The 111,699-nt window shown below is 73.0% G+C and carries 105 protein-coding genes (1 of these 105 only partly in view); 52 read left to right on the top strand and 53 right to left on the bottom strand.

Annotated features, from left to right (window positions below; genetic code table 11):
- Positions 1-173 carry the 5' portion of a diacylglycerol/lipid kinase family protein gene (locus AB0O53_RS15075; protein ID WP_365195856.1) on the bottom strand. It extends 1,153 nt beyond the left edge of the window, so 173 of the gene's 1,326 nt are visible here — the first part of the coding sequence; the start codon lies at positions 171-173; its stop codon lies beyond the left edge, outside the window.
- 498 nt (positions 174-671) lie between these two features.
- On the opposite strand from AB0O53_RS15075, the gene AB0O53_RS15070 reads away from it, so the two are divergent.
- The 3 genes from AB0O53_RS15070 (at position 672) to AB0O53_RS15060 (ending at position 4,983) form a co-directional block, all read left to right on the top strand.
- Complete coding sequence (locus AB0O53_RS15070; RefSeq protein WP_365195854.1) at positions 672-1,142, top strand: S1 RNA-binding domain-containing protein; 471 nt, start codon at positions 672-674, stop codon at positions 1,140-1,142.
- Positions 1,143-1,556: 414 nt separating this feature from the next.
- Positions 1,557-2,366, top strand: coding sequence for an SDR family oxidoreductase (locus tag AB0O53_RS15065; protein WP_350994447.1), 810 nt, complete (start codon positions 1,557-1,559; stop codon positions 2,364-2,366).
- 40 nt (positions 2,367-2,406) lie between these two features.
- Positions 2,407-4,983 carry a bifunctional FO biosynthesis protein CofGH gene (locus AB0O53_RS15060; RefSeq protein ID WP_365195852.1) on the top strand — a complete coding sequence of 859 codons (2,577 nt, stop codon included), beginning with the start codon at positions 2,407-2,409 and terminating at the stop codon, positions 4,981-4,983.
- Positions 4,984-5,047: 64 nt separating this feature from the next.
- On the opposite strand, the gene AB0O53_RS15055 is transcribed toward AB0O53_RS15060, so the two are convergent.
- Positions 5,048-6,097: a tyrosine-protein phosphatase gene (locus AB0O53_RS15055; RefSeq protein ID WP_350994451.1), complete on the bottom strand. Its 1,050-nt coding sequence runs from the start codon at positions 6,095-6,097 to the stop codon at positions 5,048-5,050.
- Between the two features lie 774 nt (positions 6,098-6,871).
- On the opposite strand from AB0O53_RS15055, the gene AB0O53_RS15050 reads away from it, so the two are divergent.
- From AB0O53_RS15050 to AB0O53_RS15035, 4 genes are all read left to right on the top strand, one after another.
- Complete coding sequence (locus tag AB0O53_RS15050; protein ID WP_365196031.1) at positions 6,872-7,987, top strand: ADP-ribosylglycohydrolase family protein; 1,116 nt, start codon at positions 6,872-6,874, stop codon at positions 7,985-7,987.
- Between the two features lie 84 nt (positions 7,988-8,071).
- A complete protein-coding gene (locus AB0O53_RS15045; protein WP_350994453.1) occupies positions 8,072-8,932 on the top strand; it encodes a TIGR03619 family F420-dependent LLM class oxidoreductase in 861 nt (286 codons plus the stop codon).
- A gap of 40 nt (positions 8,933-8,972) precedes the next feature.
- Positions 8,973-9,254, top strand: a complete 282-nt coding sequence (locus AB0O53_RS15040) for a type II toxin-antitoxin system Phd/YefM family antitoxin (protein WP_350994455.1) — start codon at positions 8,973-8,975, stop codon at positions 9,252-9,254.
- Between the two features lie 3 nt (positions 9,255-9,257).
- The gene (locus tag AB0O53_RS15035) at positions 9,258-9,536 is read left to right on the top strand and encodes a type II toxin-antitoxin system RelE family toxin (RefSeq protein WP_365195850.1); all 279 of its coding nucleotides are present in this window, start codon (positions 9,258-9,260) and stop codon (positions 9,534-9,536) included.
- A gap of 23 nt (positions 9,537-9,559) precedes the next feature.
- Here the strand turns inward: AB0O53_RS15035 and AB0O53_RS15030 are convergent, their stop codons facing one another.
- Both AB0O53_RS15030 and AB0O53_RS15025 read right to left on the bottom strand, forming a co-directional pair.
- Complete coding sequence (locus AB0O53_RS15030) at positions 9,560-10,861, bottom strand: DUF4241 domain-containing protein (RefSeq protein WP_350994459.1); 1,302 nt, start codon at positions 10,859-10,861, stop codon at positions 9,560-9,562.
- Positions 10,862-10,893: 32 nt separating this feature from the next.
- Positions 10,894-11,355, bottom strand: coding sequence for an ATP-binding protein (locus AB0O53_RS15025; protein WP_365195847.1), 462 nt, complete (start codon positions 11,353-11,355; stop codon positions 10,894-10,896).
- Positions 11,356-11,484: 129 nt separating this feature from the next.
- Here AB0O53_RS15025 and AB0O53_RS15020 point away from each other — a divergent pair, with 129 nt between their 5' ends.
- Positions 11,485-12,321, top strand: a complete 837-nt coding sequence (locus tag AB0O53_RS15020; RefSeq protein ID WP_365195844.1) for a helix-turn-helix domain-containing protein — start codon at positions 11,485-11,487, stop codon at positions 12,319-12,321.
- Positions 12,318-12,566, top strand: coding sequence for a DUF397 domain-containing protein (locus tag AB0O53_RS15015; RefSeq protein ID WP_350994465.1), 249 nt, complete (start codon positions 12,318-12,320; stop codon positions 12,564-12,566). Before AB0O53_RS15020 ends, AB0O53_RS15015 begins: the two co-directional genes overlap by 4 nt.
- Before the next feature lie 12 nt (positions 12,567-12,578).
- Here AB0O53_RS15015 and AB0O53_RS15010 read toward each other — a convergent pair whose 3' ends face one another.
- On the bottom strand, positions 12,579-13,196 hold the full coding sequence (locus tag AB0O53_RS15010) for a flavodoxin family protein (RefSeq protein ID WP_350994466.1): 618 nt from the start codon (positions 13,194-13,196) through the stop codon (positions 12,579-12,581).
- A gap of 159 nt (positions 13,197-13,355) precedes the next feature.
- On the opposite strand from AB0O53_RS15010, the gene AB0O53_RS15005 reads away from it, so the two are divergent.
- Positions 13,356-13,637 carry a hypothetical protein gene (locus tag AB0O53_RS15005; RefSeq protein WP_350994467.1) on the top strand — a complete coding sequence of 94 codons (282 nt, stop codon included), beginning with the start codon at positions 13,356-13,358 and terminating at the stop codon, positions 13,635-13,637.
- Here the strand turns inward: AB0O53_RS15005 and AB0O53_RS15000 are convergent.
- The 3 genes from AB0O53_RS15000 to AB0O53_RS14990 all read right to left on the bottom strand — a co-directional run bounded on the left by AB0O53_RS15000 (position 13,609) and on the right by AB0O53_RS14990 (position 15,670).
- A complete protein-coding gene (locus AB0O53_RS15000; protein WP_350994469.1) occupies positions 13,609-14,139 on the bottom strand; it encodes a hypothetical protein in 531 nt (176 codons plus the stop codon). The genes AB0O53_RS15005 and AB0O53_RS15000 overlap by 29 nt on opposite strands.
- Positions 14,140-14,487: 348 nt before the next feature.
- Entirely contained in the window at positions 14,488-15,333 is an 846-nt protein-coding gene (locus AB0O53_RS14995) for a bestrophin-like domain (protein WP_365195840.1), read from the bottom strand.
- 55 nt (positions 15,334-15,388) lie between these two features.
- On the bottom strand, positions 15,389-15,670 hold the full coding sequence (locus AB0O53_RS14990; RefSeq protein ID WP_365195837.1) for a hypothetical protein: 282 nt from the start codon (positions 15,668-15,670) through the stop codon (positions 15,389-15,391).
- A 116-nt stretch (positions 15,671-15,786) separates the two neighbouring features.
- Between AB0O53_RS14990 and AB0O53_RS14985 the strand changes: the two genes are divergently transcribed.
- Positions 15,787-16,128: a helix-turn-helix domain-containing protein gene (locus tag AB0O53_RS14985; RefSeq protein ID WP_350994475.1), complete on the top strand. Its 342-nt coding sequence runs from the start codon at positions 15,787-15,789 to the stop codon at positions 16,126-16,128.
- Positions 16,129-16,224: 96 nt separating this feature from the next.
- Here the strand turns inward: AB0O53_RS14985 and AB0O53_RS14980 are convergent, their stop codons facing one another.
- On the bottom strand, positions 16,225-17,784 hold the full coding sequence (locus AB0O53_RS14980; RefSeq protein WP_350994477.1) for an APC family permease: 1,560 nt from the start codon (positions 17,782-17,784) through the stop codon (positions 16,225-16,227).
- 335 nt (positions 17,785-18,119) lie between these two features.
- Between AB0O53_RS14980 and AB0O53_RS14975 the strand changes: the two genes are divergently transcribed.
- The 3 genes from AB0O53_RS14975 (at position 18,120) to AB0O53_RS14965 (ending at position 21,829) form a co-directional block, all read left to right on the top strand.
- Positions 18,120-18,797, top strand: a complete 678-nt coding sequence (locus AB0O53_RS14975; protein ID WP_350994478.1) for a hypothetical protein — start codon at positions 18,120-18,122, stop codon at positions 18,795-18,797.
- Between the two features lie 77 nt (positions 18,798-18,874).
- A complete protein-coding gene (locus AB0O53_RS14970) occupies positions 18,875-19,963 on the top strand; it encodes a DNA alkylation repair protein (protein WP_350994480.1) in 1,089 nt (362 codons plus the stop codon).
- A gap of 54 nt (positions 19,964-20,017) precedes the next feature.
- Positions 20,018-21,829: a hypothetical protein gene (locus AB0O53_RS14965; protein ID WP_350994482.1), complete on the top strand. Its 1,812-nt coding sequence runs from the start codon at positions 20,018-20,020 to the stop codon at positions 21,827-21,829.
- A 66-nt stretch (positions 21,830-21,895) separates the two neighbouring features.
- Here AB0O53_RS14965 and AB0O53_RS14960 read toward each other — a convergent pair whose 3' ends face one another.
- From AB0O53_RS14960 to AB0O53_RS14940, 5 genes are all read right to left on the bottom strand, one after another.
- The gene (locus AB0O53_RS14960; protein WP_350994484.1) at positions 21,896-23,359 is read right to left on the bottom strand and encodes an aldehyde dehydrogenase family protein; all 1,464 of its coding nucleotides are present in this window, start codon (positions 23,357-23,359) and stop codon (positions 21,896-21,898) included.
- Positions 23,356-25,095, bottom strand: a complete 1,740-nt coding sequence (locus AB0O53_RS14955) for an N-acyl-D-amino-acid deacylase family protein (RefSeq protein WP_365195832.1) — start codon at positions 25,093-25,095, stop codon at positions 23,356-23,358. Before AB0O53_RS14955 ends, AB0O53_RS14960 begins: the two co-directional genes overlap by 4 nt.
- A gap of 200 nt (positions 25,096-25,295) precedes the next feature.
- Positions 25,296-26,417 (bottom strand): LLM class flavin-dependent oxidoreductase, encoded by a 1,122-nt coding sequence (locus AB0O53_RS14950; protein ID WP_350994488.1) that lies wholly within the window; start codon positions 26,415-26,417, stop codon positions 25,296-25,298.
- 95 nt (positions 26,418-26,512) lie between these two features.
- Positions 26,513-27,298: an SDR family NAD(P)-dependent oxidoreductase gene (locus tag AB0O53_RS14945; RefSeq protein ID WP_365195829.1), complete on the bottom strand. Its 786-nt coding sequence runs from the start codon at positions 27,296-27,298 to the stop codon at positions 26,513-26,515.
- A 10-nt stretch (positions 27,299-27,308) separates the two neighbouring features.
- The gene (locus AB0O53_RS14940) at positions 27,309-28,256 is read right to left on the bottom strand and encodes an LLM class F420-dependent oxidoreductase (RefSeq protein WP_365195827.1); all 948 of its coding nucleotides are present in this window, start codon (positions 28,254-28,256) and stop codon (positions 27,309-27,311) included.
- A gap of 191 nt (positions 28,257-28,447) precedes the next feature.
- On the opposite strand from AB0O53_RS14940, the gene AB0O53_RS14935 reads away from it, so the two are divergent.
- Positions 28,448-28,705 carry a hypothetical protein gene (locus tag AB0O53_RS14935; protein WP_350994666.1) on the top strand — a complete coding sequence of 86 codons (258 nt, stop codon included), beginning with the start codon at positions 28,448-28,450 and terminating at the stop codon, positions 28,703-28,705.
- A gap of 32 nt (positions 28,706-28,737) precedes the next feature.
- Positions 28,738-29,079 carry a hypothetical protein gene (locus AB0O53_RS14930; protein ID WP_365196028.1) on the top strand — a complete coding sequence of 114 codons (342 nt, stop codon included), beginning with the start codon at positions 28,738-28,740 and terminating at the stop codon, positions 29,077-29,079.
- Between the two features lie 12 nt (positions 29,080-29,091).
- Here AB0O53_RS14930 and AB0O53_RS14925 read toward each other — a convergent pair whose 3' ends face one another.
- From AB0O53_RS14925 to AB0O53_RS14915, 3 genes are read right to left on the bottom strand one after another with little or no spacing between them, the layout of a single operon-like run.
- On the bottom strand, positions 29,092-29,898 hold the full coding sequence (locus AB0O53_RS14925) for a hypothetical protein (protein ID WP_365195824.1): 807 nt from the start codon (positions 29,896-29,898) through the stop codon (positions 29,092-29,094).
- A gap of 26 nt (positions 29,899-29,924) precedes the next feature.
- Positions 29,925-31,268: a sensor histidine kinase gene (locus AB0O53_RS14920; protein WP_365195821.1), complete on the bottom strand. Its 1,344-nt coding sequence runs from the start codon at positions 31,266-31,268 to the stop codon at positions 29,925-29,927.
- Positions 31,265-31,927, bottom strand: a complete 663-nt coding sequence (locus AB0O53_RS14915) for a response regulator transcription factor (protein ID WP_350994498.1) — start codon at positions 31,925-31,927, stop codon at positions 31,265-31,267. The genes AB0O53_RS14920 and AB0O53_RS14915 overlap by 4 nt, the downstream gene beginning before the upstream one ends.
- Positions 31,928-32,017: 90 nt before the next feature.
- Here AB0O53_RS14915 and AB0O53_RS14910 point away from each other — a divergent pair, with 90 nt between their 5' ends.
- The 7 genes from AB0O53_RS14910 to AB0O53_RS14880 all read left to right on the top strand — a co-directional run bounded on the left by AB0O53_RS14910 (position 32,018) and on the right by AB0O53_RS14880 (position 36,895).
- On the top strand, positions 32,018-32,518 hold the full coding sequence (locus AB0O53_RS14910; protein ID WP_350994500.1) for a hypothetical protein: 501 nt from the start codon (positions 32,018-32,020) through the stop codon (positions 32,516-32,518).
- Entirely contained in the window at positions 32,515-33,621 is a 1,107-nt protein-coding gene (locus AB0O53_RS14905) for a peptidoglycan-binding protein (protein WP_365195817.1), read from the top strand. The genes AB0O53_RS14910 and AB0O53_RS14905 overlap by 4 nt, the downstream gene beginning before the upstream one ends.
- Positions 33,618-34,394 carry an ABC transporter ATP-binding protein gene (locus AB0O53_RS14900; protein ID WP_350994504.1) on the top strand — a complete coding sequence of 259 codons (777 nt, stop codon included), beginning with the start codon at positions 33,618-33,620 and terminating at the stop codon, positions 34,392-34,394. Before AB0O53_RS14905 ends, AB0O53_RS14900 begins: the two co-directional genes overlap by 4 nt.
- Complete coding sequence (locus AB0O53_RS14895; RefSeq protein ID WP_350994506.1) at positions 34,391-35,617, top strand: ABC transporter permease; 1,227 nt, start codon at positions 34,391-34,393, stop codon at positions 35,615-35,617. Before AB0O53_RS14900 ends, AB0O53_RS14895 begins: the two co-directional genes overlap by 4 nt.
- Positions 35,618-35,703: 86 nt before the next feature.
- The gene (locus AB0O53_RS14890) at positions 35,704-36,147 is read left to right on the top strand and encodes an NUDIX hydrolase (protein ID WP_350994508.1); all 444 of its coding nucleotides are present in this window, start codon (positions 35,704-35,706) and stop codon (positions 36,145-36,147) included.
- 95 nt (positions 36,148-36,242) lie between these two features.
- On the top strand, positions 36,243-36,587 hold the full coding sequence (locus AB0O53_RS14885) for a hypothetical protein (RefSeq protein WP_350994510.1): 345 nt from the start codon (positions 36,243-36,245) through the stop codon (positions 36,585-36,587).
- The gene (locus AB0O53_RS14880) at positions 36,584-36,895 is read left to right on the top strand and encodes a hypothetical protein (RefSeq protein WP_365195814.1); all 312 of its coding nucleotides are present in this window, start codon (positions 36,584-36,586) and stop codon (positions 36,893-36,895) included. Before AB0O53_RS14885 ends, AB0O53_RS14880 begins: the two co-directional genes overlap by 4 nt.
- A 40-nt stretch (positions 36,896-36,935) precedes the next feature.
- Here the strand turns inward: AB0O53_RS14880 and AB0O53_RS14875 are convergent, their stop codons facing one another.
- Together AB0O53_RS14875 and AB0O53_RS14870 are read right to left on the bottom strand one after the other, a co-directional pair.
- Complete coding sequence (locus AB0O53_RS14875; protein WP_350994514.1) at positions 36,936-37,325, bottom strand: hypothetical protein; 390 nt, start codon at positions 37,323-37,325, stop codon at positions 36,936-36,938.
- 4 nt (positions 37,326-37,329) lie between these two features.
- On the bottom strand, positions 37,330-38,184 hold the full coding sequence (locus tag AB0O53_RS14870; RefSeq protein ID WP_350994516.1) for a trypsin-like serine peptidase: 855 nt from the start codon (positions 38,182-38,184) through the stop codon (positions 37,330-37,332).
- Between the two features lie 199 nt (positions 38,185-38,383).
- Between AB0O53_RS14870 and AB0O53_RS14865 the strand changes: the two genes are divergently transcribed.
- Both AB0O53_RS14865 and AB0O53_RS14860 read left to right on the top strand, forming a co-directional pair.
- Positions 38,384-39,724 (top strand): ricin-type beta-trefoil lectin domain protein, encoded by a 1,341-nt coding sequence (locus AB0O53_RS14865; RefSeq protein WP_365195811.1) that lies wholly within the window; start codon positions 38,384-38,386, stop codon positions 39,722-39,724.
- A 74-nt stretch (positions 39,725-39,798) separates the two neighbouring features.
- The gene (locus AB0O53_RS14860; protein WP_365195808.1) at positions 39,799-41,070 is read left to right on the top strand and encodes an MFS transporter; all 1,272 of its coding nucleotides are present in this window, start codon (positions 39,799-39,801) and stop codon (positions 41,068-41,070) included.
- 19 nt (positions 41,071-41,089) lie between these two features.
- Here AB0O53_RS14860 and AB0O53_RS14855 read toward each other — a convergent pair whose 3' ends face one another.
- Positions 41,090-42,325, bottom strand: coding sequence for an amidohydrolase family protein (locus AB0O53_RS14855; protein WP_350994522.1), 1,236 nt, complete (start codon positions 42,323-42,325; stop codon positions 41,090-41,092).
- A gap of 132 nt (positions 42,326-42,457) precedes the next feature.
- On the opposite strand from AB0O53_RS14855, the gene afsR reads away from it, so the two are divergent.
- From afsR to AB0O53_RS14835, 4 genes are all read left to right on the top strand, one after another.
- Entirely contained in the window at positions 42,458-45,859 is a 3,402-nt protein-coding gene (afsR, locus tag AB0O53_RS14850) for an SARP-family global regulator AfsR (RefSeq protein ID WP_350994524.1), read from the top strand.
- A gap of 185 nt (positions 45,860-46,044) precedes the next feature.
- A complete protein-coding gene (locus tag AB0O53_RS14845; protein ID WP_350994526.1) occupies positions 46,045-46,236 on the top strand; it encodes a hypothetical protein in 192 nt (63 codons plus the stop codon).
- 162 nt (positions 46,237-46,398) lie between these two features.
- The gene (locus tag AB0O53_RS14840; RefSeq protein ID WP_350994528.1) at positions 46,399-47,127 is read left to right on the top strand and encodes a class I SAM-dependent methyltransferase; all 729 of its coding nucleotides are present in this window, start codon (positions 46,399-46,401) and stop codon (positions 47,125-47,127) included.
- Positions 47,128-47,226: 99 nt separating this feature from the next.
- The gene (locus AB0O53_RS14835) at positions 47,227-48,027 is read left to right on the top strand and encodes an LppU/SCO3897 family protein (RefSeq protein WP_365195805.1); all 801 of its coding nucleotides are present in this window, start codon (positions 47,227-47,229) and stop codon (positions 48,025-48,027) included.
- A 121-nt stretch (positions 48,028-48,148) separates the two neighbouring features.
- On the opposite strand, the gene AB0O53_RS14830 is transcribed toward AB0O53_RS14835, so the two are convergent.
- Entirely contained in the window at positions 48,149-49,837 is a 1,689-nt protein-coding gene (locus AB0O53_RS14830; protein WP_350994532.1) for a FadD3 family acyl-CoA ligase, read from the bottom strand.
- Positions 49,838-49,933: 96 nt separating this feature from the next.
- Here AB0O53_RS14830 and AB0O53_RS14825 point away from each other — a divergent pair, with 96 nt between their 5' ends.
- The 4 genes from AB0O53_RS14825 (at position 49,934) to AB0O53_RS14810 (ending at position 53,151) form a co-directional block, all read left to right on the top strand.
- Entirely contained in the window at positions 49,934-51,085 is a 1,152-nt protein-coding gene (locus AB0O53_RS14825) for a lipid-transfer protein (protein ID WP_350994534.1), read from the top strand.
- A 121-nt stretch (positions 51,086-51,206) separates the two neighbouring features.
- Entirely contained in the window at positions 51,207-51,632 is a 426-nt protein-coding gene (locus tag AB0O53_RS14820) for a Zn-ribbon domain-containing OB-fold protein (RefSeq protein WP_350994670.1), read from the top strand.
- Positions 51,629-52,405, top strand: a complete 777-nt coding sequence (locus AB0O53_RS14815) for an enoyl-CoA hydratase/isomerase family protein (protein ID WP_350994536.1) — start codon at positions 51,629-51,631, stop codon at positions 52,403-52,405. Before AB0O53_RS14820 ends, AB0O53_RS14815 begins: the two co-directional genes overlap by 4 nt.
- A 236-nt stretch (positions 52,406-52,641) precedes the next feature.
- On the top strand, positions 52,642-53,151 hold the full coding sequence (locus AB0O53_RS14810) for a hypothetical protein (protein WP_350994538.1): 510 nt from the start codon (positions 52,642-52,644) through the stop codon (positions 53,149-53,151).
- A 108-nt stretch (positions 53,152-53,259) separates the two neighbouring features.
- On the opposite strand, the gene AB0O53_RS14805 is transcribed toward AB0O53_RS14810, so the two are convergent.
- The 3 genes from AB0O53_RS14805 to AB0O53_RS14795 all read right to left on the bottom strand — a co-directional run bounded on the left by AB0O53_RS14805 (position 53,260) and on the right by AB0O53_RS14795 (position 57,278).
- Positions 53,260-53,754 (bottom strand): peptidylprolyl isomerase, encoded by a 495-nt coding sequence (locus AB0O53_RS14805; RefSeq protein WP_350994540.1) that lies wholly within the window; start codon positions 53,752-53,754, stop codon positions 53,260-53,262.
- 66 nt (positions 53,755-53,820) lie between these two features.
- The gene (gene afsK / locus AB0O53_RS14800; RefSeq protein WP_350994542.1) at positions 53,821-56,238 is read right to left on the bottom strand and encodes a protein serine/threonine kinase AfsK; all 2,418 of its coding nucleotides are present in this window, start codon (positions 56,236-56,238) and stop codon (positions 53,821-53,823) included.
- 245 nt (positions 56,239-56,483) lie between these two features.
- Entirely contained in the window at positions 56,484-57,278 is a 795-nt protein-coding gene (locus AB0O53_RS14795) for a VOC family protein (protein ID WP_350994544.1), read from the bottom strand.
- A gap of 396 nt (positions 57,279-57,674) precedes the next feature.
- On the opposite strand from AB0O53_RS14795, the gene AB0O53_RS14790 reads away from it, so the two are divergent.
- Positions 57,675-58,322, top strand: coding sequence for a TetR family transcriptional regulator (locus tag AB0O53_RS14790; protein ID WP_031150426.1), 648 nt, complete (start codon positions 57,675-57,677; stop codon positions 58,320-58,322).
- A gap of 88 nt (positions 58,323-58,410) precedes the next feature.
- Here the strand turns inward: AB0O53_RS14790 and AB0O53_RS14785 are convergent, their stop codons facing one another.
- Complete coding sequence (locus AB0O53_RS14785) at positions 58,411-58,884, bottom strand: nitroreductase family deazaflavin-dependent oxidoreductase (protein WP_365196025.1); 474 nt, start codon at positions 58,882-58,884, stop codon at positions 58,411-58,413.
- A 44-nt stretch (positions 58,885-58,928) separates the two neighbouring features.
- On the bottom strand, positions 58,929-60,203 hold the full coding sequence (locus AB0O53_RS14780) for an acyl-CoA dehydrogenase family protein (RefSeq protein ID WP_365195798.1): 1,275 nt from the start codon (positions 60,201-60,203) through the stop codon (positions 58,929-58,931).
- 276 nt (positions 60,204-60,479) lie between these two features.
- On the opposite strand from AB0O53_RS14780, the gene AB0O53_RS14775 reads away from it, so the two are divergent.
- Positions 60,480-61,673, top strand: a complete 1,194-nt coding sequence (locus tag AB0O53_RS14775; RefSeq protein WP_350994549.1) for a thiolase C-terminal domain-containing protein — start codon at positions 60,480-60,482, stop codon at positions 61,671-61,673.
- A gap of 471 nt (positions 61,674-62,144) precedes the next feature.
- Here the strand turns inward: AB0O53_RS14775 and AB0O53_RS14770 are convergent, their stop codons facing one another.
- Both AB0O53_RS14770 and AB0O53_RS14765 read right to left on the bottom strand, forming a co-directional pair.
- Complete coding sequence (locus tag AB0O53_RS14770) at positions 62,145-65,636, bottom strand: Ig-like domain-containing protein (RefSeq protein WP_365195795.1); 3,492 nt, start codon at positions 65,634-65,636, stop codon at positions 62,145-62,147.
- Positions 65,637-65,844: 208 nt separating this feature from the next.
- The gene (locus tag AB0O53_RS14765; protein WP_359129413.1) at positions 65,845-66,051 is read right to left on the bottom strand and encodes a DUF4287 domain-containing protein; all 207 of its coding nucleotides are present in this window, start codon (positions 66,049-66,051) and stop codon (positions 65,845-65,847) included.
- 101 nt (positions 66,052-66,152) lie between these two features.
- On the opposite strand from AB0O53_RS14765, the gene AB0O53_RS14760 reads away from it, so the two are divergent.
- The gene (locus tag AB0O53_RS14760; RefSeq protein ID WP_350994555.1) at positions 66,153-66,839 is read left to right on the top strand and encodes a pyridoxine/pyridoxamine 5'-phosphate oxidase; all 687 of its coding nucleotides are present in this window, start codon (positions 66,153-66,155) and stop codon (positions 66,837-66,839) included.
- Here the strand turns inward: AB0O53_RS14760 and AB0O53_RS14755 are convergent.
- Positions 66,788-67,249, bottom strand: coding sequence for a Zn-ribbon domain-containing OB-fold protein (locus tag AB0O53_RS14755; RefSeq protein WP_350994557.1), 462 nt, complete (start codon positions 67,247-67,249; stop codon positions 66,788-66,790). The two genes, AB0O53_RS14760 and AB0O53_RS14755, sit on opposite strands and share 52 nt — an antisense overlap.
- Positions 67,246-67,698: a DoxX family protein gene (locus AB0O53_RS14750; protein WP_350994559.1), complete on the bottom strand. Its 453-nt coding sequence runs from the start codon at positions 67,696-67,698 to the stop codon at positions 67,246-67,248. Before AB0O53_RS14750 ends, AB0O53_RS14755 begins: the two co-directional genes overlap by 4 nt.
- Positions 67,699-67,889: 191 nt before the next feature.
- Between AB0O53_RS14750 and AB0O53_RS14745 the strand changes: the two genes are divergently transcribed.
- Complete coding sequence (locus AB0O53_RS14745; protein WP_365195790.1) at positions 67,890-69,071, top strand: flavin-containing monooxygenase; 1,182 nt, start codon at positions 67,890-67,892, stop codon at positions 69,069-69,071.
- Between the two features lie 30 nt (positions 69,072-69,101).
- Here AB0O53_RS14745 and AB0O53_RS14740 read toward each other — a convergent pair whose 3' ends face one another.
- Positions 69,102-69,611: a hypothetical protein gene (locus tag AB0O53_RS14740; RefSeq protein WP_365195787.1), complete on the bottom strand. Its 510-nt coding sequence runs from the start codon at positions 69,609-69,611 to the stop codon at positions 69,102-69,104.
- Positions 69,612-69,891: 280 nt separating this feature from the next.
- On the opposite strand from AB0O53_RS14740, the gene AB0O53_RS14735 reads away from it, so the two are divergent.
- Both AB0O53_RS14735 and AB0O53_RS14730 read left to right on the top strand, forming a co-directional pair.
- Complete coding sequence (locus tag AB0O53_RS14735) at positions 69,892-72,126, top strand: acetate--CoA ligase family protein (protein ID WP_365195785.1); 2,235 nt, start codon at positions 69,892-69,894, stop codon at positions 72,124-72,126.
- Positions 72,127-72,246: 120 nt separating this feature from the next.
- Positions 72,247-73,065 carry an enoyl-CoA hydratase/isomerase family protein gene (locus tag AB0O53_RS14730; protein ID WP_365195782.1) on the top strand — a complete coding sequence of 273 codons (819 nt, stop codon included), beginning with the start codon at positions 72,247-72,249 and terminating at the stop codon, positions 73,063-73,065.
- Between the two features lie 45 nt (positions 73,066-73,110).
- Here the strand turns inward: AB0O53_RS14730 and AB0O53_RS14725 are convergent, their stop codons facing one another.
- Together AB0O53_RS14725 and AB0O53_RS14720 are read right to left on the bottom strand one after the other, a co-directional pair.
- Entirely contained in the window at positions 73,111-73,902 is a 792-nt protein-coding gene (locus tag AB0O53_RS14725; protein ID WP_350994568.1) for a VOC family protein, read from the bottom strand.
- Positions 73,903-73,996: 94 nt separating this feature from the next.
- Positions 73,997-74,911 (bottom strand): hypothetical protein, encoded by a 915-nt coding sequence (locus AB0O53_RS14720; protein ID WP_365195779.1) that lies wholly within the window; start codon positions 74,909-74,911, stop codon positions 73,997-73,999.
- A gap of 150 nt (positions 74,912-75,061) precedes the next feature.
- Here AB0O53_RS14720 and AB0O53_RS14715 point away from each other — a divergent pair, with 150 nt between their 5' ends.
- A complete protein-coding gene (locus AB0O53_RS14715; RefSeq protein ID WP_350994672.1) occupies positions 75,062-75,691 on the top strand; it encodes a flavin reductase family protein in 630 nt (209 codons plus the stop codon).
- Between the two features lie 462 nt (positions 75,692-76,153).
- A complete protein-coding gene (locus AB0O53_RS14710) occupies positions 76,154-76,582 on the top strand; it encodes a DUF4240 domain-containing protein (protein WP_365195777.1) in 429 nt (142 codons plus the stop codon).
- A 130-nt stretch (positions 76,583-76,712) separates the two neighbouring features.
- Here the strand turns inward: AB0O53_RS14710 and AB0O53_RS14705 are convergent, their stop codons facing one another.
- The 3 genes from AB0O53_RS14705 to AB0O53_RS14695 are packed head-to-tail and all read right to left on the bottom strand — an operon-like array spanning position 76,713 to position 79,911.
- Positions 76,713-77,780, bottom strand: a complete 1,068-nt coding sequence (locus AB0O53_RS14705; protein ID WP_365195775.1) for a Zn-dependent alcohol dehydrogenase — start codon at positions 77,778-77,780, stop codon at positions 76,713-76,715.
- A complete protein-coding gene (locus AB0O53_RS14700; protein WP_365195772.1) occupies positions 77,777-78,976 on the bottom strand; it encodes an acyl-CoA dehydrogenase family protein in 1,200 nt (399 codons plus the stop codon). The genes AB0O53_RS14705 and AB0O53_RS14700 overlap by 4 nt, the downstream gene beginning before the upstream one ends.
- Positions 78,977-78,990: 14 nt before the next feature.
- Positions 78,991-79,911, bottom strand: a complete 921-nt coding sequence (locus AB0O53_RS14695) for an SDR family NAD(P)-dependent oxidoreductase (RefSeq protein ID WP_350994573.1) — start codon at positions 79,909-79,911, stop codon at positions 78,991-78,993.
- A 108-nt stretch (positions 79,912-80,019) separates the two neighbouring features.
- Between AB0O53_RS14695 and AB0O53_RS14690 the strand changes: the two genes are divergently transcribed.
- Entirely contained in the window at positions 80,020-80,946 is a 927-nt protein-coding gene (locus AB0O53_RS14690; RefSeq protein WP_365195769.1) for a cyclase family protein, read from the top strand.
- Positions 80,947-81,211: 265 nt separating this feature from the next.
- On the top strand, positions 81,212-81,835 hold the full coding sequence (locus AB0O53_RS14685) for a hypothetical protein (RefSeq protein ID WP_403138618.1): 624 nt from the start codon (positions 81,212-81,214) through the stop codon (positions 81,833-81,835).
- 280 nt (positions 81,836-82,115) lie between these two features.
- Here the strand turns inward: AB0O53_RS14685 and AB0O53_RS14680 are convergent, their stop codons facing one another.
- From AB0O53_RS14680 to AB0O53_RS14665, 4 genes are all read right to left on the bottom strand, one after another.
- Positions 82,116-82,610, bottom strand: a complete 495-nt coding sequence (locus AB0O53_RS14680) for an ATP-binding protein (protein ID WP_365195766.1) — start codon at positions 82,608-82,610, stop codon at positions 82,116-82,118.
- 364 nt (positions 82,611-82,974) lie between these two features.
- Positions 82,975-83,949, bottom strand: a complete 975-nt coding sequence (locus AB0O53_RS14675; protein ID WP_365195763.1) for an acyl-CoA dehydrogenase family protein — start codon at positions 83,947-83,949, stop codon at positions 82,975-82,977.
- Positions 83,950-83,954: 5 nt separating this feature from the next.
- Positions 83,955-85,109: an acyl-CoA dehydrogenase gene (locus AB0O53_RS14670; RefSeq protein ID WP_365195760.1), complete on the bottom strand. Its 1,155-nt coding sequence runs from the start codon at positions 85,107-85,109 to the stop codon at positions 83,955-83,957.
- Positions 85,109-86,353: an amidohydrolase family protein gene (locus AB0O53_RS14665; RefSeq protein WP_365195757.1), complete on the bottom strand. Its 1,245-nt coding sequence runs from the start codon at positions 86,351-86,353 to the stop codon at positions 85,109-85,111. Before AB0O53_RS14665 ends, AB0O53_RS14670 begins: the two co-directional genes overlap by 1 nt.
- Positions 86,354-86,515: 162 nt before the next feature.
- Between AB0O53_RS14665 and AB0O53_RS14660 the strand changes: the two genes are divergently transcribed.
- Positions 86,516-88,069, top strand: coding sequence for an AMP-binding protein (locus tag AB0O53_RS14660; protein WP_365195754.1), 1,554 nt, complete (start codon positions 86,516-86,518; stop codon positions 88,067-88,069).
- A 1,261-nt stretch (positions 88,070-89,330) separates the two neighbouring features.
- Here the strand turns inward: AB0O53_RS14660 and AB0O53_RS14655 are convergent.
- Positions 89,331-90,587 carry a maleylpyruvate isomerase N-terminal domain-containing protein gene (locus tag AB0O53_RS14655; protein ID WP_350994589.1) on the bottom strand — a complete coding sequence of 419 codons (1,257 nt, stop codon included), beginning with the start codon at positions 90,585-90,587 and terminating at the stop codon, positions 89,331-89,333.
- Positions 90,584-91,162: a sigma-70 family RNA polymerase sigma factor gene (locus tag AB0O53_RS14650; RefSeq protein ID WP_350994591.1), complete on the bottom strand. Its 579-nt coding sequence runs from the start codon at positions 91,160-91,162 to the stop codon at positions 90,584-90,586. The genes AB0O53_RS14655 and AB0O53_RS14650 overlap by 4 nt, the downstream gene beginning before the upstream one ends.
- 301 nt (positions 91,163-91,463) lie before the next feature.
- On the opposite strand from AB0O53_RS14650, the gene AB0O53_RS14645 reads away from it, so the two are divergent.
- A complete protein-coding gene (locus AB0O53_RS14645; RefSeq protein WP_350994593.1) occupies positions 91,464-91,982 on the top strand; it encodes an EF-hand domain-containing protein in 519 nt (172 codons plus the stop codon).
- 581 nt (positions 91,983-92,563) lie between these two features.
- Here AB0O53_RS14645 and purU read toward each other — a convergent pair.
- Together purU and AB0O53_RS14635 are read right to left on the bottom strand one after the other, a co-directional pair.
- Positions 92,564-93,448: a formyltetrahydrofolate deformylase gene (purU, locus tag AB0O53_RS14640; protein WP_350994594.1), complete on the bottom strand. Its 885-nt coding sequence runs from the start codon at positions 93,446-93,448 to the stop codon at positions 92,564-92,566.
- 14 nt (positions 93,449-93,462) lie between these two features.
- A complete protein-coding gene (locus AB0O53_RS14635) occupies positions 93,463-93,909 on the bottom strand; it encodes an SCO4402 family protein (protein ID WP_350994674.1) in 447 nt (148 codons plus the stop codon).
- A 196-nt stretch (positions 93,910-94,105) separates the two neighbouring features.
- Between AB0O53_RS14635 and AB0O53_RS14630 the strand changes: the two genes are divergently transcribed.
- Positions 94,106-95,395: an ABC transporter substrate-binding protein gene (locus tag AB0O53_RS14630; protein ID WP_350994595.1), complete on the top strand. Its 1,290-nt coding sequence runs from the start codon at positions 94,106-94,108 to the stop codon at positions 95,393-95,395.
- Positions 95,396-95,512: 117 nt separating this feature from the next.
- On the opposite strand, the gene AB0O53_RS14625 is transcribed toward AB0O53_RS14630, so the two are convergent.
- The gene (locus tag AB0O53_RS14625; RefSeq protein ID WP_365195749.1) at positions 95,513-96,868 is read right to left on the bottom strand and encodes a ferritin family protein; all 1,356 of its coding nucleotides are present in this window, start codon (positions 96,866-96,868) and stop codon (positions 95,513-95,515) included.
- Between the two features lie 197 nt (positions 96,869-97,065).
- Positions 97,066-98,436 carry an NsdA family TPR-like regulatory protein gene (locus AB0O53_RS14620; RefSeq protein ID WP_365195747.1) on the bottom strand — a complete coding sequence of 457 codons (1,371 nt, stop codon included), beginning with the start codon at positions 98,434-98,436 and terminating at the stop codon, positions 97,066-97,068.
- 222 nt (positions 98,437-98,658) lie between these two features.
- Here AB0O53_RS14620 and AB0O53_RS14615 point away from each other — a divergent pair, with 222 nt between their 5' ends.
- From AB0O53_RS14615 to AB0O53_RS14605, 3 genes are all read left to right on the top strand, one after another.
- Positions 98,659-99,339, top strand: coding sequence for a bifunctional DNA primase/polymerase (locus tag AB0O53_RS14615; protein ID WP_350994601.1), 681 nt, complete (start codon positions 98,659-98,661; stop codon positions 99,337-99,339).
- Between the two features lie 145 nt (positions 99,340-99,484).
- Complete coding sequence (locus AB0O53_RS14610; RefSeq protein WP_350994603.1) at positions 99,485-100,354, top strand: ABC transporter ATP-binding protein; 870 nt, start codon at positions 99,485-99,487, stop codon at positions 100,352-100,354.
- Positions 100,351-102,027: a transporter gene (locus tag AB0O53_RS14605; RefSeq protein ID WP_365195743.1), complete on the top strand. Its 1,677-nt coding sequence runs from the start codon at positions 100,351-100,353 to the stop codon at positions 102,025-102,027. Before AB0O53_RS14610 ends, AB0O53_RS14605 begins: the two co-directional genes overlap by 4 nt.
- A 78-nt stretch (positions 102,028-102,105) precedes the next feature.
- Here AB0O53_RS14605 and AB0O53_RS14600 read toward each other — a convergent pair whose 3' ends face one another.
- The 3 genes from AB0O53_RS14600 to AB0O53_RS14590 form a co-directional block, all read right to left on the bottom strand.
- Positions 102,106-102,624 carry a hypothetical protein gene (locus tag AB0O53_RS14600; RefSeq protein WP_365195740.1) on the bottom strand — a complete coding sequence of 173 codons (519 nt, stop codon included), beginning with the start codon at positions 102,622-102,624 and terminating at the stop codon, positions 102,106-102,108.
- 124 nt (positions 102,625-102,748) lie between these two features.
- Positions 102,749-103,624: an alpha/beta fold hydrolase gene (locus AB0O53_RS14595; protein WP_350994608.1), complete on the bottom strand. Its 876-nt coding sequence runs from the start codon at positions 103,622-103,624 to the stop codon at positions 102,749-102,751.
- 335 nt (positions 103,625-103,959) lie between these two features.
- Positions 103,960-104,652: an iron-dependent transcriptional repressor DtxR gene (locus AB0O53_RS14590; protein WP_031155227.1), complete on the bottom strand. Its 693-nt coding sequence runs from the start codon at positions 104,650-104,652 to the stop codon at positions 103,960-103,962.
- Positions 104,653-104,864: 212 nt separating this feature from the next.
- Between AB0O53_RS14590 and AB0O53_RS14585 the strand changes: the two genes are divergently transcribed.
- Positions 104,865-105,620 carry an SIS domain-containing protein gene (locus tag AB0O53_RS14585; protein ID WP_365195736.1) on the top strand — a complete coding sequence of 252 codons (756 nt, stop codon included), beginning with the start codon at positions 104,865-104,867 and terminating at the stop codon, positions 105,618-105,620.
- Between the two features lie 82 nt (positions 105,621-105,702).
- On the opposite strand, the gene AB0O53_RS14580 is transcribed toward AB0O53_RS14585, so the two are convergent.
- Entirely contained in the window at positions 105,703-107,031 is a 1,329-nt protein-coding gene (locus tag AB0O53_RS14580; protein WP_350994613.1) for a PAS domain-containing protein, read from the bottom strand.
- A gap of 454 nt (positions 107,032-107,485) precedes the next feature.
- The gene (gene pdxH, locus AB0O53_RS14575) at positions 107,486-108,148 is read right to left on the bottom strand and encodes a pyridoxamine 5'-phosphate oxidase (RefSeq protein WP_350994615.1); all 663 of its coding nucleotides are present in this window, start codon (positions 108,146-108,148) and stop codon (positions 107,486-107,488) included.
- 200 nt (positions 108,149-108,348) lie between these two features.
- Between pdxH and AB0O53_RS14570 the strand changes: the two genes are divergently transcribed.
- Positions 108,349-109,455 (top strand): citrate synthase 2, encoded by a 1,107-nt coding sequence (locus AB0O53_RS14570; RefSeq protein ID WP_030964724.1) that lies wholly within the window; start codon positions 108,349-108,351, stop codon positions 109,453-109,455.
- A gap of 134 nt (positions 109,456-109,589) precedes the next feature.
- Complete coding sequence (locus AB0O53_RS14565; RefSeq protein WP_365195732.1) at positions 109,590-110,000, top strand: DUF3592 domain-containing protein; 411 nt, start codon at positions 109,590-109,592, stop codon at positions 109,998-110,000.
- A gap of 6 nt (positions 110,001-110,006) precedes the next feature.
- Here the strand turns inward: AB0O53_RS14565 and AB0O53_RS14560 are convergent, their stop codons facing one another.
- Together AB0O53_RS14560 and AB0O53_RS14555 are read right to left on the bottom strand one after the other, a co-directional pair.
- Positions 110,007-110,636, bottom strand: coding sequence for a TetR/AcrR family transcriptional regulator (locus AB0O53_RS14560; protein WP_350994619.1), 630 nt, complete (start codon positions 110,634-110,636; stop codon positions 110,007-110,009).
- Positions 110,624-111,361 (bottom strand): enoyl-CoA hydratase family protein, encoded by a 738-nt coding sequence (locus AB0O53_RS14555; RefSeq protein ID WP_350994621.1) that lies wholly within the window; start codon positions 111,359-111,361, stop codon positions 110,624-110,626. The genes AB0O53_RS14560 and AB0O53_RS14555 overlap by 13 nt, the downstream gene beginning before the upstream one ends.
- Positions 111,362-111,699 lie beyond the last annotated feature (338 nt).

The raw sequence follows: 111,699 nt of genomic DNA, 5'->3' as shown, positions 1-111,699 counted from the left end.
CAGGTGCCCACGGCGGTGAGCGCCGCGCCGGCCATCCCGACCACGACGACGATCAGCCCGGCACCCTCGCCGGACGCCACCAGCACCACCACCGCGCCCAGCACGCACAACAGCGCCAGCAGTGCGAACAGCCGGGCGCGCGGCGGCGCGCCGGCAGGGTGCGAGAGCGACATGGTCCTCACGTCCTCCGACCGGGTCCCGGCACCGCGGATCGTCCCCGCCGGGATGCGTTCCCATCCGATCATCCCCCGAACACCCCCCACCGTCGACGCGGACAGCCCCGACCCTGCACATTGCTTTTGCAACGACACCCCGGGAACCCTCACCAGCACTCAAACCCCATGCACCTGGCTCAATATGTGCGCTACCGAACAGTGAAGTTGGCCGCGCCCGTCCCCGCGTGCAAAAGTACGTTCGATTGGGTCGCCTGGCGGGCCATCAGCTCGACAGCGGCCGAGTGCCGGTGCGGGCGCGGTGGGGGGAGTTCACGGAGTGGGGTTCGACGTGGAGCGGCTGACGGACTTCCGCAGCCGGCTCGTTTCGTACCGCTGAACGACCAGGAGGGCCTCTGGACAGCCGCTTCTCCGACGAGGAGGCCCGGAATCGAGACCGGGCACGCGGGCCTGACGTCCACGCCGGGCACGTTCTGCGAACGCTGGAGCCTCATGCGAATGGATCACAAGTTGGAGCACGGACAGGTCTGCAAGGGAATCGTCACCGCGGTCAGCGACTACAGCCTGAGCGTGACGCTGACCGGAGGCCTTCAGGGCACGGTGTCGTCCGCGAACCTCTCATGGAGGAGAGTGGACCACCCATCGGAAGTCGCACAGGTCGACCAGGTCGTGACCGTCTTCTACTTGAGCACCGATCCCGAGCGCGAGTCGATTTCACTGTCACTGAAAGACATCGAACCCGACCCGCTCATTGAATTCGCACGAACAGAACTTGACGCTGTGACCCGTGGAACCGTCACGAAGATCGCCCCGATCGGCACGTTCGTTCGCCTGCCTTCGGGAATCGAAGGGCTGCTGCCGACCGCCTCCTCCGGAGCAGTTGCGTACAAGTTGGGCGATGAGTTCGAGGTCAAGGTGGATTACATCAACATGCACACCCGGCAGGTCAGAGTCTCCCTCGGCGCCTGACCGGCCGGCGCGCACTTCTTCGATTCACCTCTCCACCAGCGCCGACTCGCGATCCGAAGCGGAGGTCACGGCACAAGACCACGCAGCGGCGCCTACACGCTTTCGAGCAATTGAGGCTGCGGCCCCCGAGCGGCATGACGCAATGACGATTCCGTCCGCGCCGCGGGTGGCGCACACGCGGCCCCGCCGCCCATCGCCACAGCCGTCGGGGCGCGGCCGCCATGACCCTGGAGGGCTGATGCGGACGGGCTCGGGCCGGCCGGACGCCGCCTTGCCCGGCCGGACCGGGCGGACCGGGCGGACCGGGCGGACCGTCGCGCCGCGGCCCGGCGCCCGCGGGAGGGCCAGGGGCCCGCGACCCGCACCCGCCCCTTCCCTCGGGGCGCGGCGCAGCCTAGTCTGACGGGTCGTCAGATGTGGTCGGGTGCCTGGAGGTACGTCGTGCTGTTGCGAGGGAAGACCGTCATCGTCTCCGGCGTCGGGGCCGGGCTCGGGCACCAGGTGGCCGCCGCCGTCGTGCGGGACGGCGGGAACGCCGTGCTCGGGGCGCGGACCGAGGCGAATCTCGCCAAGTCCGCCGCCGAGATCGACCCCGACGGCGCCCACACCGCCCACCGGCCGACCGACATCGGCGACGAGGCGCAGTGCGAGGCCCTCGCCGCCCTGGCGGTGGAGCGGTTCGGCGGCGTCGACGCCGTCGTGCACGTCGCCGCCTGGGACTCGTACTTCGGCGGGCTCCAGGACGCCGACTTCGGGACCTGGCAGCAGATCATCGACGTCAACCTGCTGGGCACCCTACGCATGACGCGGGCCTGCCTGCCCGCCCTCAAGGAGCGGGGCGGGTCCGTGGTCATCATCGGGACGCAGTCCGCCGTGGCCGCGCCCAACGAGGTGCAGCAGGCCGCCTACGCCGCCTCCAAGGGAGCCCTGACCTCCGCCATGTACTCCATGGCCCGCGAGCTCGGCCCGCACCGGATACGCGTCAACACCGTGCTGCCCGGCTGGATGTGGGGCCCGCCGGTTCAGGCCTTCGTCACCTTCACCGCCCACACCGAGAACGTCCCCGAGGCCGAGGTGCACGCCCGCCTCACCGAGCGCATGGCGCTGCCCGACCTCGCCACCGACGGGGACGTCGCCGACGCCGCCGTGTTCCTCGCCTCCGACCGGGCCCGGGCGATTACCGGCCAATCACTGCTGGTCAACGCCGGTGAGCTGATGAGATGACCCGCTCCACCACCGGGACGTCGGATCGTATGCTCGCCCCATGACCACTCTGAGTGAGGCTCCGACCGAAAACGCGATGCGCCGCGCGCTGCGACGGGCCCGAGACGGCGTCGCGCTCGACGCGGGCGAGGCGGCCGTGCTCCTCCAGGCGCGCGGCGAGGCCCTCCGGGACCTCGCCGCCTCCGCCGCTCGCGTCCGGGACGCCGGGCTCGCCGCCGCCGGGCGGCCCGGTGTCATCACGTACTCGCGCAAGGTCTTCATCCCCCTCACCCGCCTCTGCCGCGACAAGTGCCACTACTGCACCTTCGTCACCGTCCCCGGCAAGCTCCGCCGGAGCGGCCACGGGATGTACCTCTCCCCCGACGAGGTCCTCGACATCGCCCGCCAGGGTGCGGCGATGGGCTGCAAGGAGGCCCTCTTCACCCTCGGCGACCGCCCCGAGGACCGCTGGCCCGAGGCCCGCGAGTGGCTCGACGCGCACGGCTACGACGACACCCTCGCCTACGTCCGCGCCATGGCGATCCGCGTCCTGGAGGAGACGGGCCTGCTGCCGCACCTCAACCCCGGCGTCATGTCGTGGTCCGAGCTGCAGCGCCTCAAGCCCGTCGCCCCGTCCATGGGCATGATGCTGGAGACCACCGCCACCCGCCTGTGGTCCGAGCCGGGCGGCCCCCACCACGGCTCCCCCGACAAGGAACCGGCCGTACGGCTGCGCGTGCTGGAGGACGCGGGACGCTCCAACGTCCCCTTCACCACCGGCGTCCTGATCGGTATCGGCGAGTCCTACGAGGAGAGGGCGGATGCCTTCTTCGAACTGCGCCGCATCCAGCGCAGCTACCACGGCATCCAGGAGGTCATCGTCCAGAACTTCCGCGCCAAGCCGGACACCGCCATGCGCGGCATGCCGGACGCGGAGCTGGAGGAGCTGGCCGCCGCGATCGCCGTCGCCCGCCACATCCTGGGCCCGAGCGCCCGGATCCAGGCTCCGCCGAACCTGGTGGACGCCGAGTACGCCCTGCTCATCGGCGCGGGCATCGACGACTGGGGCGGCGTGTCCCCGCTGACCCCGGACCACGTCAACCCCGAGCGCCCCTGGCCGCACATCGAGGAGCTGGCCGCGCGGACCGCGGCCGCCGGCTTCGAGCTGCGCGAACGCCTCACCATCTACCCGGAGTTCCTCCGGCGCGGCGAACCCTGGCTGGACCCGCGGCTGCTGCCGCACGTACGGGCGCTGGCCGACGCGGACACCGGGCTCGCGGACGAGTCGGCCGCCGTCGAGGGCCGGCCGTGGCAGGAGCCCGACGAGGGCTTCGCCGCGTACGGGCGCACCGACCTGCACACCGCCATCGACAGCGAGGGCCGCAGCGCCGACCGGCGCGAGGACTTCGACCACGTCTACGGCGACTGGGACGCGCTGCGCGAGGCGGCCGCGCCCGGGATGGTCCCCGAGCGCATCGACACCGACGTGCGCGCCGCCCTGGCGCAGGCCGCCGACGACCCGACGAAGCTGACCGACGCGCAGGCGCTCGCGCTGCTGCACGCGGACGGGCCGGCCCTCGACGCCCTGTGCCGGATCGCCGACGACCTGCGCCGGTCGGTGGTGGGCGACGACGTCACCTACATCGTCACGCGGAACATCAACTTCACCAACGTCTGCTACACCGGCTGCCGTTTCTGCGCCTTCGCGCAGCGCCGCACCGACGCCGACGCCTACACCCTCTCCCTCGACCAGGTCGCCGACCGGGCCGCCCAGGCCTGGGACGTCGGCGCGGTCGAGGTGTGCATGCAGGGCGGCATCCACCCCGACCTACCGGGGACGGCGTACTTCGACATCGCGCGGGCGGTCAAGCAGCGGGTGCCGGGCATGCACGTGCACGCCTTCTCGCCGATGGAGGTCGTCAACGGCGCGACCCGCACGGGCATGTCGGTACGGGACTGGCTGACGGCGGCCAAGGAGGCCGGACTGGACTCGATCCCGGGGACCGCGGCGGAGATCCTGGACGACGAGGTGCGCTGGGTCCTGACCAAGGGCAAGCTGCCGACGGCGGACTGGATCGACGTCGTCACCACGGCGCACGAGCTGGGGATCCGCTCCTCGTCCACGATGATGTACGGGCACGTGGACCAGCCCCGGCACTGGCTCGGCCACTTCCGCACGCTGGCCCGTATCCAGCAGCAGACGGGCGGTTTCACGGAGTTCGTGACGCTCCCGTTCATCCACACCAACGCCCCCGTGTACCTGGCGGGCATCTCCCGGCCCGGGCCGACGGTCCGCGACAACCGCGCGGTGACGGCGATGGCCCGGATCCTGCTGCACCCGCACATCCCCAACATCCAGACGAGCTGGGTGAAGCTGGGGTCCGAGGGCGCGGCCGAGATGCTCCGTTCCGGGGCGAACGACCTCGGCGGCACGCTGATGGAGGAGACCATCTCCCGCATGGCCGGGTCGAGTTACGGCTCGTACAAGTCGGTGCGGGACCTGGTGGCGGTCGCGGAGGCGGCGGGGCGGCCCGCGAAGCCCCGTACGACGCTGTACGGGGAGGTGCCCGAGGAGCGGCAGCGGGCGGCCCTCGCCTCGGACGGGCACCTGCCGGAGCTGCTGCCCGTACTGGACTGAGCGGAGCGGAGGGGGTCCGCGGCCCGGCCCCGGCCCCCTCCCCCGCTACGGGTCAGCCGACCGGTCAGCCGACGAGGAGGTCCTTCTTGAGCTGCTTCAGCTCGCGGGCGTCGATGCCGAGCCCGTCCTCCAGGTAGCGGTCGAAGGAGCCGTACGTGGTCCTGACCTCGTCGTAGCCGGCGTTCAGGTACTCGGGGCGCACGTCGAGCAGCGGCTTGTAGACGGCGGCCTGCTGGGCGGGCAGGTGCGAGAGGATCGCGTCGTTGGCGGCCTTGCGGTAGTCGTTGCTGGCCAGGTAGTCGGCCTCGACGGTCTGCCGGGGCACGCCGAGGGCGGTCAGCAGGGCGGCATTGGCCCAGCCGGTGCGGTCCTTGCCGGCGGTGCAGTGGAAGAGGACGGAGCGGGCGCGGTCGCGCTCGATGCCGTCGAGGACCTGCGCGTACGCCTTCTTGCCGCCGGCGCCGGAGACCATCGCCCGTTCGGCGTCGACCATGGCCCTGACGGCCTCTTCGGGGGTGCGGGGCATGGTCTGGAAGGAGCCGGAGCCCGCGAAGACGTCGGCGACGACGTAGGCGGCGCCGGCCGGGACCTTGTCGGCGTCCTTGGTGCGCTCGTCCTCCATGCGCAGGTCGAAGACGGTCCTGATGTGCAGGCGCCGGAGCTTGGCGAGGTCGGCGGGGGTGAGCTTGTTCAGGGCGTCCGAGCGGTACACCTCGCCCATCTTCACCCACTGGCCGGTGGCGGTGCGGTAGCCGCCGGCGTCGCGGAAGTTGGCGGTGCCCTCCAGCTTCACGAGCCGGTCGGCGAGGCGCAGGCCCTGGCCGCGCTGCGGCGTGAAGTCGAACCACTGGCGGTCGGCGGCGGGCAGGCCCGTGACGACGGCCCGGCCCTGGGCGCCGCCCTTGGCGACGACCTTGCCGTTCGCCCTGATCTCGACCCGCTTGCCGGTCGGGGCCTTCCACTCCAGGGTGAAGGAGCCGTCGGCCCCGGCGGTGACGGTGGCTTCGGTGAAGGGGATGGCGGAGCGGGCGCCGGCGTTGGCGGCGGGGGCGGTGATCAGGGTGGCGGTGAGCGCGGAGGCGACGACGGTCGCGGCGAGGAGAGCCTTCTTCATGCGGTCGAGGCTGGGCGGCCGCGGAGAACGTCGGGTGAACGCGGTGTGGCTGAAACTGGCCGCCTCGAAGGCAAGTGGCAAAACGTGCCACTCGCCAGGCGGCGGCCGGAACTGTTCGGATTCCGGCCGATCTCTGCTCACTTAAGGACCTCTTGGCGTACGGCTTCCGGTTTCGATCGAACGTGTCCACTACAGTGCGGATTTCGCATGCGCGGCGGTTACAGGTCATCGGGGGGCGCGGTGCCGGGGGTGGACGACGTGATCGGTACGGACGACGGCAAGGCCGCGGGCCCGGGCCCGGGCCCCCTCCCCCCGGGCTTCACCCCGGCCCCGGCAGCCGGGACGGCGGGCCCGAGCCCGACGGAGGGCCCGGCCGGCGGGGCCGCGGGCTCGGTCCCGACCGCCGGCACCCGCCCCGCGCCCACGCCCAGCACCACCAACCCGGCCGGAGGCGAAACGCAGGGCGGCAGCCCGGCGGGCGGTACCCGTGCGGCGGCACCGCACAGCACCGCCGCCCCGGACGGCGGTACGGACGCTCCCGGCCCGGCCGCAGGCCACGGACAGGGCAGCAGCCCGGCCGGCGGCACCCGCGCCGCGGCCACGCCCAGCAACGCCAACCCGGCCGGAGGCCGAGCGCAGGGCGGCAGCCCGGCCGCGAGCCAGGGGCAGGCCGGCGGGGCGGCAGCCACCAGCCCCACCACCCCGGCCGGAGGCCGGCCGCGCCACACCGCCGACACCGCCGACACCGCCGGAGGCAGGACGCTCGGGCGGGGGATCGCCACCGGGCTCTGGGGCCGGATCGAGCAGCAGGACTTCCGCAGCCGGATCCGCGGCACCCTCCTCGGCGCGGCCCTCGGCGACGCCCTCGGCGCGCCCCTGACCGGCCTCTCCCTCGACGCCGTGCGCGCCGCCCACGGCCCCGACGGCCTGACCGCGCCCGCCCCCGCGCACGGCCGCCGCGGCCGGGTCACCGCGGCCACCCAGCTCACCCTCTTCACCGTGGACGGGCTGATCCGGGCCCACGTACGCCGGGACACCGGCGCCTGGCACCCGCCCACCGACGTGCACCGCGCGTACCGCCGCTGGGCGGCGACCCAGCACGACTGGGGCCCCGACGAGCGCCGCGAGGACAACGGCTGGCTCGCGCAGCAGGAGTGGCTCTACGCCCGCCGCGACCCCGACCGCGCCTGCCTGACCGGCTTCGGCGACGACGTCCTCGCCACCCTCGACCGGCCCAAGAACCCGGCCGCCCGCGGCGCGGCCGCCGCCGCCCGCTCGGCGCCCTTCGGGCTGCTCGTCGGCTGGGAGCCCGCCCTCGTCCTCCAGCTCACCGTCGAGTGCGCCGCCCAGAGCCACGGCCATCCCACCGCCCACCTCTCGGCCGGGGCCCTCGCCGTCATCGTCCACGGGCTGATCCGCGGCGACTCCCTCGACGCCGCCGTCCAGCGCACCCTGGGGCTGCTCGGTGCCCGCCCCGGTCACCAGCCCGTCACCGACGCCCTCCAGCGCGCCATGGCGGCCGTCACCCGGGGCGCGCCCGGCCCCGAAGCCGTCGAAGCCCTCACCCCCGGCGAGACCGAGCCGGACGCCTCGGACGCCCTCGCCGTCGCCGTCTACTGCGCCCTGGTCGCGCAGGACGTCGCCCACGGCCTGCGCCTCGCCGTCAACCACGGCGGCGACTCCGTGGCCGCCGGCTCCCTGTGCGGGGCCCTGCTCGGCGCCCTCCACGGCGAGACGGCCCTGCCCCCCGCATGGCTCGCGGAGCTCGAAGGCCGCGCCACGCTCCTGGAACTGTGCGACGACTTCGCCCTGGAGATGACCCAGGGCCCGACCCTCCACAGCCCCTCCACCGCCTCCCCCGGCTGGCTGGCCCGCTACCCCCGCGGCTGACCGACCTGACGCCCCCTCAACAATCGCGGGCGCAGGCCGTACCGTGGCGTTCCCACGTCCCGGCTGCCGGAGGTGCCATCCCGCATGCGGATCGCCACGACCGTCTTCCTCACCGACCGCACCGTCTCCCCCGTCCGCCTCGCCCGCAGTCTGGAGGAACGCGGCTTCTCGGGCCTCTATCTCCCCGAGCACACCCACATCCCGGTCGCCCGCGAGACGCCCGCCCCCATGGGCGGCGAACTCCCCGAGATGTACGGGCGCACCCTCGACCCCTTCGTCGCCCTCGGCCAGGCCGCCGCCGTCACCGAACGGCTGCACCTGGGCACCGGCATCACCCTGGTCGCCCAGCACGACCCGATCGGCCTCGCGAAGCAGGTCGCGACCCTCGACCACCTCTCCGGCGGCCGTTTCACCCTGGGCATCGGCTACGGCTGGAACGTCGAGGAGGCCGCCGACCACGGCGTCGAGTGGCGCACCCGCCGCGACCTGGTCCGCGACCGGATGGCCCTGATGCGCGCCCTGTGGGCGCCCGAGCCGACGGCGTACGTCGGCCAGTACTGCTCCGTCCAGGCGAGCAGCGCCCACCCGAAGCCCGCCCAGGCCCCGCGGGAACTCGGCCCCGGATCCCCCCTGCACGGCCCCCGCACCCTGATCGGCGGCGCGGCCGGCCCGAAGCTCTTCGCCGCGATCGCCGACCACTCCGACGGCTGGCTCCCGATCGGCGGCGGCGGCCTCACCGAGTCCCTCCCGGTGCTGCGGCAGCTCTGGGAGACCGCCGGCCGCGACCCGAAGTCCCTCCAAGTGGTCCCGTACGCCGTGCACCCCAGCCCGGGCAAGCTCGCCCACTACGCCGACCTCGGCATCGAGGAAGTCGTCCTCCAACTCCCCTCGGCCCCCGAGCCGGAGATCCTGCGCACCCTGGACGGCTTCGCCCAGTACCTCTGACCAACAAGCCGCCTTCATGTACATCTGGTACATTGCTGACATGAGTGAGCCGGTCATCGAATCCATGGCGGAAGTGCGCAGTCACCTGGCCGACGCCATAGACCGCGCCCGCCGCGAGGGAGTGCCCACGATCATCACGCGACGCGGCAAGCAAGAAGCCGTCGTGATCGACATCGACGAGTACCAGCGTCTGCGCCGCCTCGCGGACGAGAGCGAAGACGCCTGGCTGAACGCCATGGCCGACGAGGCCGAGGGCGAGGGTCTCGAGGGATCCGTGTCCCTGGAGGAAATGGCCGCCATCCTCCGCGATCAGCAGGCATGACGGATGGGCTACGTCACCCGGTTCACGTCACACGCACAACGCGACTTGCTCAAGATCCCCCGCCCTGACGCCGTGCGCATCCTGCACCGGCTCGCCGAACTGCAGAAGGCGCTCACGGCGGGGGACACGGCGTCGTTCGACGTCAAGGTGCTCCGGGGACACGCGACACGCTGGCGCCTGCGCGTCGGCGACTACCGCGTCGTCCACACCGTCGAGGACGATCAGCTCATCGTCTGGGCACTGGCAGCAGGGCACAGGCGCGAGGTGTACCGGGGCCACTGAGGCCGGGGCGCGAAGGGCAGGGCTCAGGGAGCGTCCGCGAGGGCCGGCATCTCGTCCACGACCACCACCACACCGACCACGTCCCCCTCGGCCGACCGGCCCACCCAGGCGGGGTGGTAGCCGTCCGAGCACACGGCGAAGGCCACCAGTTCCGCTCCGGATTCCGGCTCGCGGGTCCGCAGCAGGAACATGGAGCCGGTGAAGTCCTCCGCGTCGTCGGGGTCGTTGTGGTCCATCGCCCCGTCGACGCGTTCCTGGAGCGGCCCCCACGCCACGGCGTCGGCGAAGGCCCCCGTCGCACCGTCCGTGCCGAAGCCGTACGCATGCCCGTTCTGCAGCAGCCGGACGTCGTCCTCGGGTGCCAGTGCCATCTCCCAGGACACGGCGGGCTCCTCGCTCACGCGCAGCCGGACCGCCGTCGGCTCCGTGGTGTCCACCCAGCGGTCGTCGTACATGCAGTGGTACCCGAAGGCGATCTGCGCCTCTTCCAGCACGTGCTCCCCCGGCGGCACGGCGACGGTGAGGCGCGGCCCCTTCGCGTGGTGGGGGCAGTCGATGGCCAGCAGCCCGCTCGGCACGTTCAGGGTCCCCGACCGCCGGGGTTCCACGACCGTCATGTCGGGGTATGCCGACGTGGTCATGCGCGTCCCGGGCCGGAACAGCGCGTCCACCGGCCCGGCCGTGCCGGGCCGCGGCGCCCGCCACAGACCGGCGGGCTCGGTGTCGACAGCGGTATCGGTATCGGTATCGGCGCCCCGACCGGCGACGGTGGCGGCCGCCCGGAGGGTGACGGGCTCCGCCAGCCCCTGCACCTGCGCGGAGATCACGGGCCAGTCCTCGAAGGCGGGCCGGTCCCGCCACTTCTCCCCGTCGGGCACGTCGGCCAGGGTCTCCCGCCTGGATCCCTTCGATCCGCGCGGTGCGTGCGACACGATGCCCCTGGTGTCGGGGTGCAGGGTGTAGGTGACCTGCGGGGCCTCCTCGTCGAACTCGGCCGTGTCCGGCCCGGCGTACCGCCAGATGCGGGTGATCCGGGTCAGCAGCCGGTCCCCGTCCAGGAGCCTGTAGTCCGCCTCGTGAGTACGGCGGCCCTGCTCGTCGTAGACCCAGAGACCGACGTGGTGGTCCGGCCAGGAGACGAGCCGGACCTCGACGGGGGCCTCCCGGCCCGGTATCCGGTACTCCGCGACGTACGGGAGCCCCGCCGCGTCCCGCTCCCGCGCCTCCTCGGCCGACAGGGGCCGCCAGGGTGCGCGGGCCGTCAGGTCCCAGCCCTGCGCGTACCCCACCTCGACGACCGTCCCCGGTTCGCGCTCCCGCTCCATGTGCCACCGCCCGCTCGTGCCCGCCCGATCCTTCAGAGCGGAAGGTAGCCGGTGCCGCTGACAGGAGCCTTCCGGCGCCGCAGCTCGGCCCAGACCGTCTTGCCGACGATGCGCTCCGTGACGCCCCAGTCGGCGGCGACGGCGTCCACGATGCGCAGGCCGTAGCCGGACTCCGCCTGGTAGGCGTGCGGCTGGACGGCCGGGCGGCGGTCGCGTCGGGCGTCGGAGACCTCGATGCGCAGGAGCTCCTCCAGGAGCGTCAGCTTCAGCTCGAAGTCCCGCCCGGGGACGCGGCCGTGCCGGACGGCGTTGGCGGCGAGTTCGGCCACGAGGAGCCCGGCGTCGGCGGAGAAGGCGGTGGATTCGGGGAAGCCCCAGTCGTGCAGCTCGACGAGGGCCAGCTGTCGGGCCAGCCGGGCCCCGCGGCAGGTGCTGGTGAAACGCTGAGTGAACACGCGTACGAGGGTCCGGGCGCGGCCGGAAGCGTCGGTCATGGGCGCCAACATCCCGCCCGACCAGGCTCGTTCAACACCACCCGGACTCGTACAAACCAACTGTACGAGTCCACTCCCTGGACAGGCGCGGTCACGGTGCGTGAATCTGCTGGCGGGGAGGTGACCGCCATGGTGAGTGCCGACGGCAACGGTGACGGCGAGGTCGAGCCGGACGACAACCTGCGCAGCTTCGGCGAGACGGTCAAGGCCTCCCGCAAACGCGCCGGCCTGACCCAGGAGCAACTGGCCCCGCTGATCGGGTACTCGGTCCAGTACGTCGGCTCGGTCGAGCAGGGCCGCCGCCACCCGTCGCAGAAGTTCGTGCACAAGACCGAGGCGGTCCTGGACACCTTCGGCGTCATCGACATCGCGGCCCGGCAGCTGACGCGACGGCGCGGCCTGGCGACGTGGTTCCGGCGGTGGGCGGAGCTGGAGGAGGGCGCCGTCATCCTCAACACCTACGAGTGCCGGTCCGTTCCCGGTTTGCTCCAGCCGGAGTCCTACGCCCGCGCGCTGGTGGACGACGTCCTGCCGCCGCCCACCTTCGAAGAGGTCGAGGCGCGCATCACGGCCCGGCTGGAGCGCCAGCAACTGCTCTCCCGCACCCCGTACACCGTCTTCAGCTTCATCATCGACGAGGCGGTGATCCTGCGGCAGACCGGTGGGCCGGAGGTGAGCCGCCAGCTGATCGACCACCTGCTGGAGTGCGGCCGATTGCCCAACGTGGACCTGCAGATCATGCCGCTGGTCAGCCCCGAACACGCCGGTCTCGGTGGCCCCTTCCGCCTCCTCGAAACCCAGGACCACGAATGGGTGGGATACAGCGAGGGCCAGCAGTCGGGCAGGGTGCTGACCGACCCGAAGGACCTCAGCCTCCTCCACCTCCGGTATGCCAAACTTCGCATCCAGGCCCTCAATCCGGCGGACACCGCCGGCCTGTTGATGCGAAGGCGAGGATCCCTGTGAAGAGCTCCCGGCTCCGGTGGTTCAAGAGCAGTTACAGCAGCGGCGACGGCGACAGCTGCGTCGAGGTCGCCCTCTCCTGGCACAAGTCCACGTACAGCAGCGGTGACGGCGACGACTGCGTCGAGGTAGCCGCCTGCCCCGGCGCCGTGCACGTCCGAGACTCCAAGGTGACGGCCGGCCCCGAGCTGGCCGTCACCCCCGGTGTCTGGACCGCGTTCCTGGGCGGCGTCACCTCCACCCGCTGAGCGGCGGCGCGGCTACCGCTCCCCGGTCTCCTCCTGCGCGGGGAACCGGGCGAGCGGGGCCTCGCGCTCGAAGAAGGTCTTCGCGCGGGTGATCGCGCGCTCGTCGCCCCGCACCTGGCCGGGGCGGGAGCCGTTGCCGAGCAGGACCCCGCCGAAGCGCATTCCGAGGTAGGCCGCCGAGTGGTTGAGGGCGGTGATCAGCCCGTCGGCGCGGACCTCGTCCTCCTCGGACATGACCGTGACGCCCCACAGGGTGCGGCCGGCCATCCGCTTCTTGAAGTCCAGGCCGGGCACGCCCAGCCAGCCGGACCAGTAGTCGAGGTAGCGCTTGGTGTTCGCCGAGACCGTGTACCAGTACAGGGGCGAGACGATGACGATGTCGGTGGCCTCCAGGGTGAGCCGGCGCAGTTCCTCCTCCTGCTCGCTCACCGGCCAGGTCCCGTCCTCGTGCCGGCCGTCCTGGAAGTCGGGCAGCGGGTCCTTCGCGAGGTCCACCCAGCGCTGCGGGATGCCGGCGGGAAGCTGTTCGGCGGCGGCGCGGGCGAGGGTCTCGCTGTTGCCCTCCGGCCGGGAGCTGCCGAGGACGAAGAGGAACGAACGGTCGGTGGCGTCAATGTTGTCGGTCGTCATGTGGCGTGCAACTGCCGCTGCTTGCGGACCCATTCCGTCCGCCTACCGGGGCGGGCCGCACGCCGGCGGACCGCCTCGGCGTACCGTTCCACTTCGCCGACCCCGGCGACCCGGGCCACGACGCACCGCGCCGGCGGCCCTGAAAGGAGACCGGTCCACATGCCCGGGCAGCGCAGACGCAGGCAGAGGCAGCAGCGGCACGACGAGCGGCACCGGCCGGAGAACGTCCCCGGCCGGTGGGAGCCGCTGTTCGAGACGCAGGAGCAGGCGGAGCTGAGGCAGTTCCTGCGCCGGCTCCAGGACGCGGGCACGGTCACCGACCCGGCGCGCGTCCGGATCGACACCTTCTGCGGCCGGCTCACCCACCCGACGACCTACCGGGTCAGCGTCTACGTCCCCGACGGGGAAACGGCTACTGGCTCATCAGCGGCGAGCCCGTGAGCTGCCAGGTGATGGCTCCCTTGCCGTCGCCCTCGATGTCGTAGACGACGGTCGCGTCGCCGGACCACTGCTTGGCAGGGTCGAGGACGACCGCGGGGGTCAGGCAGGTGAGGCTTCCCTCGGGCTTGGCATTGATGGCGGCGGTGACGTCGCAGGTCTTGCTGTTGACCACGACGTCGGTGCCGCCCGGGACCCGGCTCTCCAGACGCGTCGTCACCTTGAAGGAGGTGAAGCGCTTGCTGGTCATGTCGGACTGGCCGTCGTTGATGAAGCCCCAGTTGACGGTCGCCTTGCCGCGGACCTTGCCGTCGGCGACGGCCTCCACGCAGGTCGGTGCCGACAGCTGTGCCTCGGGGATGATCCCGGTCATGACCTGGATCCGGGCGTTCGTGCCCGCGCTCGAGCAGGTCTGCGCCGCACTCGCCTGCGAGACCGAGAGGGCCCCGGAGAAGGCGGCCGCGGCCGCGCCGACCGCACAGGCGCGCAGAAGGTTCTTGTTCATGTCGCTGTATCCCCCGCATAGGTGTTCCGAAAGGGCTGAACGGCCCGGTGGGACCAGCTACGAGGCACCTCGCTCCCCCCGTGGCAGCGGCATGCGCGGCTGGTAAGGGGCCGTCAGCGGAGTCGATCCTAGGCCGTGCCGCCGGACCGCGCTCAGCACATTTCCCCAGCTCAGAGCCCGCGTGGCTGAAAAACACCCCTGTCCTGAACCTGGTCGGTGGCGTCGCCGGGGCCGGTACGGCGGGGCCGGGTGGGCGCCCTCGGCCGTAAGCGGAATCCGCGCTGCGGTCCGCGCGGCCAATACCGGCCAAGTCTGCGGGCGGGAGCACCCGCCCCCGGACCCCGACGGCTACCGGCCGGTGCTCTGCTCCCGCACCTGGGGCTGAACCGCCGGGGCGTCGCCGCCGCCCGCCCAGAACTGCGCCAGGACCGCCTCCTTGTACGGCTCCGGGCACACGCTCAGGTCTCCGGCGAAGGGCCGGTCCAGGGCCACCACCAGGAGCAGGCTGAAGCCGATCAGTCCCGCCACCGCCGACACGAAGAGCAGCTGCATCTTCAGGCTGCGCAGCCCGAAGAGGAAGGTGAGCGGGACGATCACGAACGCACCGCCGTACACGAGCACCTGGAGCAGGACGGGCAGGGAGGTCTCGGCCATCGTGATCCGGGCGCGGCGCTGCGAGTTGAGGTCGCCGAGGCGGGTGACGGCCTCCGCGTAGAAGGTCTCGGCGCGCGGGCCCTGCGGCTCGTAGGCCAGGAGTGCCTGGTAGAGGCCGTGCGTCTGCGCGCCGGTGGCCTCGTAGCTGGGCCGGCCCTCGCGCATCAGCGGCCACTGCACCTCGACGACGCCGTGCGCGTAGGCGCCCACCGCCGTGTGCACGCGCGCCCGGTCGGCGGCGGGGAATGCGTCGGCGGCGCGCACGACGGCGGCCAGGTCGCTGGCCTCGGCGGCGACGATGTTCTGGGTGTTCTCCCGCTGCGTCCACAGGGTGACGACGACGAAGGCGAGGATGATGCCGTAGATCGCGCCGAACATGCCGAGCGCGACCCCGACCATCTCGTTGTGCTCGCCCTGGGCGAGGTGCGGGAAGCGGCGGCGGGCGGCCGCACTGCCGGCCGCGGCGAGGCCGGTGAGGCCGCCCACGAGCAGGACGGCGATGACGAAGGTGCTGACGTGGTTGAGCAGCCAGAGGATCATGCGCTGCTCAACGAACGCCTCCGGCAGCCGTACCGCCGCCCGTCCGGGCCGGGGCTCAGCCGACCTTGGGGGTCTTCGGCAGCCCGGCGTCCAGGGCCGTGCCGGCACCGCCGAGGGAGCTGTCGGTGGCCTTCGTGGCGGAGCCGACCGCGCCCTGGGTCACCGCGACCGCCGTCTTCGCGTCCTGGACGGTCTGCGCGGGGTGGTCGGCGATGTCGACGACGCGGCCGACGAGCGGCGCGGCCCCGGACGGCTCGTCGGCGGCGTGCGCGGCGCCGGGTACCAGTGCGAGGGCGGCACCGCCGGACAGGACCAGGGCGGCAAGGGTGCGCTTCATGGCAGTCATGCCCGACCCAACGACCCGCCGCACCCCGAGTCACCACCCGCCCACCACTTTGGAGTGACCGAGAAGGCGTACGAGGATTACATGACGCAATCGGAGGAGGACACACCATGACCCAGACGCCCGACGGCCCGGCGCGGGCCGCCCGCTGGGATGACGTCGTCGAGGAGTTCGGCTTCTCCCCCGCAGAACGGGCCGAGATCGACCGGGGCGCGGCGGAGATGATCGCCGTCGTCCGTGCGCACCGCCTGGCCGAGGTGCGCAAGCGGCAGCACACCACGCAGGTTCAGGTGGCCGAGGCGATGGGGGTCACCCAGGCCAGGGTCTCCCGGATCGAGAACGGCGAACTCGAACGCAGTGAGGTCGAGACTCTCGCCGCCTATGTCCGCGCCCTCGGCGGCAGGCTCAAGATCGTGGCCGAATTCGGTGACGAGCAGTATCTGCTCGGGTAGCCCGACGACACCGCGGCGGGAACGCCGGCGGCCCCGGATCGGGGGGATCGATCCGGGGCCGCGGGGATGACTCGGCGGGGCGTCGCGGGCTGGGTGTCAGTCCTCGACCACCAGGGACGGGGTGGACTTCGTCAGGACCTCGCCGCGGAAGAAGGCGGGGCTGCGGCGCTCGGTGACGAACATGATCACCAGGCCGAGGGCCAGCAGGCCCACGCCGATGATGAAGACGCTGCCGACGCCGAGGACGGTGGAACCGGATCCGTAGGCCGGGTCCCACATGTCGAAGAGGGTCTTGCAGAAGACCGCGGCCAGCAGCAGTCCGCCCAGGACCGGGAAGACGCCCTTGAAGAACAGGTCGCGGGAGGAGCGGCGCAGTTCGGCGCGGAAGTACCAGGCGCAGGCGAACGCGGTCAGCGAGTAGTAGAAGCAGATCATCAGGCCGAGCGCGAAGATCGTGTCGGTCAGGACGTTCTCGCTGACCAGGGTCATCACCGTGTAGAAGAGGCCGGTGGCGGCGCCCGCCATGACGGTGGCGCGGCCCGGGGTCTTGAACTTGGGGTGGACCTTGGCGTAGGAGGGCGGCAGCGCCTCGTACGTCGACATGGCGAGGACCGTGCGGGCCACCGGGATGAAGGTGGTCTGCAGGGAGGCCGCGGCGGAGGCCAGGACGGCGATGAAGAGCAGGATGCCGAGCACCGGGCCCATCACCGGGCCGGCGAGGGCGGCGAAGACGTTGTCGGAGGTCTCCTCGTTGGCGAGGCCGAGGCCCTCGCCGCCGGAGCCGACCGCCATCTGGGCGGCGACGCCCGTGGCGAGGTAGGAGCCGACCAGGACGACCATCGCGATGAGCGAGGCGCGGCCGGGGGTCTTCGTGGAGCCGGTGGTCTCCTCGTTGGTGGCCAGGCACGCGTCCCAGCCCCAGTACATGAAGATCGAGAGCGAGAGGCCGGCGGTGAAGGCCGCCATGGACTCGACCGCGAAGGGGTTCATCCAGGACCAGGAGAAGTCCAGGCCGGTGTCGAAGGTGCCGGCGGAGGCCTTCTGGAAGGCCATCGCGACGAAGACGGCGAGCACGACGAGCTGGAGGCCGACCAGGGCGTACTGGACGCCCTTGGTGGCGGTCATGCCGCGGTAGCTGATGGCAGTCGCGAGCGCGATCAGGGTCAGGCAGGTGGCGATGTGGACGAGCTTGTTGTCGTCCAGGGCGGCGATCGACGGATTGTTCGTGATCTCGCCGGCCAGCAGCCAGAAGTAGGAGGTGGCGACGCCCGCCAGGTTGGAGAGCACGATGATCGTGGCGATCACCAGGCCCCAGCCGCACATCCAGCCGATCCGCGGGCCGAAGGCCTTGACGGTCCAGGTGAAGGAGGTGCCGCAGTCCGGCATGGCCTTGTTGAGCTCGCGGTAGGCGAAGGCGACCAGGAGCATCGGGAGGAAGCCGGCGAGGAAGATCGCGGGCATCTGCATGCCGACCTCGCCGGCGGTGGAGCCGAGGGTCGAGGTCAGGCAGTAGACGGGGGCGACGGTGGAGATGCCGATGACGGCGCTGCCCACGAGCCCCACGGACCCCTTGCCGAGGCCCTTGCCGCGAACATCGCCGTCGGCGACGCCGCTTACCGTGTCTCCGGCCTGAGGCCGAACGTCCAGCTGAGTCATGGGTCAGGACGTTAGATGGTGCGTTTTCCACATCTGGAGGATCGAAGTCCGGAAGAGAACGGCCCTCGACGCCTTGGAATCTTGAGGCCGAGACAGTTCACAATCACTTAATACAAGGTTCACTCAGGCATCCAACCGCGATTCGAGAGGATCGACACAGAGGCTTTCGGCATGCGGAAACCGCAGGCATGTCCGATTTGCACTTTTCCAAAGTTTCCCTCGTGACTTTGCGGTGACCAGTGGTAACGGGGTATGTGGACCGGTTTGCCGCGAACATGATCATCGACCTAGAGTCACCGCGGTTCAAGGTCGTTCACGGGGGAGTCACCATGCGCATGCGCACCACATCACTGCTGGCATCGGCCGCGGCCGTCACCGCCCTGCTCACCCTCACCGCCTGCGGGGGCGGCGCGAACCCGACCGTCGGCGGCATCGGTTCCGGCGCCGACACCGGGACGGGCGGCGCCACCGACGGCGGCGCCCACGAGGGCACCCTGGAGAACCCCACCAAGAACGGCGGGGTCAACGGGAACGCCCCCAAGGACGGCACCGCGTTCCAGAAGCTGCCCAAGGCGGGCACCATGGCCGCGGCCGCCCGGTTCATCGGCGGCTTCACCGACTGCGGCCAGGTCAGCGCCGACAACGGCGAGGACAGCCCGACGAGTGCGGACGCCGAGTTCAACAAGGCCGGCACCGTGACGGAGACCGGCTACTGCGGCAGGCAGAACCACACCACGATCCTCCTCTACAAGGACGCGAAGGCCTTCCAGACGGCCTTCAAGGCGGAGATGGCGAAGAAGGGCAACAGGGGCAACCCCGACAGCGGCATCGTCGTCGGCCAGGACTTCGCCATGGGATCCCAGGACGCGGACTCCATGAGCGCCCTGCTCCAGCCGCAGGCCGGACTGCTCATGCTCAACTGCCACCCGGACTTCAAGCCGCCGAGCGGCTTCCGCAAGGAACCGGCGCTGGTGAAGGGCTGCGTCCTCACGGACTACTACATGGACCACTGAGGAACCCCGCCGGTCCGGGCGGGGCCCGCCCGGTCCGGGCGGGGCCGCCTCGACGGGCGATCCGCGAGACTGTCCCCATGCCCACGGCCGATGAGCTCCTCAGCGCGGACACCGTCACCACCCTGGCCGGCCTGCTGGCCCGGGCCGGCGGCCGCCGGTCCGCGCCCGCCCTGACCGCCCGCGCCGCCGCGCTCGACGGGCTGTCGTACAGCGGCCGGGTCGCCGCGGTCCGCGACGCCGTGCTCGCGGACCTCCCCGAGGACTGGCCCGGCTTCGAGGCCGTCGTGCGCACCGCGCTCGCCGAACCCGCCTTCGAGGGGTGGATGACCTTCCCCGTCAACGAGGCCGTCGCCGTCCGCGGACTGGAGGCGTTCGAGCCCGGCCTGGAGCTGCTGCACGACCTCACCCCGCGGCTGACCGCCGAATCCGCGGTGCGCCCCTTCCTGCGCGCCGACCCCGGCCGCGCCCTTGCCGTCGTACGGGAGTGGACCGGGGACCCGGACCCGCACGTACGGCGCCTCGCCAGCGAAGGCACCCGGCCCCGGCTCCCGTGGGCCCCGCAGCTGCCCGCGTTCGTCGCCGACCCGCGGCCGGCCCTGCCCGTGCTGGACGCCCTCTACCGCGACGAGTCCGAGTACGTGCGCCGCTCCGTCTCCAACCACCTCAACGACATCTGCCGCGACCACCCCGCCCTCGCCGTCGAGACCGCGGCCCGCTGGCTCGCGGAGCCCGCCGGTACGACGGACCGCGTCGTACGGCACGGCCTGCGCACCCTGATCAAGGCCGGCCGGCCCGAGGCGCTGACCCTGCTCGGCCACGCCCCGGACGTACCGGTCACCGTGCGGGGGCCGGTGGTGACCACCCCGCGGGTCGCCGTCGGGGAGTACCTCGTCTTCGACTACGCGGTCACCAACACCGGCGAACTCCCGGCCGAGCTGGTGATCGACTACGTCGTGCACCACACCAAGGCGAACGGCACCCGCACCCCGAAGGTGTTCAAGCTCGTCACCCGCGCGCTGGGCCCCGGCGAAACGCTCGCCGGCACCAGGCGGCACTCCTTCAAGCCGATCACCACCCGCCGCTACCACTCCGGCGAGCACCTGGTGCAGCTCCAGGTCAACGGCCGCGTCCGCGGCGAGGCCGCATTCTCGCTGGACGCCGGATGATCACTGGGGCATGCTGCGGGGCATGACCAACGGAATCGAGTACCACCCCGCCCGGTGAGCGCCCGCGACGAGCGCCCGCCGCTCACCTCCCGGACGACCTCCCTCCACGACTACGCCCTCTTCCGCCACGGCATCGAGCCGGACGCGCAGGTCCCCACCGACGGATACCCCCTGCCCGACGGCCAACCACCCGAGCAGTTCCGCAACCGCCTGCGGTGGCAGGCCGCGCACCGCGAGGTGACCGCGGCGATCGAGCCCCTCTTGGCCGACCCCGACCCGGTACGGGCCGCCGAGGACGTCCACCGGCAGGTGGCCGCCCTGGGGCTGTCCCACCGCAGCCTGCGCGCGCACGTGGCACGGCTCGTTCCGGCGGACGAGGCCGCGGCCCGGCGGACCGCCCGCCACCTGGTCCGCACCGGAACCTCGGTCGCGGCCGTCGGAGTCGGCATGGCCCTGCTGATCCGCCTCGGCGAGCCCGAGGACGTGCCGTGCCTGAAGGCCCTCGGCATGCTGCGGGGCCTGGCCACCGCGGCGGCAGCGGCCCTCGACCCCCTGGACCGGCAGGCCGCCGCCGTGCTGGAGCTCCGCGGCCGGATCAGCCAGGACCCGGAGCGACACCTGCTCGCGGCTACCACCACCGGTGACCACGAGGCCGTACGCACGGCACTGCTCGCGCTGCCCGACACGGTGACCTCGGAACGCTCCCGCCGGATCGCCGAAGCCGCCGACCTGCACGGTCTGCTGCAAGCCCGCCCGGGGGACCTCGAACTGTCCGCCGTGGCCCTCCGGTTGCTGCACGGGATGTGCCAACAGCCCGACAGCCGGGGGGAGATCCTCGAATACGGCCCTGCCGCGAGCGTCTACGCACTCGCGGTCGCGCAGGCGGACCGGCTGCCGCCGACCCCCGACCACCGGGCGCTGCTCCTCTCGACCGCCCTCGACCTGCACAGCGGACCCGCCGCCCTCCTCGACCGGGGGCCCGGTGAACGGCAAGCCCTGCTCGACGCGCTGGAACGGGCCCTCGTCGTGAAGGGCGAAGACGCGCCACCGATCCTGGCGGACTGGATCCGGCGACACGCACGCCTGCCCTTCGCCCCCGATCCGGTCCCGGCGTCCGCCGACGGGCCGCCCGCCTTCCAGGTGGCCTGCGTCCAGACGGCTGCGGACTTCCCCGGCGTCGAGACCCGCTTCCTGGTCGACGGGCTCCCGCTGCTCCCCGCGCTGTTCCGCAGCGGCCGGGGAAACGCCCCCGAGTATCTGGTCGACCACCTCGGCCTGCGTGCCGAACCGCAGCCGCGGGAGGTGCAGCTCGCCCGGGCGTACTGCACGGAGGGCTGCTGCGGCGCCCTGTACGTGACGATCCGCCGGGACGGCGACGAGGTGGTGTGGGGCGGCTGGCGCGGGGTCGACGCGCAGGCGCGGCCGCCCCGGGAGTACCGCTTCGACGCCGCCGCCTACGATGCCGAGGTCGAGCGCGCCGAAGGGGACCACTCCTGGTGCTGGCCGGCCCGCCGCACGGCCCGGCTGATCTCGTCGGGCTTGCGGGACCGGCCCGAGTTGCTGGGGCGGTGGGGCCTCATGCCCTCGGAGATCTCCACCGACCCTCGCGAACCGCACACCACGGTGATCAGGCTCGTGTTCCTCGCCCCGGACGGCGCCGAGGACGGGCACGGGCGGCCGCTGCGGCTGTACTTCGACTGGCGGCTGCCCGATGACGGCAGCCCGCCGGAGGAACGGGCGGCCGGAGCACTGGACCGGATCGAGCAGTTCGACCCGAAGGACTTCGCCCCGCTCGCAAGGGGGAGCAGCGAGCTCGCCGCGGCCCTCGGCTACACGTGGGCCGACGGGTCCGGGCCGGACACGTAGGACCACACGCCGGAGCACGGTGCGGCGGCCGGCCGGGGTCCCCCCGCCGGCCGCCGCTGCCGCGTCTCAGCCCGGCCAGACGATCGACTGGATCTCGCTGTAGGCGTGCAGGGCGTAGGAGCCGACGTCGCGGCCGACCCCGCTGCGCCGGAAGCCGCCGAACGGGGCCTCCATGTTGCGGCCGATGGTGTTCACGCCGACGCCGCCCGCGCGCAGCCTCCGCGCGATGCGGAACGCGCGCGCCGAGTCCCCGGACCACACGTAGCTCAGCAGGCCGAAGTCGCTGTCGTTGGCCAGCCGGACCGCTTCGTCCTCGTCGCCGTCGAAGGGGACGACCACGACGACCGGGCCGAAGATCTCCTCGCGGACCACCCGCATGTCGTTCGTGCAGTCCACGAGCAGGGTCGGCGCGACGTAGAAGCCCTTGCCGTCCCCGACCACCGGGCGCTCGCCGCCGTACGCGATCCGGGCGCCCTCCTTCTTCCCCAGTTCGACGTACGACTCCACGCGGTCGCGGTGCGCCGCCGAGATGACCGGGCCGACGACCGTCCCGGCCACGGCCGGGTCGCCGACCTTCATGAAGGCCAGGTAGCCGGTGAGCTTCTCGACCAGCTGCTCGTACACCGACCGGTGGACGATCACCCGGGTCGGGGCGGTGCAGATCTGGCCGGAGTAGAAGGAGAAGGTCGTGCCGATGCCCATCACCGCGGCGTCCAGGTCGGCGTCGTCCATGACGACGGCCGCGCCCTTGCCGCCCAGCTCCATCAGCTGCCGCTTCATCGTGCGGCCGCAGACCTCCGCGATGCGCTGCCCGACGCCCGTGGAGCCGGTGAAGGACACCATGTCCACGTACGGGGAGTCCACGGCGGCCTCGCCGACCTCCACCGACTGCCCGCCGACCACGTTGACGACCCCCGCCGGGACCCCGGCCTCGTGCAGCGCCTGCGCCATCCGGAAGACGGACAGCGGGTCCTGCGGGGCCGGTTTGACGACGACCGTGTTGCCCATGGCGAGGGCGGGGGCGACCTTGCCGGCCGGGTTCGCCCACGGGTTGTTGTAGGAGGTGATGCAGGTGACCACGCCGACGGGCTGGCGGACCTCCAGCGCGCCCAGGATGCTCGCCCGCCCCATCGGGCCGGCCTCGGTGACCTGCGGCGGCAGCCCCTTCTCGACGGGCTCCAGCGCGCCCCTGGCGTACCGGCGGAAGCGGGCCACGCCGACGCCGACCTGCATGCCGCGGGCGATGCCGGTCGGGGCGCCCGTCTCGGCCTGCGCGAGGGCCGTCCACGGTTCGAACTCGCGCTGCATGATGTCCGCGGCCCGGTCGAGGATCGCCGCCCGGGTCTCGGGCGTCGTGCGCGACCAGCTGTCGAAGGCCTCGGCGGCGGCGCGGGCGGCGTCCGCGACCTGTTCGCGGGAGGCCTCGGGGGCGAGCCCGACGACCGATTCGTCGGCCGGGTTGACCACGTCGTAGTGCCCGCCGGCGGGCTCCACCCACTCGCCGCCGATGTAGAGGGACTGGGCGTTCAACGGGTGCTCACCGTCCTCGTGTCCCGGCCCGACCGCAGTACGGTGCCGGGGACCGCCCCGGTGACCTCGTCGTCGCGGATGGTCTCCACGCCGTTGACCCGTACCGAGACGATGCCGATGGCCCGGGCGTCCAGGCGGGGGCTGTTGCCGGGCAGGTCGTGGACGAGGGTGGCCGGGCCCGCCTCGATCCGTTCGGGGTCGAAGAGGACCAGGTCGGCGTGGTAGCCCTCGACGAGGCGGCCGCGCTCGCGCAGCCCGAACAGCCGGGCCGGGTCGTCCGTGAGCATCCGCACCGCCTGCTCCAGCGGCACGAGCTTGCGGCCGCGCAGGCAGTCGCCGAGGAAGCGGGTCGTGTACGGGGCGCCGCACATCCGGTCCAGGTGGGCGCCGGCGTCGGAGCCGCCGAGCATGACGTCCTCGTGCTGCCAGGTCTCGGCGCGCAGGGCCCAGCTCGCCGGGTCGTTGTCGGTGGGCATCGGCCAGAGCACGGTGCGCAGGTCGTCGTTGGCGCAGATCTCCACCAGGCACTGGAAGGGGTCCTGGCCGCGTTCGGCCGCGATGTCGTTCACGACCCGCCCGGAGAGGCCCTCGTTCTCCTTGCTGTAGGTGTCGCCGATGACGTAGCGGCCGAAGTGGGCGAGGCGGCGGAAGACCCCGGCCTCCTTGCTGTCGGCGCGGCGCAGCATCTCGGCGCGTACGTCCGGGTCGCGGAGCCTCGCGATCCGCTCGGGGACGGGCAGGCCGAGGACCTCGCCCCAGCCGGGGATGAGGTTCAGGGCGCAGAAGGTGCCGAGCGACATGTTCATGGGGGTGAGGATCGGCATGGTGAGCGCGACGATGCGGCCGCCGGCCTTGCGGGCGCGCTCGCTGGGGATCAGCTGGCGCGGGACGCGTTCGGGGACGGCGGCGTCGATGGTGAGGACGTTCCAGTTCAGGGGGCGTCCGGCGGCGGCGCTCATCTCGACGAAGAGGTCGATCTCCTCGTCGGAGAACTGGTCGAGGCAGCCCGCGACGATCGCTTCGAGCTGGGTGCCCTCGTGTTCGGCGACGGCCTTCGACAGGGCGAGGAGTTCGGCGGGCTTCGCGTGCCGGGAGGCGACGGGGGCGCCGGATCCGTCGGAGTGGGTGGAGGACTGGGTGGTGGACAGGCCCCAGGCGCCGGCGTTCATGGCGTCGTGGAAGAGGTCGAGCATCTGCTGCATCTGCTCGGGGGTGGGCTGTCCGCCGACGGCGTCCTCGCCCATGACGTGGCGGCGCAGGGCGCAGTGCCCGACCATGAAGCCGGCGTTGACGGCGATCCGGCCCTCCAGGGCGTCGAGGTACTCGCCGAAGGTGGACCAGGTCCAGTCGACGCCCTCCTCCAGGGCCGCCAGCGCCATGCCCTCGACCTTGCTCATCATGCGGCGCGTGTAGTCGGCGTCCTCGGGGCGGGCGGGGTTGAGCGGGGCCAGGGTGAAGCCGCAGTTGCCGCCGGCGACGGTGGTGACGCCGTGGTTCATGGAGGGCGTGGCGTAGGGGTCCCAGAAGAGCTGGGCGTCGTAGTGCGTGTGCGGGTCGACGAAGCCGGGGGTGAGCACGAGTCCGGTGGCGTCCTCGCTGGTGCGGGCCTCTTCGGTGACGGTGCCGGGTGCGGCTATCGCCGCGATCCGGCCGTCGCGTATCCCCACGTCTGCGACGCGGGCGGGGGCGCCGGTGCCGTCCACGACGGTCGCGCCCTTGATCAGGTGGTCGAGCATGACGTCCCTTCAGCCGGTGTTCGCGTTGCGCGCCGCGCCTCAACCGCCGGCGGGGCCGAATGTTCAGCCCCGCCGGCGATTGAGGCGCGGGGGGTACGGGGGCGGAGCCCCCGCGGCCCCGGCCGGTGGCCGCCCGGCCGGGGCCGGTGTGGGACGGCGGTCCGGGAAGACGCCGTCCCCGTCGTGGCGCCCCGCAGGGGTCAGGCGGACTGCCGGAAGCGCGTCGTGCGGTGGACCGGGTCCGTGTCGATCTGCGGGATCACGTGCTCGCCGATCAGCTTGATCGTGGTCATCGTGTCCTCGTAGGAGACGCCGGTCGGCAGGCCGAAGGAGAGCTGGTCCGCGCCCGCCTGCTCCCAGCGCTTGCACTGGGCCCGGACCTCCGACGGGTCGCCGCAGATGAGGAGTTCCTCGGCGATCAGCAGCTCGATGATCTCCGCGTTGTACTCGGGCAGGGTCTCGGGCCACTCCGGGATCGCCTCGGGCCGCGGGAAGGTGTCGTGGTAGCGGAAGACCAGCGACTGGAAGCGGTTCATGTTGGCGTTGACGGCGATCTCGACGGCCTTGTCGTGGGTCTCGGCGCAGATCGCGGTGGAGGTGACCATGACGTTGTCGTTGACGAAGGCGCCGATGGCCTTCGCCTCCCTGATGGCCGTCTTGTACTGGTCGAGGACCCACTCCATGTCGGAGACCTTCTGCACGCTGAAGCCCAGCACGCCGAGGCCCTTCTTGGCGGCCATCGCGTAGGAGGACGGCGAGCCGGCGGCGTACCACATGGCCGGGTGGGCCTTGCCGTACGGCTTGGGGAAGACCTTCCGCGGCGGCAGCGACCAGTGCTTGCCCTGGAACCCCTCGTACTCCTCCTGGAGGAACATCTTGGGGAATTCCGCGATGGTCTCCTCCCAGATCTCCTTGGTGCCGTTCATGTCCTCGATGCCGGGCAGGAAGCCCAGGATCTCGTGGCTGCCGGCGCCGCGGCCGGTGCCGAACTCGAAGCGGCCCTTGGAGAGGTGGTCGAGCATGGTGACCTTCTCGGCCACCTTGACCGGGTGGTTCACCGGGGCGAGCGGGTTGAAGATGCCCGAGCCGAGGTGGATGCGTTCGGTGGCGTGGGCGAGGTAGCCGAGGAACACCTCGTTCGCCGACAGGTGCGAGTACTCCTCCAGGAAGTGGTGCTCGGAGGCCCAGGCGTACTTGAAGCCGGACTTGTCGGCCTGGATGACGTACTCGGTCTCCTCGACCAGCGCCTTGTGCTCTGCCTGGGGGTCGACCTTGGACCGCGCCTCAGGCACGTATCCCTGCACGAAGAGCCCGAATTCCAAGGGGGTTCACCGTCCTTTTGTTTCTGACGTTCCGTCAGATTTGATGTCCCGACTGTTCCACCGCGAGGGTGCGAGCGTCAATACCTGACGCTTCATCAGAGAATGCTGACGCCCGCCATCCAGCCGCCGTCGATGACGAACGGCTGGCCGGTGATGTACGAGGAGTCGTCGGCGGTGAGGAAGAGCGCCAGCCGGGCGATCTCCTCAGGCCGGCCCACCCGGCCCATGGGGACCACCCGCCGGTAGAGCTCCGCCATGGCGTCGATGGCCTCGTCGGTCATGTTCGCGGGGTCCAGCAGGCCCGGATTGGCCATGGGGGTGTCCACGGCGCCCGGGCACATCGCGTTGACCCGGATCCCCTTGCCCGCCAGCTCCAGCGCGGCCACCCGGGTCAGGCCCAGGATGGCCGCCTTGGTCGCGGCGTAGGCACCGACGTACGCCATGCCCGTCAGGCCGGTGTAGGAGGAGGTGTTGACGATGGTGCCGCCGCCGGCCGCCTCGATCTCGGGCGCCACCGCCTTGATGCCGAGGAAGGCTCCGACCTGGTTGACCTCCACCACCTGCCGGAACTCCTCCAGCGGGGTCGAGGCCAGCTCGTTGAAGCGCAGGATGCCGGCGTTGTTGACCAGGCCGTCGATCCGCCCGAAGGACTCCTTCGCGGCCGCGATCGCCGCCGACCAGTCCTCCTCCCGGCTCACGTCCATCCGCACGTAGCGGGCCCGGTCCTCGCCGATCTCCTTGGCCACCGACGCGCCCTGCTCGTCCAGCACGTCCCCGAGGAGCACCTTGGCCCCCTCGGCGGCGAAGAGCCGCGCCTCCTGCTCGCCCTGGCCGCGCGCCGCACCGGTGACGATGACGACGCGCCCGTCCAGCTTGCCCATGCCCGTGCTCCTAGTCGTTGAGGTGCGGGGCGACTTCGGCCCCGAAGGCGGTGATCTGGTCGACGAGCTCGGCGCGGTCGCGGCTGCGGAAGCGGACCTGGATCTGGTCGACGCCGAGCGCCCCGTACGCGCGCAGGGACTCCGCGAGCGCCTCCGCCTTGCCGGTGAGGGTGCGGCGGCCGGTGTCCCAGCCGGGCTCGCCGACGTACAGCGCCTCGGTGATCGCGCCGACCTCGAAGGGGCCGGTGACACCGGCCTCGGCGCGCAGCTGCGCGATACGGGCGATCTGCGCCGGGAGCTTCTCGCGCGGGTCGCCCTGCGGGAGCCAGCCGTCCCCGCGGACGGCGGCCCGGCGGACGGCCGCGGGCGAGGAGCCGCCCACCCAGACGGGGATCCGCTCCTGCGCGGGCCGGGGGAGCTGCCCGAGGCCCCCGAAGGAGAACAGCTCTCCCTCGAACTCCGGGTACTCCTCGGGCCCGAGCGCCGCCCGCAGCGCGTCCAGGGTCTCGTCGAGGACGGCGCCGCGGCGGGCGAAGTCCACGCCGAGGACCTCGAACTCCTCCTGGACGTGGCCGGCGCCGACGCCGAGGATCAGCCGGCCGCCGCAGAGGTGGTCGAGGGTGGCGTACTGCTTGGCGCTGATCAGCGGGTGGCGCAGGCCGAGGATCGCCACGTGGCTCAGCAGCCGTACGTGCTCGGTGACCCCGGCGAGGAAGGACAGGGTGGCCACCGGGTCGTACCAGACGGTGCTCATGGCTCCCGCGAGCCGGCGCGGGATCGCCACGTGGTCGCAGGTGGCCAGGTATGCGAAGCCGGACCGATCGGCGGCCCGCGCGATCTCGGCGAGATCGGCGGCGCCGGCCGACGCCTCCCAGGGTTCGGCGTAGATGGTGCTCTGCGACTGGATCGGGAGCTGCATCCCGTAGACCAGCCGACCTTCCGGAAACACGCGCGCCATGGCGGGCCCGCCTCGCCTTCGTCTGCCGATTCGTCATATCGGTGCCGGGCCATCGTGATACCTGACGGCCCGTCAGACAAGGGGTCGTCGCGATCCCGCAGCCCCGGGCGCCGGTCGTCGACCCGCACCGCCCGCGGATTGCGGGTACGGGTGCGTACCCGTACCCTTGAGTCATGGGAAGGAGCACGCTCATGGCCGACGCCAACATCCGCATCCCCGAGGAAGCCAAGGACAGACTCGCCGCCATAGCCGCCGCCGAGGGACTGTCGCTGCGCGCCTACCTGGCCCGCCTGGCCGAGACGCTGCTCACCCCGGCCGAGCGGGCGGAACGGGCCGAGCGGGCCCGCGCCGCGCTGCACGCCTGGAACGGTTACGCCCCCTCCGCATCGCAACAGCAGGATCTGGACACCGAGTTGGACCGGCGCCTGGCTGAGGCGAGGGGCAGGTGACGGAGACGCACATCGTGCTGGACGAGACGGCGATGCTCGCAGCGGGACAGGGCAACGTCCTCGCCTCCCGGCTCATCCACCGCGCGCACGCCGAGGCCGGCTGGTTCCTCTACGCGCCCACCTGCGCACTGGTCGAGGCCGACCGCACCCGGCCCGGCACGGCGGAGCACCTGGCCGCCCTGCCGGGCATCACCATCCTGGACCTGGACCTGCCCGCGGCGCTGGCCCTCGCGCGCCAGGAGACCTGGGCCGCCGCGCACGCCCGGCACGCGGCCCAGCCCACTCCGGATCGCCCCGACGGGGCGATCGTCGCCACCACCTTCCCCAAACGCTGGGAGGGCGAACCGGTCCGCGTCCTGGACCTCGGCGACTGAACGATCTCCGCGTCAGAAGCCTTCCGGGCCCATCACGATGACCGGTTTCGCGGCCGGGTCCAGGGTCTCCAGGACCTTGCGCATGGCCTCCTTCGGGATGCCGACGCAGCCCTGTGAGGGGCCGTCGTGGTCCACGTGCAGCCAGATGTTGCCGCCCCTGTCCTCACCGTCCGGCTTGACCGGGTCCAGCGGGGAATGCCCCGGGCGGCGGTTGAAGTCGATGGCCACGACGTAGTCGAAGGACCCCACCAGGGACTCCCCGTTCACCCCGCGGCCGGTGGCGACGAAGCCCCGGTCCTCGTCGTACGGGAGTCGCGTGCCCGGCGGCGGGGACAGCAGACCGCCCGCGTCGGTCAGCGCGAAGACGCCCTGGGGCGAGGTCAGGTCCCCGTACGTGCGCTCCGTGGACCAGCCCTTGGCCCCGTTGCGCGCCGGCCAGCTCTCGGCCTTGACCCAGTCGGCCCCGGCCCGGGGACGGGTGTACAGGGTGGCGGTGGACTCCGAGGAGTCCACGGCCCTGCCGGTGACCAGGATGAGCTGGCGCGACTCGGCCGGGATCCTCGCCCGGGTCTGTTCGCTGATCCCGGTCAGACCCTGCATGGGCGACCGCGGGACGTCGCGCCCCACCCGGTCCACGGGCTGCGGGCGCGAGTCGGCACTGGCCTGCGCCGCGCCCGCGGCCTGTTCGGGATCCTGGGCGACGTAGACCCACCCGGCCGTGAAGGTCACCAGGCCGAGGGTGGCGGCGAGCGCGGCGCGGCGCGCCGCACGACGGTTCGTACGGGCGGGGCGGGAGCGTGCTCGGGCGTGCTTGCTCATTCACCCGACCGTACATCAGCGCACCTTCAGACCTGGTTTGTCCGCGATGTGCGCGATGTGCGCGCCCCGTCGGCCACCGGGAAGCGGACACGGACCGTCAGCCCGCCCTCCGGTCCCGGATTGGCGTCGGCCGTCAGCTCCGCCTCGTGCCCCCGCGCGATCGAAGCGACGATCGAAAGGCCCAACCCGGCGCCCTCACCTGCGGTGTGCTGCCGTTCGGCGCGCCTGCGGAAGGGCTCCAGCAGGCCCGGCACGTCCGCCGCGTCGATCACCGGACCGGTGTTGCGCACCGTCAGTTCCCCGTCCGGGGTGGTGGACACGGCGATCCGGCCGCCCGCGCGGTTGTGGCGGACCGCATTCGCCAGCAGGTTCCGCAGCAGGTGGCCCAGCAGCACCCGGTCGCCCGTCACGGTCAGCGGCGCGAGGTCCCGTACGACCGTCAGGCCCTCCTGCGGGCAGGTCGCGAGCTCGGCGGACGCGAGTTCGGCGGACGCGAGCTCCGCCAGGTCCACCGGCGCCGTCGCCTCCAGCCCCTGCTCCGAGACCGCGAGGAGCAGCAGCGACTCGATGAGGTGCTCGCTGGAGTCGGCGACACCGATCAGCTTGGCGCGGATCCGGGCGACCTTCTCCGGCGGCGGGTCCCCGGCCAGCCCGATCTCGGCCGCCGCCCGCTGCACGGCCAGCGGAGTGCGCAGCTCGTGCGCCGCGTTCGCCGCGAACCGCCGCTGGGCGGAGACCAGCTGCTCCATCCGGCCCAGCATCGCGTCGAAGGTGTCGGCCAGCTCCTTGAGCTCGCCGGGCGGCGCGTCGAGGGAGATCCGCTCGTGGAGGTTCTCCCCGGACAGGCGGCGCGCCGTCCCGGTGATCACACCGACCGGGCGCAGCACCCGGCCGGCCATCCACCAGGCGAGCCAGATCGACAGCACGGCGAAGACGGCCAGGGCGAGCAGCGAGTACACCAGCAGCCTGTGGCGGGTCGCCTCGGTGACGGCGTCGGAGAGGGTCCGGGTGTAGGCGTAGCCCTTCAGCTCCTCGGCGGTGGGCGCCTCGCCGGGCGGGCGCCGCCGCGCCGGCTCGTACGGGGGCTGCGGCTTGAGCAACGGGCCGGGCGAAGCATCGGGGGAGGCGCCGGGCGAGGGCAGGGCGTGGGCCGGGCTGACGGTGCGGACGGCCCCGCTGACGCTCGCGTACAGCCCCTGGCCGACCATGACGTAGACCAGTGCGACCAGGCCGCCGCCCGCCAGGAGCAGCAGCGTTCCGTACAGGGCGGTCAGGCGGCCGCGCTCGGTCCGCGGGACGCGCGGGAGCCGCGGGAGCCGCGGGAGCCGCGGAAAGCGCAGGCGTCGGCGGGCCTTCGGAGGGCGCTTCACCGGGCCGCGATCCGGTAGCCCGCGCCCGGCACGGTCTCGATCAGCGGAGGCTCGCCCAGCTTGGCGCGGAGCTTGCTGAGGGTGACCCGGACGGCGTTGGTGGAGTAGCTGGTGTCCGCCTCCCACACCTGCTCGATCAGGTCGTCGTTGCCGACCACGGCGCCCTCGGCGCGCAGCAGCGCCTCCAGCACCGCGAACTCCTTGCGCGACAGCGCGAGCCGGTGCCCGTCCCGGGTCGCGATGCGCCGGGCGGTGTCGAGGGCGACACCCGCGCGTTCCAGTACGGGCGGCAGGGCGGGGCGGGCGCGCCGGCCCAGCGCCAGGACCCGGGCGAGGAGCTCGTCGTAGGCGAACGGCTTGGTGAGGTAGTCGTCGGCACCGAGGCCGAGGCCCTCGACCCGGTCGCGCACGGTCCCCGAGGCGGTCAGCATCAGGACACGGGTCAGCAGCCGCTCCCGCACGACCTGGCGGCAGACCTCGTCGCCGTGCAGGCCGGGCAGGTCCCGGTCCAGCACCATGACGTCGTACTCGCCCAGGCGCAGGCACCGCAGCGCCTCCGGGCCGTCGCTCGCCTCGTCGACGGCGAGCGCGTCGCGGCGCAGCCCCTCGGCGATCATCTCCCGGAGGAATTCCTCGTCCTCCACCACCAGTACGCGCATGCCGTCCTCTTTACCGGAGGTCGGTGTTTCGCCGTTGTAAGCAGGGTGCGAGAGGGAAGCGAAAGGCCCTTTCACCGCAGGCTCGGGCCCATGAAGCGATCCCTCATCATGTCCACGGCCGCGGTCGTCACCGGGCTGACCCTGTTCGCGACGGCCTGCGCGAACGACGCCTCGAAGGGCGGGGACGGCTCCGCGAACGGCACGAACAGCGGTGGCGGCGCCGCCACCGGGGCCGGCGCGGACGCCGACCGCGCCCTGAAGATGCGCCAGTGCCTGCGCGAGCACGGCATCGACATACCCGACCCGGAGCCCGGCCAGGACCCCCGCGGGATGACCCTGGGCGACGGCGCCGACCCGCAGAAGATGCAGGAGGCGATGAAGGCCTGCGGGATGCAGGGCCCCGGCGCCGGCAAGGAGCCCACGCAGGAGGAGAAGGACAAGGAACTCGCGTGGGTGCGGTGCATGCGCGAGAACGGGATCGCGCTCAAGGACCCCGAGTACAACGGGGCCGCGCGCAGCGCCATCGAGATCCCCAAGGGGCAGGAGAAGGCCTTCGAGGAGGCCCAGAAGAAGTGCGAAGCGGCCCGATGAGGACGCGCGCCAAGTGGCTGCTGGGCTCGCTGGCCGCCGTACTGGCCGTCTCGGGCGGCGGATACGCCGTCACGGCCCAGCCGCAGCGCGGCGACGGCGGGCGGGAAGGGCGCACGGGCGGGCTGCCGCCGGCCACCGCGCCGGTGCAGCGCGGCGACCTCGGCTCGGGCCTCCAGGTCGAGGGCACCCTCGGCTACGCGCAGGAGCGCAAGCTGAACGCCGGCGGCCCGGGCGTCCTGACGTGGGTCGCGGGCGAGGGATCGGCGGTCGAGCGGGACGGGCGGCTGTACGAGGTCAACGGCCGGCCGGTGCGGCTCATGTACGGGGCCACGCCGATGTACCGGCAGCTGAAGGCCGGCGACAAGGGCGAGGACGTCAAGCAGCTCAAGCGGAACCTCCTCGCCCTCGGGTACGGCACCGGGCTCGACCCGGAGGACCCGCTCTTCACCGCGGGCACGACGACGGCCGTCAAGCGGTGGCAGAAGGCGCACAGGGCGGCGGAGACGGGCGAGGTCGGCAAGGAGGACGTCGCCTTCGCCTCCGGGCCGCAGCGGGTGCGCGGGAAGGACGCGGCGGTCGGCGACGAGGCGGCGCCCGGCAAGCCGGTCCTGACGGTCACGGGCACCGAGCGCATCGTCCGCTTCCAGCTCGACGCGGCGAAGGCGGGCGAGCCGGTCACCGTTCGGCTGCCGGGGGGCGCCGCCGCCACCGGGAAGGTCGACTCGGTGGGCGGGGCCCCGCCCGAGGACAGGAACGGCGGAGCAGGCGGGAGCGGGGGCGCAGGCGGAGCCGGTGGCGGGGGCGGGGGCGACAAGAAGGCCAAGGTCGAGGTGGTCGTCACCCTCGACAAGCCGGCCGAGGTCACCGCCCCGGACCAGTCCCCGGTGACCGTCGCCCTGACCGGCGAGACCCGCAAGGGCGTGCTCTCCGTACCCGTGAACGCCCTGCTGGCCCTCGCGGGCGGCGGCTTCGGCGTCCAGGTCGTGGAGGACGGCCGGGCCCGCGAGGTCCGCGTCGAGCTGGGCATGTTCGGCAACGGCCGGGTCGAGGTGACCGGCGGCGCCCTCAAGGAGGGCATGCAGGTGGGGATCCCCAAGCTGTGACGGCCACGACCACCACGACCGCGCCCGCCGGGCCCGTCGTGGAACTGACCGGGGTCACCAAGGAGTACCCCGGCGGGGTCACGGCCCTGCGCGGGGTCGACCTCAGCATCGGCGGCGGCGAACTCCTCGCCATCGTCGGCCCGTCGGGCTCGGGCAAGTCCACGCTGCTGCACATCGTCGGCACCCTGGACCGTCCGACGGCGGGCGCCGTGCGGATCGCCGGCCACGACATCGCGGCCCTGTCGGACCGCTCGCTGTCGGCCCTGCGCTCCCGGCACGTCGGCTTCGTCTTCCAGTCCTTCCACCTGGTACCGGGCATCAGCGCCCGCGCCAACGTCGCCGAGGGGCTGCTGTACTCCGGCCTCTCGCGGGCCGAGCGCGGCCGCCGGGCGGCGGACGCCCTGGAACGGGTCGGCCTCGGCGACCGGATGGACCACCGCCCGCACGAGCTGTCCGGCGGACAGAAGCAGCGCGTGGCGATCGCCCGGGCGGTGGCGGGCGCACCGGACCTGCTGCTCGCCGACGAGCCGACGGGCGCCCTCGACACGGCGTCCGGCGCGTCGGTCATGGAACTGCTGCACGAACTGAACCGGGACGGAGCCACCATCGCCGTGATCACCCACGACCACGAGATCGCGGCGAGCCTGCCGCGGCAGGTCCGCATCCGGGACGGCGAGATCGTCGCGGACGTCCGCACCGGCCCGGCCGCCCCGGCCGGGGCGGGGACCGGGGCGGGGACGGGAGCGGCAGGGTCTGCGGGGGCGGCGCGATGAGCCGTACGAGAGCGCGCGCCCGGAAGCCGGCCGCGCGGCTGCGCCCGCCGAGGCTGTCCCCGCGGGACGTCCTGCACGTCGGCTCGGCCGGCCTGCGCGCCCGCCCGATGCGGGTCTTCCTGTCCGCGCTGGGCATCGCCATCGGCATCGCGACGATGATCGCCGTGGTCGGCATCTCCTCGTCCAGCCAGGCCAAGCTGCTGCGCGAGCTGGACCGGCTCGGCACCAACATGCTGGTCGCGACACCCGGACAGGGGATGTTCAGCGGCCAGGACACCACGCTCCCCAAGGAGGCCCCCGGCATGATCTCCCGCATCGCGGGGGTCGAGTCGGTCGGCACCACGGGCGACGTCGCCGAGTCCGTACGCCGCTCCGAGAACATCCCGAAGGAGGAGACGGGCGGGGTCGCGGTCAAGGCGGCCAAGGACGACCTGCTGGGCACCCTGCGCGCCTCGGTGGCGAGCGGCACCTGGCTCAACGACGCCACCGGCCGCTACCCCTCGGTGGTGCTCGGCGACGTCTCCGCGCGCCGGCTCGGCATCACCGCGCCCGGACAGCAGGTCTTCATCGGCGGCCGGTACTTCACGGTGATCGGGATCCTCGGGCCGGTCCCGCTGGCCCCGGAGATCGAGCGCTCCGCCCTGATCGGCTGGGACGCGGCCGAGCGGCTGCTGGGCTTCGACGGCCACCCGACGGCCGTCTACGAGCGCTCCGCGGACGACCGGGTGGCGGCGGTCCGCGAACTCATCGCGCAGACCGCCAACCCGCAGGCCCCGAGCGCCGTCTCGGTCACCGACCCCTCGGCGGCCCTGCAGGCGAAGGCGGCCACCGAGGGCGCCTTCAGCACGCTGCTGCTGGGCCTGGGCGGGATCGCGCTGCTGGTCGGCGGGGTCGGCGTGGCCAACACGATGATCATCTCGGTGCTGGAGCGGCGCCACGAGATCGGCCTGCGCCGCTCGCTGGGCGGTACGAAGGGCCAGATCCGGATCCAGTTCGTGACGGAGTCCCTGCTGCTGTCCGGACTCGGCGGGCTGGCCGGGATCGTCCTGGGCGGCGCGGCCACGGCCGTCTACGCCCGCGCGGGCGGCATGCCGTGGGTGGTCCCCCTGTGGGCGGTGGGCGGCGGCTTCGCCGCCACCCTGGTGATCGGCACGCTGGCCGGCCTCTACCCGGCGGTGCGCGCGGCCCGGCTGTCGCCGACGCTGGCGCTGGCGGCGGCGTAGGCCTGCTCAGGCCGGTGATCGGCTCCGGGGCGGACGGGGAGACGGAGCCCGTCCCCCGGAGCCGATCACCGGCGTACCCTGAATCGATGAGGCGAACTCCACGTCACGCGGCACGCGTTGTCATCCTGTCCCCCACCGGGTCGGTGTTCCTCTTCCGTGAGAACAACGTGGAGGTGGGCATCCACTGGCTGCCGCCCGGCGGCGGGATCGACCCCGGCGAGAGCCCCGAGGACTGCGTACGGCGCGAGCTGCGCGAGGAGACCGGGTGGACGGACCTGGAGCCGGAGCGCCTGCTGTGCACCTGGGAGCACGACTTCACCCACCAGGGCGTACCGGTGCGCCAGCACGAGCACATCTACGTCACCACGGGCCCGCACCGCGAACCGGTCCTGGAGGAGCCCGGCATCCACTGGCAGTGGCTCTCCGCGCAGCGCCTGGCCGCCCTGGGCGAACCGGTCTGGCCGCCCCGCCTCTCGGACCTCCTCACGAACCCCCGCCCCGACCCGGTCCACCTGGGCCTCGTGCCCTGACCGGGCCCGATCCCCTCGAACGGATCCGGCGACTCCGCACACGGCGGTACCGGGCGCACTATCGTGGTGGGCGCCGACCGGAAGAGGAAGCGCCGATGACCACCGCCCCGGGGCCCGCCCACGGTGTCCCCCCGATGCCCGAGCGCAGCATTCCCGCGTTGCGGGCGGCGATCGCCGCCCACGCCCCGCAGCTGCTGGACGACTTCGAGGCCAACTGGCGGGCGAAGGTCGCCGACACCTACGACATCGGGGCGGCACCGGCCTTCCTGGCGCGCTGGTGGGGCGAGTACGCGCTCGCCAGGGACCCTCACCTCGACCACCACGTCCGCGATCTCGAGCGGCGGGCGGCCGAGTGCGCGGACCCGGACAAGGCCAAGGACCTGCTGGAAGAGGCGTCGCGCATCCACCACCGCGCGGCAGCGCTCGGGCCCGGCGAGTGAGCGCGGAGTTCACCGGGCCCCCATGGGCCACCGACTGGACCAAGCTGGCCGCCGAGTACCGGGACACACTGCCCGCAGAGGTGCGGGATCTGATCATCGACGCGGTCACGGACCTGAAGACGTCTCGGCACCCCTACCGCGATGACCACCTCGACACCACGAAGGTGAGCATCGAGCCGGTCCGCTCCACCGACCCCCGCGGCGCCCACGTCCTCTACTTCGACCGGGGCCACGGATGGCTGCGCTACACCTTCGTCCACCGCGCCGCCGAGCCGCAGATCGTCATCGAGCGGGTCTTCTGGCAGTAGCCCCGGTCCCGGAGGGAGGGCGGCGGGCCGGGGTCGGGCCTCAGTCGGCCTGTTCGCGGATCCAGGTGTCGGTGAGGACCTCGCAGGTGCACCAGTCGCCCGTGCACGGGGTGCCGCGCTCCGCGCCGTAGGGGCCCAGCCCGGCCATGAGGCCGAGGATCTGCGTGCGTTCGGGCCCGGTGAGGGCGGGGGCCGAGGTGTTCACCAGCCGCTGCCAGTCGGACGGGTCGTCGTCCAGGTCGGCGACGTGCCGGCCGTCGACGAACAGGGTGTGGAGCGGGTGCTCGGGAAAGTCGTTGAGCCGCAGGACCCACCAGCGTCCGTCGACCCGCGCGGCGTGCGGGAAGACCCCGGAGCCCGTGGGGCGCCAGCCGGCTCCCGGAGGGGCCGGGAGCGGGACACCGCCGGTCTCCGCAGGCCCGTTCGTCATGGGACTAGCGGGAGGCGGGGGACGTGGAGGTGGCCTTCGTGTAGAGCGAGGCGGCGTACTCGCCCAGCACCGTGCTGGTGGAGACGTCGTCGGTGTCCCCGCCCGTGAGGATGCCGATGATCTTCCCGTCGCGTGCGATCCACGCGCTGCCGCTGGTGCCGCCGGGGAAGTCCGCGCAGTCGAAGCGCTGCTGGGTCGCGCTCTCGCGGACCGCGGTCGCCGTGCAGGTACGGGGGATCTTGCGGTCGGCGGGGTAACCGGTGACGGTGACCTCCTCGCCGGCCCGGCCGGTGGTGTCCAGCGCGGCCGCGCCGGTCACGTCCTCGATGGAGCGGCCCTGGGCGTCGGGGGCGAGCGTGGCGAAGGCGAGGTCGTAGTCGTCGTCCGTGCCCTCGGCCCAGCGTTCGTCCTCGAAGACCTCGTCGATCTTCCATGTGCCGTACGGGGCGGTGTCGTTGGCGTAGGCGGGCGCGAAGACGGCGGTCCCGTCGCCCTGCTTCCCGGCGAGCAGGCAGTGCCCGGCGGTGACGATGAGGTTGCGGCCGGGGCTGTGCACGACGGTGGCGGTGCAGAAGTGGTCGCTGTCCAGGCCGTCGGTGAACAGGGCGCCGGTGAAGGCGGCGGGCCCGCCCGGCGGGGGCGTCACGGCCGGCGGCAGGGTGGTCCCGGGCTGGGCGGACAGCTGGGGCTTCGGCGCGTGCGAGCGCGAGGGCCCGGTGGGCGAGGAGGAGGGCTGCGCGGCCTTCGCCCGTACGGGCGCGGCCGCCTCGGGGGGCGGCGCGAGCTCCGCCACCGCCGCGGAGGCACCCAGGGCCGCCACCGCGCACAGCACTGCCGTCACGACGCTCCGCCTGTCCACCGGCATGATGATCCTCCCGCTTTGCCCTGGCGAAGCATGCCTTGACCGCAGGGCCGGGTGCAAGGCACACGACGACCCCCGGGTAGCCGGCCCGTCACCGCCGGCAGTCAGCCCCGATCCGTCAACTCGGGTCGTGCAAGGGCTCTTTGGCCGACCGGCCTATCATCGCTTCGATTCTTGACGAGAGGGCAACGAACACGTGCGATTCACAGGCAAGCACCGGATATCCATCGTTGCCGCGGCGGCCGCGGCCGCGATCGTGGGAAGCCTTCAGCTCCCCTCCACCGCGTTCGGCACCGAGGACACCACGAGCACCACGGGCATTGCGGACAGCGCCCCGCCGGCCGGCGAAGGGCCCGCCGCCCACGCGGAGGACTCCGCCATCCACGGCAGCGACGGCACCGTCTTCCGGGACGGCGTCATGTCGCTCGGCACGCAGGCGGCGCCGAAGGCCGCCGCACGGTCGGCCGCCGCCGCGTCCGCCGCACCCGCGCCCGCCCCGCCGCAGGGCGAGGGCTGGAAGCTGAGCGGCGCGACCAAGTGGCTGGCGACCGGCTACACGATCAAGTTCTACGACCGGAAGTCCGCGGACTGGCTGGGCCCGTACGTCCAGGCCTCCGCCGCGGACCTGCGCCGCATCACGAACCTGCCGGTCACCGTCGACACCCAGCCGGTCGGCTGGGACTACGTCCGGCCCAAGGGCGAGGTGATCGTGGGCGTGCTGCACCGTCCGTGCGTCCCTCCGGCCGGCGAAGGCAGCATGGGCAGCACGGGCTGGAAGATCGTCCGCGACGGCTCCGGCACCGCCAACCTCAGCTGCGGTTTCACCAGCTCCTCCGTGGCCGAGACCGTGACCAGCGGACACGCCTACATCGACGATTCGTTCTTCACCCCGGCCGGCAAGCCCACCGCCGCCATGGGTGAGACGTACATGCGCAACCACATCAGTCACGAGCTCGGCCACACGCTGGGCCTGGCGCACGCCAACCGCAGTCTGAACAAGAGCGACTGCGTGAAGGGAACCGACTCGGGCCAGTTCCCGGTCATGTGCTCCCCCACCTACGCCTACCAGGACAAGCGGGCGGGCACCTACGTCCAGCAGTACGACGTCCAGGGCCTGCGGCGCCTCGCGGCCGGCGCCGGGGCGCTGCTGTCCCCGCAGGGCAAGGTGACCGGCATCGGCTCCAAGTGCCTGGACGTCAAGGGCGGCAAGGCCGCCAACGGCACGCAGATCCAGCTCTACACGTGCAACGGCTCCGCGGCACAGTCCTGGATCCTGGGCAAGGACGGCACCTTCCGGGCGTTCGGGAAGTGCCTGGACAACGCCCGCAACGCGAGCACCAACGGCAACAGGATCACCCTCCACGACTGCAACGGCTCGGCGGCCCAGCGCTGGTCGGTCAACCCCAAGAGGCAGATCGTCCACACGGCATCGGGCAAGGTCCTCGACGCGACCGGCGGCGCGACCGCCAACGGCACGGTGGTCCAGCTCTACACGGCGAACACGAACAAGCGCCAGGTCTGGGTCACCCCGAAGTAGTCCGGCCGGTCTGCGCAGGGACGTAGGGAAGTTGCCCGATCCGCACCGGCCCGTCTTAGAAGCACGCTGGCCCCATGGGCGACTGGGGAAGCGGACGGGTCCTGCGGGACCGCAATGCGGGGCTCTACCTGCTCGGGGTGGTGGTGTCCGGGTTCGGCACGACGGCCATGTGGCTGGTGGCCGGGATCTGGGTGAAGTCGCTCACCGGATCGGACAGCCTCGCGGCGCTGACGGTGTTCGCCATGTGGGCGCCGGTGCTCGCCGGGCCGGCGCTGGGCGTGCTCGCCGACCGGCTGCCGCGCCGGCCCCTGCTGGTGGCCGCCTGCCTGGTGATGGCCGCGCTGCTGCCGGCCCTGTGCCTGGTCGACTCGGCCGGCCGGGTGTGGCTGCTCTTCGCCGTCCTCCTCGTCTACGGGATCAGCGGCACGCTCCACGAGGCCGCGGAGGCCGCCCTGGTGGCGAAGGCGGTCGACGTCCGCCTCCTCGGGGACTTCAACGGACTGCGGATGACGGCCGGCGAGAGCATGAAGCTGCTCGCGCCGCTGGCGGGCGCCGCCCTGTTCACCCGGTTCGGCGGTGCGTCGGTGGCCCTGCTCGACGCGCTGACGTTCGCCCTGGCGGCGGGCCTGTTCCTGCTGCTGCGGGTGGACCGGGACGCACCGGGGCGGACGGCCGCGCGGGCGGAGGAGGGAGCCGGCGAGCGGGCGGGCGCACGGGCCGGTGCACGGGCGGGCGGCTTCGCCCAGGCCCTGGAGGGCGGCCGGCAGCTGTGGCACTCGCCCGTACTGCGCCCGCTGGTGTCGGCGGCCGCCGCCGTGATGTTCCTGGCCGGGATCAACGGCGCGCTGGTCTACGCGGTCGCCGACGACGTCCTCGGCCGCACGCCCGCCTACGTGGGGGTGCTGTACGCCGTGCAGGGCGCGGGTTCGGTCGTCAGCGGGCTCCTCGCGGGCCCGCTCCTGCGGCGGATGCCGGTACGGGTGTTCACGGCGGCCGGCACGGCCCTCTTCGCGCTGGGGTGCGGCGCGCGGGCGCTGCCGTACGAGGCCGCGGCCCTGACCGGCAGCGCGCTGATCGGCGCGGGCCTGCCGTGCGTGCTGATCGCCGCGCTGACCACCGTGCAGCGCGAGGTGCCCGACTCCGTCGTGGGCCGCACCGCCGCCACCGCCAACACCCTGGTCTTCGTACCGAACGCGCTGGCCCTGGCCCTGGGCGCCGGGCTCGTCGCCCTCGTGGACGTGACGCTGCTGCTGCCGGTGGTCACGGCCGCGGGCCTGGCCGTCTCGTTCCTGCTCGTGACCGCGCCGGTGGGCACGGTCACGAGCCGTCGGGGGGCACCGGCCTGACCGGGCCGGCGGCGGCCGGTCAGGCGGCGGCCGAGCCCGGGCCCGCCCACAGGCCGTCCGGGGTCAGCCCGAGGAGGTCGATCGCGTTGCCGCGCACGATGCGGTCGACCACGTCCGGCGCCAGGTGGCCCATCTGCGCCTCGCCGACCTCGCGGGACTTCGGCCAGGTGGAGTCGGAGTGGGGGTAGTCCGTCTCGTAGAGGACGTTGCCGACGCCGATCGAGTCGAGGTTCTTCAGACCGAAGGCGTCGTCGAAGAAGCAGCCGAAGACGTGCCCGGCGAAGAGCTCGGACGGCGGGCGGAGCACCTTGTCCGCGACCCCGCCCCAGCCGCGGTTCTCCTCCCAGACCACGTCCGCGCGTTCGAGGATGTACGGGATCCAGCCGATCTGGCCCTCCGCGTACATGATCTTCAGGTTGGGGAACCGCTCGAACTTGCCACTCATCAGCCAGTCGACCATGGAGAAGCAGCAGTTGGCGAAGGTGATGGTGGAGCCGACCGCCGGCGGGGCGTCCGCGGAGGTGGACGGCATCCGGGAGGAGGAGCCGATGTGCATGGCGATGACCGTGCCGGTCTCGTCGCACGCCTGCAGGAAGGGGTCCCACTCGTCGGTGTGGACGGACGGCAGGCCCAGGTGCGGGGGTATCTCGGAGAAGGCGACCGCGCGCACGCCGCGCGCCGCGTTGCGGCGGACCTCGGCGGCGGCGAGGCGGGCGTCCCAGAGCGGGACCAGGGTGAGCGGGATGAGGCGGCCGTGCGCCTCGGGGCCGCACCACTCCTCCACCATCCAGTCGTTGTAGGCCCGTACGCCGAGGAGCCCCAGCTCACGGTCCTTGGCCTCGGTGAAGGTCTGCCCGCAGAAGCGGGGGAAGGTGGGGAAGCAGAGCGCCGACTGGACGTGGTTGACGTCCATGTCGGCGAGCCGGTCGGGAACCGAGAAGGAGCCGGGGCGCATCTGCTCGTAGGTGATGACTTCCAGTTTGATCTCGTCGCGGTCGTACCCGACGGCGGTGTCGAGTCGGGTGAGCGGCCGGTGCAGGTCCTCGTACACCCACCAGTCGCCGATCGGGCCGTCGTCGCCGGGGGCTCCCATGACGGGGGCGAACTTGCCGCCGAGGAAGGTCATTTCCTTCAGCGGGGCGCGGACGATGCGGGGGCCGATGTCGCGGTATTTGGACGGGAGCCGGTCCCGCCAGACGTTGGGGGGCTCAACCGTGTGGTCGTCCACCGAGATGATCTTCGGGAAGGTCTCCATGGCTCATACGGTAGCGCTGATCTGACGAACCGTCAGCTAGTTGGTCTGTGATCGGTCATGGACGGGCTGACGTGTTCGCGCGAGACAGGGCAGACTGACCCTTACACCGACGGAAGGCAGGGGGGACGACAGATGGACGGCGTACCGGCCATCCCTCACCCGCGGAAACACCCCGAAGCCCGTGCGGCCGCCGCCGCGTCCGAAACCGGGCCCGCCGCCCGCCCCGCCGGTCCCGTACCGCCGCCGGCCACCCCGGGAACACCCCCGGACCCCGGCACGACCCGACCCGACCCGGCGGATCCCGCGGCCGCGGCCGGCGCCGGATCCGGCCAGGGCCGCGCCACCGGCGCGGCAGGCCTCGCGGACCCCACCGCCGACGGCGCGGACGACTCGGACCCGACCCGCGCCACCGCCGGTGCCGCCGCCGGAGGCAACGCCCCCGGACCGGCCGCGGACCCCGCGAACCCGGCCCGCGCCGCCGCTGCCGTCGGCGGGGACGACACCGGGCGCACCCCGGGCGGCGCAGCCGAGACCGCCGCCGCGAACGCCACCGCGACCGGCACCGCCCCGGGCCCGGCCGAGCCCGCCGCAGGCGACACCGCAGGCGACACCGCCGCCGGCACCGCGAGCGAGTCGCGATTCGCCGTCCTCGGGCCCGTCCGCGCCTGGCGGGGCGGCGAGCCCCTGCCCTCCGGCACCCCCCAGCAGCGCGCCCTGCTGGCCGTACTCCTGCTGCGCGACGGCCGCACCGCCACCGCACCCGAACTGATCGACGCCATCTGGGGCGAAGACCCCCCGCAGCAGGCCCTCGCCACCATCCGCACCTACGCCTCCCGCCTGCGCAAGGTCGTCGCCCCCGGCCTGCTCGTCACCGAGTCCGGCGGCTACGCCATCCGGCTGCGCTCCGCCGCCACCCTCGACCTCGGCGTCGCCCGCAGCCTCGCCGCCGACGCCGAGAGCGCCCGCGCCGCAGGGGACCGCTCCCTCGCCCGTACGCTCCTGGCCCGCGCCCTCGACCTGTGGGAGGGCGAACCCCTCGCCGGGGTCCCCGGCCCGCACGCCGAGACCGAGCGCATCCGGCTCGCCGAATGGCGCCTCCAGCTGCTGGAGACCCGCCTCGACCTCGACCTGGAGGTCGGCCACCACGCCGAGGCCGTCTCCGAGCTCACCGCCCTCACCGCCGCCCACCCGCTGCGCGAACGGCTGCGCGAGCTGCTCATGCTCGCCCTCTACCGCAGCGGCCGGCAGGCCGAGGCCCTCGCCGTCTACGCCGACACCCGCCGGCTCCTCGCCGACGAACTCGGCGTCGACCCGCGCCCCGAACTGGCCGCGCTCCAGCAGCGCATCCTGAACGCCGACGCCGACCTGGCCCGTGCCGAAGACCCCGCCCCGGCAGCCACCGCCGCTCACGTGAGGCCCGCCCAATTGCCCGCGACCGTACCCGACTTCACCGGCCGCTCCAGCTTCGTCCACGAGCTCGGCTCGATCCTCTCCGGCGGCGCCCAGGACCAGGTCATGGCCGTCTCCGCGCTCGCCGGCATCGGCGGCGTCGGCAAGACCACCCTCGCCGTGCACGTCGCCCACGCCGCCCGCCCGCACTTCCCCGACGGCCAGCTCTACGTCGACCTCCAGGGCACCGACGCCCGCCCCGCCGAACCGGAGGCCGTCCTCGGCTCCTTCCTGCGCGCGCTCGGCACCCCCGACACCGCCATCCCCGACTCGCCGGCCGAACGCGCCGCGCTCTACCGCTCCACCCTCGACGGCCGCCGCGTCCTGGTCCTCCTCGACAACGCCCGCGACGCCGCCCAGGTCCGTCCGCTGCTGCCCGGCACCGCCGGCTGCGCCGCCCTCGTCACCAGCCGCGTCCGCATGGCCGGCCTCGCCGGGGCCCACCTCGTCGACCTCGACGTGATGAGCCCCGACGAAGCGCTCCAGCTCTTCACCCGCATCGTCGGCGAGGAACGCGTCCGCGCCGAACGCCAGGCCGCCCTCGACGTCGTCGGCGCCTGCGGGTTCCTGCCGCTGGCCATCCGCATCGCCGCCTCCCGGCTCGCCGCCCGCCGCACCTGGACCGTCTCCGTCCTCGCCGCCAAGCTCGGCGACGAGCGCCGCCGCCTCGACGAGCTCCAGGCGGGCGACCTCGCCGTCAAGGCCACCTTCGAGCTCGGCTACGGCCAGCTGGAGCCGGCCCAGCAGCGCGCCTTCCGCCTCCTCGGCCTCGCCGACGGCCCGGACATCTCGCTGTCCGCGGCCGCCGCCGTCCTCGACCTGCCCGAGTACGACACCGAGGACCTCCTGGAGGCTTTAGTCGACTGCTCGCTGCTCGAATCCGCCGCCCCCGGCCGCTACCGCTTCCACGACCTCGTACGGCTCTACGCGCGTGCCTGCGCCGAACGCGACGAACAGCCGCCGAGCGGGCGCGAGGCGGCCCTGGACCGCCTCCTGGACTTCTACCTGGCCACCGCCTCCGGGGTGTACGCGCTGGAACGCCCCGGCGACCGGCTGCCCGCGCACCTCTCCGACACCCACTACCCCGGACTGGTCTTCGCCGCGCCGCGCGCCGCCCTGGACTGGCTGTACACCGAGGCCGGCCCGCTGCTGGCCTGCGTCCGCCAGGCCTCCGTACGCGGCGGCGACTCGCCGGTCCTGCGCCGGGCCGTCGACCTGCTGTGGGCGGCGAAGGACCTGGCCGAGTCCGGGGCCAACTCCAAGCAGTACGAGTCGGCCGCGACCGCCCTGCGCGACGCCGCCCAGGCCGCCAAGGACCCGTACGCCGAGGGCCGCGCCCGCACCACCCTCACCAACGTGCACCTGGTCGCCGGCCGCTTCGCCGAGGCCGACGACGAGGCCCGCCAGGCCACGGCCCTGGCCCGCGAGGCCGGCGACCCGCTGCCCAGCTGCTGGGCGCCCAACGACCGGGGGATCATCGCCCTCTACGAGGGACGCCACGCGGACGGCGAGCGCTACCTGCTGCAGGCCATCCGCAACTTCCGCGCCGACGGCAACAACGTCGGCGAGGCGAGCGCCCTGTGCAACCTGTCCCGCATCCACGTGGAACTGGGCCGCCTCACCAGCGCCATAGACCTCGCGCAGCAGGGCATCGCCATCTACGACCGGATGGGCCTGTCCCTGCGGCTGGCCAACGGCCGCTACGCGCTGGGCATCGCGCTCACCCAGGCCGGCCGGCTCGGCGAGGCCCTCGCACAGCTCACCGAGGCGCTGGCGCTGTTCCACGACAACCGGCAGCCGCTGTGGGAGGGCGTGACCCACTTCCGGCTGGCCGTGGCCCATCTCGCCGCCCGCCGGCCCACCCTGGCGGCGGCGCACGCCGAACAGGCCATCGCGCTGCGCGGCATCGGCGGGGAGTGGCGGCGCGCGACCGTGCTGACGGTGCTGGGCAAGGCGCTGCGGCGGCTGGGTCAGACGGACCGGGCGCGGGCGTGCTGGCGGGACGCGGAGACGGTCTTCAAGCAGCTCGGTTCGGCCGAACTGGGCGAGGTACAGAACCTCCTGGCCACGGAGATCGCCGCCTGATCGCAGCTTTGACCTGCGCGGACGGGTGTTGAACGAGGCGTTCATCGTTCGTTTATCGCCGGACGGCACGATAGGTGCATCGACCCGGTGCGTCGGGGGACATCCGGGCCGGTTGGAAGGATCACCCGTTCGGCGGTCATCGGGGGAATCGCCGAACGGGTCCCACCCATCCATCAGGAGAACCGATGACGACGAACGAGAACATCCTGCCGAACGACGGCACCATCAAGCCGCTCGACAACCACGCCTCGGGCGTCGAGATCGAGACCCTGGACAACCACGCCTCGGGCATCGAGATCAAGCCGACGACCGAGGACCCGGCCGCGGGTGAGGAGATCCAGACGCTGGACAACCACGCGTCCGGTCCGCGCCCGTAACCACCGCACGACGTACGGGGGAGCCCACGGGGGAAACGGGGGGCTCGGGGGAGCAACGGGGGGACGGCGGTCGCGGTGGCCCGGAGGGGGAGCCACCGCGACCGCCGCACACGTGTGTCCGGGAGCCCGGCCGGGCCGACGGGCGCGGCATAGGCTGGGGGCGTGTTCTCCTCCCACGGGCCGAGCGTCCGCGAACTGGCAGTGCAGGGCCTCTCCTCCGTCGAGCGGGGCTACGACCTGCTCGCGCCGAAGTTCGACCACACCCCCTTCCGCACCCCGGACCGGATGCTCGACGCGGTCGAGGAGACCCTCGCCCAGCGGGAGGGCGCTTTCGGCGCCGGCCTGGACGTGTGCTGCGGCACGGGCGCCGGTATCGGCATGCTGCGGCGGCTGTGCCGGGACCGGGTCACCGGGGTGGACCTCAGCGCGGGCATGCTCGCCGAAGCCGGGCGCACCCACACCGGCGACGACCGGGTGGACTTCGTACGGGCCGACGCGCGGGCCCTGCCCGCCGGCCTGGCCGGCTCCTACGACCTGGCGGTCAGCTTCGGGGCCTTCGGCCACTTCCTGCCCTCCGAGCGGCCCGCGCTCTTCTCGGGGGTCCGCTCCGCGCTGCGCGAGGGCGGGGTCTTCGCCTTCCCGATCGGCGCCCCGATCCCGCCGAGTTCACCGGTGTGGTGGGCGGTGACGGGCTTCGACGCCGCGATGCGGGTGCGCAACGCGGTGTGGCGGCCGCCGTTCGTCATGTACTACCGGACCTTCCCGCTGAGCGGGGTGCGCGCCGACCTGCGGGCGGCCGGCTTCACGGTGGAGACGGTCCCGCTGGAGCACTTCGGGCGCCAGGCCGGCGGCGCACCGCGCTGGCGGCTGGTGCTGGCCCGCCGCCTCTGAGAGTCGGCGGAACGGCTGCGTCACCATCGGGACACCGGGCACCATGCGTGAGGAACCCTCAGGCAGCCTGCGCACCACCCTCACTCCCTGGAGCAGCCCGTGTCGTCACAGGAAATGCTCATCACGATCACTCCCCAGCAGGCCGCCCACGGTGTGATCCTCCCCGTGGAGCTGCCGTCGGGCCCGGTCCGCCTGCGCATACCCCCCTGCCGGCACGGCGACCTCGTCAAGGTCCGCGTCGGCTCCGAGGAGGTGCGCTTACGCATCCACGTGTCCGGTGCGGGGGCGGCGTGGATCGCGGGGGCCGGCGGCATCACTCCCCCGCCCGCGGCGGACACGGTCGCGCAGCAGCCCGCCGCGGCCCCTGCCCCTGCCCCTGCCCCTGCCCCGCAAACGGGCGGCGGGCGCGGCTGCCTGGTGGGGCTGGCCGTCGCCGCACTGCTGGTCATCGGCTACTTCGCGCTCAGCGCCGGCGACGACGGGGACGATTCCAAACCCGCCGCCGACGCGACACCCACCTGGTCGTCCTCGTGGACCCCCTCCCCCACCCCGTCGCCCTGGGCATCGACGCCCGAGGCCGCCGCCACCACCCCGTACGACCCAGTTCCGAGCGCCGAGCCCAGCCCCGAGCCGAGCCCCTTCGACCGCGGCACCTGCCTGAACGGACAGCTCCCGGACTCCACGACGCCCCGCAGCGTCAGCGGCGTCGAGGAGGTCCCCTGCTCGGCGTCCGACGCGCACTACCGGGTGATCGAGAGCATCCCCGGCACCTCGGACCTGAACAGCTGCAACGACAACCCGAAGACCCAGTACGCCTTCTCCTACCGCTACATGCGCGGCTCGATCGTCCTCAACCAGTACGTGTACTGCCTGGTGGGCATCGGCTCCTACGCCCGCTGACCCGGGGGCCGCAGGGCACCGACCCCCGGGGGTGGTTTATCGCGCCTGCACGATCACGACGGCGGGGCGTGACAGCCCCGGTGGAGTGCGCCGGGAGCCTCGAAGTCGTGGCCGTCAGCCTTCAGGGACGGGCGCGGAGGTCGCGTTTGAGGACCTTGCCGCTCGCGTTGCGCGGGAGTTCGGTGACGAACTCCACCGTGCGCGGGACCTTGTAGTTGGCCATCTCCCTGCGGGACCAGGCGATCAGGTCGTCGGCGGTGAGGGTGGAGCCGGGGCGGCGGACCGCGTAGGCCTTGCCGACCTCGCCCAGGCGCGGGTCGGGGACGCCGACGACCGCCACGTCCGCGATGTCCGGGTGCAGTCCGAGCAGTTGCTCTATCTCGGCCGGGTAGGCGTTGAAGCCGCCGACGATGAACATGTCCTTGATCCGGTCGGTGATGCGCAGGTTGCCGCCCCCGTCCAGCACGCCCACGTCCCCGGTGAGGAGCCAGCCGTCCGGGGTGATCGCCGCGGCCGTCTCGTCGGGGTCCTCGAAGTACCCCTGCATGACGTTGTAGCCGCGGACCGCGATCTCGCCGGCCCGCCCGGCCGGCAGGGGCCGCCCGCCGCCGTCCAGGACCGCGACCTCCGTGTCCGGGATGGCCCGGCCCGAGGTGGCCGAGACGACCTCGGCGGGGTCGCCCCGGCGGCACATGGTGACGATGCCGCCGGCCTCGGAGAGCCCGTAGGCGGTCAGGACGGTGGCGATGTGCAGTTCCTCGCGCAGGCGCTCGACGAGCCGGAGCGGGACCACGGCCGCGCCGGTGACGACCAGGCGCAGGGCGGAGAGGTCGTGGTGGGCGCGCTGCGGGTGGTCCAGGAGGGACTGGTGCAGGGTGGGCGGGCCGGGCAGCACGGAGATCCGCTCCGCGGCGATGTTGGCGAGGACGGTGTCCACGTTGAAGACGGACTGCGGGACCATCGTCGCCCCGCGCATCAGGCAGGCGATGATCCCGGCCTTGTAGCCGAAGGTGTGGAAGAAGGGGTTCACGATCAGGTAGCGGTCGCCCTCGCGCAGGCCGGCGAGCCCGCTCCACACGTCGTAGCAGCGCAGCGACTGGGCGTGGGTGATGACGGCGCCCTTGGGGCTGCCGGTGGTGCCGGAGGTGAAGATGATGTCGGAGGGGGCGTCGGGGCTGATGGCCTCGGCGCGCTCGCGGACCGCCCCCGCCGTGACCCGGTCCCCGCCCGCGAGGAAGTCCTTCCAGGTGCGGAAGGTGTCGGGGGCGTCCTCGGCGAGGACGACGACCTGCTCCAGGTGCGGCAGCCCCGGCAGGGGCCCGCGCCCGGGCCCCTCGGCGGCGGCCCGGCGCAGGGAGGCCACGTAGGAGGTGCCGAGGAAGGTGCCGGTGACGAAGAGCAGCCGGGCCCGGCTGCGCCGCAGGACGTACGCCGCTTCCGTGCCCTTGAAACGGGTGTTGAGCGGGACGAGGACGGCGCCCGCCGAGACGGCGCCGAGCGCGGAGACGATCCAGTCCAGGGTGTTGGGCGCCCAGACGGCCACGCGGTCGCCGGGCTCCACCCCGGCGGCGACGCAGGCCGCCGCGGCACGTTCGACGCGCTCCCCGAGCTGCGCGTAGGTGATCCGGACCCGACCGTCGACGACGGCCTCGCGGTCGCCGTACCGTGCCGCGGCCGCCCGGACGAGCCCCGCGACGGTGCCCCAGCGCAGGTCCCCGCGCGCGTCCTCGCCCACGCCCGCGCGCGCACCCTCGCACGCGTCCCCGCGCGCGTCCCGGCGTACGTCCTCGCGCAGCCCGTCGTCGCCCATGCGTGCCACCCTCCCGCGAACCCAGTAGCTGACTATCCGTCAGATTAGCTGTAGCCTTCGCGGCTGTCAGTACTGGCGCACTCCCCGGAGGTGGCGATGGCGGCAACGCTCAAGGACGCTACGGCGATAGTCGGCATCGGCCAGACCGCCTTTGCCAAACATCTGCCGCAGTCCGAGAAGGAACTGGCCTGCCGGGCGATCCTGGCCGCCCTCGCCGACGCCGGCATCGACCCCGGCGAGGTCGACGCCTTCTCCTCCTACACGATGGAGGAGACCGACGAGGTCGAGGTCGCCAAGGCCATCGGCGCCGGCGACGTCACCTTCTTCTCCAAGATCGGCTACGGCGGCGGCGGTTCCTGCGCCACCGTCGGCCACCTCGCCGCCGCCGTCGCCACCGGCCAGGCCACCGTCGGCGTCGCCTGGCGCTCCCGCAAACGCGGCTCCGGCCCGCGCCCCTGGAAGAACACCGCCGTCCAGTTGCCCACCCCCGGCCAGTGGACCCGGCCCTTCGGCCTGCTGCGCCCCGCCGACGAGATCGGCATGCTGGCCCGCCGCTACATGCACGAGTACGGCGCCACCCGCGACCACCTCTTCAACGTGGCCATGGCCTGCCGCAACCGGGCCAACGAGAACCCCGCCGCGATGATGTACGAACGCCCGCTGACCCGCGAGATGTACATGACCTCCCGCATGATCAGCGACCCGCTCTGCCTCTTCGACAACTGCCTGGAGACCGACGGGGCGCTCGCCTGCGTGATCGTCTCCGCCGAACGGGCCCGCGACTGCCGCCACAAGCCCGTCTACGTCCACTCCGCCGCCCAGGGCCTGCCCTCCCAGCACCACGGCATGGTCAACTACTGGAACGACGACCCCCTGTCCGGGCCCGCCTGGACCGCCGCCCGCCACCTGTGGAAGCAGGCCGACTTCGGCCCGCAGGACGTCGACGTCGCCCAGATATACGACGCCTTCACCCCGCTCATCCCGCTCTCCCTGGAGGGCTACGGCTTCTGCGGCCGCGGCGAGGGCGCCGCCTTCACCGAGGGCGGGGCCCTGGAACTGGGCGGCCGGCTCCCCATCAACACCGGCGGCGGCGGCCTGTCCGAGGCGTACGTCCACGGCTTCAACCTGATCAACGAGGGCGTCAAACAGCTGCGCGGCGTCTCCACCGCCCAGGTGCCGGACGCCGCCACCTGCCTGGTGACGGCGGGCGAAGGCGTCCCGACGTCCGCGATCCTGCTGAGGAGCTGACCGACCGATGACCACCGCCCCCGAAGCCGCCGCGTCCGGAGCCGCCCCGTCCGCGGACGCCCTGTCCGGACCCGCCCCGTCCGCGGACGCCCTGTCCGAAGCCGCCCCGTCCGCGGACGCCCTGCTGCTGCCCGTCCCCGACGAGGACGGCGCCCCCTTCTGGGAGTACGCCGCCCGCGGCGAACTGCGCGTCCAGGCCTGCACCGCGTGCGGCAGGCTCCGCTTCCCGCCCCGCCCCTGCTGCCCGCACTGCCGGTCCTTCGACAGCGAGTGGCGCCGCATGAGCGGCCGCGGCCGCATCTGGTCCTACGTCCGGCCGCACCCGCCGCTGCTGCCCGCCTATGCCGCGCAGGCTCCGTACAACGTGATCCTCGTGGAGCTCGCCGACGCCCCGCACATCCGGCTCGCCGGGAACCTGGTCACCTCCGCCGACGCCCCCCTCGACTCGATGGACCCGGCCCGGCTGCGCATCGGCGCGCGGGTCCACGTGGTCTTCACCGAGACGGGCGGCATGGCGGTGCCGCGCTGGCTCCTGGAGAAGTCGTGACGCTACGGGTGGAGCGGGACAAGGCGACCGGCGTCGCGGTGGTCACCCTGGACCGGCAGCACCGGCACAACGCCGTCGACCTTGCCACCGCCGCCGCACTGGGCGAGGCGTGGCGCGAGCTCCGGTTCGCCGAGGAGGTACGGGCGGTCGTGCTGACCGGCGCCGGGACGGCCGCCTTCTGCACGGGCATCGACCGCGGCGTCGACGTGCCCCAGCCCGCCTCCCCCTACTCCGCCGACGACCCGCTGATCGCGATCGGCCCGAAGTCCTGCGACCTGTGGAAGCCGGTGATCGCCGCCGTCAACGGCATGGCCTGCGGCGGGGCCTTCTACCTGCTGGGCGAGTCGGAGTTCCTCATCGCCTCGGAGACGGCCACCTTCTTCGACCCGCACACCACGTACGGGATGGTCAGCGCCTACGAGGCCGTGTACATGGCGCAGCGCATGCCGTTCGGCGAGGCCGCCCGGATGTCCCTGATGGGCACGGCCGAACGGCTCTCCGCGCGCCGGGCCCACGAGATCGGCCTGGTCTCGGAACTGGCTGCGCCGGACGGGCTGCTCCCGGCGGCCCTGCGGGCGGCGCAGACCCTGGCCGGCTTCCCGACGGAGGCCGTGCAGGGCACCGTACGGGCCCTGTGGTCGGCGAAGCAGGCCGCCCTCCAGCAGGCCCTCGCGCAGGCCCCGGCGCTGATCGCCCTGGGCAACCTGCGGCCGGAACAGCAGGCGGAACTCTTCACGAACCGCCGCACGGCCCCGGAGCCGCGGGTGAGGTGAGCACGGTCCGGAGTCGGTCGAGCCGGGTCGGTGAGGGCGGCAAGTCTGCTTGGCCCGCGGACAATTGCCATGTTTATGATCAGGGCCTTCCGACGGGGGAGGCACGACATGGCAGGGAATTCCGGCCGGGCGGGAGACCGCCGACAGGCGGGCAGCGCCGGCGCACAGGTGGACATGCGGCTGCACGGCGAACCGGGGCCGCCGGCTCCGAGCGCCGGCGGGGAAGGGAACTAGAGGTGGGCCGCCTCCGGGACAAGTGGAGGGGGACCCGGTACCCCGCCCCGGGCACCCGGGCCATTCCCACACAGGAGCTGCGGACCGCGCTGCTCGCCCTCAACGGGACGGGAGCGCCGTTCAGCGTCCGCGAGGCCGGCGGCGGCGTCGACCTGATCGCGGAGTGGACGTGCCTGGAACCGGCCACCGGCTCCGGGCTCGGCCGCGAGCAGGTGGAGCGGACGTTCAGGATCTCCCTGCGCCTGCTCGCCGAGGAGCGCGAGGTACGGGCCGCGGACGAGCAGCGGACGGTGACCCGCGCGGGACCCGCGCCCGGCCGGACCGTGGGCAAGGGCCACGGCAAGGGGCCCATCCGCTGGGCCCACAAGCAGTGGACCTACGAGAAGGGGCCCGACGGGCGCCGGCAGAAGACCGTGACGTTCGACGTGAACGTCACGAGGGACATGAAGGACCCCCTGCGCTCGGCCGTCCTCGGCGCAGGATGGACCTGGCGCGGCGTCCGCACGCCGTGACCGGGGCGGCGCGCCGACGCCGCCGAGCCGCACGGCGGAGGCCCCACCCCGCGACGGGGTGGGGCCTCCGGCCGTGCCACACGGGTGTGGACCCGGGTACGGGTGGGATCAGGCCTCGACGACGCCGGACGCGGCGATCTCGACCTTGCCCTTGGGGGCGCCGGACTGGGAGCCCAGGGCCTCGATCTGGTCGACGAGCTCCTGGCCCTCGACGACCTCGCCGAAGACGACGTGCTTGCCGTCGAGCCACGAGGTGACGACCGTGGTGATGAAGAACTGCGAGCCGTTGGTGTTGCGGCCGGCGTTCGCCATCGACAGCAGGTACGGGCGGTCGTGCTTCAGCTGGAAGTTCTCGTCCTCGAACTTCTCGCCGTAGATGGACTTGCCGCCGGTGCCGTTGTGGTTGGTGAAGTCACCGCCCTGCAGCATGAACTGGGGGATGACGCGGTGGAAGCCCGAGCCGGCGTAGCCGTAGCCGTTCTGGCCGGTGGCCAGCTCACGGAAGTTGCGCGCCGTCTTCGGGACGACCTCGTCGAAGAGGTTGAAGACGATGCGGCCGGCGGGGGCGCCGTTGATGGTGATGTCGAAGTAGACGTTGCTCATGGGGTCCATCCTGTCACTCCCGGTGCGGTGCGCTACCCGGCGGGGCCGGACCCGGCCCCTGCCGGGTCACCCGCTCGTACGGGTGCCCGTGCCCTTCGCCGCGTCCAGGGCGTACACGCAGCGGTCCTTGCTGCACGCGTACACCACGCCCGCCTCCGCGACCGGGGCCCCCGTGATCTCGCCGCCCGTGGCCAGCTTCCAGCGGAGCTGGCCGCCCGCCGCGTCCAGCGTGTACAGGCAGTGGTCGGCCGATCCGAAGTGCACCCGGCCGTCCGCGACCGCGGGCAGGCCCGTGATCTCGCCGCCCGCCGCGAACCGCCACTTCGGCGTGCCGGTGACCGCGTCCAGCGTGTAGAGCGCGCTGCCCGCGCCCAGGTGGACGTTGCCGCCGACCACCAGCACCGGGTCGGAGGACTGCCGCGACTCCGTCGCGATCCGCCAGCGGTCCTGGCCGGTGGCCGCGTCCAGGGCGTAGACGGTGCCCAGGTAGTCGGCGAGGTAGACGCCGCCGCCCGTGACGGCCGCGCCCGGCGCGAACGCCGGGGGCGCCAGGAAGACCGCGGGGGCCTCGAAGTGCCAGCGGACCCGGCCCGAGGCCCGGTCCACCGAGAGCACCCGGGTGCCGGCCGCGACGTACACGTTGCCGTCGGGGGCGGGCGTGACCCGGACGGGCACGTTCCCGCAGGATCCGGCGTCGCCGATCGGGTACGACCAGGCCTCGCGGCCGCTGCGGGCGTCCAGGGCGCGCAGCCGCGCGTCCTGCCACACGTACACCGTGCCCTCGTGGAGGACGGGGGCCGCCTCCGGGGTCTCGAAGTCGCTCTGCGCGCCCGTCAGCTCCCACAGCTTCTGGCCGCTGGACCCCTCCCAGGCCTGTACGCCGCCGCCGCGCGTGGCGGTGACGACCGTGCCGCGCTCGGCGCGCAGGGCGTACACCCAGGCGTCGGTGGACAGCCGCCACCGCTCGGAGCCGTCGGAGGCGTCGAGCGCGTAGAGGGAGGGCCCGTCGGAGGCGTGGATCCGGCCGTCGGCGACCGCCATCGACCAGGCGACGTCGCGGGTCTTGAACTGGCGGCGGCCGCTGGCCACGTCCAGGGCGTGGACCTCGAAGGAGGTCACGTACAGCAGGTTGCCCGCGACGGCCGGGGTGCCCCAGACCTCGTTCGACATGCGGAAGCGCCACGGACGCCAGCGGCCGCTGTCCGGGGACGCGCCGGGGCCCGGGACGGACGGGGTGACCGGCCCGGTGGCATGGGCCGGGGCGGACCCGTCGGGCGGACGCACCCAGCCGGTCGCCGCATCCGAGGCCGGGGTGTGCGACGCCGACGCCGCGGCCGTCGCGAACGGGCCGGGCCCGATCGGCACCGGCGAGCCGCCCAGGCGCACGGGCTCGCCCGACGGCACCGGGGACCTCGGCGGGTGGTGCGGGCGCTGCGGCACGGCCTGGCCGGTACGCGGGTCCACCCAGCCCTCGGCACCCCGCGGACGGCGGTGCGTGGCCTGCTCGGACACCGGACCGCGGGCCGCTGCGCCGCCGCCACCGCCGCCCCGGCCGTCGCGGCCGGGCGCGGGCACGGCCGCGGCGGGCGTACGGTTCCCCGCGCGCCGGGCCTCGATCATCGCGACGGCCCGGCCCGGCAGCCACGCCGAGGCGGTGCCGCTGTCGTCGCCGCCGTCGAAGAGGTGCGGGGCCAGCTGCGCCTGCAGGTCGGCCGGGGTGGGCCGCAGCGAGGCGTCCATCTGCATGCAGGACTCGATCAGCGGCCGCAGCTCCTCCGGGAGGCCCTCCAGGTTCGGCCCCTCGCGCAGCAGCATGAAGACCGTCTCCACCGGGTTCGCCCCGTGGTACGGCGGGTGTCCGGTCGCGGCGAAGACGAGGGTGGAGCCGAGCGAGAAGACGTCGCTGGCGCCCTTGACGCTGCGCGAGTCCTTCGCCTGCTCGGGCGACATGTAGGCGGGGGTGCCGACGGCGACGTTCGTCATGGTCAGGCGGGTGTTCGAGACACCGCTCGCGATGCCGAAGTCGATCACGCGCGGGCCGTCCTCGACCACGAGCACGTTCGACGGCTTGAGGTCGCGGTGCACCAGCCCGGCGCCGTGGATGGACTGCAGGGCCTCGGCGATGCCGGCGGCGAGCCACCGTACGGCCTGGGCGGGCATCGGCCCGCACTCGTTGACGATCTCCTCCAGGGAGGGCGCCGGGACGTACGCGGTGGCCAGCCACGGCACGGCGGCCCGCGGGTCGGCGTCGACCACGGCCGCCGTGTAGAAGCCGGACACGGCACGCGCCGCCTCCACCTCGCGGGTGAAGCGGACGCGGAAGAGCTGGTCCTCGGCCAGCTCGGTGCGCACCGTCTTGATCGCGACCCGCCGTCCGGACGCGGACCGCGCGAGATAGACCAGCCCCATGCCGCCGGCGCCGAGCCGTCCCAGCACCTCGAAGGGGCCGATCCGTCTCGGGTCGTGCTGCGTCAGCTGCTCCACCACTCGCCTCCACACCTCCCCGTACGGGCCACTCACCGGGCCCGCTCCCACCGGCACGGGGCCGTGCCCCGTGCAGCGTCTCATTCCGGGGCGCTGCCCGGGTCGCGCAACCCCGATTCTGTCAGGCCCGGGCCGGGTCCGGCCCCGGCACGGCGAGCAGCGCGGTGTGATCTGCTCGGCGGGGTGTCGAGTGACGGGCTCGGCAGGGCGTCGGGTGGTGCGTGACGGCGGTGCGTACGCGGCGGTTACGCGTCCGTCTCGGTGCGGGGTTCCGAGAGGAGCCCGAAGACCGCCCCCTGATTGTCCGCGACGACCGCGATCCGCCCGTAGGGGGTGTCGAAGGGGTCCGCGGTGACCCGGCCGCCGAGCCGCCGGGCCGTCGCCACCGCCCGGTCGCAGTCCGGGACGGCGAAGTAGACGAGAAAGTGCGCCGGCATGATCTCCGGGAAGGCGTCGGTGATCAGGCTGCGCCCCAGTACGGCGGTGTCCGTGCCGGGTGCCTTGCCGGGCGGGGACCAGATGCGGTACTCGACGCCGGCGTCGTCCTGGTCCTGCGGGACGTAGCCGAAGACCTTCGCGTAGAAGACGTCCACGGCGTCGCGGGCCCGGGTGTAGACCTCGCTCCAGCAGTACGTGAACGGCTCCTGCTGGGCCTCGAAGCCGTGGTGGGTGCCGGGCTGCCACAGCCCGAAGACGGCCCCGCCGGGGTCCGCGGCCATCGCGGCCGTGCCGTACGGGCCGACCGGCATCGGGTCCATCACCATCTGGCCGCCGGCGGCCCGGATCCGCTGGGCGCAGGCGTAGGCGTCGGTGGTGTAGAGGTAGACGCCCCAGACCGTGGGCATCCGGCCGTCGGGCTTGGGGGCGAGCGCGGCGACGTTGCGGCCCCGGCTGTAGGCCTGCGTGTAGTGGCCGTACTCGGCGCCCGCGCTGTCGGCGAAGGTCCACCCGAAGAGTTCGCCGTAGAACCGCTTGCCCGCCTCGACGTCCGGAAGCGAGGCGTCCACCCAGCAGGGTGCGCCCTCCACGAATGCGGCCATGGCCCCGGTTCCTTCCGTTCTGCGGGGGTGTGTACCCTCCCACCTCGTCCGGCTCTCCCAGCCATGATCTGCCCGAAAACTTGTCCACAGCCTGTTGATAAGACTATTCGGGGGAAAGCTCGCGGAACGGGGCGACACGCCCTGACCGTGACGACGGGGCGGACGCGGGACGACTGCGGGGCGGACGCGGGGCGGCTGTGGGACGGCTGCGGGGCGACCGCGGGCCGGCTGCGGTGGCGGTTACGGAGCGGCATCGGCTTCACTACGGGGCGCATCCGGCCGGAAATCCCCTCCGCGGCCGCCCCGGGACGGGGCTACCGCCCAGGCCAGGGACCCCGTAACCCCATTTGCAGGCGGCCGAATAGCGCGCCGATCACCCCTCGGTAAGCTGACGGCATGACAGGACAAGTACGCACCGTCGACGGGCGTGTCGCCGGCCGGCGCGGCCAGGCGACGCGGCAGAAGCTGCTCGACTGCCTCAGCGAGATGCTCAGCTCCTCGCCGTACCGCGACGTCAAGGTGATCGACGTCGCCCGCAAGGCCGGTACCTCCCCCGCGACCTTCTACCAGTACTTCCCGGACGTCGAGGGCGCCGTCCTGGAGATCGCCGAACAAATGGCCACCGAGGGCGCGCAGTTGACGTCGCTCGTCGAGGGCCGGACCTGGGTCGGCAAGTCCGGTTGGTCAGCCGCCGAGGAACTCGTCGACGGCTTCCTGGAGTTCTGGCGTCGCAACGACGCGATCCTGCGCGTGGTCGACCTCGGCGCGGCCGAGGGCGACAAGCGGTTCTACAAGATCCGCATGAAGATCCTGAACTCGGTCACCAACTCCCTGACGGAATCGGTGAAGGAGCTCCAGGCCAAGGGCAAGGTCGACAAGGACGTCAGCCCCGCCGCGATGGCCGGCTCCCTGGTCGCGATGCTGGCCGCGGTCGCCTCGCACCAGAAGGGCTTCCAGACCTGGGGCGTCAAGCAGGCCGAGCTCAAGCCGAACCTGGCCCTGCTCGTCCACCTCGGCATCACGGGCAAGAAGCCGACCAAGTAGCGGCGGACCCACTCCGGGTCCGCCGCCGCCCCGGCCGGCTCCCCGTCCGGCTCCCCGTCCGGGGGGTTGCGCCACGGTCCGCCCGAGATCAGCGACGCTCCAGGCGGAACAGCCGGATCTCACGCTCGATGCGCGCCTGGTACGTCGCGTACGGCGGCCAGAACCTCAACACCGCCTGCCACGCCGCCGCGCGCTCCTCACCCGCCAGCAGCCGGGCCCGTACGGCTATGTCCTCGCCTTGCCAACTCACGTCCGCGTCCGGGTGCTTGAGCAGGTTCCCGGTCCATGCCGGGTGCCCGGGGCGGCCGAAGTTGGACCCGATCAGGATCCAGCTCGTCCCGCCGTCCTCCGGCATGCACGCGAGCGGCGTGGTGCGCGGTTCGCCGGTCTTCGCGCCCTTGGCGGTGAGGATCACGCCCGGCAGCATCTGCGCGCTCAGCATGACCTTGCCGCGGGTGAGCCGGTGCACCGCCTTGTCCATGGCGGGAATGAAGTGCGGTGCGATCTTGGCGAACAGCATGGTCGAGGAGACCTTCTGCATCAGCTTGACGCCGGGAGCCATGCGAGCCGTGCGAGCCGTGCGAGCCGTGCGAGCCGTGCGAGCCATCAGACGGTCACCTTCTCTTGTGCGGACGAGGCGCCTTCCGCAGTGGTGGGTGTGAGTGCGGAGGTGGGTGCGGGTGCGGGTGCCGGTCCGAACAGGCCCGCGCGGTCGGCGGCGTGCGCCCGCAGCCGGTGCACCGGGCCGAACAGCAGCTCGTCGGAGGCCGCCCGCTTGAAGTACAGGTGAGCGTCGTGCTCCCAGGTGAAGCCGATGCCGCCGTGCAGCTGGATCGCCTCCCCCGCCGTCATCCGCAGCGCCTCCAGGGCCTGGGCGAGTGCGAGGCCGCCCTGATCCGGGTCCCAGGCGGCGTAGTAGGCCGCCGAGCGGGCCGCCTGCACCTGGACGTACAGGTCGGCCAGCCGGTGCTTGACCGCCTGGAAGGAGCCGATCGCCCGGCCGAACTGCTCGCGCTGGCGTACGTACTCCACGGTGCGCGCGAGCGCCTGGCCGGCCGCCCCGACCGCCTCGGCGGCGAGTACGGCGGAGGCGGTGCGCCCGGTGGCGGCGAGTGCACCGAGTACGTCGGCCTCCTGCGCCTGCGCAGCCGGATCGCCGAGCAACTCTGCGGGCACGTCGCGCAGTTGGATCCGGGCTTGCGGGCGGGTCTCGTCGAGCACGGTCTGCCGGGACCGTACGAGGCCGGGCGCGTCCTCCCGTACGAGGAACAGCAGCGTACGGCTGCGCGCGAAGCCGCCGGTGTGCGCGGCGACCAGCAGCAGCGGGGCGCTGTGCCCGTCGAGCACCTGGGCGGCCTCCCCGTACAGCCGCCAGCCGCCACCGGCGGCGTCGGCGTCGGCGTCGGCGCGGGCCTGGACCCCGCCGGCCCGGCCGCCGCCGGACCACTGGCCGGCGGCGTCCTCGCCGGTCAGCGCGAGGGCGGTGGCCAGTGCCGGGCCGGGGACGGCGAGGGCGGCGGTCAGCCCGCCCGACGCCAGCGGAGGCAGGAGCGCGGAGCACTGGGCGTCGGTGCCGAGGGCGGCGATCAGCGGCGCGCACAGCGCGGCGGTGGCCAGCAGCGGTGAGGGCAGCAGCGCCCGGCCGGTCTCCTCGCAGGCCAGCGCCAGGTCGGCGGGTCCGCAGCCGACCCCGCCGTACTCCTCGGCGACGGCGATACCCGGCAGCCCGAGCTGTCGGGAGAGCTGCTGCCACAGCTCGCGGTCGTACCCGTCGGCGGTGCGGACCGCGGCCTTGACCTCGTCGGGGCCGCAACGCTTGCCCAGGATCTCGCGCAGGGTGCGCCGTATCTCGTCCTGCTCCGCGGTGAAGGCGGCATCCATCGTCGGGCTCCTCCCGGGGGCGCCTCCCGGCGGCAGCCGAGGGGGCGTTTCTGACGGGGCGTCATGTTAGGGCGGCGGGCGACAGATGCACAGGGGGTGACGGGGGTGGGTTGCTTGGGGGGCGGATCGCTTGGGGGGGCTGCTTGGGGGGCGCGCCGCCTGGGGGCGGATTGCTTGGGGGCGCGTCGCTTGAGGGGGGGCGTGGGTGCGCGTTGCGTGGGGGTGGGGTGGGTCGGGGGCTGGTATCTGACGATACGTCAGATGTACCGTCCTCGTATGCCTGGACTCACACCTGGAACCACCCCCCGCCCCCGTCGGCGGGTCGCGGTGGTCGGCGTCGCCCTCTCGGACTGCGGCCGGGTGGACGGCCCCACCCCCTACGCCCTCCACGCACAGGCCGCCCGCCGCGCCCTGGCCGACTCCGGCCTGGACCGCTCCGTCGTCGACGGCTTCGCCTCGGCCGGCCTCGGCACGCTCGCCCCGGTCGAGGTGGCCGAGTACCTCGGCCTGCGCCCCACCTGGGTCGACTCCACCTCCGTGGGCGGCTCGACCTGGGAAGTCATGGCCGCGCACGCGGCGGACGCGATCGCCGCCGGACACGCCAACGCCGTCCTGCTGGTCTACGGTTCCACGGCTCGCGCCGACATCAAGGCCCGGCGCCGCACGTCGAACCTCTCCTTCGGGGCGCGGGGACCACTGCAGTTCGAGGTCCCGTACGGCCACACGTTGATCTCCAAGTACGCCATGGCCGCCCGCCGCCACATGCACCAGTACGGAACGACCCTGGAGCAGCTCGCCTCGGTCGCCGTACAGGCCCGGGCGAACGCGGCGACCAACCCCGACGCGATGTTCCGCGACCCGATCACCGTCGAGGACGTCCTGTCCGGCGAGATGATCGCCGACCCCTTCACGAAGCTGCACTGCTGCATCCGCTCGGACGGCGGCTGCGCGGTGCTCCTGGCCGCGGAGGACTACGTACCCGACACCGCGAAGGCCCCGGTGTGGATCCTGGGGGCGGGCACCTCCGTCTCCCACACCACCATGTCGGAGTGGGAGGACTTCACCGTGTCCCCCGCCGCCGTCTCGGGCCGCATCGCTTTCGAGCAGGCGGGTCTGACCCCCGCGGACGTGGACCTCGCGGAGATCTACGACGCCTTCACGTACATGACGCTGGTGACCTTGGAGGACCTCGGCTTCTGCGCGAAGGGTGAGGGCGGGGCCTTCGTGGAGAAGGGCCGGCTGCTGCGCGACGGGGAGCTACCGGTCAACACGGACGGAGGCGGCCTGTCGGCCTGCCACCCCGGCATGCGCGGGCTGTTCCTCCTGGTCGAGGCCGTGCGTCAGCTGCGCGGCGAGGCCGGGGCGGGCCAGGTGACCAAACCCGGCGGCCGCCTCCCCGAGGTGGCCCTCACGTCGGGCACGGGCGGCTGGTTCTGCTCCTCGGGGACGGTCCTGCTGGGGCGGGGTTAGCGGTTTAGCGGGGCGGCGGGGCAGCGGGGCAGCGGGGGTGGAGGAGCGGTGTTTCGCCGGGGCGGGGGTCGGAGTTGTTCTGGGGGTTTTCCCGTCCGTCCGATGGTTTTCCGGGTCGTGCCGGTCCCTCAAGGGCGCTCCTGCGTCGCGTCGCGTTGCGATGGCCTTCGGCCACCCTTGACCGCCCGTCCCGCCCCGGAACTGCAAGGACCGGCGGAAAACCCCAAAAGAACGAGCCGGTCTCAGATTCAGGGGCGCGGTGTCGGCGCTGCCCGGGCAGCGCCCGGAGCGCACCAGATCGCTACGCGCTCCTGCCCGACGGCGTCAGCAGGCCTCGCGGGTCGGGGGGCCGGGGGGCCGGGGGGCCGGGGGCACAATGCCGCTGCGGCCCGCACCTGGTGGGTGCGGGCCGCAGCGGCGTTGCGAGTTCAGGTACGCCGGTACTCACGGCGGACCCGTCGTGCGGTCACCTCATGCGTCGTGGGGGCGGTGGTGCGGCCATCCCTTGTGGGGCGGCCAACCCTTGTGGTGGGGGCGGTTCCGCGACTGGATGGTCACGGTCACCGGCTCACTGCGAACCGTCGCGCCGTTCGCGCTCGTGGTGACGGCGACGAAGGTGTGCTGGCCGTTGGTGCCGGCAACACGTCCCTTGCACGCCCACTGCCCGTTGGCGTTCACCCTGGCCGTACAGATGACCTTCCGGCCTTCCAAGACGGTGATCCGGGTTCCCGGAACGCCGGTTCCGGCGAAGGGCAGCGTGCACCCCGGCTGTTCCGCACGCTCCGTGGCGTTCGGCCCGGCCGCCTGGCAGTCCCTGATGGTGCTGCCGTTCGCGGGGGTGGTGATGACCGGGACCGTGGGGGCGGTGGTGCTGATCGTGAGCGTGATCGGCGCGCCTTCGGTGCGGTTGCCGGCCGGGTCGGTCGCCGTGGGGACGATCGTGTGCTGACCGGCTGTCAGGGCGGTGGTGGGGGTGCAGCTCCACTGACCGTTGGCACCGACCGTCGCGGTGCAGATCGTGGTGCCCGACTCGGTCAGCGTCACCGTGTCGCCCGCAGTACCGGTGCCGGTGAACGTGGGTGTGTTGTCGGTCGACGAGGTGCCATCGGCCGGAGAGGTGATGACGGGCGCGGTGGGAGCCTGGGTGTCGATCGTGACCGTGATCGGCGCGCCCTCGGTGCGGTTGCCTGCCGGGTCGGTGGCGGTGGGGAGGATCGTGTGCCGACCGTCCGACAGGGCCGTGGTGGGGGTGCAGCTCCACTGGCCGTTCGTGCCCACTGTGGCGGTGCAGACCGTGGTGCCCGACTCCGTCAGCGTGACCGTGTCACCCGCAGTACCGGTACCCGAGAAGGCGGGTGTGCTGTCCGTCAGTGTGCTGCCGTCGGTGGGCGAGGTGATCACCGGGGCCGTGGGGGCCTGCGTGTCGATCGTCAGGCTGATCGGCGCGCCTTCGGTGCGGTTGCCGGCCGGGTCGGTCGCGGTGGGGAGGACCGTGTGCAAGCCGTCGGACAGGGCCGTGGTGGGCGTGCAGCTCCACTGGCCGTTCGTGCCCACTGTGGCGGTGCAGACCGTGGTGCCCGACTCCGTCAGGGTGACCGTGTCACCCGCATCGCCCGTGCCTGAGAACGTCGGCGTGTTGTCCGTCAGCAGGCTGCCATCGGCAGGCGAGGTGATCACCGGAGCCCCGGGGGCCGTGGCGTCGATCGTGACCGTGATCGGAGCGCCTTCGGTCCGGTTACCGGCCGGGTCGGTGGCGGTGGGGAGGACCGTGTGCCGGCCGTCCGACAGGGCCGTGGTGGGGGTGCAGCTCCACTCGCCGTTGGCGCCGACTGTGGCGGTGCAGACCGTGGTGCCCGACTCGGTCAGGGTGACCGTGTCGCCCGCGGTACCGGTGCCGGTGAACGTCGGGGTGTTGTCGGTCAGTGTGCTGCCGTCGGCCGGAGAGGTGATCACCGGGGCCGTGGGGGCCTGCGTGTCGATCGTCAGGCTGATCGGCGCGCCTTCGGTGCGGTTGCCGGCCGGGTCGGTCGCGGTGGGGAGGACCGTGTGCCGACCGTCGGACAGGGCCGTGGTGGGGGTGCAGCTCCACTCGCCGTTGGCGCCCACTGTGGCGGTGCACACCGTGGTGCCCGACTCCGTCAGGGTCACCGTGTCACCCGCATCGCCCGTGCCCGTGAACGTCGGCGTGTTGTCCGTCAGCGTGCTGCCGTCGGCAGGGCTGGTGATGACGGGGGCCGTGGGGGCCTGCGTGTCGATCGTCAGGCTGACCGGCGCGCCCTCGGTGCGGTTGCCCGCCGGGTCGGTCGCCGTCGGGAGGACCGTGTGCTGGCCGTCCGACAGGGCGGTGGTTGGGGTGCAGCTCCACTCGCCGTTCGCACCCACCGTCGCGGTGCACACCGTGGTGCCCGACTCGGTCAGGGTCACCGTGTCGCCCGCGGTACCGGTACCGGTGAACGTGGGCGTGTTGTCGGTCAGTGTGCTGCCGTCGGCAGGGCTGGTGATCACCGGGGCCACGGGAGCGGTGGCGTCGATCGTCAGGCTGACCGGTGCGCCCTCGGCCCGGTTGCCCGCCGGGTCGGTCGCCGTCGGGAGGACCGTGTGCTGGCCGTCCGACAGGGCGGTGGTCGGGGTGCAGCTCCACTCGCCGTTCGCGCCGACTGTGGCGGTGCAGACCGTGGTGCCCGACTCCGTCAGGGTCACCGTGTCACCCGCGCCGCCCGTGCCCGTGAACGTGGGCGTGTTGTCGGTCAGCGTGCTGCCGTTCGCGGGCGAGGTGATCACGGGAGTGGTGACCGGGGCCACGGTCGTGGTGGCCGTGGAGCGGTTGTTCGCCGCGTTGGGGTCGCGGTCGTTGCCGGTCACCTCGGCGGTGTTGGCGATCGACGTGACACCGCCGGCCGCGGCGGTGCCGGTCAGGGAGATGGTGTTGCCGGAACCGCTCGCGAGGGCTCCCGAGGTGCACGACAGCCTGCCGGCCGTGATCGAACACCCGGGGGTGGTCGTCGCGGCGTTCTCCAGGCCGGGCGGAATGGTGTCCGTGACGGTGTAGCCGGAAGAGGCGTCGGGGCCGTCGTTCGTCACGGTCATGGAGTACGAGATCGCCCCGCCCGGGACCACGCGAGCCGGACCGGTCTTCGTCATCCGCAGGTCCACGCTGGAGGCGAAGCAGGAGGTGGCGTCCAGGTTCGCGAACTGGGTCGGCGACGCCTGTGTGGACAGCAGGGTGAACGTCGGGGTGGCCGATGCGGGGTTCACCACCTGCACGCGGTACAGGTTGCCGCCGTTGGAGACGAACCCGAGGTCGCCGTTGCCGTAGGTGAACATGCCCCCGTAGTTGGGAGCGGCCGGGAGTGTTCCGGTGAAGTTGGTCGTCGTCCCCGTGGCGGGATCGATCCTGACGATCGCCCCCGCGGGTTCCGCACCCCAGAAGAAGCCGTTCGCGAAGGTGAGGTCCGAGACCCGGACGGTCTGGGAGACGTTGAGGGTCTGGGCGAGCGTGGCGGTGGCCACGTCGATCCGGTAGATCGCCGGCCTGCCGGCCTGCGTGACCCAGTAGTTCCCGTTCCCGTCGAACCCGCCCGCGGCGTACGGGGCCGTCTGCGCGGGCAGTCCGGCGACCGCGCCGAGGGTGACCGTCGATCCGTCCGGGTTGATCTCGATCAGGTTCTGCGTCCCTCCCTGCAACCCGTACATGATGTTGGTCGACGGGGCGATGCCGATCGCGTTGTAGAGCGGCTGGGACGGGCCCACCGGGGAGAAGGTGATCGTGCCCGCGCCCGGGGCGCCGGTGTAGAGCTGGACGGCGCTCGGCCCGCTGACGACCATGATCTGGCCGTTGCACGGCCAGGGTGTCTGCCGGGCCCGTTGGGCGTTCGCCGGGCCCTTGGCGGGGGTCGTCGCGGCCCGGGGTTTCGCCGGTGCCTGGATCGGCATCGCCTGTGCCAGCGCCGGCGTCCACGTCATGGCAACGGTGACGGCCAGTGCCGCCACCGCTCGCCAACGCTTTGGTTCTACTCGGATTGCAATCACCTCTATGGGGGCTCACCTGATGCGAAATAACGCAGCCGGCCCATCCGAGCATTTGCAGAACCTTGAGTGCCTTTGTATCGTTATGCGCCCCGCCAAGATCACCACCGCGCAGTAGCCCGGACGCACCGATCGGCCTACGCCGCTACTTGCCTCCCGCCAGCGTGTGGGCGACGAGGGCGTTGGCGTGACCGTGGCCCAGTCCGTGTTCCGTCTTCAGCCAGGCGACCAGTTCCATGTGCTTCGTCAGGGGCGACGAGCGGATCAGGTCCTGCCATTCACCGATCGGGCGGCCGTACTTCTTCTCGATGGAAGGGAAGTAGCTGGCGGGGCCCTTGACCTGCTCGGACATGCTGTGTCTCCTTCGTCGATGCCATGCCTGTGAGAGGTAGACCGTCCCCGGTGCGGAAACTCATCGGTCGCGGGGGAGGGATCATGGTGTTCGATGGCCGCATGAGCAGCGAGACGACCGCGAGCGCAGCCGGTGACGCCTTCCACTCCACCCTGCACTCCCTGCGGGTGTGGGACTCCCCCCTGCCAGGCTTCGACACGGAGGCCGCCCCCGCCGAGCCCGTGGCCCTGTTCCGGGAGTGGCTCGTCCACGCCGCGCGGGCGGGCCAGGCCGAGCCGCACACGATGAGCCTGGCGACGGTGGACGGTGAGGGCCGGCCCGACGTGCGGACGCTGATGCTGCACGACGCCGACGTACGGGGCTGGCACTTCGCCTCGCACGTCACGAGCGCCAAGGGGGTGCAGCTGGCCGCGCACCCGGAGGCGGCGCTCGGCTTCTACTGGCCGTCGGTGGGCCGGCAGGTCCGGATCAGGGGTCGGGTCACGGCCTGCGGTCCGGAAGAGAGCCGCGCGGACCTGGCGGTCCGTTCGCGGGGTGCGCTGGCGGCCGCGCTCACGGGGCGTCAGAGCGAGGTGCTGGGCTCCGTGGAGGAGTTGGTGCGGGCTTCGGAGGCCGCCTGGGAGCGGGCCGGGGCGGAGCCGGACGCGCCGGCTCCGACCTGGACGCGGTACGTGCTGGACGCCGCCGAGGTGGAGTTCTTCCAGGGTGATGCCGCCCGCCGGCACACCCGCCTGCGCTACCGGCGCACTGCCGACGATTCCTGGCTGCGCGAGCTGCTCTGGCCCTGAGCGGGCCGGAACACCGCGACCCGCACCCCGTCCACCGCCTCGCGGAAGGTGACCGTCAGGGGCATGCCGATGCGCAGGCCGGCCGCCTCGCAGTCGACCACCTCGGTCATCATCCGCGGGCCTTCGGCCAGGTCGACGACGGCGGCCGTGTAGGGGACGCGGGTGCCGAAGGGCGGGAGGTCGTTGCGGTGGATCACCGACCACGTGTAGAGGGTGGCCCGGCCGCTCGCCTCCTCCCAGGCGACCCGGTCCTCGCCGGCCCAGCAGAACGGGCAGAACTCGCGCGGGTAGTGGTGCGCCCGCCCGCAGTCGGCGCACCTGCGCAGCAGGAGCCGGCCCTCGGCGGCCGCGGCCCAGTAGGGCCGGGTGAAGTCGTCGACCTCCGGGAGGTCGTACCGCGCGCCACTCACAGGAACAGTCCGATCGCCGCGTCGAGGGACCAGGTCTGCCAGGACATGGCGAGGAGCGCGACGAGCGAGATGAGCGCCATCATCGCGTTCTGCCCCTGCTCCGCCCAGTCGTGGATCATCAGCACGAGGTAGAGGAGGTTCAGCAGGAGTCCGCCGATCAGGGCGACCGGGGTCAGGAAGCCGAACACCAGGCCCAGGCCGAGGGCGAGTTCCGCGTAGACGACGATGTACGCCATCGCCTTCGGCCGGGGTGCGACGACCAGCTGGAAGCCGCCCTTGACGAAGGTCCAGCGGTGCTTGTTCGCGACGTCGGCGGCCCACGCGATGCCGGTGCCGCGTTCGAACCAGCCCTTCTTGTCCTTGTGCCGCCAGCTCTCCAGCCACCACAGGCCGAGGCCTATCCGGAGCACGGCGAGCCATTCCGCCCCACTGAGCCAGATGGTCTGCATCGGCAGCCCCCACCCCTCTCCACTGATCTGACGGTACGTCAGTTCAGCGGATGCGGGCCGATCCCGCAAGGCCCCGGTCCGCCACGGCTCCCGCGCGCCCGCCGTCGACGGCCCCGCCCGTGACCGATCCGCAATCGATTCCCTCCTTGTCCGAGACCCATCAACCCAGCGTGGCGATACGATCACACCTCATGCCCGCAGTCCCCACACCAGCAGTCGACATGACCACCCAGCCCCGCCCCGTGTACGTCATCGGGGCCGGCCCCGGCGGCCTCGCCGCGGCCGCCGCGCTGCGCGCACGCGGGATCCGCACCGTGGTCGTCGAGAAGTCCGACACCGTCGGCGCGTCCTGGCGGCGCCACTACGACCGGCTGCACCTGCACACCACGCGCCGGCTGTCCGCCCTCCCGGGCCTGGCGATGCCGCGCCGGTTCGGTCGCTGGGTCTCCCGCGACAACGTCGTGCGCTACCTGGAGAAGTACGCCGAGTTCCACGAGCTGGAGCTCGTCACCGGCGTCGAGGTGACCCGGATCGAGCCCGACCCCGGCGACGAGGGCGGCTGGACCCTGCACGCCAGCGGCGGGCGGGTGCTGACCGCCGCGGCCGTCGTCGTCGCCACCGGCTTCAACCACACGCCCAGGCTGCCCGACTGGCCGGGCCGGGAGTCCTACGGCGGCCGGCTGCTGCACGCCGCCGACTACCGCAACCCCCAGCCGTTCGCCGGTCAGGACGTCCTCGTCGTCGGCGTCGGCAACACCGGCGCCGAGATAGCCGTCGACCTCGCCGAGGGCGGCGCGGCCCGGGTGCGGCTCGCCGTGCGCACCGCCCCGCACCTCATGCGCCGCTCCACGGCCGGCTGGCCGGCCCAGCGCAGCGGGATCCTCGTCCGGCGGCTGCCGGTGCGGCTCGTGGACCGGCTGGGCGCGCTCGTGGCCCGGGCCTCCGTCCCGGACCTGTCGGCGTACGGGCTCCCGCGCCCCTCGACCGGCCTCTACAGCCGGGTCAAGCAGGGGGCGATCCCGGTGCAGGACGTGGGCCTGATCGACGCGGTGCGCTCCGGCTCGGTGGAGCCGGTGGCCGCCGTGGAGTCCTTCGACGGGCCGGAGGTGGTCCTCGCGGACGGCTCGCGGATCGCCCCGGACGTGGTCGTGGCGGCCACCGGCTACCACCGCCGGCTGGAGGGGCTGGTCGGCCACCTCGGGGTGCTGGACGGGCGCGGCCGGCCCCGTACGCACGGCGCCCGCGCCGCCGCGGGGGCCGACGGCCTGTACTTCACCGGTTTCACCAACCCCATCAGCGGGATGTTCCGGGAGATGGCCCGGGACGCGGAGAAGATCGCCAAGGCGGTGGCCCGGCGGACGTCCGGCTCCTGAACCGGGCGCACCGGCCCGCCGTCCGGCGGGTCACAGGAGGTGGTCCAGGTCGTACAGCCGCTGGTGCCACCAGGCGCCCCTGCGGTGCGGCTGCCGGTGGGCGAACGGGTCGGGCACGGTCCGGCGCCACAGCTCCTCGTCCAGTACGGCCAGCCGGGCGGCCAGTTCCCGGCGCGGCCAGGGCGGAAGCCTGCTCGCGACCAGGTCGAGGAGGTCCCGGGCCACGGCGATGTCGTTGCGCAGGTCGCACGACTCGCAGGCGCAGTAGTCCCGCCGCAGGTACAGCCGGCGGCCCGGCAGGGCGAGGAAGTAGCGGCAGGTGTCGAGAGCGGTCCGGGTCGCCCCGGGCCAGAGCCCCTCGTCGTACGGGCGCCGGCATTCCTCGCGGTGGATCGCGGCGACCGTCCGGGGGGAGAGCCGGTCGATCCGGGTGGGCCACGGTCTGGGCGGCTCGGCGTACCAGCAGCCGCCGGCACCCGTGTACCTCTGCAGGGGTAGTGCTCGTTGCGCGCGAACCGCGCTGGGCCGCTTACGCGGCATGGGCCTTTCGGACAGCAGTCATGGGTGAATGATCACACCGCCGCGGAAGAACTTCCAGAGCCGGCGGGCGGCGGGCGCGCCGGTCCGGACCGCGGGGCGGGCGATCTCGGCCGGAAGTGCACTCTGGACCCGCTCCTTCGGAGTCTGTCACCGTTCACCACATCACCTCCACCAGCTTTCCTGCGCAGCACTGTTCCTGACGGCACGTCAGTTCAGTAATCTGACTACACGTCAGTTATTGAGTTCCATCGAGGTTCATCGAGCAGGAGCGGGCGGAACGATGCTTGGATCTACTCACGGCACCCTCACCACCGACTTCCGCGCACGGGTCGAGGCCTGCGGGGAGACCCCCAGGACGGCCGTCCATTCGTCGGCGGCGCCCTCCGCCGACGACGCCGTCCCCGTGGACGTCAGCGGACGGCCGCTGCACGCCGACGTGCCCGACCTGGACCGGTTCTTCCGGCCCGAGTCCGTGGCCGTCATCGGCGCCTCCGACGCCGAGGGCAGGCCCAACACCGGCATCACGCGCCAGCTCATCGCCTGGGCGGACCGCGTCGGCGCCCGGATCCACCCCGTGCACCCCACCCGCCCCACCGTCTTCAGGCTGGCCTGCCACGCCTCCGTCGCCGACCTGCCCGAACAGGTGGACCTCGCCGTCCTGCTGGTCTCCGACCCACTGCCCGTCATCGAGGAACTCGCCGACACCAAGGTGAAGTTCGCCGTCGCCTTCGCCTCCGGTTTCGCCGAGACCGGCGGCGAAGGGGCCGCCGCCCAGGAACGCCTCGCCGCCGCGGTCCGGCGCTCCGGACTGCGCCTGCTGGGCCCCAACACCAACCTCAACGCCTTCGAGGAGTTCCGCGACGACCTCGACGGCCCGGCGATCGCCCTGATCACCCAGTCCGGGCACCAGGGCCGGCCCGTCTACACCCTCCAGGAACTGGGCATCCGCCTCTCCCACTGGGCGCCGACCGGCAACGAGGCCGATCTGGAGACCTCCGACTTCATCTCCTACTTCGCCGAGCAGCCCGAGGTGGGCGCCATCGCCTGCTACGTCGAGGGCCTCAAGGACGGCCGGTCCTTCCTCCTGGCCGCCGACCGGGCCGCCCGCAACGGCGTCCCCGTCGTCGCCGTCAAGGTCGGCCGCACCGAGACCGGCGCCCGCATGGCCGCCTCCCACACCGGGAAGCTGACCGGAGCCGACACCGTCGTGGACGCCGCCATGCGCCAGTTCGGCGTGATCCGCGTCGACGGCCTGGACGAACTCCAGGACACGGCCGCCCTCCTCGCCCGGGCCCGCCGGCCCCGGGCCGACGGCGTCGTCGTCTACTCCATCTCCGGCGGCACCGGGGCGCACTTCTCCGACCTGGCCACCGAGGCGGGCCTGACCCTGCCCACCCTCTCGCAGGCCAAGCAGGACGAACTCCACCAGTGGATCCCGCCGTACCTGAACGTCGCCAACCCCGTCGACAACGGCGGCCACCCCGTCGGCGACTGGCGCGGCCGGAAGATCATCGACGCGATCCTCGCCGACCCGTCGGTGGGCGTCCTCATCTGTCCGATCACCGGCCCCTTCCCCCCGATGAGCGACAAGCTCGCCCAGGACCTGGTGGACGCCGCCGAGCAGACCGACAAGCTGATCTGCGTGATCTGGGGATCCCCGGTCGGCACCGAGGACGCCTACCGCACCACCCTCCTCGGCTCCTCCCGCGTGGCCACCTTCCGGACCTTCGGCAACTGCATCACCGCCGTCCGCGCCTACCTCGGCCACCACCGCTTCACCACCCGCTACCGCTCCCCCTTCGAGGACGCGCCGCGCACGCCGTCGCCCTCGTACCGCAAGGCGCAGGCCCTCATGCGGCCGGGACAGCAGCTCAGCGAGCACGCCGCGAAACAGCTCCTGCGCGCCTACGGGATACGCGTGCCCCGCGAGCAGCTGGTGACGAGCGCGGCGGCGGCCGTACGCGCCGCCGGGCTGGTCGGCTACCCGGTGGTGATGAAGGCCTCCGGCCCGCAGCTCGGCCACAAGACCGAACTCGGCCTGGTGAAGATCGGCCTGACCTCCGCCAGCCAGATCCGCGACGCCTACCGGGAGCTGACCGACATCGCCCGCTACGAGAACGTCCCGCTCGACGGGATCCTCGTGTGCCAGATGGTGGAGCGGGGTGTGGAGATGGTCGTCGGGGTCACCCAGGACGACCTCTTCGGCCCGACCGTCACCGTCGGGCTGGGCGGCGTCCTCGTCGAGGTCCTGCACGACGCGGCGGTGCGCGTCCCGCCGTTCGGCGAGGACCAGGCCCGGGCGATGCTCACGGAACTGCGCGGCCACGCCCTCCTGGAAGGCGTACGGGGCGCGCCCCCGGCCGACGTGGACGCGCTGGTGGAGGTCATCCTGCGGATCCAGCGGATGGCCCTGGAGTTCGGCGACGAACTCTCCGAGCTGGACATCAACCCCCTGATGGTGCTCCCCCGCGGCCAGGGCGCGGTCGCCCTGGACGCGCTGGCCATCTGCCGCTGACGCCGCGCCCGCCGCGCCCGCCGCCACCTCCGCCACCTCCGTCGCCGGGCGCCGCCCCGCGGCGCAGCCGCACCCACCGCACCGGACCGCCCCGGACCGCCCCGAACGGGAGTCACCCGCATGGCCAGCGCCCCCGAGGACGACGTCCTCCACCGCACCGAGAACAACGTCTCGTGGATCACCCTCAACCGCCCCGAGGCGATGAACGCCGTCACCCCCGCCCAGCGCGAGCGCCTCATCGCGCTGCTCGCCGAGGCCTCCGCGGACCCCGCCGTGCGGGCGGTCGTGCTGACCGCCACCGGCAAGGGCTTCTGCGCGGGAGCCGATCTGCGCGGCGCCCCCGCCTCCGGCGGCCCGGCCTCCGGCGGTGACCGGGTCGCCGGGGACGTGGCCCGCATGATCCGGCTCGGCGCGCAGCGCCTGATCACCGCGGTGCTCGACTGCGAGAAGCCGGTCGTCGCCGCCGTCAACGGCACGGCCGCCGGCATCGGTGCGCACCTCGCGCTCGCCTGCGACCTCGTCGTCGCCGCCGAGGGGGCCCGCTTCATCGAGGTGTTCGTGCGCCGCGGCCTGGTCCCGGACGGCGGCGGCGCGTACCTGCTGCCCCGGCTGGTCGGACCGCAGAAGGCGAAGGAGCTGATGTTCTTCGGCGACGCCGTCCCGGCGGCCGAGGCCGAGCGGCTCGGCCTGGTCAACAGGGTGGTGCCGGCGGAGGAGCTGCAGGCGGCCGCCCGGGAGTGGGCCGAGCGGCTCGCCCAGGGCCCCACCCGGGCCCTGGCCATGACGAAACAGCTGGTCAACGCCTCCCTGGACGGCGACCGGGCGGCCGCGCTGGCCGCCGAGGCCACCGCTCAGGAGATCAACATGACCACGGCCGACGCGAACGAGGGCGTGGCGAGCTTCGTGGAGCGCCGCACGCCCAAGTACCTGGGCCGCTGACCGGCGCCGGGGCCCGGCAGGGGCGCCGCCGGCGGTGGCGGTGACCTACATCTGCGGGTCGGGCTTCAGCAGCGCGAAGACCGCACCGAAGGGGTCCGCCAGCCAGCCGAGCCGCCCGACGTCGGGGACGTCGGCGGCCGGCATGAGGACGGTCCCGCCGTTCTCCTTGGCCCGGGCGATGGTGGCGTCGACGTCGCCCACGTGGAAGTAGGGCACCCAGCGCGCGTCCTGTTCCCCGCCGCCGGCGCCCTCGCCGAGCGGTGCGACCCCGCCGAAGGAGGCGTCCTCCTGGTCGCCGTCGGCGGTGCTCAGGACCCGGTACGTCATCCCGGGCGTCTGCATCTCGGCGTACCGCCACCCGAACAGCCCGGCGTAGAAGGCGATGTCGGCGACGGGGTCGGGTACGTGGAGTTCCGCCCACACCAGGGTGTTCTCGGCGGAGGCGATCTCGAACCCGGCGGTGTTGCCGGGCTGCCAGCAGGCGAACTCGGCGCCCTGCGGGTCGGTGAACTGCGCCAGCATGCCCTCTCCCATGACGTCCATGGGCTCCGTCCGCACCGTGCCGCCGCCGTCCCGGACGGCCGCGGCGGTGGCATGGATGTCGGAGGTCATGAAGTGGTGCATCCAGGCCGAGCGGGCGCCTTCCTCGGTGAGCGGTCCGAGGGCGGCGACGGTCTTGCCGTCCTGCCGGAAGAAGCCGTACCCGCCGGCCTCGGGACCGGCGGAGACGAACTCCCAGCCGAAGACGGCCCCGTAGAACGCGGCGGCCGCGCCGGTGTCGGGGCTGCCCAGGTCGAGCCAGTTGGGGGATCCGGTGCGGAAGTCGGTGCCGAGCATGTGCCCTCCGGGGTACGGCGATGGTACGGGTCGCAGCCACGATGCCGAGCCTCCTCCCCCGCCCGGGCCCGCGCAGGCGCCCGTCCGGCCGGTTTCACCCGTGCGGGTGCGCCGCCGCCGCGGAGCCGGTGCGGCGCAGGAGCTGCAGGTCTCCGGAGTCCGGGTCGCCGATCCACCGGAAGAGCTCGGGACGCGCCGCGGTGCCGGACACCTCCCAGGTCTTCCCCCATCGGGAGCAGCCGCGCACCTCGATGTCCACTCCGGCCCGTGTCCCGTACCGGGGATCCTCCGCCCGTGCCGTCCAGGTTCCGGTACCGGTGCAGGAGGCGCCGTTGCCGCCGAAGCCGCTCGCCTTCACGCGTTCGACTGCGGCCTCTCCGCCCTCGTGGAGCCGGATCACCTCGTTGCCCTCCCCGTGCCACTCGCCGACGTATGCGGCGCGCTCCGGGCTCGGCGGCTCGTAGGTGTCGAAGGCACCGGCGTCGCTCATGCCGCTCACGGTCGCCAGCGCCACGAGGACGAGCAGGGGGGTGGCGACGCTCGTCCGGGCCACCACCGCGGCGGGCCGTGTTCCCCGGCGGAGTGCCAGAGAAGCCACCAGCAGGGGCGGCAGACCGGTGCCCGCGATCCAGGCCAGGGCGGCGCCGTACGGGGCTCCGGCGCACCGGGCCGCCAGGGCGGCCGCGGCGGACGCCGCCAGGAGCCAGGCCGGCGCGGCCGCGCGGCGGCCGGTCCGCCGGGCCAGGGCGAGGGCCGGCCTGGTGAACACCACGGCGTGCAGGAAGCCGAGGCCCAGGAGCAGCGGGAGGCAGACGCCCGCCACGATCGGAAGGAGGAAGAGGACGCCCGCTCCGCCGCCGCTTTGGCCGTAGCTGTCGCCCGAGCCGGGCAGGGCGACCAGGAAGGCCAGGACGACGATCGCCTCCCCGGCGAACACGACCTCCGCACCGGGTGCCGACGCCCACCACGAAGCCCGTTGCTCCTCGGGACCGCTCGCCGTCCGTGCCACCGCACCCACCCCCGCTTGAACGCGTTCAACACTCCTCGACCAGACCCTACACCCTCCTTTGAACGTGTTCAATCAAGGCCGGAACCCGCACCGCCCTTCCCATCTGACGAACCGTCAGCTTCAATCGGAAGGGTGATGGGACATGCAGGGATGGCGGCCACCGTCGTCCGATACCTCAGGTCAGTCGGCTCCCCCACCTCCGCCTCGGCCGAGCGGGAACCCGAGTCCGTCGACGCCCTGCCGCGTCCCGATCTGCGGGCCGTCGGCGACGACGAGCGCGCGCCCGTCAGCCCCGCCGAATTCCGGGCCGTGCTCGGGAACTTCGCCAGCGGAGTCACGGTCATCACCGCGCCGCCCGGCGCGGAGGGGGAGGGGGACGGGGGCGGCCCGGCCGGGTTCGCCTGCCAGTCCTTCGCCTCGCTGTCCCTGGACCCGCCGCTGGTCACCTTCATGGTGGCCCGTACGTCGACCACCTGGCCGCGGATCGCCCGCGCCGGGGTGTTCTGCGTGAACATCCTGGGCGCCGAACAGGGCGAGCTGTGCCGGTCCTTCGCCGTCAGCGGCGCGGACAAGTTCGCCGGGGTGGCCCACACCCCGTCCCCCGTCACCGGGTCCCCGCAGCTCGACGCCGTGCCCGCGTGGATCGACTGCCGGATCCACGCCGTCCACACGGGCGGGGACCACCTCATCGTCGTGGGCCGGGTGGTGGCCATGGGCGCGGCCGGGGAGGGCGACCCGCTCCTCTTCCACAAGGGCCGCTTCGGCCGCCTCGCCGACTGACGGACACCCGCTCCCGAAAGCCGGCTCTGGCACACATTCCGTGAGGACGATCAACGGCGTTCTGCCACGGTGACATCTCGTCATCTGGGACCGTGGTGCGGTGCGATGACCTCATCGCGGTGCTGTTTCCGCACTTCAGCGCGGTTCTGGTGGAGCGGGTGTGCACGGAGTGCGGTGTGGTGCACATCCGCGCCCTGTTGGCCCAAGGACACGGGATCCGGGAGATCGCCCGGGAACCACACATGGGCGGTAACACCGTCCGCCGCAACGCCCGCGCATCAGTCCTCGAACAGCTGCTGACCGGAAGGCGCCAGCCTCGGGCCGGCCAGATCGACCCCTACAAGCCCCACCTGGACGAACTCCGGGCCGAAGGACACACCAACGCCGCGTCCTTCTCACCGCAGCAGCAAACAGGTGACCCGGGAGCCAGGACTGTCAGACGCCTCCTGCATGCTCACCAGCATGAACGAAGAGACCTTCTGGCAGCTCATCGAGGACTGCAGGCCCACGGAACCCGACCCGGACGCCGTCCTCCTTGCAGACACCCTCACCGAGCGGCTCGCCCAGTCTCCGTTGTCACTGGTCATCGGCTTTGCCGAACAACTGTCATGGGCGCTCTACCGACTGGACTGCAAGGAGTACGGACACGACCTGGGCGGAGACGCCTTCCTCTACACCCGTGCCGCAGTCGTCGCCGCCGGCCGCACCGTCTTCGACACCGTCCTCGAAGACCCCGCGGTCTTCACTCCTTACGCCACCGACCTCATCTGGGCCGAGCCCCTGCTCTACACACCGGACCGGGCATACAGACGCATCACCGGAGAGGAGTGGGACCGCAACACTCGCTACTCCTACGAGTCGTGCTCGAACATCGAGGGCTGGGCCGACTGAACAACATGGCCTGCCGATAGTGACGAACTCCAGCACCGTTGATCGTCCTCACGGAATGCGTGCCAGAGCCCGAAAGCCGGTTGCCGGTCCGCCCGACGGGGGCGGACCGGCAACCGTGCTCCCGCGCGCGTCAGAAGGTGAGCACCCCGCGCGCGACCCGCCCGTGGTGGGCGTCGTCGACGGCCTTGGCGAAGTCCTCGACCGGGTAGACCTCCGTCACCAGCTCGTCCAGCAGCAGCCGGCCCTGCCGGTAGAGCTCCGCGTAGAGGGCGATGTCCCGCTGCGGGCGGGAGGACCCGTACCGGCAGCCCATGATCGTCTTGTCGAGGTACATGGACGAGACGAGGAAGGACGCCTCCTCCTTGAAGCCCGGCACCCCGAGCAGGACCGCCTGGCCGTGCCGGTCGAGGAGGTCCACGGCCTGGCGGATCAGCTTCACGTTGCCCACGCACTCGAAGGCGTGGTCGGCGCCGGTCGGCAGGATCTCGCGGACCGCCGCCGACGCGTCGGCCACCGCGGACGCGTCGATGAAGTGCGTGGCCCCGAACTGCCGGGCCACCGCCTCCTTCGCCGGGTTCGCGTCCACCGCCACGATCGTCGCGGCCCCGGCGATCCGGGCGCCCTGGAGCACGTTGAGCCCGATCCCGCCGGTACCGATGACGACCACGCTCTCGCCGTGGTCGACGCGGGCCCGGTTGAGCACGGCCCCCACTCCGGTCAGCACCCCGCAGCCGATGAGCGCCGCCGACGTCAGCGGGATGTCGGCCGGGATCCGCACCGCCTGCACGGCCTTGACGATCGTCTTCTCCGCGAAGGCGGAGTTGGAGGCGAACTGGAAGAGCGGGCTGCCGCCCCGCGAGAACGGCTGCCCGGGCATCCCGATCGCCTTGCGGCACATCGTCGGCCGGCCCCGGTCGCAGTCCGCGCACGCCCCGCAGTTGGCCAGCGTGGACAGCGACACGTGGTCGCCGGGCGCCACGTGCGTGACGCCCTCGCCGACGGCCTCCACGACCCCCGCGCCCTCGTGCCCCAGCACCACCGGCGGCGGGAACGGGATCGTCCCGTCGATCACCGACAGGTCGCTGTGGCACAGCCCGGCCGCGCCGATCGCGACGAGCACCTCCCCCGGCCCCGGATCCCGGATCTCCAGGTCGTCGACCACCCGGGCCTGCTTGCCGTCGAACACGACGCCTCTCACCTGGACTCCTTAGGCAGGCCGAGCACGCGCTCGGCGATGATGTTGCGCTGGATCTCGTCCGAACCGCCGTAGATCGTGTCGGCGCGGGTGAACAGGAACAGCCGCTGCTCCTCGTCGAGTCCGCGCTCGTACGGGAGCTCCGGCGCCCAGGTGCCCGGCCCGGCCGCGGCCGCCGCGCCCCGGACCTGCACCGCCAGCTCACCGAGCCGCCGGTGCCAGCTGCCCCACAGCAGCTTGGCCACGCTCGGCGCACCCGGGTCGCCCTGCGCGCCCAGGGTCCGCAGCGCGTTCCACCGCATGGTGCGCAGCTCGGCCCACTGCCGTACGAGGCGGTCGCGGACCACCGGGTCGGCCGCCCCCGAGGCCGCGTACAGGCCGAGGACGCGTTCCAGCTCGGCCGCGAAGCCGATCTGCTGGACCAGGGTGGAGACGCCCCGCTCCAGGGCGAGCAGGCCCATGGCCACGCTCCAGCCGTCGCCCTCCGCGCCCACGGTCTCCGCGGCCACGGCCCCGTCGAAGAACACCTCGTTGAACTCCGCGGTCCCCGACATCTGCCGGATCGGCCGGACCTCCACGCGGCCGGGCTGGTCCATCCGTACGAGGAGGAAGGACAGGCCGCGGTGGCGCTTCGAGCCGGGCTCGGTGCGGGCGAGGACGAAGCACCAGTCGGCCTCCCGGGCCAGGGAGGTCCAGATCTTCTGCCCGGTGACGCGGAAGAGCCCGTCGGCCGGGTCGCGCACGGCCGCGGTACGGATGCCCGCCAGGTCGGAGCCGGCGCCCGGCTCGCTGTAGCCCTGGCACCACAGCTCCTCGCCGCGCGCGATGGCGGGCAGGAAGCGGCGCTGCTGCTCCGGGCTGCCGTGGGCTATCAGGGTGGGCGCGAGGAGGTTCTCCCCGATGTGGCCGACCCGGCCGGGGGCGCGCAGCGCCGCGTACTCCTCGGCCCACACCACCTGCCCGGTCAGTGACAGCCGCCGCTGCCCGTACGCCCCGTCCGGTACCTCCCAGCCCTGCCCGATCCAGCCGCCGCCTCCCAGCTCGCGCTCCCAGTCGCGCCGGGGGCCGGCGCCCTCGTGCTCGCTGCCCGGCCCGCCGAGGCCGAGGAGTTGCGCGTACGGGCCCACGAGGTGCTCCGCCAGCCAGGCCCGGGCCCGGCCGCGCAGCTCCTCGTCCTCGGCCCCGAAGCCGAAATCCATGCCGCGCCTCCCCGTCAGGCGTTGGGACGGTCCTTGGCGGCCGCCGCCTTGGCCATGGCCTCCAGCTGCGCCAGCATCGGCATCGGGTCGGTGCCGACCGTCCCGGGCAGGAAGTCGGCGATCTTCTCCGGGGTCCAGGAGCCCTCGGCGTACCCGGCGCGCAGCTCGCGCGGCTGCGCCCAGACGGCGATCTTGGGGCCGGCGATCGTGTAGACCTGCCCGGTGATGCGTTCGCCGCCGACGGCGACGGCCTTGTCGGAGAGCAGGTAGGTCACGAGCGCCGCGACGTCCTCGGGCTCGCCGATCTCCTTGAGCTCCATGGGGACGTTCGCGGACATGCGGGTGCGGGCGACGGGTGCGACGGCGTTGGCGGTGACCCCGTACTTGGCCAGCCCCAGCGCGGCGGAGCGGACGAGGGAGATGATCCCGCCCTTGGCGGCGCTGTAGTTGGCCTGGGCGACCGAACCCTGGTGGTTGCCGCTGGTGAAGCCGATCAGGGTGCCCGATCCCTGCCGGCGCATGACGGCGGAGGCGGCACGGAAGACGGTGAAGGTGCCCTTGAGGTGGGTGGCGACCACGGGGTCCCACTCCTCCTCGCTCATGTTGAACAGCATCCGTTCGCGCAGGATGCCGGCGACGCAGACGACCCCGTCGACGCGTCCGTACCGGGCGAGCGCGGTGTCGACGATGCGCTGGCCGCCCGCCATGGTGGAGATGTCGTCGGCGACGGCGACGGCCTCCCCGCCGGCGGCCTGGATCTCCTTCACGACGCCGTCGGCGATCTCGCTGGTGGGCTCGCCGCCCTCGATGCCGACGCCGTAGTCGTTGACGACGACCCTGGCGCCCTCGGCGGCCGCGGCGAGCGCCACGGCCCGTCCGATGCCCCGGCCGGCGCCGGTGACGGCGACGACCCTGCCTGCCAAGAAGTTCCCCACGTCCGGCCCCTTCCCGCGTTTTCTGACGGACCGTTAGATTCTATGGGTAGTCAGATGCACGCGCACAAGCCCTCGTTGCCGCATTCACGCAAGGAGCTGTCGACGCCCATGACCCTGCCCGCCGAGTTCCACGACATCGCCAAGCGCGTCAACAACTGGGGCCGCTGGGGCGCCGACGACGAGATCGGCACCCTGAACCTGATCACCGACGAGGTCGTCCGGGGCGCGGCCGCGGAGATCCGCAGCGGCCGCCGCGTCCCCCTGGCGCTGCCCCTGAAGGAGGACGGGGTGCAGGTCGGCATGATCCCCGGCCGGATCAACCCGCTGCACACGATGGTGCAGATCAACCAGGAGCTCTTCGGCCCGGGCACGGTGGCCTGCAGCGACGACGCCGTCAGCATGGGCCTCCAGGCGGGCACCCACTGGGACGCCCTCACCCACGTCTCGCACTCGGGCCGGATCTACAACGGCCGCCCTGCCGGCACCATCACCGCGCACGGCCGGGCCGAGTTCAGCGGCATCGACAAGGCCACCCCCATCGTCTCGCGCGGGGTGCTCCTCGACGTGGCCCGCGCCAAGGGCCTCGACCGGCTGCCGGGCGACCACGCGGTGACCCCGGCGGACCTGGCGGAGGCCGAGGAGTTCGGCCGGTTCACGGTCCGCCCCGGTGACATCGTCCTGGTCCGCACCGGCCAGATACAGGCCTACCTGGCGGGCGACAAGCACGGCTACGGCTTCCCCTCCCCCGGACTGTCGGTCCGTACGCCGGAGTGGTTCCACGCGCGGGACGTGGCGGCCGTCGCGAACGACACCCTGACCTTCGAGATCTTCCCGCCGGAGATCGAGAACCTGTGGCTGCCGGTCCACGCCCTCGACCTGGTGGAGATGGGCATGCACCAGGGCCAGAACTGGAACCTCGAAAAGCTGTCCACAGCCTGTGCAGAAGAAGGCCGGTACGCCTTCCTCCTGTCGGCCATGCCCGAGCCCTTCGTGGGCGGCACCGGCACCCCGGTGGCCCCGGTGGCCGTCCTCTGAGAGACGTCCGCGCAGGTGGCGAGGGGCGGGGTCACCCCGGCCGACCGGGCCCCGCACCGGGTGGAACCATGTTGTGTCCATGACGCGTCACCGTTCTCGCGTCACCCCCCGCTCCTCACCACCCTCAGCACTGGAGAAGCGCATGTCCAACCCGTACCAGGCGTCCCCGCCCCCGCCCCCGCCACATCAGCCGCCGCCACACCAGCCGCCGCCGTTCACCCCGGGAACGCCGCCGCGGCGCGGGAGCGGCAAGTTCGTCACCTTCCTGGTCGTCGGCCTGGTCGTCGTCGGCGCCTACGGCGCCTCCAAGGTGCTGGGCGAGGACAAGGGCAAGACCTCCGGTTCCGGGTCCACCTCCGCCTCCGCGTCGCCGTCCGCCAAGCCCACGGCCAAGGACCCCGGCTCCCCCGAGTCCTCCTCCGACACCTCCAGCGCGTGGAAGGTCGGCGACTGCGGCGGACCCGACGCCTCCAAGGGCGCCGACGCGTACAAGCGGACGGGCTGCTCCGACTCCGGGGCCACCTTCAAGGCCATCGACATCAAGGAGGCCAGCATCCTGCCGGGCTCCATCCAGTGCCCGGCGGGCACCGACCTGATGATCGAGGTGAGCATCTCCTACAACGGCGGCAAGTCGAGCGGCATCCCCACCAACACCGTCTGCGGCCGCAACCTCTCCAACGACCACCCCGGCGACGCGGGCGCCGGCGGCGGCCAGCTCGTCAAGGGCGACTGTGTGACCTCCCAGGCCAAGGAGGTCCCCTGCGGCGGCTCGGGCGCGCTCAAGGTCCTCGGCCTCGTCAAGACGAAGGAAGAGTGCCCCTCCGGCACCACGGACCCGATCCGTCTGACCATCGCGGTGGGCCGGCCCTACGACGTGATCTGCACGTGATCCGCACCGACGCCTGACCTCCCCCGCGACGGCCGACCCCCGGCGCCCGCCGCGGGCCCGGCGCCCGCCGCGCTCCGCCGCCCGGACCTCCGGGCCGCGGAGCGCGCCGCGGTGTGGCGCGGTGTGCTGCGGGTGGCGGCGGCGCGCATGCACGCCCCGAGCACGGCACGGCGGCCGCCACCCCGCGACCCGCACTCGTCAAGGCGTGTCCTTGGCGTCCCCTCGCGTCGAATCGCTCCACACCAGGGTGATCAACAGGTGACGAACCGTCAACACCTCGTTAGAGGTACACGCGCGGTTCCCGCGGCGGAGTGTGAACTTCGGTCGAATGGCACGGGGCCGTGTTCTCGGCCGAGGCGCCGCTCGTCGCGGCGTCCGCCTCCGCCTTCCGCGCCCGGTCGATCTCGCACCAGATCCGCTTGCCCGCGCCCTCGCGCTGCCAGCCCCACCGGTCCGCCAGACCGTCCACCAGCTCCAGGCCGCGCCCGCCCGTGTCCTCGCCGCAGGCCTGCCGGCGGGCCGGTGCCCGGTCGCTGGCGTCCGCCACCTCGACCCGCACCCCCGGCCCCCCGAACAGCATGCGCAGCACGGCCGGACAGCCCGTGTGCACGACCGCGTTCGTGACCAGTTCGGAGATCAGCAGGATCAGCGTCTCGGCGAGCGGCTCGTCGTCCCCTATGCCGGACCCCGCCAGCCGGGACCGCGCCCACCGGCGGGCCCGGCCGACCTCGGCCGGATCCACGCCTACTTCCAGCTGAACCTGAAGCACCTGCACCGCTCACACCATCCGAACCGGCGGACACTTCGCCTCGCGACAGGACGGGATCACCGACCGTGACCCCCTTCCGTAGCAGCATGGTTGACCTACAGTCACCACAACAAGCGCTTCGGGCATATTCACGCGCGAAGAAGTAGGCGTAGTGCATACTGTGCGGCTCACGCCGCTCAACCACTCGTATGCGTGGGAGCGTACCGGAGCATGCCCCCGACTCCGGGCCGTAACGGGGTAGCCGAAGGACACAAACCGATATCAACTCTCTGTAATCGGACATGCGTCCCGCGTCGTTGCTCCCGTACCCCTCACACGTCCCTCCCGCCCCACCCTTCCCGGCCGGCCGGTCGCACGCCGCCTACCCCGCCTACCCCGCCGAGTCCAGCAGTTCCGCCGCCAGCAGCTCCTCCGCCTCCGCCGCCGTCCGCCACTGCTCGGCCCGCACCCAGGCCCGCTTCAGGTGCAGGTGCACGTCCGCCTCCCAGGTGAAGCCCATCCCTCCGTGCACCTGCAGGCAGTCCCGCGCATTGCGCACGGCCGCCTCGTCCGCCAGCAGCTTCGCGCCCGCGGCCTCCCCCGGATCCCCCGTCACCGCCGCCGCGTACACCGCCGTACGGGCCACCTCCGCCCGCACCAGCATCTGCGCGCACAGGTGCTTGACCGCCTGGAACGCCCCGATCGGCTGCCCGAACTGCTCGCGCTCCCCCGCGTACCGCACCGCCAGCTCCACCGTCCGCAGCGCGCTCCCCACCTGGAGCGCGGCCGTCAGCAGCGCCCCCTCCGACACGTACGCGGAACCGCAAGCGAACCCGTACCCAGACCCGTGCGCGGCCGCGTCGGCGCCGCCCGGCCGCCCGACCCGGTGCAGCGGCGTCAGCGGGTCCGCGGCCCGCACCGGCTCGCCGACCGGGAGCACGGCCGCCCCCAGCACCGCGTCCGCCTCCCCCAGGTACGCCACCAGGTCCCCGGCCAGGTCGAAGGCGGTCACCACCGCCGTACCCTCCGCCGCCCCCGGCACCACCCCGGCCGCCAGGTGGGTCGCCACCAGCGGCCCCGGCACCAGGGCCCGTCCGGCCTCCTCGAAGACGAGCACCGCCTCCGGCAGCCCCAGCCCCACACCGCCCTCGGACTCCGGCAGCCGCAGCGCGAAGAAGCCCGCCCCGCCCAGCTCCCGCCACAGCCCGCGGTCCACGGCCGTGCCCCCGCCGGCGCCCGCGCCCGCACCCGCGTCCGCCGCCGCGTCCACCGCGGCGCGCAGCGCCTCCCGCCCGTAGCGGCCCTCCAGCAGGCCCCGTACGCCCGCCCGCAGGTCCCGCTGGTCCTGCGTCGGCTGGAAGTCCATGCCCCTCACCGGCCCTTCGGGAGGCCGAGGATCCGCTCGGCGACGATGTTGCGCTGGATCTGCGAGGTGCCCGCCGCGATCGTGTACGAGAGGGAGGAGAGCCGGTCCAGCACCCACTCCTCGTCCAGGGACAGCGACGACGCCCCCAGGACCTCGGCGGCCACGTCGTACAGCTCCTGGCGGGCGTGCGAGTAGGCGAGCTTGAAGACCGAGCCGCCGATGCCCGGCACCCCGCCCGAGCGCTCCGACTCGCTGACGTTCCACTGGGTCAGCCGCCACAGCGCGCCGAACTCCCCGGACAGCCGGCCCATCCGGCGCCGCAGCACCGGATCGTCCCAGCGGCCGTTCGCCCTCGCCGTGCGGGCCAGCTCGCCCAGGGTCCTGCGGCAGGCGACGACCTCGCCGACGAAAGCGGTGCCCCGCTCGAAGGACAGGGTGACCATGGTGACCCGCCAGCCGTCGTTCTCCGCGCCCACCCGGTTGCCGACCGGCACCCGCACCTCGTCGAGGAACACCTCGGCGAACTCCGTCGACCCGGCGAGCGTCCGCAGCGGGCGCACCGTCACCCCCGGCGCGTCCATCGGCATGGCCAGCCAGGAGATCCCGCGGTGCTTGGGCGCCCCGGGATCGGTGCGCACGAGCAGCTCGCACCAGTCGGCGACCTCAGCGTGCGAGGTCCAGATCTTCGAGCCGGTGATCACGTAGTCGTCGCCGTCGCGGACCGCGCGGGTGCGCAGGGAGGCCAGGTCCGAGCCCGCGCCGGGCTCGCTGAAGCCCTGGCACCACACCTCGTCGCCGCGCAGTACGGGCGGCAGCCAGCGCGCCCGCTGCGCGGCCGTGCCCTCGGCGGCGATCGTCGGGCCGGCGTGCAGCAGCCCGACGAAGTTCGCGCCCACGTACGGGGCGCCCGCGCGCTCGGTCTCCTCCAGGAAGATCAGGTGCTGGGTGGGGGTGGCGCCGCGGCCGCCGGCGTCCACCGGCCAGTGCAGACCGGCGTACCCGGCCTCGTACAGGCGGCGCTGCCAGCCCAGGTCGTAGGCGCGGCGGCCCGGCCAGTCGTCCGGGGACGGCCGGGCGGGCAGCTCGGGCAGCGCCTTGAGGAGCCACTCGCGCAGCCGCGCCCGGAAGTCCCGTTCCTCCTCGGTGTACGTCAGGTCCATCAGCGGCCCGTGTTCCGGTTCGCGTTCGGGTTGGCGTTCCGGTTGGCGTTCCGGTCCCGGTCGAGGTCGAGGCCGAGCATGCGGATGGCGTTGCCCCGCATCAGCTTGTAGACGGTCTCGTCGTCCAGCCCCTGCACGTGGTCGAGGGCGACCTCCTTGGTGTGCGGGAAGGTGGAGTCGACGTGCGGGTAGTCGGTCTCGAAGGTCGCGTTGTCCCGGCCGACGACGTCGAGCGAGGCGATCCCGTGCTTGTCGCGGAAGAAGCAGCAGAACATCTGCCGGTAGTAGTACGTCGACGGCGGTTCGGGGATCAGGTCGCGGACCCCGCCCCACGCCCGGTGCTCCTGCCACACGTCGTCCGCGCGCTCCAGGGCGTACGGGATCCAGCCCATCTGCCCCTCGCTGTAGGCGAGCTTCAGCGTCGGGAACTTCACCAGCACGCCGCTGAAGAGGAAGTCCATCATCGAGGCCATCGCGTTGTTGAAGCTGAGCGACGCCTGGACGGCGGGCGGCGCGTCGGGGGAGGCGGCGGGCATCTGCGAACTCGACCCGATGTGCATGTTGACCACCGTGCCGGTCTCCTGGCAGACGGCGAAGAAGGGGTCCCAGTAGCCGGAGTGGATCGACGGCAGTCCCAGGTAGGTCGGGATCTCGGAGAAGGTCACGGCGCGCACCCCGCGGGCCGCGTTGCGCCGGATCTCGGCCACCGCGAGGTCGATGTCCCACAGCGGGATGATGCACAGCGGGATCAGCCGGCCGCCGCTGTCGCCGCACCACTCCTCGACCATCCAGTCGTTGTAGGCGCGCACGCAGGCCAGGGCCACCTCCTTGTCGTGCGCCTCGGCGAAGGTCTGCCCGCAGAAGCGCGGGAAGGTCGGGAAGCACAGCGAGGCCTCGACGTGGTTGAGGTCCATGTCGGCGAGGCGCGCCTTGGGGTCCCAGCACCCCTGGCGCATCTCCTCACGGGTGATCCCCTCCAGCGTCATGTCGTCGCGGTCGAAGCCGACGGCGGCGATGTTGCGCTTGTACGGGAACTTCAGGTCCTCGTAGATCCACCAGTCGGTCGGCGGGCCGTCCGGGTCCATGGAGATCACGTACTTGCCGCCCGTGTACTGCAGCTCGCCGATGCCGGCCGTGAGCGGCCTGGGCCCGCGGTCGCGGTACTTGGCGGGCAGCCAGACGTCGAACAGGTGCGCGGGCTCGATCACGTGGTCGTCGACGCTGATGATCCGAGGCAGTTCCATGGGCTCCCCAATCCGGTGCCAGTCCGGTGCCGGTCCGACCGACGATCTGATGGATCGTCAGAAACAAGCTAGCCCCGCCACCCCTGGACCGACAAGCGCATGCGCTCTACGCTCTGCGCTTGATCTGACTAACCGTCAGGTGTGGCTATGGGGAGGTCTGGGATGACGGACACCGCGACCGCGACAGAACTGAGCCGCTCCCGCACCCTGTGGGAACTCGTCTCCCGCCGGGCCGCACTCACCCCGGACACCACCGTCCTCATCGAAGCGGCCGAAGACCCCGCCGACGACCGCAGCCTCACCTTCGGAGAACTGCGCGACCGCTCCGAACGCGTCGCCGCGGGCCTCCACACCATGGGCGTACACCCCGGCGCCGTCGTCGCCTGGCAGCTCCCCACCCGCATCGAGACCGTGCTGCTCACCGTCGCCCTCGCCCGGATCGGCGCCGTCCAGACCCCCGTCATCCCCTTCTACCGCGACCGCGAGGTCGGCTTCGCGCTCCGCGAGGCCAAGGCCGACTTCTTCGCGATCCCCGGAACCTGGCGGGGCCACGACTACCCCGCCATGGCCCGCCGGCTCGGCGCCCGCGGCGTCTTCGAGGCCTACGCCTCCCTCCCCGACGGCGACCCGGCCGTACTGCCCCCACCGCCCGCCACCGGCACCGACGTCCGCTGGATCTACTGGACCTCCGGCACCACCTCCGATCCCAAGGGCGTCCTGCACACCGACCGCTCCCTCATCGCCGGCGGCTCCTGCCTCGCGCACGCCCTGCACCTGACCCCGTCCGACGTCGGCTCGATGGCCTTCCCCTTCGCGCACATAGCCGGACCGGACTACACCGTGATGCTGCTGCTCTACGGCTTCCCCGCGGTCCTCTTCGAGAAGTTCGCCATGCCGGACGCCCTCGACGGCTACCGCCGCCACGGGGTCACCGTCGCCGGCGGGTCCACCGCCTTCTACTCCATGTTCCTCACCGAACAGCGCAAGGCCCCGGAGATCCCCCTCATCCCCACCCTCCGCCTCCTCGCGGGCGGCGGCGCCCCCAAACCGCCGGAGATCTACCACGCCGTGGTCCGCGAACTCGGCTGCCAACTCACCCACGGCTACGGCATGACCGAAGTCCCCATGATCACCATGGGCGCCCCCGACGACACCCCGGAACACCTCGCCACCACCGAGGGCCGCCCCCCGCAGGGCATGTCCATCCGCATCACCACCCCCGACGGCACCCCGCTCCCCCCGCACACCGACGGCGAGGTCCGCCTGCACGGCGAGGCGGTCTGCCAGGGCTACCTGGGCCCCGACCAGTCCGCCGAGGCCTTCGACGCCGACGGCTACCTGATCACCGGCGACCTCGGCCACCTCACCCCGGACGGCTACCTCGTCCTCACCGGCCGCAGCAAGGACGTCATCATCCGCAAGGGCGAGAACATCTCCGCCAAGGAGATCGAAGACCTCCTCCACCGCCTCCCGGGCGTCGCGGACGTCGCGGTCATCGGCCTCCCGGACGCCGCCCGCGGCGAACGCGTCTGCGCCGTGGTCGAACAACCCCCGGGAGCCGCCCCCCTGACCCTCCCCCAGCTCACGTCCTACCTCCGCGCCGAAGGCCTGGCCACCCACAAACTCCCGGAACAACTCGAACTCCTGGAAGCCCTCCCCCGCAACGAAGCCCTGCGCAAGGTCCTCAAGTACAAACTCCGCGAGCGGTACGCGTAGGGGCCCACCGCGGCGGGGTCGGGACACGGCGGGGCCGGGACACGGCAGCAGCCGGCGGGGCGGGGTCGGGGAAGGTGCGGCGGTGGCTTCGGGTGGGCGGGATACACCCGGGCGGGAGCCAGTGACGTTCTGGAGGTTTTTCCGTCTGTCCGATGGTTTTCCGGGTCGTGCCGGTCCCTCAAGGGCGCTCCTGCGTCGCGTCGCGTTGCGATGGCCTTCGGCCACCCTTGACCGCCCGTCCCGCCCCGGAACTGCAAGGACCGGCGGAAAACCCCAAAAGAACGAGCCGGGACCTTCGTTTCAGGGACGGCCACATCAGCGATGCGCGGGCAGGAGCCCGGCACGCCCCAAATCGCTACGCGCTCCTGCAAGACGGCGTCCGCCAGCCTCTTGGGCTGGGCATAAGCCGCCATCGATCGCTACGCGCTTCGCCCTGACCGCGTCCGGCGGTCGTCAGGGGCTGGGAGGGGCGGATTCGAGGGGCGGAAGGGCGATCCATCGGCCCAGCCGATCTCAACCCCCGACAACGCCAGGGTGACTTCTCAACCACCCATCCAAAGGTGGGCAATTAGTGCAAACTGACGACTCTCCGAGGCTCGCACTCGCGCAGACACGGATGGGGTTCGCCTCAGCCGTCATCCGAAGCCTTTCCTCCCCCGGACCGCCCGCAGACGCCGCCCACAGGGGCGATTCGGGCCTCTGCGGCCTATGAACAACCCCGGACGGGCTGCGGACGCGTGATCGAGAAGCGCGTAGCGATCGATGGCGGCTTATGACCAGCCCACGGGGCCTGCGGACGCCGTCAGGCAGGAGCGCGTAGCGATTTGGGGCGCTCCTGGCTTTGCTCGCGCTGGACACCGCCCCGATGGCCTCTCGTCGCCCGGCTCGTTCTTTTGGGGTTTTCCGCCGGTCCTTGCAGTTCCGGGGCGGGACGGGCGGTCAAGGGTGGCCGCAGGCCATCGCAACGCGACGCGACGCAGGAGCGCCCTTGAGGGACCGGCACGACCCGGAAAACCATCGGACAGACGGAAAAACCCCCAGAACGTCACTGACTCCCGCCCGAGCGTGTCCTGCCCACCCGAAGCCGCCGTTCTGCTGCCGCGTTCCGCCCCTCCGCAACACCGCTCCCCACACCACCCCGCGCGTCCCGCCCCCGCCCCGCCGGCTTCCGCCGTGCTCCGACCCCGCCGCGCACGGCCGCGGGGTGCGGGGGCCGGGGCCGCGGGGGTGAAGGCGCCCGGCGGGTGGGGACCGTACGCCCCTACAGGCGGCTCAGGGACGCCGCCGCGAACAGGACGTCGCGGATCGCTTCGCGGTCGCCGTGCTGGCCCGCGGCCACGTCTTCCGGGGAGATGTGGCCGGCGGCGAGCTGGCAGAACTCGATGCCGTCCAGGGCGATCTCGGCCACCGTGCGTTCCGGCGACGGCTTCGCTCCCGGCGAGTCCAGCGCGATGTCCCAGCCGCCGCCACCCGCGCCCTCGATCTCCAGGTGCAGGGTCCGCCCGGGTGCTCCCGCCGCGACCAGGCCGCGCGCCGGGGCCGCAAGGCCAGCGCGGCGGCGCTGCGCCAGCGCGCTCGGCAGCAGTCGTGCCGCCAGGTCGATCATCCCGTGCAGGTGCGGCCCGGAGGGCGGCTCGTACGGGTAGTCCACCGCATCCGCGATGTCCCACGCGTGCACCCAGCACTCGAAGGCCCGCTCCAGGAAGGCGTCACCGAGCGGCAGTGCGAAACCGCCGTAGTCCACGGCGAGTTCGGCGACGCCGCGCCCCGCGAAGGACACCGTACGGACGAGGGTGTGGCCCTGTTCCCGCCACGGCTCGCGCACCTGTCGGGTCGTCGGGTACGCGGACGCGCCCCAGAAGTACTCCGTCCGTACGGTCGGGCCGCCCGGCGGCGCCTCCGGGCCGAGCGGGTCGTCCAGCCCGAGCGCGGTGGCGATCAGCCCGTCGACGGTCATCAGGTGACCGATCACGCCCGCGACCGTGGTCCGGTGCGACCGGCTCCGCTCCTCCTCGAACCACTTCAGGCGCACCGGGGTGTGCCACTCGGAGTCGCCGAAGTCCTGCAGCAGGGCGTCGAGCCGTGCGGTCTCGGTGTCGTACGGGCTCGCCCACACCGGCACCGGGATACGGGCCGGCCGCTTGCCGAGGCAGTCCTCCAGGACCCGCGAGCGCAGCAGCGGTTTGAGGTCGAGGGTCTCCTCCGGGTGCAGCAGTCCGACCGCGTCGCGCAGCCGCAGCGCCTCCTCCGCGCAGGGTGCGCACTCGGTGAGGTGGTCCTCGACGGCCCGGGTCTCCTCGGCCGAGCAGGCGGCCAGCGCCCACGCGCCGAGCAGGGACTTCAGCACGGCGTGCGAGGGCGGCGGTGACGGCGGCGCCGACGGCTGCGCGGGCAGCGGCAGCGGGCGCGGTGCGTGTCCCGGGTCGAGGTCGTCGGCGGCCCCGCGCGGGCCCGGTATCCGCGCCCGGCCGCCGGGACGCTCGTATCCGTCGTCGGGCGACTGGGCGGGGCCGTTCATCGGGGTGTTCCGTATTCGCGCGGGCCGTAACCGGGCTGGGCGGTGTCCTCCTGCGGGAGGGCGTTGGCGGTCGACAGCAGTTGGAGCCCGAGGCGCAGCCTGCGGCGCGCCTCGTCCTCGCTGATCTGGAGGTCGGCGGCCGCCTGGCGGTAGTCGCGCCGCTTGAAGTACGCGAGTTCGAGCGCGGCCCGCAGCGGCGCGGGCATGGAGGTGACGATGTAGTCCGCGCGGGCGGCGGCGTTGGCGCTGCGCACCTTCTGTTCCAGTTCCTCGCGGGAGCCCCGGCCCAGTTCGGCCTGGCGCAGCCGGGCGACGGCCTGGCCCTGGGTGATCCGGGCGACCCAGGAGCGCATGGAGCCCTGCTTGGGGTCGTAGGCGTCCGGGTTCTCCCAGATGTAGCCGAAGACCTCGCGGGTGACCCGGTCCGCCGCCTTCTCGTCGCCCAGCACGCGGTGCGCCAGGCTGTGCACGAGCGAGGCGAAGCGGTCGTAGAGCTCACCGAGCGCGGCGGCCTCGCCGCGGGCGAGGCGCTGCTGCATGCGGCGGTCCCACCGCGGTGGTACGTCCTTCGGCATAAGTGCCCCCAGCCGTGTGTCGACGCATCGAATGTAGTGGGCACATGGCCGATCGCGCCTGTTTTGGACGAAGCTCCCTTCCGAAGTGGGCCCTGCGTGATAGGGGCGTCGCAGGGCGTGAACGGTGGTGTGGCCGAGGGCACATGGGCACACACGTACGCGCCCCACCGCGCTCCCCGTGCGCGGGTTCGATGCGGCCGCCTGCTTGACCGCTTCGCTTAACGTGCAGGCCACCGAGGGCTTACGCTCCTGCCTTGTCTTGATCTGAACCCCACGCACACGTGAAGGTGGAACGCCGCATATGGACAGCGCAGAATACGAGCGCAAGATCGCCGCCCGATTCGCCACCTTCGACCAGGACGGGTCCGGCTTCATCGACCGGGAGGACTTCAGCGCGGCCGCGAAGGCCGTCCTGGCCGAATTCGGTACCGCAGCACGGTCGGAGAAGGGCCAGGCCGTCTTCGGCGGCGCCGAGGCGTTCTGGCAGGGCATGGCCGGGATCGCGGACGTCGACGGGGACCAGCGGGTGTCCCGCGAGGAGTTCATCACCGGCGCGGCCAAGCGGCTGCGCGACAACCCGCAGCGGTTCGCGGAGATCGCCCGGCCGTTCCTGCGGGCCGTGATCGCGGTGGCGGACGAGGACGGCCTCGGCGCGACGCCGACGGCCGCGGCCCGGGTGCTGCGCGTCCTCGGCACCGCGTCCGAGCTCGCCGAGCAGGTGGCGCGCGGCCTCGACACCGACGGCGACGGCCGCATCTCGGAGGACGAGATCCTGGCGGCGTTCGCGGGGTACTGCGGTGTGGAGGCGCCCGACGCGTGACGCCTGCGGCGAGCTCGCACCGACCGGCTGGACCGCCCCGCGCCTGACGCCTGCGGCGAGCTCGCACGGACTTGGTGGCCCCCCTACGCCACGCCGCCCGCACAGCGGTGACGGACAGGCGGCTCCACCGGGTGCTGCCGTGCGACCGGCCGGCGACGAGCACCGGGACCGGGGCAGGCCCCGCCGTCCCGCGCCCGGCACACCACGGCCCTGGCCCCGGCCGGGGCGAACCGCCGGCCGTGCGCAGACCGGTCTGCGGCCGGCGCGGTCACCGGCCGACGCCCCTGGCCGACCCGGCCGGCAGCACGGGCACACCCCTGGCCCCGGCGGCCGGCGTGAGCCCCTCGCGCCCGAGGACGCGGGCCCGGACGGCCGACGCCCCGCGGGCCCGACCCGCCGACCGCAGGCCCGGGCCACGGGCCCCGAGCCACCGACCGCGGGCCACGGGCCTCGAGCCGCAAGCCCCGGGCCACCGACCACCGGCCGCAGGCCCCGGGCCGGTCAGCACGGGCGGGAGCTGCGGGCTGCGGTCGGCAGCCGCCGGTCACGGCCGGCCCGGGCACGGGCGCGCGCGGCGTCCGTCAGGCGAAGACCACCGTGCGGGAGCCGTTCAGCAGGACGCGGTGCTCGCTGTGCCACTTCACCGCGCGCGCGAGCGCCTGGCACTCCACGTCGCGGCCGACGGCCACCAGCTGGTCCGGGGTGACCTCGTGGCCCACCCGCTCGACCTCCTGCTCGATGATCGGCCCCTCGTCGAGGTCGGCGGTCACGTAGTGCGCGGTCGCGCCGATCAGCTTCACACCGCGCGCGTGCGCCTGGTGGTACGGCTTCGCGCCCTTGAAGCTCGGCAGGAACGAGTGGTGGATGTTGATGATCCGCCCGCTCAGTTCCTTGCAGAGGGTGTCCGACAGCACCTGCATGTACCGCGCCAGCACCACCAGCTCGACGTTCTCGGCGCGTACGAGTTCCAGCAGCTGCGCCTCGGCCTGCGCCTTGGTGTCCTTCGTCACCGGGATGTGCACGAACGGCACCTCGTAGGAGGCGACCAGCTCGGCGAAGTCGGTGTGGTTGGAGACCACGGCCGCGATCTCGACCGGCAGGGCCCCGATCCGCGAGCGGAACAGCAGGTCGTTGAGGCAGTGCCCGAACTTGGACACCATCAGGACGATCCGCATGCGCTCCTCGGAGCGGTGGATCTGCCAGTCCATCTTGAAGGACTCGCCGATGGCGGCGAAGCTCGCCCGCAGTTTCTCCACCGTCACCGCAGGCTCGGCCTCGAAGTGCACCCGCATGAAGAAGAGCCCGGTCTCCCGGTCTCCGAACTGCTGGCTGTCCACGATGTTGCAGCCGGTCATGAACAGGTAGCTCGACACGGCGTGCACGATGCCCTGCTTGTCGGGGCAGGACACGGTCAGGACGTACTGGGGCTGCTGCTGGGCCTGGGCCTCGTTGTGCGGGTCGCTCATGACCGCACAGCCTTTCACACCGCGCGGGTCAGGATCCTCAGGACTTCCAGCGAGGTGGGCCGCACGTCCGGGTCGTCGCCGTCGGCCTGCGCGAGCCGTACGTGCGCCTCGCGCGCGGCACGGACCGCCTCGGGCCACGCGTGGTGTTCCAGGTAGACCGATACGGGGGCGTCGGGGCCGACCTGGTGGAGGATCCGGAGCACGCGCAGCACGGCCAGGTCGACGAGGGCCGCCTCCTGCGAGTCGCGGAAGATCGTGCCGACGTACTTCTCGGCCGACCAGCTGTCGAGCCACGTGTCCTCGACGAGCCGGTACACGGCGTCGGTGACGTCGCCGTACCCTTCGTCGCCGGCCAGCCAGGTGTCCTCGTGGAAGGCCGGATCGGAAAGCATGTGCAGCGCCGAGCGCACGTTGCTGCGCCAGCGCCACCACGGCATGTCGTTCAGGGGCATGCCGCCCATGGTGGAGGAGCGGCCGCCGCGTTTGGAAGAGTTCTTCGAACCTTGGGCGAATGTCACGCTTTCGATCGTACGTTCCTGTTCATTGCGATCTTGAGGCGCCTGCAAGCGACCGCGCCCCCGCAATTCACCTCGGCGTCACCCGATGTTGTGTCCATCTCACTCGACAGTTACCGGTGGGGCGGAATGGTGCGTGGACATGACCATCTCGCGACGCGCAGCGTCCCTCTCCCGCACCGTCGTGGCCACGGCGATGGGTGCGTGCCTCGTGGCCGGGTGCGGGACGCTCCCCGGCGGCTCGGGGGGCTCCGGGGGAACCATCACCGTCATGACCTTCGCCCCGGAGGGGACCGGCGCCACGAACATGCCCGGGATGACCGGAATGGCCAAGGCCTACGAGCGCTGGGTGAACGCCAAGGGCGGGATCAACGGGCACAAACTACGCGTATTGACCTGCAACGAGAAGAACACGCCCAGCGGCGCCGCCGACTGCGCCCGCAAGGCGGTCGCGGAGAAGGCCGTCGCCGTCGTCGGCTCCTACAGCCAGCACGGACGCGCCTTCATGGCCCCGCTGGAGGCGGAGGGCATCCCCTTCATCGGCGGCTACGGCGTCTCCTCCGAGGAGTTCCAGTCCCCGCTCTCCTACCCGGTCAACGGCGGCCAGTCCGTCCTGATCGCCGGCGCCGGCCACCAGCTGGGACGCGTCTGCGACCAGGTGGCGCTGGTCCGCCCCGACACCATCGCCGGCGACACCCTGCCGGTCCTGCTCAACGCCGGCCTGCGGGCCAACAAGATGGCCGACGCCGCCGACATCCGGGCCGCCGAGGACTCCGCCGACTTCAAGCCGCAGGCCAGTGAGGCCCTGGCGCACACCAGCGGAACCGGCAAGGAGAAGGAGAAGGAGAAGGGCTGCGTGACCGCGGTCCTCGGCGAGCGCACCGAGACGTTCTTCGACGCCTTCCGCCGCACCGAACCACAGCGCAAGAAGCCGCAGATCTCCTCCGTGCTGGGCAGCGTCAGCCAGTCCCTGGTGGACCGCACGGGCGGCCGGGAGAGCCCCTTCGAGGGCGCGTACATCACGAGCTGGTACCCGGTGGCCTCCGATCCCGTCTGGGAGCCCATGCGCAAGGTCGTCACCGACTTCGCCTTCGGCGACGACACCGTCGACCCCGACGACAGCGGGGCGCAGACCACCTGGATCGCGTACACGGTGCTGGGCGAGATCGTGAAGCGCTTCGAGGAGGGCGAGGACGTCGACGCCCGCAAGGTCAAGCGGTCGCTGAACGAGTCCCAGCCGGTGAAGACCGGCGGCCTCACCCCGGACCTGAGCTGGCGCTACCAGGACATGCGCGCCGTCGCCGGCTTCCCCCGCATCGTCAACGGCCAGGTCACCTTCCAGATCGTCCAGTCCGGGCGCCTCGTGGCGCAGCCCGGCGAGAAGAGCCTGGACATGACCCCGACGCTGGTACAGGCCCCGCGCACGGCCTGAGCGCGGGCGGGTGCCGGTCACCGGTGCCGGCAGAGGCGCCGGTGACCGGACCCGACACCGGCACCCGGTACCGGCACAGGCACCGGCACCGGCACCGGGTGCGGCACCGGGTGCGGCTCAGAGCTGGGACTTGTCGCGCTTGGTCAGTCCGTACTTGGCCGCGATCGTGTTCCACAGGGACGCGGCCGATTCCTTCGCCTTGGTCGCCTCGCCGCTCGACCTGTTGCCGTCGGAGGCGTTCTTGGTGGCCTTGGCCTTGCCGTCCTTGCACTTGTCGTCGTCGACGTCGTCGGCCCACGCGGCGTAGCTGTTGTCGGCGTCCGCCGAGGCCTGCCAGGCCTTGTTCAGCGCGGCCGACAGCTTGGCGTGGTCGGGCAGCTTGTCGACCTTCAACTCCTGCAGCCGGGTGATGAGTTCCTCGCGCTGGCGGGCCGCGTCGCGCAGGTCCGAGGCCGCCTGGTCGAGGTTGGCGCAGGTCTTGATGTCCTCCACGGCCTTGATCACCGCGGCCCGGCTGTCGTTGCTGTCCGCGAGGAGCTTGTCCAGCTGGACGGCCTGCGGGCGGGCCGGGTCGACCGGGGCCTCGCCGGGCGCGGCCGAGCCGCCGCTCGCGGCCGGTGCGGCGGGCACGGCGCCGGGGTCGTTGTTCTGGGGCTTGCCGTCGGGGAGCAGCGTGCCGACGCCGAGGCCGACGACGGCGAGGCCGATGACGACGGCGCCGATGATCGCGGGCGAGACCTTGCGGGAGGGCTCCGCCGGCGGGGGCGGGGCGTACTGCTGCTGCGGGTGCTGCGCGTGCTGCTGGTGCGGGTGTTGCTGGTGCGCCTGCGGGGGTACGGGGGCCTGCGCGCGCGGCGGGTAGGGCCGCTGCGGCGGCCGGCCCCGCAGTACGGGTTCCTGCACGGGCGGCAGGTGCTGGGTGTGCCCGGCGGAGTCGTCGCCGCGGAAGAGGTTGTCGAACCCTTCGACGCCGGAGGCGGCGGGAGCACCCGGCGCCCCGGGGCCCGCGGGCACCGGCGGGATGTACTGCGTCGCCGCCTCCGCGTGCGCGGGAGCCGCGGGACCGGCCGGCACGGGCGGTATGAACTGGGTCGCTGCCTCTTCGTGCCCGGGGTGCCCGGGCTGCGCGGGATACGCGGGAACGGGCGCGATGTACTGGGTCGCCGCCTCCGCGTGCGCGGGGGCCGCGGGATCGGCCGGCACGGGCGGTATGTACTGGGTGACGGCCTCGGGCAGCGGCGGATAGCCGTAGCCGTGCGGTGCGCCGGGCCCGTCGTAGCCGGGTCCGACCACGTGACCGGGCGAGGCCTCCGCCGCCGGGTAGGCCTGCGGGTACCCGTAGGCGGCACCGGGCTGGGCCTGCTGCTGCTGGGGCTGGTGCTGCTGCTCCGGGTACGCCGGATACCCGGACGCCGGGTCCGGATCCCACGGAGTGCCCGGCTGTGGGGCGCCCCCTTGTCCGCTCTGCGTCACCGGGACTCCTTCTCCGACTCGCCCGACCGTACGGAACCCCGGCCACGCTACCCGGTCACGCACCGCCACCGTGAGACCACCCGTGACCCGGGAACCGGCCCTTCCCGTGCGCGGGGGCGCGGCGGCCCGTCCGCGGCGCCCCCGCAGCGGCGCCGCGGACGGGTACGGGCCCGGCCCCCGGGTCGGCCGGGCACCGCCTAGGCGACCCGCGCGGCGAACTCCCGTACCGCCGCTTCCTCCCGGTACGGCTCCAGCCGCGTCCTGAAGTCCTCCAGGTACTCCGCCCCCCGGTTCGAGCGCAGCCCCTCCAGCAGGTCCGCCGCCTGCAGGGCCGTCTGGCAGGCCTGTTCCACCTCCCGCTGCTGCACCCGCGCCGCCGCCAGCAGCAGCAGCCCGATGGCCCGGCGGCGCGCCTTGCCCGCCGGGAGGAGGCGCAGGGCCTCCTCGGCCTGCCGGGCCGCCGCGTCCGCCTGCCCCAGGTCGCGGTGGCAGTGGGCCAGCTCGTCCGCGAGGTACGCCTCGTCGAAGTGGCGGATCCACACCGGGTCGTCGCCCGACTCCGGCGCCGCCCGCTCCAGCGCGCTCAGCGCCCGCGCGGACAGCACCCCCGTCGCCCGGCCGTCGCCCAGCAGCGCGTGCCCGCGCGCCTCGGCGGCGTAGTACATGGCCTCGACCCGCGGGGTGACCTGCCCGCGGGTCCCCTCCTGCGCGGCCCGCGCCAACTGCGCGATCTCCCGCGGGTTCCCGAGCTCCGCCGCGAGGTGGCTCATGGACGCCGCCAGTACGTAGCCCCCGTACGCGCGGTCCCCGGCCGCCTGGGCCAGCCGCAGCGCCTGGATGTAGTAGCGCTGCGCCAGGCCCGGCTGGCCCGTGTCGACCGCCATGTAGCCCGCCAGCTCCGTCAGCCGGGCCACCGCCGCGAACAGGGCCCGCCCGACGGACTCCCGGTAGGAGCCGCCGATCAGCCCCGACACCACCGAGTTGAGGTAGTGCACGACCACCGGCCGTACGTGCCCGCTGCCGAAGCGGTGGTCCAGTTCCTTGAGGGCCTCGGTGGTCGCCCGTACCGCCTCCACGTCCGACATGCCGACGCGCGCGCCGCCGTTGCGCGCCACCTGGGTGTCGGCGCCGGTGATCAGCCAGTCGCGGCTCGGCTCGACGAGCGCCGAGGCGGCCACGCTGGAGCCGGCGAGGAAGTCGCGGCGGCCGACGTCGCTGCGCCACAGCTCGCAGACCTGCTCGATCGCGCCGACGACGGTCGGGGAGAACTGCAGGCCGACGCCGGAGGCGAGGTTCTTGCCGTTGGCCATGCCGATCTCGTCGATGGTGACGGTCCGGCCTAGTTTGCGCCCGAGCGCCTCGGCGATGATGCCGGGGGCCCGGCCGCGCGGCTGCTGGCCGCGCAGCCAGCGGGCCACGGAGGTCTTGTCGTAGCGCAGATCGAGGCCGTGTTCGGCCCCGCACATGTTCACGCGCCGGGCGAGCCCGGCGTTGGAGCACCCGGCTTCCTGGATGAGCGCCTGCAGCCGTTCGTTCGGCTGGCGGGCGACGAGAGGCCTGGCTGCCATGAAAACCCCCTGCTGACCGCGGGTGATCCGTTGGAATGATCACTTCCCGCCTGATGTGCGGAGAATCTTCCGCTCTGCGTCGTGTCGCTACCCAGCAACAGCGCCCCGGCCTCCTACGCGCCCCCACACATGCATCAGTGCGCCCCGTATGCAGGATCGATGCTCCGCCCGCGGGCGGGTTTACCCCCGTAACCCCGGGTGACCCGGGCAGTTGTGATGGGCGTGGAAGAGACCATGGCAGTCACGGAGACCGCACCCATCCCCAAGCAGCGCGGCGAGCAGCTGCTGGACCATGCCGTGCGGTACGCGGAAGAACGGCACTGGGATGTCTTCGCCGGCACCTGGTTGGAGCCCGGGGACGGCCGCGAGCTGTGCTCCTGCGGGGCCGAGGACTGCCCGGCGCCCGGCGCGCACGCGGCCGTGAAGGACTGGGCGTCGCACGCCACCGGCAGCGCGGTGCAGGTGCGCCGGGTCTGGGGGAAGAACCCGCAGGCGTCGATCCTGCTGCCGACGGGCCGGAGCTTCGACGCGCTGGACGTGCCGGACTCGGCCGGCTTCCTGGCGCTGGCCCGGCTGGAGCGCATGCAGCGCACCCTCGGGCCGGTCACGCTGACGCCCGACCACCGGATGCTGTTCTTCGTGCTGCCCGGCGCCGGCGTCAAGGTCCCCGACCTCGTGCGCAAGCTGGGGTGGACGCCGTCCGCGATCGACCTGACCGCCCGCGGCGAGGGCGAGTACGTGGCCGCCCCGCCCACCCGCTTCGGCGGCCGGGGCGCGGTGCAGTGGGCGCGCCGCCCCACCCCCGCGAACCGGTGGCTGCCGGACACGGAGGAGCTGATCGACGCACTGGCGTACGCGTGCGGCAGCGAGGCCGCGGCCGAACGCAAGCGGCGCCAGGGGTGACGTGGTTCCGGCGGGACCGCAGGGGCCCGGCCTTGTGAGATCGCGCCCGGAAACTCATGACATAAGTAACTGATGAGGCCTCTCCCCCTCCTCCTATCGTGAGGAGAGAACGACCAAACGGGGACGTGTGACGAGAGGCGGGCGCATGCCGGACCAGGGCGATGCGACGGGTGGAACGTACGGGACGGACGGCGCGCGAACCGCGCCCTCCGCCGTGCGCGTGGAAGGTCTGTGGAAGCGGTTCGGCGAGCAGGTGGCCGTCGGCGGCATCGATCTGGATCTGCCCGCGGGGAAGTTCATCGGCCTGGTGGGGCCGAACGGCGCGGGCAAGACGACCACGCTGTCCATGGTGACGGGGCTGCTGCGCCCCGACATGGGGCGGGTCCTGGTCGCGGGGCACGACGTGTGGGCCGACCCGACCGAGGTGAAGGCGCGGATCGGCGTGCTGCCCGAGGGGCTGCGGCTCTTCGAGCGGCTGTCGGGACGCGAACTGCTCGGCTACATGGGGCGTTTGCGCGGACTGCCGGGCGAGGAGACCGACAAGCGGGCCACACAGCTGCTGGACATCCTCGACCTCGCCGGTTCGCAGCACAAACTGGTCGTCGACTACTCGACCGGCATGCGCAAGAAGATCGGCCTGGCGGCGGCCCTGCTGCACAACCCCGAAGTGCTCTTCCTGGACGAGCCGTTCGAGGGCGTCGACCCGGTGTCGGCGCAGACCATCCGCGGAGTGCTGGAACGCTACACCGCCTCCGGTGCCACGGTCGTCTTCTCCTCCCACGTGATGGAGCTCGTCGAGTCGCTGTGCGACTGGGTGGCCGTGATGGCCGCCGGCCGCATCCGCGCCTCGGGCCCCCTGGCCGAGGTACGGGGCTCCGCGCCCTCCCTCCAGGCCGCCTTCCTCGAACTGGTCGGCGCGCACGGGCGGAACACGGCCGGGGACGCGCTGGACTGGCTCGGCGGGACCGCCGGGACCGCCGGCGACTCCGGGGCGTCCGGGACGGTCGCGCGATGAGCGCGCCCGCCGCCTCCGCCGGGGCCTCCGGCGCCGCCGGGACCGTCACGGGAACGGCGCGCTCCGCCGCGCCGGCCGCGCCGGCCGCGCTGACCCCGATCTTCCTCCGCATCAAGCTGTCCCTGCTGCGCAACGGGCTGAAGGGCTCCTCGAAGCGCAAGGCCGCCTACTTCTCGTCGCTGGCCTTCGCGCTCGTGGTCGGCTTCTTCATGACCCTCGGCCTGGGCCTGTTGCACGGCCACGCGCACGCGGGCACCGTCGTGGTCCTGCTGGCCGCGGTCCTGGCGCTCGGCTGGGCCTTCATGCCGCTCTTCTTCCCCACCGGGGACGAGACCCTGGACCCGAGCCGGCTGGTGATGCTGCCGCTGCGCCCGCGTCCCCTCGTACGGGCCCTGCTCGTGACCTCGCTCGTCGGCATCGGGCCGCTGTTCACGCTGTGCCTGGCGATCGGCTCGGTGATAGCCGTCGCGCGCGGCGCCGCCGGCGCGGTGGCGGCCGTGGTGGCCGTACCGCTCCTGCTGCTCGGCTGCGTGACCCTCGCCCGGGCCGTGGCGACGGCCAACGTACGCCTGCTGACCAGCCGCAAGGGGCGCGACCTGGCGCTGCTGAGCGGCCTGGTGATCGCGGTGGGCGCGCAGCTGGCCAACTTCGCCAGCCAGAGCCTCTTCCAGGCCGGCGGGCTTGCGAAGCTGGAGCCCGTCGTGGCGGTGGTGCAGTGGCTGCCGCCGGCGACCGCCGTCGGGATGGTGGACTCCGTGGGCGAGGGCGCGTACGGGCGGGCGGCGGCCCAGCTGGTGCTGACCGTGGCCGCCGTGGCTCTCCTGCTGTGGTCCTGGGAGCGCAGCCTGACCAAGCTGATGGTCACCCCGGACGGTTCGACGATCGCGGCCTCCGGTCCGGTCAAGGACCGCGGTGGCGCCGGCCGCGGCTTCTGGTCGCTGATGCCGGGCGGCCGTACGGGCGCCTCCATGCAGCGCAGCCTGCGCTACCTCGTGCGCGACCCGAAGACGAAGTCCGCCACGGTGACCGCGCTGGCGATCGGCGCGATCGTGCCCGTCTTCAACGCGCTGCAGGGCGCCGGATCGGTGTACCTCGGCTGCTTCGGCGCGGGCATGCTCGGCGTGCAGATGTACAACCAGTTCGGGCAGGACACCTCGGCGTTCTGGATGGTCGCGCAGACCATCTCCAACGCCCGTGACGCGTACGTCGAGCTGCGCGCCCGCGCTGCCGCGCTGGCCCTGGTCACCGTCCCGTACACGGTCCTCGTCACGGCGGTCACCGCCGCCCTGGTGGACGACTGGCAGGCCTTCCCGGCGGGGGTGGGCGTGGCCCTGGCCCTGCTCGGTTCGATGCTCTGCACGGGGGCGCTGGCCTCGGCCCGCTTCGCGTACTCCATCCCGACGGACGGCGCCTTCAAGAACGTCGCTCCGGGGCAGGCCGGGCTCGCCTGGGGCGGCATCGCCGGCGGAATGCTGGCGTCGGCGCTGGTGTGCGCGCCGGTGATCGCCCTGGCGATCTGGCTGAACATGGCCGAACACCGGGACATGTCCTGGGTCGTGCTCCCGGTCGGCGTGCTCTGGGGCTGGCTGGCCACCTGGGCGGGCCTGCGGCTGGCGGCCCCGACGGTGTCGCGCAAGCTCCCGGAGATCCTGCTGGCGGTCAGCAAGGGCTGACGAACACCCGTTGCCCCGGGCGTCGCCGTGCGGCGACTCGGGGCGCGGGAGGCGGGAGGCGGTACGGGGACCGCGGGTTCAGCGGGCGGCGAGCAGGAGCAGCGCGGCGGCGGATCCGGCGAACACGATGCCGTGGCGGATGTTCTGCAGGTACGGCATCACCCAGCGGGGGAAGCCCTGCTCGGCGGCGCGGAGCATGGACCGCACGTCGATGCGCCGGAGTTCGGCGTCGTCGGACTTGGCGAAGGCCGCGCTGACGGACGGCACGGCGGTCAGGTTGGAGTAGAGGATCACGCAGTTCACGAGGACGACCAGCGGCTGGATGATCCAGGTGAGCGTGTCGGCCGAGGAGTTGCCGGCGAGGGCGAGGACGGCGGGCACGGCCAGGGCGGTGGCGATCCCGACGGGCGCCCAGGTCTCGTGGCCTCCGGCGTCGAGGCGCATGCCGTTCTCGGCCATGATGGTCGTCCGCACCCCCTGACGCCCCAGCTCGGCCTCGACGGCGGCCTGGGCGCGGCTGCCGTAGCGGCTGCGGACGAGCGGGATGCTCAGGAAGGCGAGGGCGATCAGGAGCTGCAGGGCGGCGACGGCGTTCACGGGTTTCCTCGTTTCTCAGGGGTTTTCCTGGCGACGTGGAAACCATGTCCCGCCCTCCTGACACCCCCCGGACAGCCCGCTGACATCCCGCTGACACGCCCGGTGGGGGCCGAGGTCGCAGGGATCAGGGGGTGGGGGCCGGGATGTCGTCCAGGAAGGGCTCCAGGGCGGCGCGCCAGGCCGTCGGCTGGTCGTAGTGGAGGTAGTGGCCGGCGTCGGGGATCTCCGCGTACCGGCCGGCGGGGAGGACGCGGACCATCTCCTGGGCCTCTGCGCGGCCCAGTTCGCCGTCCAGGCCGCGGACCACGAGGGTCGGGCAGCGGACCTGCGCCAGCTCCTCCCAGTGCGCGTCGTGGACCCACGTCTCGCGGGCGGTCAGCATCTGGCGGCGGGAGAAGAGCGGCCGCCAGCCGTCCGGGGCCTCGTGCATGACCTCGGCGAAGAAGGCGCCGCGACCGGGGTCGGGGCGCTCCACGCGGGGATCGTCCTCGCCGAACCAGCGGCGGGCCGCGTCCTGGGTGGGGAAGGGCAGGGGCCAGAGGTGGAACCAGTCCTCCCATTCACGCTGGGAGGCCGCGCCGAGTGCCGAGGCGCGCATGTCGCAGATGACGAGGGCCGCCACCAGGTCGGGGCGGCGGGCGGCGAGCTGCCAGGCCGTGAGCGCTCCCATGGAGTGGCCGATCAGGGTGACGGGGGCGAGGCCGAGCTGTTCCACGGCGGCCTCGGCGTCGGCCACGAAGGCCTCGCGGCCCAGGGTGGTGTGCGGGGCGCCGCCGTCGGGCGGGCGGTCGCTGTGGCCGTGGCCGCGCTGGTCCAGGGCGACGACGCGGCGGCGTTCACCGAGCCAGTGGGCGGTACCGGCCCAGTGGGAGGCGCGGCCCATCAGCCCGTGCAGTAACAGCACGCCGGGGCGGGGGTCTGCTTCGGGGACCGGTTCTCGGAACTGCCAGGCGGCCAGCCGGACGCCCTCGGCCCCTGTCACATCGATGCGCTGTACCACCGCAGATGCACCCCCTTCGCTCCCCGCCAGCCTATCGAACCCCCATTCGAAAACGGGGTTCCCGCCCACAACACCGCTCTTTCGAGTGACCTTGCTCAAGGATTGGCCGCCCCTGCCGATGGAGATCCTTTCAACAGGGAGGCGGGCCGCTCGGGGAAGACGGTCCGAGGGGACGACCTTGAGAGCTCGGGGCTCCAGGTCACACAGGGGAGGACCGGTCCCGGCGCCGCAAGGCGCCGGGACCGACCACTACCGAGGACCGATCCGTACGGCTGGGGACCCTTCGAGGCCGACGAGGACCTACCGGGTCGACACGGTCGACGAAGTCGACGAGGTCAGCGCTTCGCCACGAACACGTGCGAAGCGATCTCCGCCTCGAGCTCGGCGGCCTCACCGCCACTGCCCACCAGCACACCGCCCGGCGACTCGGTCACGCTCACCACCGAGCCGGGCTGCACACCCGCACGGCGCAGCGTGTACATCAGCTGGGCGTCCGTCTGGATCGGCTCACCGATCCGCCGCACGACCACCGTCTTGCCCTCGGTGCCCGGGTCCAGCTCGGCCAGGCTGATCATGCCGTCCTCCAGGAACGGCTCCGCCTCGGCCTTCTCCCCCAGCTCCTCCAGCCCCGGGATCGGGTTCCCGTACGGCGACTCGGTCGGGTGGCGCAGCAGCTCCAGCACCCGCCGCTCCACCGCCTCGCTCATCACGTGCTCCCACCGGCAGGCCTCGGCGTGGACCTGCTCCCACTCCAGCCCGATGACGTCGACGAGCAGGCACTCGGCGAGCCGGTGCTTGCGCATCACGCGCGTCGCCAGCCGCCGGCCCTCGTCCGTCAGCTCCAGGTGCCGGTCGGTGGCGACGGCCACCAGGCCGTCGCGCTCCATGCGCGCCACCGTCTGGCTCACCGTCGGCCCGCTCTGGTCCAGCCTCTCGGCGATCCGGGCGCGCATGGGCACCACGCCTTCCTCTTCCAGCTCGAGGATGGTGCGGAGATACATCTCCGTGGTATCGATCAGTCCGGACATTCGTGCCCCTCGGATTGCGTGCGCTGGCCCTGTCCCCAATTCTGACGCATCAGGCCGACAACCGTCCCGTGCCCAGGGGTCAAGACCCGTCCCGTACCTGTCCCGGCCCTTTCCCACACGGGATTGACGCCCGTATTGACACGCCCTTGGTCCAGACCGCACGGTGAGCGGCGGACACGGACGCACCCCACCTCTGGAAGGGCCTTCGGCGTATGAGCGAGAGCAAGCTGGCCGGTCAGTTCTTCGACGCCGCCATCGGCCTGCTGGAGCGGGTACGGAACGAGGAGGCCCCGCACATCGCCGAGGCCGGCACCCTCGTCGCCGACGCCGTCGCCGCCGGCAACCGCCTCTTCGCCTTCGGCGCCGGACACTCCTCGCTGCCCGCCCAGGACGTCGTCTACCGGGCCGGCGGCCTGGCCCTGATGAACTTCCTCGCCGTCCCCGGCACCGCCGGCGTCGACGTCATGCCCGCCACCCTGGGCAGCGCCCTGGAACGGGTCGACGGCCTCGCCGGAGCCGTCCTCGACAGCAGCCCCGCCTCCGACGGCGACGTCCTCGTGATCATCTCCCTGTCCGGGCGCAACGCCCTGCCGGTCGAGATGGCCATGAACGCCCGCGCCATCGGCCTCAAGGTCATCGGCGTCACCTCGGTCGCCTACGCCACCGACACCCGTTCCCGGCACGCCTCCGGCACCTTCCTCAAGGACCACTGCGACGTCGTCCTCGACAGCAAGATCGCCGTCGGTGACGCCGAACTCAGCATCGACGGCATCGACGCCCCGTTCGCCCCCGCCTCCACCGTCGTCACCAGCGCGATCATGCAGGCGGTCATGGCGACGGCGGCCGGGGAACTCGCCGCCCGCGGCCTGGAGCCCCCGCTGCTGCGCTCGGGCAACGTCGACGGCGGCCACGAGTGGAACGGCCGCGTCATGCAGGAGTACGGCGACCGGATCTTCTTCCGCCACTGACCGGCCCCGACCGGCACTGGCCGGGACTGGCCACCACTGGCCGGCGCCCACCGGCACCGACCCGGGGCCGACCCGGGACCGGTCAGCGGCCCGGCGGGCGCGCCGCCGGGTCCAGGTCCGCCAGGTCCAGGTCCGCCGCGACCCGGGCCGCGACCTCCTCCGCGTACGCGGCGTCCGCGCGCTCGAACGCCACCCGCGAGGGCCCGCGCAGGAACGTCAGCGCGCCCAGGGTCCGCCCCCGGCTGCGCAGCACCGTGCACAGCACGTGCGCCGCGCCCTCGGGCCACTGCCGGGCCCGCGCCCACTCCGCGTCCGCCTCACCGCGCGGGGCGCTCGTGCGCACCGAGCCGATCCGGTCCAGCGCCTGCAGCGCCGGGTGCCCGGCCGCGTACCGCACGGGGATCGACCCGGCCGCCGGCAGCGCGGGCGGCGACGCGGCGCACCGTACGAGCCTGCGCCGGTCGGAACCGGCCGCGGAGGCCAGTACGTCGAGCAGCGCGTGCTCGGCGAAGCCGGCGAGCGCGAAGTCCAGGCGTACGGCGGCCGCCTCCGCCGGATCCTCGCACTCGGCGGCGGCCCGCCCCGCCCGGTGCAGCTGGTGGGACCGGAACCGCGCCTGCGCGGCGTCGAGCTGCTCCTGCCGGGCCTCGGTGACGTCCTGGATCAGCCAGCCGACGCCCAGCGGCACCGGTTCCTCCGCGAGCGGCGAGGCCAGCCGCAGGAACCCGCACCGCCAGCACCGGCGCCGCACGCCCTCCGCCGTGCGCACCGACACCCACATCTCGACGGGCGCCGGCGGCGCCCCCTCCGCGAGCACGTGTTGGAGCGCGCCCTCCAGCTCCTCCACCCCCTGGGTCAGCAGCTCCCCGAGGGGACGGCCGAGCAGGGCGGTGCGGCCGGTCCCGAAGGCTCGTGCGGCGTGGGTGTTGACCACGGCGGGCCGCAGGTCGACGTCGACGAGGACGACCCCCCAGGAGGCGTCGTCCATCAGGGCCTCGCTGAGCGCGATGGACCGCTCCAGGTCGATCTGCGCGTGCACCTCGCTGAAGGCGCAGTAGACCCCCGCGGGCGAGCCGTCCGCGCCCGGCACCCCGGCGGACTGCGTCCGTACGAGGACCCGCCCGCCGTCCTTGGTGAGGAGCGCGAACTCGTGGACCTGGCGCCCGGGCACGTGCTGGGCGGACATCAGCCGGTCCTGCACGTCCTGCGCGTCGGCGGCCCGCACCGCCCACCCCTCGAACCCCTTGCGCCCCACGGCCTCCCCGGCCGACCAGCCCAGGATCCGCTCGGCCTCCCGGTTCCAGTGGGTGATCACCCCGTCGGAATCGAAGGCGCACAGCGCGGCGTCCATCCCGTCCAACAGCGCGGCGAGCAGATCGTCGGCGGTCTCGTCACGTCCGGAAGCACTCACCTGGAACCCCCAGCAGGTGTTCGCGTATGCGGCACGTCAGATCATTGAACTCGAACGTGACCCACACCACACCGCTTTCGTCGGATTGGGGACACGAAATCCGGTCGAGCCGGAGCGGAAGGCCACGCGGTGAGGAGGATCCGCGCGCGGAGGGCGGCCGCACCGTCACTCACGGGGAGCGAAAAATAAAACGGTTGTGGCGGTCGCGGTGCCTGCCTAGGCTCTGACTTACACGAGAAGGGAGGTGGTTCCCGCAATGTACGGAAACCGGACGCGTGAGGTGGCTGCGGGCTAGGGCCCGTCGTCAGTAGCGCACCCAGTGCGGTGCCCGGCGGATCGCCCGGCGCCAATCCCAAGCAGTCACCCGACCCGCGGGCTCGCCGGTAACGTCCGGCCGGCTCCTCTCACTGCAGGAGAGGAACCCGAGCCCGCGGGTCGTCTGTTTTTCCCGCGGCTACGGGCAGAGCCGTTCCAGGCGCCACTTCTCGCCCTCCAGCACGTAGTGGAGGCGGTCGTGCAGCCGGTTCTCGTGGCCCTGCCAGAACTCGATCTCCTGCGGCACCACCCGCAGCCCGCCCCACTCCGGCGGGACCGGGACCTGCTCGCCCTCCGGATAGCGCTCCGCGAGCTCGGCGTAGCGGCTGTCCAGCTCCGCGCGCGAGCCGATCACGCTCGACTGCTCGCTCGCCCAGGCACCCAGCTGCGAGCCGTGCGGGCGCGACCGGAAGTACGCCGCCGTCTCGTCACGGCCGATGCGGGACGCCGTACCGGTGACGATCACCTGGCGGGCGATGGGGTGCCAGGGGAAGAGCAGCGCGACCTGCGGGTTCTGCGCGAGCTCCCGGCCCTTGCGGGACCCGTAGTTGGTGAAGAACACGAAGCCCCGGCTGTCGAACTGCTTCAGCAGCACCGTGCGCGAGCTGGGCCGTCCGTCGGGGGTGGCCGTCGAGACGACCATGGCGTTCGGTTCGAAGAGGTGCGAGTCGGCCGCCTGCTGGAACCACCGGGCGAACTGCTCCATGGGGTCCTCGGCGAGGCTCTCCTCGTGGACGATCTCCGAGCGGTACTGCTTGCGCATCATTGCGGGGTCAATGTCCTGATCGGTCACGTCAGCCATCCTGCCGCACGTGGATCGGCGACGGTGTGCCGTATGTCACGCTTCCGCAGTCGGGGCGCAGCGGCCAAAATCTTGGGGCCGGTCCGAAGGCCCCCGCACGGGTGACCATCGGCCGTGCCGGGCATCAACGGGGATGACCGCGCCGGACCGCGAGTCACGCCGGGAGCCGCGCGTGTTCGCACTATCTGAGGAGCCGCCTGATGTCCGACTTCGTACCCGGGCTCGAAGGGGTCGTCGCGTTCGAGACGGAGATCGCCGAACCCGACAAGGAAGGCGGATCGCTCCGCTACCGGGGCGTCGACATCGAAGACCTCGTCGGCCACGTCTCCTTCGGGAACGTCTGGGGCCTGCTGGTCGACGGTGCTTTCAACCCCGGCCTGCCGGCCGCGGAGCCCTTCCCCATCCCGGTCCACTCCGGTGACATCCGGGTCGACGTGCAGTCCGCCCTCGCGATGCTCGCGCCCGTGTGGGGTCTGAAACCGCTGCTGGACATCGACGTGCAGACCGCCCGCGACGACCTGGCGCGCGCGGCCGTGATGGCGCTGTCGTACGTCGCCCAGTCGGCCCGCGGCCAGGGCCTGCCCATGGTTCCGCAGCGCGAGATCGACAAGGCGGAGTCCGTCGTCGAGCGGTTCATGATCCGCTGGCGGGGCGAGCCGGACCCGAAGCACGTCAAGGCCGTCGACGCGTACTGGACCTCCGCCGCCGAGCACGGCATGAACGCCTCCACGTTCACCGCGCGGGTGATCGCGTCGACCGGTGCGGACGTCGCCGCGGCGCTGTCCGGCGCGGTGGGAGCGATGTCGGGCCCGCTGCACGGCGGTGCGCCCTCCCGCGTGCTCGGCATGATCGAGGAGATCGAGCGCACCGGCGACGCCGTCGCCTACGTGAAGAAGGCCCTCGACAAGGGCGAGCGCCTGATGGGCTTCGGGCACCGCGTCTACCGCGCCGAGGACCCGCGCGCCCGCGTGCTGCGGCGCACGGCCAAGGAGCTGGACGCGCCGCGCTACGAGGTGGCCGCCGCGCTGGAGAAGGCCGCCCTGGAGGAGCTGCACGCGCGTCGCCCCGACCGGGTGCTCGCCACGAACGTGGAGTTCTGGGCCGCGATCATGCTGGACTTCGCGGAGGTCCCGGCGCACATGTTCACCTCCATGTTCAGCTGCGCCCGTACCGCCGGCTGGTCGGCGCACATCCTGGAGCAGAAGCGCACGGGCCGTCTGGTGCGCCCGTCGGCCCGCTACACGGGCCCGGGCCGGCGCGACCCGCAGGAGATCGAGGGCTACGCGGACATCGCCGAGACCGCCTGACCGGCCCGGCCGCCCGCCACCGCGGGGGCGCCGTGCCCCGGACTCCTCCGGGCGCGGCGCCCCCGCCGCGTTTCCCCGCACCCCTGCCGTCCGAACTGATGCCGTCCGAACCGATGCCGTCCGCCGGAGCACCCGTGAGCAAGATCCCGTACCTCGTCCTCGGCCTCGGGGCGCTGCTGTTCGCCGTGCTCGCGCTGCGGCGGCGCCTGGTGCTGCGCCGGCGCGGGGTCGCCGTACGGGCCCGCTGCTCCGCCGTGCAGCGGCCCACGGAGGGCGGCCCGGCCCGGCTCACGCTGCGCTACCCGACGCCCGACGGGCGCACCCGCACGTATCTGGCGCGCGAGGGCGACTGCCCTCCGGGGACGTGTGAGGGGGACGCGGTGGAGGTGCTGTACGACCCGCGGGAGCCGTCCCGGGCCGCCACCGCGCAGGCCGCCCGGCGGGCGCCGTGGCGGCACTACGACCTGTTCGGGCTGATGGGGGTGTCCCTCGCGATGGTGCTGGCGTCCGTGTCCGGGTCCGTGTTCGGGTCCGCTCTCGGCTGAGGGGGCTCAGCCGAGAGCGGCGTCGAGGATGCGCGACCACTGGGCCACGACACGGGCCCGGCGGGCTGCGTCGTCGGTCAGGACGTTGGCCAGCCCCAGGCCGCGGGCCATGTCGAGGAGGCCCTGCACGGTCTCCCGTACGCCCGGTACGGACTCGTCCGCGCCCAGCAGCTCGACGGCGATGCGGTGGGTCTCGCGGCCGACCCGGGCCTCCAGTTCGGTGACCCGCGGGCGCAGTTGCTCCTCGTTGGAGGCAGCGACCCACAGCTGGAGCGCGGCCCGGAAGAGGGCGCCCGTGTACAGGTCCACCAGCGCCTCCACGACGGCCGGGCGGGCGGCCGGGCCGGCGTGGAAGAGGTCGCGCAGGGCGGTGGAGCGTTCCTCGGCGACGTACTCGACGGCGGCGGTGAACAGGTCCTCACGGGTCGGGAAGTGGTGCTGGGCGGCTCCACGGGAGACGCCGGCGCGTTCGGCGACGACGGACACGGTGGAACCGGCCCAGCCGTGCTCGGCCAGGCAGGACACGGCCGCCTCCAGGAGGTGGCGGCGGGTGACGCGGCTGCGCGCCTGCTTGGGGCCGGTGGCGGCGGCTGCCGTGCCGGTCGCGCCCGTGGCGCCGCCGGTCACCGTGCCCATGACGGGTCCCGGCGCTCGAAGCGTGCGGTGATGCCCTCGCGGGCCTCGGCGGAGGCGAAGTGGTGCGCGGACAGTTCGGTGAGGGCGGCGCCGTCCTGGGCGAGGGCCGCGCGTACGGGTGCGGTGACCAGTCGCTTGGTCGCGGCGAGCGCCTGCGGGCCGGCCTTGCGCAGGCCCGCGAGGACGGGCGCCAGGGTCTCGTCCACGTCCTCCCCGTGCAGGGTGAGCAGGCCGATCCGTGCGGCCTCGGCGGCGTCGAACGCCTCGGCGGTCAGGAAGTAGCGGGAGGCGGCGCGCGGGTCGAGGCGGGGCAGGAGCGGCGCGGAGATGACGGCGGGGACGACGCCCAGGTGGGTCTCGGTGAAGGCGTACGAGGACTGCGGGCCGGCGGCGGCGATGTCGCAGACGCCGAGCAGGCCGAGGCCGCCGGCGCGGACGTGGCCGGTGACGCGGGCGACGACGGGCTGGGGCAGCTCGGCGATCTCGCGGAGCAGGGCCACGAAGTCGGCGGGGGCGGAGGGGGACTTGAGGTCGGCGCCGGAACAGAACGTGGAGCCGGTGTGGGTGAGGACGACGGCGCGGACGGCCGGGTCCGCGGCGGCTGCGGCGAGGGCGGTACGGAGTGCTGCGACGAGCTCGGCGGAGAGGGCGTTGCGGTTGCCCGGGGAGTCGAGGGTGAGGGTGGTGACTGCGGCCGCCGTTGTGGCGTGGACGGGTGTGGCCATGGCTCCTCCGGAGCGGTGGGCGGGGTGGTGCGGGGTCTTCGGGTGGGAGGCTATGCGGTGTCCCCTGCGGGGGGCTCGGCGGTATCGGGGTGCTGCTGCACCCCGGCCCCTTTCCGCACCCCTGCGGGGGGGGCTTGGTGGGGTGGTGCGGTTCGGGCTGCGTCATGCCCCTGCGGGTTCGCTGCGCGGCTGGGCGGTGTCGGGGGGTGGGGTGGTGCCCCGCACGAGGGTCTCCTCGGCTCGGCGCGTGCGGGGTGTCGCGGCCAGGCGGCTCCGGTTGCGCGCTCGTCCTGCGGGGACCCTCCTGCGTGTCCCCGCCCCACGCCAACGCTCCGGAA

It is taken from the genome of Streptomyces erythrochromogenes (assembly GCF_040684695.1).
Taxonomy (GTDB): Bacteria; Actinomycetota; Actinomycetes; order Streptomycetales; family Streptomycetaceae; genus Streptomyces; species Streptomyces erythrochromogenes_C.
This window is presented reverse-complemented; position numbering and strand designations above follow the sequence as displayed.

Excerpts from the sequence above, each read along its gene's own strand:
- AB0O53_RS15070 (WP_365195854.1), top strand. The coding sequence starts at position 672 with ATGGATCACAAGTTGGAGCACGGACAGGTCTGCAAGGGAATCGTCACC.
- AB0O53_RS15065 (WP_350994447.1), top strand. The coding sequence starts at position 1,557 with ATGTGGTCGGGTGCCTGGAGGTACGTCGTGCTGTTGCGAGGGAAGACC.
- AB0O53_RS15060 (WP_365195852.1), top strand. The coding sequence starts at position 2,407 with ATGACCACTCTGAGTGAGGCTCCGACCGAAAACGCGATGCGCCGCGCG.
- AB0O53_RS15055 (WP_350994451.1), bottom strand. The coding sequence starts at position 6,097 with ATGAAGAAGGCTCTCCTCGCCGCGACCGTCGTCGCCTCCGCGCTCACC.
- AB0O53_RS15045 (WP_350994453.1), top strand. The coding sequence starts at position 8,072 with ATGCGGATCGCCACGACCGTCTTCCTCACCGACCGCACCGTCTCCCCC.
- AB0O53_RS15040 (WP_350994455.1), top strand. The coding sequence starts at position 8,973 with ATGAGTGAGCCGGTCATCGAATCCATGGCGGAAGTGCGCAGTCACCTG.
- AB0O53_RS15035 (WP_365195850.1), top strand. The coding sequence starts at position 9,258 with ATGGGCTACGTCACCCGGTTCACGTCACACGCACAACGCGACTTGCTC.
- AB0O53_RS15030 (WP_350994459.1), bottom strand. The coding sequence starts at position 10,861 with ATGGAGCGGGAGCGCGAACCGGGGACGGTCGTCGAGGTGGGGTACGCG.
- AB0O53_RS15025 (WP_365195847.1), bottom strand. The coding sequence starts at position 11,355 with ATGACCGACGCTTCCGGCCGCGCCCGGACCCTCGTACGCGTGTTCACT.
- AB0O53_RS15020 (WP_365195844.1), top strand. The coding sequence starts at position 11,485 with ATGGTGAGTGCCGACGGCAACGGTGACGGCGAGGTCGAGCCGGACGAC.
- AB0O53_RS15010 (WP_350994466.1), bottom strand. The coding sequence starts at position 13,196 with ATGACGACCGACAACATTGACGCCACCGACCGTTCGTTCCTCTTCGTC.
- AB0O53_RS15005 (WP_350994467.1), top strand. The coding sequence starts at position 13,356 with ATGCCCGGGCAGCGCAGACGCAGGCAGAGGCAGCAGCGGCACGACGAG.
- AB0O53_RS15000 (WP_350994469.1), bottom strand. The coding sequence starts at position 14,139 with ATGAACAAGAACCTTCTGCGCGCCTGTGCGGTCGGCGCGGCCGCGGCC.
- AB0O53_RS14995 (WP_365195840.1), bottom strand. The coding sequence starts at position 15,333 with ATGATCCTCTGGCTGCTCAACCACGTCAGCACCTTCGTCATCGCCGTC.
- AB0O53_RS14990 (WP_365195837.1), bottom strand. The coding sequence starts at position 15,670 with ATGAAGCGCACCCTTGCCGCCCTGGTCCTGTCCGGCGGTGCCGCCCTC.
- AB0O53_RS14985 (WP_350994475.1), top strand. The coding sequence starts at position 15,787 with ATGACCCAGACGCCCGACGGCCCGGCGCGGGCCGCCCGCTGGGATGAC.
- AB0O53_RS14980 (WP_350994477.1), bottom strand. The coding sequence starts at position 17,784 with ATGACTCAGCTGGACGTTCGGCCTCAGGCCGGAGACACGGTAAGCGGC.
- AB0O53_RS14975 (WP_350994478.1), top strand. The coding sequence starts at position 18,120 with ATGCGCACCACATCACTGCTGGCATCGGCCGCGGCCGTCACCGCCCTG.
- AB0O53_RS14970 (WP_350994480.1), top strand. The coding sequence starts at position 18,875 with ATGCCCACGGCCGATGAGCTCCTCAGCGCGGACACCGTCACCACCCTG.
- AB0O53_RS14955 (WP_365195832.1), bottom strand. The coding sequence starts at position 25,095 with ATGCTCGACCACCTGATCAAGGGCGCGACCGTCGTGGACGGCACCGGC.
- AB0O53_RS14945 (WP_365195829.1), bottom strand. The coding sequence starts at position 27,298 with ATGGGCAAGCTGGACGGGCGCGTCGTCATCGTCACCGGTGCGGCGCGC.
- AB0O53_RS14940 (WP_365195827.1), bottom strand. The coding sequence starts at position 28,256 with ATGGCGCGCGTGTTTCCGGAAGGTCGGCTGGTCTACGGGATGCAGCTC.
- AB0O53_RS14935 (WP_350994666.1), top strand. The coding sequence starts at position 28,448 with ATGGCCGACGCCAACATCCGCATCCCCGAGGAAGCCAAGGACAGACTC.
- AB0O53_RS14930 (WP_365196028.1), top strand. The coding sequence starts at position 28,738 with ATGCTCGCAGCGGGACAGGGCAACGTCCTCGCCTCCCGGCTCATCCAC.
- AB0O53_RS14925 (WP_365195824.1), bottom strand. The coding sequence starts at position 29,898 with ATGAGCAAGCACGCCCGAGCACGCTCCCGCCCCGCCCGTACGAACCGT.
- AB0O53_RS14915 (WP_350994498.1), bottom strand. The coding sequence starts at position 31,927 with ATGCGCGTACTGGTGGTGGAGGACGAGGAATTCCTCCGGGAGATGATC.
- AB0O53_RS14910 (WP_350994500.1), top strand. The coding sequence starts at position 32,018 with ATGAAGCGATCCCTCATCATGTCCACGGCCGCGGTCGTCACCGGGCTG.
- AB0O53_RS14905 (WP_365195817.1), top strand. The coding sequence starts at position 32,515 with ATGAGGACGCGCGCCAAGTGGCTGCTGGGCTCGCTGGCCGCCGTACTG.
- AB0O53_RS14895 (WP_350994506.1), top strand. The coding sequence starts at position 34,391 with ATGAGCCGTACGAGAGCGCGCGCCCGGAAGCCGGCCGCGCGGCTGCGC.
- AB0O53_RS14890 (WP_350994508.1), top strand. The coding sequence starts at position 35,704 with ATGAGGCGAACTCCACGTCACGCGGCACGCGTTGTCATCCTGTCCCCC.
- AB0O53_RS14885 (WP_350994510.1), top strand. The coding sequence starts at position 36,243 with ATGACCACCGCCCCGGGGCCCGCCCACGGTGTCCCCCCGATGCCCGAG.
- AB0O53_RS14875 (WP_350994514.1), bottom strand. The coding sequence starts at position 37,325 with ATGACGAACGGGCCTGCGGAGACCGGCGGTGTCCCGCTCCCGGCCCCT.
- AB0O53_RS14860 (WP_365195808.1), top strand. The coding sequence starts at position 39,799 with ATGGGCGACTGGGGAAGCGGACGGGTCCTGCGGGACCGCAATGCGGGG.
- AB0O53_RS14855 (WP_350994522.1), bottom strand. The coding sequence starts at position 42,325 with ATGGAGACCTTCCCGAAGATCATCTCGGTGGACGACCACACGGTTGAG.
- afsR (WP_350994524.1), top strand. The coding sequence starts at position 42,458 with ATGGACGGCGTACCGGCCATCCCTCACCCGCGGAAACACCCCGAAGCC.
- AB0O53_RS14845 (WP_350994526.1), top strand. The coding sequence starts at position 46,045 with ATGACGACGAACGAGAACATCCTGCCGAACGACGGCACCATCAAGCCG.
- AB0O53_RS14830 (WP_350994532.1), bottom strand. The coding sequence starts at position 49,837 with ATGGGCGACGACGGGCTGCGCGAGGACGTACGCCGGGACGCGCGCGGG.
- AB0O53_RS14825 (WP_350994534.1), top strand. The coding sequence starts at position 49,934 with ATGGCGGCAACGCTCAAGGACGCTACGGCGATAGTCGGCATCGGCCAG.
- AB0O53_RS14805 (WP_350994540.1), bottom strand. The coding sequence starts at position 53,754 with ATGAGCAACGTCTACTTCGACATCACCATCAACGGCGCCCCCGCCGGC.
- AB0O53_RS14795 (WP_350994544.1), bottom strand. The coding sequence starts at position 57,278 with ATGGCCGCATTCGTGGAGGGCGCACCCTGCTGGGTGGACGCCTCGCTT.
- AB0O53_RS14790 (WP_031150426.1), top strand. The coding sequence starts at position 57,675 with ATGACAGGACAAGTACGCACCGTCGACGGGCGTGTCGCCGGCCGGCGC.
- AB0O53_RS14785 (WP_365196025.1), bottom strand. The coding sequence starts at position 58,884 with ATGGCTCCCGGCGTCAAGCTGATGCAGAAGGTCTCCTCGACCATGCTG.
- AB0O53_RS14780 (WP_365195798.1), bottom strand. The coding sequence starts at position 60,203 with ATGGATGCCGCCTTCACCGCGGAGCAGGACGAGATACGGCGCACCCTG.
- AB0O53_RS14775 (WP_350994549.1), top strand. The coding sequence starts at position 60,480 with ATGCCTGGACTCACACCTGGAACCACCCCCCGCCCCCGTCGGCGGGTC.
- AB0O53_RS14770 (WP_365195795.1), bottom strand. The coding sequence starts at position 65,636 with ATGACGTGGACGCCGGCGCTGGCACAGGCGATGCCGATCCAGGCACCG.
- AB0O53_RS14765 (WP_359129413.1), bottom strand. The coding sequence starts at position 66,051 with ATGTCCGAGCAGGTCAAGGGCCCCGCCAGCTACTTCCCTTCCATCGAG.
- AB0O53_RS14760 (WP_350994555.1), top strand. The coding sequence starts at position 66,153 with ATGAGCAGCGAGACGACCGCGAGCGCAGCCGGTGACGCCTTCCACTCC.
- AB0O53_RS14750 (WP_350994559.1), bottom strand. The coding sequence starts at position 67,698 with ATGCAGACCATCTGGCTCAGTGGGGCGGAATGGCTCGCCGTGCTCCGG.
- AB0O53_RS14745 (WP_365195790.1), top strand. The coding sequence starts at position 67,890 with ATGCCCGCAGTCCCCACACCAGCAGTCGACATGACCACCCAGCCCCGC.
- AB0O53_RS14740 (WP_365195787.1), bottom strand. The coding sequence starts at position 69,611 with ATGCCGCGTAAGCGGCCCAGCGCGGTTCGCGCGCAACGAGCACTACCC.
- AB0O53_RS14735 (WP_365195785.1), top strand. The coding sequence starts at position 69,892 with ATGCTTGGATCTACTCACGGCACCCTCACCACCGACTTCCGCGCACGG.
- AB0O53_RS14730 (WP_365195782.1), top strand. The coding sequence starts at position 72,247 with ATGGCCAGCGCCCCCGAGGACGACGTCCTCCACCGCACCGAGAACAAC.
- AB0O53_RS14725 (WP_350994568.1), bottom strand. The coding sequence starts at position 73,902 with ATGCTCGGCACCGACTTCCGCACCGGATCCCCCAACTGGCTCGACCTG.
- AB0O53_RS14715 (WP_350994672.1), top strand. The coding sequence starts at position 75,062 with ATGGCGGCCACCGTCGTCCGATACCTCAGGTCAGTCGGCTCCCCCACC.
- AB0O53_RS14710 (WP_365195777.1), top strand. The coding sequence starts at position 76,154 with ATGAACGAAGAGACCTTCTGGCAGCTCATCGAGGACTGCAGGCCCACG.
- AB0O53_RS14700 (WP_365195772.1), bottom strand. The coding sequence starts at position 78,976 with ATGGATTTCGGCTTCGGGGCCGAGGACGAGGAGCTGCGCGGCCGGGCC.
- AB0O53_RS14690 (WP_365195769.1), top strand. The coding sequence starts at position 80,020 with ATGACCCTGCCCGCCGAGTTCCACGACATCGCCAAGCGCGTCAACAAC.
- AB0O53_RS14675 (WP_365195763.1), bottom strand. The coding sequence starts at position 83,949 with ATGGACTTCCAGCCGACGCAGGACCAGCGGGACCTGCGGGCGGGCGTA.
- AB0O53_RS14670 (WP_365195760.1), bottom strand. The coding sequence starts at position 85,109 with ATGGACCTGACGTACACCGAGGAGGAACGGGACTTCCGGGCGCGGCTG.
- AB0O53_RS14665 (WP_365195757.1), bottom strand. The coding sequence starts at position 86,353 with ATGGAACTGCCTCGGATCATCAGCGTCGACGACCACGTGATCGAGCCC.
- AB0O53_RS14660 (WP_365195754.1), top strand. The coding sequence starts at position 86,516 with ATGACGGACACCGCGACCGCGACAGAACTGAGCCGCTCCCGCACCCTG.
- AB0O53_RS14655 (WP_350994589.1), bottom strand. The coding sequence starts at position 90,587 with ATGAACGGCCCCGCCCAGTCGCCCGACGACGGATACGAGCGTCCCGGC.
- AB0O53_RS14650 (WP_350994591.1), bottom strand. The coding sequence starts at position 91,162 with ATGCCGAAGGACGTACCACCGCGGTGGGACCGCCGCATGCAGCAGCGC.
- AB0O53_RS14645 (WP_350994593.1), top strand. The coding sequence starts at position 91,464 with ATGGACAGCGCAGAATACGAGCGCAAGATCGCCGCCCGATTCGCCACC.
- purU (WP_350994594.1), bottom strand. The coding sequence starts at position 93,448 with ATGAGCGACCCGCACAACGAGGCCCAGGCCCAGCAGCAGCCCCAGTAC.
- AB0O53_RS14635 (WP_350994674.1), bottom strand. The coding sequence starts at position 93,909 with ATGGGCGGCATGCCCCTGAACGACATGCCGTGGTGGCGCTGGCGCAGC.
- AB0O53_RS14630 (WP_350994595.1), top strand. The coding sequence starts at position 94,106 with ATGACCATCTCGCGACGCGCAGCGTCCCTCTCCCGCACCGTCGTGGCC.
- AB0O53_RS14620 (WP_365195747.1), bottom strand. The coding sequence starts at position 98,436 with ATGGCAGCCAGGCCTCTCGTCGCCCGCCAGCCGAACGAACGGCTGCAG.
- AB0O53_RS14610 (WP_350994603.1), top strand. The coding sequence starts at position 99,485 with ATGCCGGACCAGGGCGATGCGACGGGTGGAACGTACGGGACGGACGGC.
- AB0O53_RS14605 (WP_365195743.1), top strand. The coding sequence starts at position 100,351 with ATGAGCGCGCCCGCCGCCTCCGCCGGGGCCTCCGGCGCCGCCGGGACC.
- AB0O53_RS14590 (WP_031155227.1), bottom strand. The coding sequence starts at position 104,652 with ATGTCCGGACTGATCGATACCACGGAGATGTATCTCCGCACCATCCTC.
- AB0O53_RS14585 (WP_365195736.1), top strand. The coding sequence starts at position 104,865 with ATGAGCGAGAGCAAGCTGGCCGGTCAGTTCTTCGACGCCGCCATCGGC.
- pdxH (WP_350994615.1), bottom strand. The coding sequence starts at position 108,148 with ATGGCTGACGTGACCGATCAGGACATTGACCCCGCAATGATGCGCAAG.
- AB0O53_RS14570 (WP_030964724.1), top strand. The coding sequence starts at position 108,349 with ATGTCCGACTTCGTACCCGGGCTCGAAGGGGTCGTCGCGTTCGAGACG.
- AB0O53_RS14560 (WP_350994619.1), bottom strand. The coding sequence starts at position 110,636 with ATGGGCACGGTGACCGGCGGCGCCACGGGCGCGACCGGCACGGCAGCC.
- AB0O53_RS14555 (WP_350994621.1), bottom strand. The coding sequence starts at position 111,361 with ATGGCCACACCCGTCCACGCCACAACGGCGGCCGCAGTCACCACCCTC.